Origin of the sequence: Mesoplasma chauliocola, assembly GCF_002290085.1 — a bacterium.
Taxonomy (GTDB): Bacteria; Bacillota_I; Bacilli_A; order Mycoplasmatales; family Mycoplasmataceae; genus Mesoplasma; species Mesoplasma chauliocola.
In genome coordinates this window covers 327,844-443,186 of the sequence record NZ_CP023173.1, presented here as the reverse complement: position 1 = coordinate 443,186, position 115,343 = coordinate 327,844, and the positions used below count along the sequence as shown (strand labels likewise).

Genomic DNA, 115,343 nt, shown 5'->3' with positions numbered 1-115,343 from the left:
TTATTGATAAAGAAAAAATGCTTGAAGAATTGGCAAATAAGAAAAGTGAACTTGAAAATGAAATTTTAAGATCAGAAAGAATGTTAAATAATGCAAATTTTGTTTCTAAAGCTGCACCAGCAAAAATAGCTGAAGAGCGTGAGAAATATGAATTATACAAGCAACAATTACAACTAATAGTGGATAAACTAAATAAAATGTAGAAAATTAGGGGTTTCTCTAATTTTTTTATTATTATAAAATAAATAAACCGTTATTAAATCAAGTATAATTTATATAAAAAGGAGATAGTATGAGAAACGTTTCACTAGATTTAATAAATAAAATAAATAATTATATATTGATTCAAAAGTTTTCAGCTGATGCAACATTAGCAATTCTAAATAAAGATATTTCAGTTTATGAACAGCAAATAAGAGAGCACATTAAAAAATATACTCTTTACTTAATCTGATTAGATGATAATAAAAAGGATTTAAATCAAGCATGAGAAAAATATGTTGCTAGAGTTGAAGTTCTAGATGCTAAAAATAATGTTAAAGTTGTTAATGAACAAAAAACAAAAGCTTTAATTCAAGATTTAAATGATCCTTATAGCTTAATTAATAAACAAAAACAAAAGCAAAAAAGATTAAGTACATTATCTGAAAAATTATGAAAACAACAAAATGATAAACCTGAACAAAAACAAATAGCTTTTGAAGAAGTTGTTTTAAATGACGGAGAAGTTTTAATTACAAACATTGTAAGTGAAACAATTGATAATGAATTAACTAGTGAAACAATCGAAGACTTAACTGCAGAAGATACAGTTCAAACAGCTCTTGAAGTATATGAGCAAGAAGCAACTGATTTAATTGATTCAGTAAATAAAACAATTACAGATAACTTTAATAAAATTGATGACTTAGCTTTTGATGATGAAATAATAGATTTAACTTCTACATTCGAAGAATTAAAAACAAGTGAAACTCAAACTAACTCAGAAAGAACAATCGAAGAAATTATTTCAACAACATTTCAACAAGAAAAAGCAAATATTATTCAAAACGATTTAAACCTTTATGAAGAATTAGAAGAATCTATTCATGAACAAATTGAAAACGAAGATTTAATATTTGAAAATTATGATGATCTAGCTAATGATGAAAAAACAATAGGAATTTTTGAAGAAGAAAATGATAATTATTCAACTATGGATATTATTGAAGAAATTGAAGACATTGAAGAGTTGATTTTGATTGATGAAACAAATATTACTACTCATGATGATACATTTGTAAATTCTCTTGATTTAGATGAAACAAAAAATGATTCAATACAAACAGCTGATTATGATGAATTGCAAGGTGATGCTCTTTCATTTGAAGAGCCTAATAAAGAAATTAGATTTAATTCAGAAGAAGATAAAGTTCATTTCTTGCATGAAAAAGACTATATCAAAGAGGGAATTGGTAATAAGTTTGATATTGATAGAACACAATTATTTAAAACTGAAATTAATGAATTAGTTGACGAACCAACAGGTATTAGAACAGAAGACTATGCTGAGTTAGAAGAAGATAGTATTAATATCTTTGATGAAGCAAATATTACTACTCATGATGATACATTTGTAAATTCTCTTGATTTAGATGAAACAAAAAATGATTCAATACAAACAGCTGATTATGATGAATTGCAAGGTGATGCTCTTTCATTTGAAGAGCCTAATAAAGAAATTAGATTTAATTCAGAAGAAGATAAAGTTCATTTCTTGCATGAAAAAGACTATATCAAAGAGGGAATTGGTAATAAGTTTGATATTGATAGAACACAATTATTTAAAACTGAAATTAATGAATTAGTTGACGAACCAACAGGTATTAGAACAGAAGACTATGCTGAGTTAGAAGAATTAACAAATGATAGTCTATTCGGTGAAGAAACTGATTTATTTGATAGTTTTGATGCTAATGATGAGAGTTTTGAAGAATCAAGTAATGAATACGATGAAATTCAAGAAGAATCAATCAACAAAACAATTCTTGAAACACCGATTAAAATAATTAATAATGAATCAAATGACAAAATTTTATTTGGTCATATCGATGAAGAGTTTGATAGTGAAATTCAAAAAGAGCTAACACAAATCAATGAAACAATTAGTAATCTTGAAAGTTATACACAAAAACATAATGAAGAAGAACTAATATTTAATGAAGAAGAAAGAACTTTATTTGAATTTGAAGCAGAAGAATTTGAAATTGATGAGACAATGTTTGAAAATGTTACACTTTCATCAGGTTTAGATGAAGAACAGGCTAGTACTATAGATGCTTTAAAATTCTTGAATGAAGTCGAAGACAAATATAATAATTTATTAGTTGAAGATTTATCTCAAGAAATCTTAGAAGATGCAAAAGAAGATTCTACAATTGATGCTTTAAACTTTTTAAATGGAGTTGAAGACAAATATAACAATTTATTATCATCTGATCTATCTCAAGAAATCTTAGAAGATGCAAAAGAAGATTCTACAATTGATGCTTTAAGATTTTTAGATAGTGTAGAAGACAAATACTCTAATCTTTTAGGTAATTTGAGTGATGATGAGTTGGAAACGATTGATAATTTAAATTGACAATCAAATGAAGAACTATATGAAATAGAAACAATAAGATTAGACCACATTGCTAAAGTTGGAGAAGTTATAGATTATAACAATCGTGAATTTATGGTTGTTGGGATGAGTGAAAAAACAAATAATCTTGGGGAAATTGTTGAAACAATTTTAATAAGTGAAAATGGTGACATTGATAATTCAATTGAATTAATAGTAGAAATAGAATAAAAAAAAGTAACACATTTAAGTGTTACTTTTTAATATGTTTTACTTAAACTCAAGTTTAAATCAATAAATGTTATTAGCATATTTAAAGAAGTCGAAATTTTTGAAGCAATTATTATATTATTAATGTCTTCTAAATCTAAAATATATTCAAAATTGATTCCAGAAATCAGCTCTTCTAATGTTTTCTTTTTTACAATTAATGAATCATTTTCAAAAGTACTTACTGATTCTTGGATAAAACTAATAATATTTGAATTTACAATAATTGTTTCCCTAATACTTTTAAATTTTCTATTAGTATAATGATTTATTAATTGATTAAATTCCTCAGCATTGTCTTTGCTAAGTTCAAAATCATTTCCCATTTTTTTAATAGCTCAATTGAAAGCTATAATAATTTTTTGTACTTGAGCAAGATTATTTTGAATGTAAATTATAAATTCAAATAATCTTTTTTTGTTTTCTTGTGATTTTTTATCAAAATGAGCAATGTTTTCTTTTTCATCAACTATAATTAGTGAAATTTCTTCAAGAAATTTTTTTATAAAATTTGATAATGCTTTTAAGTCTAACTCTAACTCAATTATTTCAATAAGTTTTTGATTGTATAAAATTAATGTTTGATCAAAGGTATATTTTTTTTGATTCTCAAATTCAATAACTAAGTGAATATTCTTTATGCAATTGTTTAATTCAGAAATTAGCTCATCAATTAATAGTTCACTAATTAATCTTCTTAATTTCATAAAAAACCTCCTCTTTTGTAGTCATACTATATAAATAAGATTATACAACAATGAATTAATTTATTAATTTGTTAAAATATAAAAAGGAAAAGAAGAGAACTATGAAGTATAAAAATTTGGACATAAAAGAAAATTCAATTAAATTTAATAAGTATCAATCAATTTTTTTTAATTTTGAGGGATTGCAAAATAAATTAACTAAAATTAAATTCCCTGTTATTATTTTGGATACAGAGTTTTTTAATCGAAGTCATGATTTTGATAATATAGAGCCAAAATTATATAGTGAGAGTGAAAAAGACATAGTTTACTTAATGAATTATTCATTTGCAAAAAGTTTTAATGAAGTTCAAACAAGAAATAATCATAAATCAATAAATAGCTTATCAATCAGAAGAAAAGTTAATGATGATAAATATAATTTTAAAAATCAGTATCAATCAATGATCAAAAGTTTTATTAATATGTGTTTAAACAAAAATATTAGAACTATTATTTTTGCTGGTCAAGATAATGACAAAAAAATAATAGAACAATGAATTAATACGTACAAGGCATTATTTAAAAATAAGAAAACAGATTTATTTTTATATAACAAGGAAACAAGACTTTACACACTAAATAGTTTTGATATATATGATGCACTAGAACAAAATCTAAGTTTTACTAATTACGATAAAAATGGTGAAAAGTTTTACAACGAGCAAAACCTTAAAAAAGGTGATATAGAAGATTCAATTAAAATTAGAAGCTTAAAAAAATTCTTTGATTATACAGATGATTTACACAGCAAATATAATTTCAAAGAAGATAATATCACTTATTTATGTAGTAGAGCTTTGAAATTATTTAGTTTAACTGAAATTTCACAAGGTGAACATGATAAATTATCTAAAAGTTTAAAAGAGGCAAGAAAACATTGTTATGATGATGTCTTAAAAATATTAGTTTTAATAAAGTTTTTTAGCTTTATTATGAATAAACAAATGGGGGAAACATGAGCAAGTGCATAGGTTGTGGAATTTTAAAACAAAATAAAGATCAAAATTTACCTGGTTATGTTATAAAGCCAGAAAATGAGTATTGCTTAAGATGCTTTAAAATTAAAAATTATAATGAATTAATTAATCAAGAAATTGACGCAAAAAGTTTTTTGGATAAATTAACAAGTTTAATTAAAAATCAAAATCCCAATGAAATTGAATTTTATTATATTATTGATATATTTGATTTAGAAGGAAGTAGAGTAAAAGAAATTGAAACAGCGATTAAAAAATACCCTGTAACGATTGTTGTTAATAAAATTGATTTGCTACCAAAGGCTGTTAAATTGTCTAAGATCAGAAAATATATAACTGAGTTATTTAACAAAAGTGATTTACAAAATACAAATATTATTCTAAATACTACCTTTAAATCAAACTTTACAAATAGTTTATTAAATAAGATTAAGAAAACTAAAACTAACAAATACTTTATTGGTAGTTCTAATGTTGGTAAATCTTCAATTATTAATTCATTATTAAAAGCAAATAACTTAATACCACAAATTGTTGAATCAAAATATTTTAATACAACTTTGGATTTTATTCAAATAAAACTTTCAAGTGAAGATATATTATTTGATACTCCTGGGATTGCTAGAAGTAATTCTGTCGCAAACTTACTTAATAAAGAGGACTGAAAGTATATTTATTTTAATAAAGAAATAGCACAAAATACATTTCAGTTAAAATCTAATAACACTATTTTTTATGCGGGTCTGCTTTGAGTGGATTTTAGCTGAAAAAATGATGAAGTTAATAGTTTTCACTTCTTTAACAATAAAGAAATAAAATTGCACAGAACAAATTCAAAAAATGCTGAAGAATATTATTTTAGAAATAAAGAAAATATAGTTCCTTATAATGAACAAAACGAAATTAAACAATATAAATTTGATTTTAGTGAAAAAGATATTAATAAAGAATTTGATATATCTATATCTGGATTAGGTTGATTTAATTTTAAAGTGAAAAATCCTATCAAAATAAATTTAAATATTCCAGGAAAAGAAAATGTGGTTAAACTTACATTAAGAAAGCCTTTAGTTTAGTATAAAATATTTTTAAAGGGAGTTATATGGAAAATTTAGAAAAAATGACAATGAGTGAAGTAATTGAAGAAATAAATCGCTTAGCAAAAATTAAAAAAGAACGAGATTTAACAAAAGACGAAAGTGATTATCGTGAAAATCTTAAAGTAGTCTACCTTAAACACTTTAGAGCCGGATTTGAACAACAATTAAAAAATACAAAAGTTGTTGATTCAGAAGGAAAAGACATAACACCAAGTAAAATAAAAAAACAAGGAGAAGCAAATGATTAACAAAAACAACGATAACTTAAATGCATTGAGAATATTAGGAGTTTCAGCAATTAATAAAGCTAATTCAGGACATCCTGGAATTGTTTTAGGAGCAGCTCCAATTGTTTATACTTTATTTAATCGAATTATGAAGCATAATCCAAAAAATCCAACTTGATTTGATAGAGATAGATTTGTATTATCAGCAGGTCATGGTAGTGCATTGTTATATTCTGCATTGCATTTAGCAGGTTACAATTTATCAATGGATGAAATTAAAAATTTTAGACAATGAAACAGCAAAACACCAGGACACCCTGAATCACACTTAACAGAGGGTGTAGATGTAACAACAGGTCCTTTGGGGCAAGGTATTGCAATGGGAGTAGGATTAGCTATTGCTGAATCACATATGGCTGCAATTTACAATCAATCAAACATTAATTTAGTAGACCACTATACTTTTGTTTTATGTGGTGATGGTGATTTACAAGAAGGTGTTGCTCAAGAAGCAATTAGTTTAGCTGGAAGATTAAAATTGAATAAAATGATTTTAATTCATGATTCAAATGATATTCAATTAGATGATAAAGTTTTAAAAGCTCAAAGTGAAGATATGCATGCTAGATTTAAAGCTGCACAATGAAATACTTTAAAAATTTCAGATGGTGAAGATTTAATAGCAATTGAAAAAACTATTAATGAAGCAAAACTGTCTGATAAGCCAACTTATATTGAAGTAAAAACAATTATTGGTATTGGAGCTACAAAACAAGGAACAAGTTCAGTTCATGGTGCTCCAATTGGCGCAGATATTGAAACAGTTAAGAATGCATTTAATTGAAAATACAATGATTTTGAAATTCCAGTTGAAGTTTATGAAAATTGAAAAAATGAAATTGAAAAGAATCTAATAATTGAAGAAAAATGAAATCAAGAATTAAAGGCTTTAAAAGAAAATAATAAAGAACTTGCAATTCAATTTGAAAATGCGTTAAGTAAAAACATTAAATTTGATTATGATGAATTATTAGCTAAAACTCCGGAAAAAGCTGAAGCAACAAGAGTAAGTTCAGGTAATGTTTGAGATCAAATTAATAATGAAGTTAAATTCTTAATTGGTGGATCAGCTGACTTAGTATCTTCAACAAGAATTAAAGGTGCTGATGGACAATTTGATATTGATAATAGAAGTGGAAGAAATATTCTATATGGTGTTAGAGAATTTGCAATGGGTGCTATCAATAATGGTATTCATCAACACGGAGGATTAATTCCATTCTCAAGTGGTTTCTTTGTATTTTCAGACTATATGAAACCTTCAATGCGTCTAGCTTCAATTATGAATTCACAACAATTATTTATTTTTACTCATGATTCAGTTGCTGTTGGAGAAGATGGACCTACTCATCAACCAATTGAACAACTAGCAATGATTAGAAGCATTCCAAACCATATAACTTTTAGACCAGCAGATTACGCTGAAACATTAGCGTCATACAAGATTGCTTTAGAAGATCTAAAACATAATCCTTCAACTTTAGTTTTAACAAGACAAGATTTAGTTCAATTGCCTCACAACAATGTATATGAAGAAGTGAAAAAAGGTGCTTATCTAATGTTAGATGCTCCAAATGCAGCAGTTACCTTAATTGCAACAGGTAGTGAAGTTGGTTTAGCAATGGAAACAGCAAATTTGTTAAAAGAAAATGGAATTATTGCTAAGGTAGTATCAATGCCTTCAACTAATTTATTTGATAAACAAGACCAAGCTTATAAAGATAAAATCATTGACAAAAAAACTTTCAGAGTTTCAATTGAAATGGGCACAACATTTGGGTGAACAAAATACACAGGTGATGATGGATTAAACATTGGTATTGATATTTTTGGAGCAAGTGCACCAGCAAATAAAGTTATTAGTGAATATGGATTTACAAGTGAACAAATTTTTAATAAAATTAAAAAGAATTTAAAATAATAAGAAAAAATAGAATAGAGTGAAATTATGATTTTAACAACAACATTTTCAAGCGGAGGATTAGCAGGTATGCTAATTGGAGTTATCTTGGGAGCAATTATTTTAGGGGCAATTATTGGTTTCTTTATTACAAGAGCAATGGTTAAAAAACAATTAAAAGATAACCCTCCAGTTACAGAAAAACAAATTCGTGCAATGTACATGAGCATGGGTAGAAAACCAAGCGAATCAGACATTAAAAAAACAATGCGTGCAATGCAACAAGCTAAAAAATAATTTAAGACTAGATTTAAAATTTATATAAATTATAACTGTGCTTCTTATGAGAATTTTGGCTCATTGGAAATGCAGTTTTTTGATATTGATTAAAGTTTCAGAAATTAACTTTTAATTACTTGAAACTGCTATGGTTTGCAAAAAAAATTTTACTATTCCAAATATCTTTAATATAATGTATGTTTTAATAAAAAGTTTAAACAAAGTTTAATTTAAATTGAGACTTAATTTATTTTTATTTTATAAGTAATTTTAGTATTATAAAAGTAATATGTAATACTAAAATGAGGAATTTAAAATGAGCAAAAAGAAAATAACTTACCATGATATAGCTAAAGCTGCTAACGTTGGAATAGGAACAGTTTCAAGATACTTTAATGATTATAATATTTCTGATGAAGCAAAAGAAAAAATTAAAGTAGTATTAAAAGAAACAAACTTTGTGCCAAACTTTGCTGCTTCAAATATTAAAAAGCCAAATAAAGATGTTTATTTAATTCTTCCCTATAATAGCGAGGAAACAGCAAATATGGAAATTGTTAACGGAGTTAAAAGTGCATTAAATAAAGAAAGCATTAACTTTTTTACATTTTTATCATCATCAGATAGTGAAATTTACCAAAAAGATTTAAAATATTTAACAATGAGGAATCCATATGGAATTGTTTTATTATTACCAAAGAAAACATCAGAAAATTTAATTCAACAAATTAAAGAAATTAAATCAACAAACTTAATTGTTTATAACAGAGATATTGAAGGAATAGAATCCGTAAAAATTGATGATAAAGCAATGTTCAAACAATTGGCAACAAAAATTGATAATTTATATGAAAATGAAAAAATTGCATTTATAGGTTTAACTAAAAAAGATATAACAACTGGTAAATATAGATCAGAATCTTTTAATAAAAATATTAAAAATAATGAAGTAAAAAACTTTTTGCTAGAACGAAATAACTTTAAAGATGTTGAAGAGATAGTTAATAGTGTGATTAATGAATATAAACCAAGAATAATTGTAAGTGCAACACATACTATTGCAATGTATATTTATGGTTTTTTAATGGACAATAAAATAAGAGATAAGTTTATAACAACAGATATTGGAAGAATGGGAAAAAGTCAATATCTAACAAACTCAGACGTCAACATTTTTATAGATTACTTCTTAGTAGGTTATCAAATAGGGAATAAATTACTAAATAATAAAAAAGAATTGGAAAATTTTTTCAAAATTATTTAGAATTTATTTTTTTATTATATAATATTAATAGTTGGAAACATTTCCAATAGAAAGGTCAAGAAAATGGGTAAAACAGATAAATTACCAAAAGATAAAATCGATCTTGAAAAATGGTCAAAAGATCTTGTTGAAAATTTAGGTGGTTCTGAAAACATAATATCAGCAACACATTGTTTAACAAGACTTAGATTAATTATTAAAGATGAAAATCTTATTGATAAAGCTAAGGTTGAAAATATGCCTAGCGTTAAAGGTACATTTAAATCTTCGGGTCAATACCAAATAATAATTGGGACTGATGTTGAAAGATACTTTAAAGAATTTATTGCTGTTTCTGGTGTTGAAGGTGTTTCAAAAGAAAGAGCAAAAGCTATTGCAAATGAAAATAATGGAGGATGATTTTTAAAATCATTAAACTTTTTAGGTGAAGTGTTCATTCCAATTATTCCTGTATTAGTAGCAGGGGGAATTATTTTAGGTTTCAGAAATGTTTTAGAAGCTGACTTTAATGGTTTTAAAATAGTCGAATCAGGTCAATTTTGAGCTGGTTTAAATGAATTCTTATGAATTCCTGCTCAAGTTTGTTTCTGATGATTACCAGTTCATTTGTGCTGAAGTATTTTTAGAAAAATGGAAGCAGATCAAGTAATGGGAATAGTTGTTGGTCTATGTTTATTAGTTCCACCTTTAATGAATGTTTATGAAGTTTCAGGTGAAGCCTCACAAGAAGAGGGATTTAAATGAATTTGACAAATAATGGCAGGTATGGGAAGTGAAGGTTCATTTGATTGAGGATTCATGCAATATCCTTGAAAAATTCAATATACAGCACAAGTTATTCCAGCATTTGCTATTGGAATTGTTGGGGCTTATATTAATAAATGAATTAAAAGAGTTTCACCAGCAGTTATAAGTCAAATTGTTGTTCCTTTGGTTACAATCTTACCAACATTTACATTAGCAATGTTTGTTATTGGTCCAGCAGGATTTATTGTTGCTTCAGTTATATCTTTTGGTATTTCATGAGCATTTACAAATAATATCGCAAAATATTTCTTTGGATTTATTATAGGGGTTGCATATGCTCCAATTGTATTGACAGGTGTTCACCATTTGTTTAATGCAGTTTTCGTACAAGATACAATTCAAAATGGAGGAAACTTCTTATTTATTGGAACTTGTGCACAGGCAATCGCACAGGGAAGTGCAGTTTTGGGATGAATTTTAGTTAATAGAAAAGATCCAAGAGCAAAAGACGTAGGTATCCCTTCAGTTGTTTCAGCTTATCTAGGAGTTACTGAACCAGCAATGTATGGAGTTAACTTAAAACACATGTATCCATTCGTTGCAGCAATGATAGCAACTGGATTAGGATTAGAATTAGCAGTTATTTCAGGAGTTAGTGCAACAAACTCAGGAAATGGTGCATGATTAGGAATATTAAACGTTCAAGTAGAATCACAAATTAATGGTGTTAATACGTGAGCTGGAACAGGATATACTTGATTCATGATATCAATGCTTATAACAGCAGGGGTTTCAATTGGATTAACTATCTTGTTCTCAAAAGTAAAATATTTTGAAAAATTTAATATCGAAGTTAAAGCAGCAGAATTATTAAAATAAGATTATAATATATTAAAAACTAAATAGAAAAAGGGAAAAGATGAGAAATGAAGTAATTTATCAGATATTCCCTTTAACTTTTTCAGATGCAGAGAAAAAAGGTAAAGGAAATATCAAGGGAATAATTAATAAACTTGATTATTTAAAAGATTTAGGAGTAACTAGAATTTGAATTTCACCATTCACTAAATCACCATTTAAAGATAGTGGGTATGATGTTGCTGATTATTGTGCAATTAATGAAGATTTTGGTAGTATGAAAGATGTTGAAATTTTAATAGAACAAGCTAAAAAAAGAAATTTAACAATAATTTTGGATATTGTTTTTAACCATACATCAGATAAACATGAATGATTTCAAAAAGCATTAGCTGGTGAAGAAAAGTATTTAAACTATTATATTTTTAAAGATTCTATTAATGGAAAACTGCCAACTAACTGAAAAAGTAAAATGGGTGGATCAAGTTGAGAATATGTTCCAAGTTTAAAAAAATATTATTTACATTTATTTACAAAAGAACAACCAGATTTAAATTGAGAAAATCCTGAAGTTAGAAAAGAATTAATTGATGTATTAAAATTTTGAAAAGATAAGGGCATTAGTGGATTTAGACTTGATGTTTGTAATTTATATAGTAAACCTCAAGTTTTTGAAGATGACAATATAGGTGATGGAAGAAGATTTTATACTGATGGTAATAATGTTGAAAAATATTTTAAATTAATGAATGATGAAATATTTGGAAAAGATGAAAATATCTTTACAGTTGGCGAGGTTTCTTCAACTACAAAAGAGAAATCTGCTAAATATGCCAAAAATGAAAATCATGAATTGGATTCTGTATTTACATTTTTACATTTAAAAGTAGATTATGAAAATAATAATAAATGAACTTTTGTTAAACCAGACTTAAAAGCTTTTTGAAATTTACAAAAAGAATGGCAAGAATATTATCAAATTCAAAATTCAACACTTGCTTTATTTATGAATAACCATGATCAACCAAGAGCTGTTTCAAGATTTGGTAATACTGAAAAATTTTGATATGAAAGCGCAACAGCAATTTTTACATTTACATCATTAATGCGTGGTGTTCCATTTATTTATCAAGGTGAAGAAATTGGAATGACTAATTTGTCATTTAATAAACTTACTGATTTTAAAGATGTAGAGTCAGTAGGTAATGCGCAAGATTTGTTAAAAATAAAAAATGAAGAAGAAGTTTTAAATATTCTGAGAATTAAATCAAGAGATAATGCAAGAAGTGTAATGCAATGAAATGACTCGAATAATGCTGGTTTTTCAGAAGCTGAAAATATGGATTTATTTTTAAATAGCAACTACAAATTCATTAACGTTGAAAGTCAAATTAAAAATAAAAATTCTGTTTTGTCATTTTACAAAGAAGTTATTAAATTAAGATTAACTAATGAAATTTTTAACTCAGGTAAAATAAGTTTTTTTGAAAGTCAAGATTATGCTTACTCAAGAACCTTAAATCAAAAGGAAATTATAGTTTTAACTAATTGAACAGTTAATTATAAAAAAATAAATTTAGATTTAATAGAATCTGACTGAAAAATAGTTTTAAATAATTATGATAAATTTAATTTTAACGAGTTAGAACCTTATCAAGTTATTGTAATTGAGAGGAAATAAGCAAAGTGAGATATAACGATCGTGAGAAAGCAGGTTTTTCTTTAAATTCAAGTATAGCTGTGTTCATAGTATCAACAATACTATTTATAGCAAGTTGTATTTATATAGGATTTGCAAAACCATTCCCATATTGATGGGTATTAGCAATTATTGTTGGATTTCAAACAATAGTAAGTGTAATTTATTGTTGATTTGCAATATTTAAAATTGACATATATGGTAGTTATTTAAATGAAAAGTCAATGAAAATTGTTTTTGCTTTAGTTCTTCTTGAATTATTTTTATTAAATATTTTTGCTTTTATGTATGGAATATATACATATAGAAAAATTTATTTAAGTACAAGACATATACTTTAAAGTTTAGGAGAGAAAAAAATGATTTTTAATATTGATTTAGGAGGAAATTCAGCCAAATGTGCTTTAATAGAAAATTTTGAAATAAAAAGCAAGTTTTTTATTGAAACACCAAAATTTGAAATAATAGAAAATTTAAAGAAAATGATTGACATTTATTTTAAAGAAAATAGTTTTAATTGATCAGACATTGAAGCAATTTCTTTTTCAATACCAGGAGCATACGATAAAAAAACAGAAAGTATCGTATTTGCAGGAAATTTAAATTGATGGAATTATCCTTTGCTTAAAGAAGCAAAACGAATTTTTAATTTTGAAAATATATTTATTCTTAATGATGCAAATGCAGCAACTTATGGTGAATGAAAGAAAGGTCAAAATAGTAAACCTAATTCAATGATGCTTTTCACTTTAGGGACTGGTGTAGGACATGGATTAATTCTAGATAAAAAACTTTGAGAAGGATCAGGCAAAGGTTTTGCAAGTGAAGGTGGGCATGGTGGTTGTTTTGCTGAAGAAGAATTACTATGTTCATGTGGAGTATACGGTTGTTTAGAAGCAAAAAGTAGTGCTACTGGAATTGAGCGTGAATTAAATAAAACTGATAACAAAAAATATATTGAATCAAAACTAGGTAAAGAGTTCAAAGAAATTAAAATAATAGATATTGTCGATCTTTTTAATGACGAAGATACTGTAATAATTAATATTTTTAAAGAATGTCTTTTGCCAATGGCAAAAGCAATAGGGTATTTGCAAACAGTTTTAGAAGTTGAAAAAATCTTAATTGGTGGAGGACCATCAAATTTAGGAAACAAAATAACTGAAATAATTTTAGATAATTTAAAAAAATATACTTTAAAATCTTTTTATGAGAATATGACAATTGAAATAGCTAATCTCGGAAATGATGCAGGAATTTGAGGTGCACATTACTGAGCTGTTGAAAATTCTAAAAAAGAAACATTTAATAATAAAGTCTAAATATTTAGAATTAAATAATAAATTAAAAAATTTAAGTAAATAAAAACATAACTACTTTTAAATTAGTTATGTTTTTATTTATAGTTTGGAGCTTCAGCAGAAATTTCTACATCATGTGGATGAGACTCTTTTAAACTTGCTCCTGTTATTTTAACAAATTTTCCATTGGCTCTTAAATGTTCAATGTTTGCAGAACCTGTATAACCCATTCCGCTTCTTAAACCTCCAACCAATTGGAAAACAACTTCATCAAGTGTTCCTTTATATGGAACAACTGCTTCAATTCCTTCTGGTACTAATTTTTTAGCACCTTTTTGGAAATAACGATCACTACTTCCACGTTTCATAGCTGCTAATGAACCCATTCCAACATATGTTTTATAACGTTTATTGTTTATTATAACTTCTTGACCAGGAGCTTCTTCAGTTCCAGCAAGCATGCTTCCTAACATTACAGAATGAGCACCAGCTGCAAGAGCTTTAACAACATCACCAGAATACTTAATACCACCATCAGCAATTAAAGTTACATCTTTATTAATAGACCAGTTGTAAACATCATTAATTGCTGTAATTTGAGGTACTCCAACTCCTGCAACAACTCTTGTTGTACAAATACTACCAGGACCAATTCCAACTTTAACACAATTAGCTCCAGCATTATATAAAGCCTCAGCACCATCAGCTGTACAAATATTACCTGCAATGATATCTAAATCCAAATATTTGCTTCTAATTGTTTTTACAACTTCTAAAATACCCTTACTATGCCCATGTGCTGAATCAACAACTAAAACATCAATTCCTGCTTTTACTAAAGCATCAACACGAACTAAAGTTTCATCATTAACTCCAACAGCCCCGCCAACTCTTAAACAACCTTTTTGATCAACACAAGCATTAATAAATTCTTTAGAAGGTTTTACACCTTTAACAATTTTAATTTCATTTGCTTGTTGTTCTATTGTTAAGTTTTTGTGAACAATTCCAATTCCACCAATACTTGCAATAGCTATTGCAAGTTCTGATTCAGTTACAGTATCCATTGCTGCTGAAATGATTGGGATATTCAATTCAATATTTTTTGTTAATTTAGTTTTTAAACAAACTTCATGTGGTAACACTTCTGAATAATTAGGTACTAATAAAACATCATCAAAAGTTATAGCATTACTAATTATTTTTCCATTTAAATCTTTATTCATATTTTACTCTCATTCTATTGTTCCAGGAGGTTTAGATGTTACATCATAAACAACACGGTTTACATTGTCAACTTTATTAATTATTTCATTAACTACTTCATCTAAAAATTCTCAAGGAAGATGTGTACTTGTTGCGGTCATGAAATCAATTGTATTAACACTTCTTAAAGCAACTACATAATCATAAGTACGATTATCACCCATTACTCCAACTGTTTTAACAGGTAATAAAGTAACAAAAGCTTGAGAAACAGAATTATATAAATTTCATTCTCTTAGTTTTTTAATAAATATCGCATCAACTTCTTTTAGTATTGCTACTTTTTCTTTAGTTACCTCTTCAATAACTCTAATTCCTAAACCAGGTCCTGGAAAAGGATGACGATTAACCATTTCTTCAGGCAAACCTAATTTAAATCCTACTTTTCTAACTTCATCTTTAAAGAGATTTCTTAAAGGTTCAATTAATTCGAATTTTAAATCTTCAGGTAATCCACCAACATTATGATGTGATTTAATAGTTTTTGAACTTGCTCCATGAGAAGAAGATTCAATGACATCAGGGTAAATTGTTCCTTGAGCTAAAAAGTCAGCATCTTTAAATTCTCTAGCTGCATTTGTAAATACATCAATAAAAGATTTACCTATTGCTTTACGTTTAGCCTCAGGTTCTTTTAGACCTTTTAATTCAGAAAAGAAAAGATCACTAGCATCGACTAATTTAATATTTATATCAAAGTTAGTTTTATATGCTTTCATAACTTCAACAGCTTCATCTTTTCTTAATAAACCTGTATCAACAAATATACAAGTTAATTGTTTGCCAATGGCTTTTCCAATAATAGCAGCTGCAACTGAAGAATCAACTCCACCACTTAAACCTAAAATAACATTTTTATCTTTAACTGTTTCTCTTATTAGTTTTATTTGTTGTTCAATAAAATCATCAAGATTTCAATCTTTAGAACATTTTGCTATGTTAAATAAAAAGTTTTCTAGCATTGTTTTTCCCTGTAAAGAATGCGTTACTTCTGCATGAAATTGAATTCCATAAATAGGCTTTGAGTTATGAGCAATAGCAGCAACACTTGCATCAGAGTGAGCAATTTGTTTGAAATCATTAGGTAATTTAACTACATGATCAGCATGACTCATTCAAACTTGTGAATTTTTATCTACATTATTAAATAAAAGATTAGTTTCATCATCAATAGTAATAGTTGCTTTACCAAATTCTTGCTGATCGGCTAATTCAACAGAACCATCAAAATATTGAGTTAGTAATTGCATACCATAACATACGCCAAGAATTGCAATGTCTAAATTTAAAATTGCTGCATCAATCTTATAAGCATTTTGTAAATATACACTTGATGGTCCACCAGAAAGAATAATCCCCTTTAATAATGGGTAATCCTTAATCTTTTCAATATTAGTATCAAAAGGTAAAACTTCTGTATAAATATTAGCCTCTCTAACTCTTCTAGCTAATAACTGAGTATATTGGCTTCCAAAATCTAAAATTAAAATTTGAGTGTTTTTCATTTTTGTCTCCTTTTAAAATAAAAAAGAGGTTTTTTTATTAAAAAAACCTCACTCTTATAGTCTAAGGATAGGTCCAAAGGCAGGTCGACAACCCATTATGCTGCCATGTATAAGTTTTTTTATTTATAATTTATTTTATTTATTATATATTAATTTTTTAAAGAGATTTATATTAAAAATAAAAAAAGAGAAAATAATTTTCTCTTTTTGAATATTAATTTTTTTTTAAAAATTAAGCGTTAACTTTTTTAATTGATAATTTTGCTTGAGCTTTTTCATCGTTTAATTCTAAAATTAGAACTTCAACGTCTTGACCAATCTTAACAAAATCATTAATATCGTTAACGAATGTGTTAGCAATTTCACTAATGTGAATTAAACCTTTGTATTGTTTACCGTCTAATTCGAAAATTGCAAAAGCACCAAATGGAGCAATGTCAGACACTTTAACTGATATAACTTTGTTCATTTTCATCGTCTACTTTCTATAATACTGATCAAATAGATAAAATTATGAACAAATATCAAAATTATGTTTAAAATTTTAAATTCGATTGATTCCAATACTAATTTTATTATATCAATTACTTTTACTTTATTGTAAGTTAATTTATTTTTTCCAAATTTTATTTTATAAGCTAAATTTAAAATTTTTATAACTTTCTTATCTTTTTAAAAAAAGGAAACTCATTCAATTAAGAATGCATTCCCTTTTTATTATTTTTTTCTTTTTTTGGATAAATTGGTTCTTCTGTTTTATTTTTCAGTTTAATTATATTTGTTTTATGTCGTATAACTAAAATTACCATTCCTATTATAATTACAATTTGACCTGTTAACATACCATCAGCAAAGTTTTGCTGATGAATTTCTGAAGAAAACTTATGCAAGTAGTTATAAAAACTAAATACTATGTTATTATCTCAAGCACCAATGAAAGAATCATAACCATTAAATATACTGTAGTGTGATACACCATAAGTTCAAGGTATTCACATTAGCAATAATATTGTTACAGTTCCAATAATTGAAGATAAACTAACTTTACGATATTTAAAAGCAAAAATTCATCAAACTATAAAGAATATCAAAAAGTATAAGTAATTAACTACAACTAATAACCCTAAGAAGCAACTAACAGCTTTTCCACCCTTAAATTTATATCAAATTGGTCAACAATGTCCAATAAGAACAAAAATACATGGAATAAAGTAACTAGTTTTACTAAAAAGTTCATTTGGAATCATTGATAATCCTACTGCAAATGCTGCTGTTATTAAAACTTTAAAACCATCAAGTAAAGCAACAGCTAAACCTCATCTTTTGCCTAAAATTCTAACTGTGTTTGTTGCACCAGGATTATTTGATCCTACCTCATAAATACTAACGCCTTTAACTCATCTAGTAATTGGTACTGATCAAAGAACACTACCCAATAAATAACCAAATATTGAAGCTATAAAAATTCCTAACATTTTAATCAAATCCTTCCACAATAAATTTATTATATCAAATAGGTTAAAGGTTTTATGTTAAAATTTATTATAAGAAATTTAACTAAATAAACGGGAGAAAACTATGAGTGAACAAATATTGAAAAGAAATCTTGATTTAACTATTGAAGAATTAGTTAAACAAAATGCGCAACTAAAAGAAAAAAATAAAGAACTTTATAAACAAGTTAACAAAATTGATAGTAAAACAGCTGGATGATTAAGATTATTATGATTTATTCCTATTTTAGGTTGAGTTATTTATAATGCAATAATGACAGGAAGAAAATCTTCACAAAAATATTTAAATCAAGTTTTACCTATTAAAGAAAAAATAGCAATTAATGAATTTCAAGTGGTTTATAATGAAAAAATAATTGATGATAAAAAATAAGACCTTATGAAATACATAAGGTCTTTTAATATAAAATTTAAATTTCAAATAAATCCAAGAAAACAGTATCATAAATTCTTTCTAATCAAAATAATTTATGAACTGTGGCTTTATTAAATTTTGCTTTCATTCTATTTTCAAGTAAGTCAACATAACTTTCTCAAATTTCTTTATACCGGTCAAGAATTTCACCATTAATTTCAACCATTCTACCTTGATCAGGTCTAGTTAAATCATCTTTATTAACTAAAATAAATAAACCATTTTTTGAAGTTAAGTTATTTTTACTAAATTTTAAGTTTAAATAGTTATCTTCAAATTCAACATCTTCAAATAAAGACTTATTTGAGAAATACTGATCTTTAATTAATTTTACATAGTTTGCATCAACTGCTTTAGAGTTAGCAGCAATTTTATTAAATGAGTTCAAAAATGATGGAAGAAGCATCATGTCTATAGTGGTTCTTAAAATAGCTCAGATAAGAACTTTATTATCATTTGTTGAAACAAAATAACGTTGAATTTCAAAGTTCATTAAAATAGTAATGTAGAAGTTTGATGCAACAAAGAAGATTAAAAATCAAATAGGTGTAAATGAAATTTCTCTAACTGCTCTAAATTTTTGCTTATCTACTTTAGATTTATATTTAAAAACGACTATTTTTTTAAAATACAAGTTTTTTGAAAATCAATTCATATAAGTAAATTTTGCAAGCATTAATGCTGAAATTATAAGCATAGCATATCTAACAACATTTTGTCCAGTTCCTTCATTTATCACAAATGATGATAAAATAAATAAAATTGTAATAACCGATAACATTGCAACATCTAATATAAATAAAAATAACAAGTAAGGAATAGTTTGTAATAAAAGATTAGTAATCTTTTTATGTGTTTTAATCAAAGTCTGTCTTTTTTCTTTTTCAGAGACTTGTTGATTATTAATTTTGCTGTTCAAATCAGAAAGCAGTTCTTTTGTCTGTTTAACTTCTTTTTTAAGAGGTTTAACAATTTTTACTTTTGATTTAGTTTTATTTTGTTCTGCCATATAATCTCCTTTTCACAATTAAATATTATAAAGTAAAATAGATTAAAAATAACGAAAATCAATTAGAATATTTATATTTAAAGACTATAATTATCATAAAGTAATTAAAAAAGGAGAAAAATATGACAGTACACTATAATGAGATGTTGATGATGCTTTATAACATGCCAAAAAATGCTGCTATTTTTGCAGATTTTGATAAATGAGATGAAAATGAAAATAAACTTATTGCATTAGCTAAAAAGACAAATAATGATTTAATTTTAGTGCAAAAAGAATTAAACAATTTTAATCATATAATCTCAAGCAAAGGAATAGAACAAAAAGCAAAGGAATTAAACTGTGAACTAGTTTTATGACATTCATTTAATGAAGAGTATGATTACTCAAGAATTAAACAAGATTTAAATATAACAAAAGCTTTTGTTTTTGATAACAATAAAGATTTATTGAAAATTAAAGAAAACTTTGAAGATATTGAAATATTAAATTATGATCAAAAACTAAATTTAAATATTAACAAATTAGAAGAATTGTTAAAAAATGGAAAAGTTAAAGAATATCAAAAATTAAATGGTTTTAATTTTGGTTTTAAAGGTTTCATAGAACATGGAAACCATATAGGAAGAACAATCAACTATCCAACAGCTAATATTGTAATTAACAATGAACTTGTATTAAAAGAAGCAGTTTATATAACTACAGTAAAATTACCTAATGATGATAAAAAATACCCAAGTATTAGCGCTTATTGAACCAATAAAAATGGAATTAATGTATTTGAAACCCATATAATAAATTTTAATCAAGATATATATGGTTGAGGTGTTGAAATTGAATTAGTAGAATTTATACGTGAAAGTATTAAAGTTAAAGATCTTGATGAACTAAAATGTTTATTGAATGATGATAAGCAAAAAGCACTAGAATATTTTAAAGGAGAATAATATGGAAAAACCAATATTAGGTAGTCATGTAGGAATGAGCAAGGCAAATAAACATGGAGAATATTTAATTGGAAGTGTAAATGAGGCTTTAAGTTATGGTGCAAATACTTTAATGATTTACACAGGCCCACCACAAAATTCAAAAAGAACACAAACTGATAAATTACATATAGAAGAGTTCAATAAAATTTTGGCGCAAAATAACATTGAGAAAAGAAATATTATTGTTCATGCACCTTATATTATTAATATTTCTAACCCTGTCAATCAAACTACATGAGACTTTGGAGTTGACTTTTTAAAACAAGAAATTCAAAGATGTGAAGATTTGGGAGTTAATATTTTGGTTTTACATCCAGGGGCTAGATTAAAAGGAGAATATATTGATGCATTAAATGCATTAATTAAGGGACTTAATGCTGTAGCATCTGTACAAAAAAATGTAATTATTGCTTTAGAAACAATGTCAGGAAAAGGAACAGAAGTAGGATTAACATTAAAAGATTTTAAGTATGTTTTAGACAATGTTAATGAACCTAGCAAAGTTGCTGTTTGTTTGGACACATGTCATATGCATGATGCAGGATATGACTTTAATGATTGAAATTCAATTAAAAAAGAAATAGAAAATACAATTACAAAAGAAAAAGTAGTTTGTTTTCATTTAAATGATTCAAAAAACCCTTTATTAGCTCATAAAGATAGACATGAAAACATTGGATATGGTTTTATTGGTTTTGATAATCTTTTAAGTGTTTTATGAGATGATGATTATATAAAAGTTCCTAAAATTTTAGAAACTCCTTATGTTGAAGATAAACCTCCATATAAAGAAGAGATTGATAATTTAATTAATAAAAAATTTACTAAAAAAGTAAAATAAAATATGAGATAATAATTAATAGAAAAAGGAAGGTGATATTATGAGTGAACAAAAAATAAGCTTAACAAAAAGACGTGCTTATTTAGTACAAATGTTTTATAGATACTTATTAATGAATAATGATACAAATTATATTAAACAAGATATTTTAGATGAGATTCAAGAAAAACTTGATGTTGAAACAACATTAATAGCTAATAATATCGCTGAAAAACTTTCTGATCTTAAAAAAGAAATTAAGAAACATTTAAGTGCTTCTTGAAAATGAGAAAGAATACCAACTTATGTTCAATCAATTTTAGTTGTAGGAGCTTATGAAATTATTTTTACACCAACTCCTAAAGCTGTAAGCATTAATGAACTTGTTAAATTAGTAAAAGAAAACCTTCCAGATTTTGATTATAAATTTGTAAATGCGTGTTTAGATAAGATAATAAAAATATAATGGAAAACAAAATATTTTCAGTTGCTGAAATAAGTCAGATATTTAAAGAAGCAATTGAAGGTAGTAATTATTTTAAAAATATATATGTCAGAGGAGAAGTGAGTAATCTAACTTTTAACAAATCTGGACATGTATATTTTTCTTTAAAAGACAATCAAAGTACTATTAGTGCAATGATTTGGAAAAGTAACGCGCATAAACTAACTAATTTAAAAGTATCAGAAGGAATGGAAATAACATGTTTTGGAAGAATAACTTATTATGTTCCTAGCGGAAGGGTAAGTTTTGAAGCTGTTGATGTTAGTGTTGAAGGTAAAGGTGATCTTCAAGTAATTTTTGAAGAACGTTTAAAAGAAATTAAAACATTAGGTTGAACTGATGCATCAATTAAAAAACCAATTAACAGATTTGCAAAAAATATTGGATTAGTAACTACTGATTCTGGAGCCGCAATTCAAGATTTAATAACAACTTTAAAAAGAAGAATGCCTTCAGTCAATATTTATTTATTCCCAACTATGGTTCAAGGTGAAAATGCTAAATTTGATATTGCTAAAAAAATTAAACAGGCAAATTTATTTTCACCAAAACTAGATGTTCTTATTGTAGGACGTGGTGGTGGAAGTTATGAGGACTTATGAACTTTTAACGAAATGGAAGTTTTAAAAGCAATAGTTGATTCTAACATTCCAGTAATTAGTGCTGTAGGACATGAACCTGATATTACCTTAAGTGACTATGTAGCTGATTTAAGAGCAGCAACTCCAACAGCTGCTGCTGAATTAGCATCAATAAGCAAAGATGAATTGTTAAAAGAATTAAATTATAATTATGAAAATCAAATAAGACTATTTAAAAGCGTTTATGATAATCATTACAATATAATTCAAGATTTTATGAAGCAAAATGTTATGAAAATAAATAATAAAGCTAATGTTCAAGTTTTAGATTTAAATTATATCGAACAAAGTTTTCAAAATAATATAAAAAATATAATAAATAAAAATGAAATGTTTATTGAGAACATTGAGTCAAAAAATGTTTTATTAGATCCTAAAAAACCAATGGAAAAAGGATTTGGTTTAATTTTAGACAAAAACAAAAGACTTATAACATCAGTTAAAGACATAATATTAAATCAAGAAGTTAATTTAATATTAAAAGATGGAGAATTAGAAACTATTATTAAAGGAGTTAAAAAACATGGAAAATAAAACATATGATCAATTAATTGCAGAACTAAAAGAAGAGACATTAAAATTATCATCAAGTGATATTTCAATGGAAGATGCAATGAAAATTTTTGAAGAAAATATTAAGAGAATTCAATTAGCAAAAGAAAAATTAACTGAATACAAAGGTACTATTAGCAAAGTTTTAGAAGACAACAAAATAGAAGAATTTAATTAAAAATGAAAAAAAGAATTGATGAAATTCTTGTAGAGAAACAATTAGTTTCTACAAGAAGTAAAGCTAAAGAACATATAGTCAATAGAAAAGAAATTTATGTTAACAATATTTTAATTACTAAAGCAGGCTATATGGTTAGTGAAGCAGACTTAATAGAAATCAGATTAAATCAAAGTACTTTTGTTTCAAGAGCTGGATTAAAATTAGAAAAAGCAGTTAAAGAATGAAAAATTAATCTTGATAATAAAGTTTGTTTAGACATTGGAGCTTCAACTGGAGGTTTTACTGAAGTTTGTTTAAGAAATAATGCAATCTTTGTTTATGCTGTTGATGTTGGAACTGATCAATTAGATTTAAAATTAAAAAATAACACTCAAGTTAAAGATATGCAAAAATTTAATTTTAGATCTGCTAAAAAAGAAGACTTTGAAAAAGAAATAGAGTTTTTTTGCTGTGATGTTAGTTTTATTTCATTAGATAAAATATTGCCAGTTTTAAGCAATTTAATAAAACCAGAAGTTAATGGAGTTGTGCTAATAAAACCAGAATTTGAAGCTGGAGTTAAATTAAATAATAATGGAAAAGTTAATTCAAAATCAACACATTTAAAAGTTATTCAAGATTTTATTAATTACGCAAAAAGTAGTGGTTTTTCAGTAGATAAGCTTGGTTATTCACCTATTTTGGGAAATAAAAAACAAAATATTGAGTATTTAGCGTTTTTAACAAAAAAAATGGAAACTAAAAATTGAAAGATTGAAGAATTAAACAAGGTTATTAATCAAGCTTGGAAATACCTTGTTTAAAAAAGGAGGCATCTATATGAAAGAAAAAATAATTTTGCATCTTGATATGGATGCTTTTTTTGCAAGTTGTGAGCAAGCTCATGATAAAACTTTAAAGAATAAGCCTGTTGTGGTTGCACGAGATAATGATAGAAGCATTATAGTAGCAGCTTCATATGATGCTAGAAAATATGGCATTAAAACTGGAATGCCTATTTTTATGGCTAAGCAATTAGCTTATGGAGAATTAATAATTAAAACAGGCAATCGCGAATTATATGAAGAGTATAGTGAAAATATATTTAATTTAATTAAAGAAGAATTTACTTATAAAGTTGAGGTTTTAGGAATAGATGAATGTTTTATTGATGTAACAGAAATTTGAAAAAAATATGGCAATGTTAATAATTTATGTTTAGCAATGCAAGCTGCTGTTTATCAATTAACTGGTTTAACCTGCAGCATTGGTGCTAGTTTTACAAAACTATTTGCAAAAATGGGTAGTGATATGAAAAAACCAAATGGTATAACAATTATTACTAAAGAAAATTATAAAACTTTAATTTGAAATAAACCAATAGAAGATGTAATAGGAGTTGGAAGTTCAGGTCTTGAAAAAATGCATAATTTAAATGTCAAAACAGTTAATGATTTTATTAAATTAGATGAAAAAGTTATCACAGAAAAATTTGGTTTAGTAGGATATAAATTATTTGAAAAACTTAATGGAATTAATAATAATAAAATAAATTATTGAGACAATAGTTTAAAATCTGTTTCCAAAGAAAAAACATTTGATAACAAAAATGTATCAATTGAAGAGATTGAAGAAATTCTTTTTAACTTAACTCAAAAAGTTGTAAAAAAACTCCAAGAAAATCAAACCTTAGCTAAAACTGTTCAATTATCTATTAAGTTTTATAATACAGATATAAATTTTGAGAAAAAAGAACACAAAAAAAGAAAATCATACAGTGAATCTTTTATTGAATATACTGATAATTTAGAAAAAATATACTCAAAAGTAAAAACATTATTAGATGATATTTATGATGGAGAAAAGATATCCTTAATTGGAATTGGCGTAAGTAATTTAATTGAATCTAAAGATCTTGTAAAACAACAAAGTTTGGAAAATATAGTTCTTTAATGCTATAATAATTACTAATAAATAATGTAAAACTAATTGAGGAGAATATTATGAAATTTGGATTAAAAAGACAAGCAATAACGCTAATTTTAGTATCTTCATTATATGGTGTTAGTGCAGTTGCTTCAACAGTTCCAGGAATGGGAATTGAGTCAATTAGATTTATTAATTCTGTAAAGAATCAATTAGAAATAATTATGCCAAAGGATAAATATGTGTTAGATCCTAATAGTCCATTATATAAACCTATTATGGAAAATGTTATTAGAACTTCTTATTTAGCTGATGCTTTATCAACTATTGATTATTCTAATTCAAAAGAGTTAGAAATGTTTAAATCTGATTACACAGATTTTTCAAATGAATGATTTGATAAAAAATGGGAGCCTATTATTGCACAAGGCAAGCCTATTGATTTTTATGATATTGCAATGGATATGATTGAATTTGACAAAGCAATTGCAGCAGAGTTTCAATCATTTGGATATGTTAACACTGGAACACAATGAATATTTCATAAAAATGGAATAAATGAAATATTTTCTAGTGAATTAAAACAGAATGCAATAAAACAACAATCAATATGAGAACAAGATGAATATGAGTCTTTTATTGAAAGTTCAGGACCAGGTTTAACAGGAATAAAAGTTAAATCATCTCCAGGTACTAAATTAGTTAATAATAAAGTATGATTTTTGAATCAACAAATTGACTCAATTAAGTATGCTATTAATATTCAAAGTTTACAAAATCCTTTTGTTAATAAAAATCTTTCAATTGATGAAGTTACTGATTATGTAACTATTGATGATTTGTACCACCCAAACTTTACAAGAGGGATTATAATGGCACAAGTAAGTTTTATTTTTATGATTTCAGCAGCCTTAATAACTCCAACAGGATTAGGAATTGGAATTTGAAAATATAAGAAATATGAAAAGTTAAATTCAGAAGAAAGTGTAGGTGAATAATATGAAAAAATTATTATCACTTTTAGCTATGACAGCTTTAATAACACCAATTGTAGCAAACGTTGTTAGTTGTGGCGAAAATGAAGGTTCAGTTAATACAAATCCATTACTAATTGGTAAAAATATTGATAAATCAAAAGCTATTGATGATAGTATGCCTGGTAAATTTGGACTCACTAATTATTATGTAGTTGGAGATAGTTTAAGTGATGTTGATGGAATAACTCATTTAATTGACACTAAATTTTCAAGTCAATATTTATCTTTAAACGTTGAATTAGGTGGAGCTTATGGATATACAACAGAAGAAGGAAAACATTACAATACATTTACAAATGGACCAACAGCTGGTTCTCTTCTTTCAGAAAAACTAGATTTTGGAGAAATGAAACCAAGTAATTGATTATCAAAAAAGAGCGAACAAAATTATGGGAAAAATTACTCAGTTGGTGGAGCAACTGCTGCTAAGATTGATTTACCAACAGGATTGTTATTAAACGATGCTACTGTTGATAAACAAACTGAAGCATTAATTTCACAACATGAAATTAAAAATAACGATTTAGTTTTTTTTGAAATTGGTGGAAACGATTTATTTTCTTTGATCTCATTTTATGGGAATGAAGCAAAACAAGTGGAATTTATGAATGATAGTATTTACAGAATTAGAACAGCTTTTTTTAACTTATTAAATAATGGTGTTAAAAACATTATTTTTATGACTCCACCAAGAATGGATTTTGTGCCAAGATATCAATCAGTTTTTGAAGAGGCTAAAAGTGGTAATGTAAGTGCACAACAGCACGCAGACTTTATTCTTGCTATTTGTGATGAATATTATAACAAGGTAATTAATGTTTTAGAAGAAATTGAGCAATATTACCCTAATCAAATCAAACTATATGATATGTATAAAAAAGCAGATGAATTGGAAGCTGAATTTGATGAACATGTTTTAAAAACAACTGGAAAAAATTCAGTAAAAAGAAAAAGCTATTCTAATACATTGAATTTTGAAGTTGAATTAAATGGTATAAAACAAAATTTTGAAGGTTATTTAAACTTAGATTTATTAACTAATGTCAAAAACATAGCTAACCAGTTTAAAACTGATATTGAATTTGGTAAACAAAATATTTTAAATGTAAAAGTTATGCCAACTAGAGATAATGAAGTAACTGATGAAATTAATAACTATTTCTTTACTGATATTGTTCATCCTACAAAAAAAGTACATGAAATGGTTTCAGATATCCTTTTAGAGTATGCACAGGAGATGAGCAATCTATGAAAAAATTAATAGCTATTTTAGCATCAACAAGTATTATTGCTTCAGCTGCTACAACTGTTGTTGCATGTGGTACAATCAAAGAAATTAAAAATAAAACTGTTTTATACAATGAGCAAGATATTGATATTTTATTAAAGCAAGTTTCAAAAGCTTATTATTTAAATAATAAGCAAACAAATAATTATGATTTTAATTATGTATATCAAAATCAAATTAAAAATAAATTTATCTTAGACTTAGATGTTGAAGCAGAAGTTTCAAATACTAATAATATTACTAAATATGGAAGAATGAATGATATTCAAACAGTTTATTTTGGAGACGAATTAATTAATTCTAATTTAAAAGATAAATCTCAAATTGAAATTCAAAATGGTGACATGCCAAAAAACAAAAATCTTATTATGAATTTGGCAGATATATATCCACACATTATTTGATTATTGAGTAATGGAAAAATCATGAAATTGATGCTTTTTATTGTGGACTTAGGTATAAATATAATGCCGCAATTAATTTCTGATCAAGGACTATTAGATTATGCTGCAGCGTTATTACCAGATGCAAACATCAAGAAATTAGCAGAAGCTTTAAATCCTAGCAAATATGAAGGTTATACAATTGAGCAAGCTTTGGATTCATCAATTATTGATTTTGCTAATGGTTTAAATAGTATTGCAAAAATTGATATAAAACCATATAAGAATTCAACTCCTCAACAAGCTACAGAATGAAAAAATGCTGCTTTAAATGGTGTTACAGTTGCTATGCAAGAATTAACAAAACAACCAAATGTTAACTTGGACATTGTTGATAATTGAGAAGCCCTTTGTGGAATAATTAATTTTGGACGTATGATGTTGATTTATTTAAATGGTTTTGCAAGCACAAGAATAATTGATATAACTGAAAATGGAATTAATAATGAATTAAGTTGAAGAGATTTAGAGGCATATCGTAATATGTCTTATTCAAATCTTACAAATGAATTAGACATTAAAGAATTTGTTAATTATTTGGACCAAGCTTTTAAAAATGAAAATGGTACAGAAATTCAAAACTTACTTAAATTTTTATTTTGAGGAAGAAAGGATTACGAAAAGGCAATAAGAGTCGGTATTTCGCCAATTAATATTGAAGGTTTTATATCAAACTTTACAAATAAAAATTATTCAGAAAAAGGATTAGCTGGAATTTTTAAAGCATTATTAAATGGTGTTTCATCAAGCATGCCAATTGGAAGTTTAATAGTTGGTGGAATGGGTATTTTAAGTTCAAATGCAGATATTGTTTCATCAGCGCTTGAACCTCTTGCTAAACCTGCAATTTTAGCAGCAATACAAGTAGCTAAAGTGGGAAAAATAATTCCAGATAATATTGCAGAGATAGCAACTAATTTAATTAATAAAGGTGTTTTAACTAATCCTTGAACGGTTGGTTGAGAAAATTTATTTAAGGATTTATTCTTTAAAAGAAGAATTTCAGAAAATGAATGAATTAATGTATTAGGTTTACCAGTTAGTGGTAATAATACAATTGCAGGTTTAATAACAAAAACTAATATAGCTATCAAAAAAGATGATTCAGAACTTTTAAAAGTTGACTTTAATAAAGTTTCAAAATTAGTTGCTCAATTAGAAGGTGTAATTGAAATTGCACAAAAAAATCCAAAGGAATTACTTACTAAATTAGGATATGTAAAAAAGCCTAATGAAAAAGATCATTTTATTAAAAAAGAGTCATTTTTTGATTATTTAAATCAGATTTTAAATGATACAAAAGCTGTTCAAGGTATTATGGAAATAATTAAAGAAAAAACGACATTATTTGAAAAACAACAACAAGAATTAAAAACAAAAATTAATGATGAGTTTAAAGAATTGACCATAAGTGAATCTAAAGTTTTAGATCATGATACGTTTCAATATGTAATCAATGACCAAATTATAACTATTAAAATAGGAATCTATAAAAATAAATATTCTATAGTGAGCATAAATTCTAAGTAATCTTAAAATAAAAAAAACCTATTTTAGAAATTAAGGTTTTTTTTATTTTAAGATTGCCTATTACTAATGTATTCTTAGGCTATGTATTTTTAAGTAATAAAGCTCATTATAAAAATCCCAATTTGAACTACTATTTGAATAAGCTGATATTTTTGAAGTAAAAATTAATATGTCAGTGTTATAAGGTCTTTCAACTCTAATTTCCAATGCAAGTTCTCCTTCACCAGCTGCATTACTCACAGTTTTTTGTCTAAAAAGAGTAAAATCAAGTGGATATGTAGGTATAATTAAATCTGCTATATAAAAAGGTCCACTAAATTGATGGTCTTTTTCTACGTAACCTTTTCCTGAAACTTGTGTTTTACTTGAATATTCAACTGTAAGATAATTATTTTCTCTTAAAAGTGCGTTTAATGAAGATGGTGATTGTCATATAAGATTTTGGCCATAAACTTCCTTAGTATCTCTTCCTCCATTACTTGCATTACATCAAATATTTTCCATATCCAATTTACCTTTTGGATCAATAGTTACACCTTCATAATCATTAAATTTTTCTAGTACGTTTTCTGCTTGTTTTATAGTTAACGGTGCAATACTTGTTGTAGAAACACTTGTTACTCCTAACAAACCTGTTAAAATTTTAATCATATTATTATGCCTTTCCTCTTTCACTTCCCACCCGTCCAGCCAATTGTTAAAAGCTAAATACTATAATTTCAAAAATGAATGAAACTTAATTTATTATCCAATTACACATTAATTATAGGACTAATTTCTTTTTTTTACAAAATACAAATTATAAAATTTTAAGCTTTAATAAAACTATGAGTGATTAAGTTGAACTCTTAAAGCAATAAAAAATTATTTTTTTCTTTTTTTATGATTAATTACTGATTATATAGCTTATAAATTTTAACTTTTTATATTCTTTGATCAATAATTTATAATGCTTAATCTTTAAAAGGATTAGAATTTTTGTCTTTGCTTTTTTTAATAGCGTCAACTTTTAAAATTTCTTCAGCCTCTTTTGTTCTTTTTTTGTTAGAATTAACAATTTTTTCAATTTCGCTTTTATCCATTTCTTTATTTTCTTGCAGTATTTTTCTAATTTTTTCTTTTTTTAATTTTTGATTTTGTTCGTACTCTTTTTTTGCTACATAACTTTGATAACCCAATCTGCTAATCATCTCAAATACAGAAGCAGTTACTAAAAATAATAATATAATAGTTAAGAATATGTAAAAAACTACTTTAATATCTACAATAAAATGTGCTGTTATAATAAAAATAAAAGTTAGAATTACAGTTAGTATATATAAACAAAGTGCGCTTAAAAAATAAATTTTTTCTTTTTTCGTCAATTTATATTCATCTTTTTTAATGTCAAAAAATTTAATAAATCAATAAAACGCTAATATTAATGCTCCAACTATAAATAAAACTAATTCAGTTATTAAAAGTCCACTAGTATTACCATTAAATATATTCTTTTGAAAATCAAAAAATTTAATTAGTAAAACACTTAGAAAAAATAAACCTGATGTTGTAGCTAAATATTTTAAATATGTTTCTTTTTTACCCATTTATTTCACTCTTTTCTATTATTGTTTCAATTAGTGTTGTTTTTCTTCTTGGTGGAGTTATTCTGATTGCATCAAAAAATAAATCGCTATCTCCCAAAATAGTTATTTTGTCTTTAGCTCTTGTTATTGCTGTATAGATTAATGTTTTATTTATAAAACCTGTACTATATCTTTGCTGATCGATAACTAATAAAACGTTATTATATTCACTCCCCTGAGTTTTATGCACACTAGTTGCATAAGATAATTTTACATCACTAAAATTTTTAGGTTGTAATAATATTTCTTTATCATTAAAATCTGTTAATACATCTTTTAGTTTTCCAATTGCATTGTAATTAATTTTAATAATCTTTCCAACATCACCATTAGCTAAGTCTAATTCAGTATCATTTTTCAAAAACATGATTTTATCATCAACTACAAATCTGTAATCACCGCGATCATAAACTTTCTTTTTATCTTTTACATTTTCGTTGAATTCATTTTGAATTTGAGCGTTAATTTCATCAATTCCAAGACTTCCTCCGTACATTGGACAAATAACTTGTAAATGATTTGCTTTATTTTTTAAATCTTTTCAATGCTCTCCTACTATTTCAGTAACTTTTTGTAAAATGTTTTGCTTGTTATAGTCAAAATGTATATCAACATTATTTAAATCTTCTAAATCGTTTATTTCAACTGTTTCATTTAATACCTTATAAGCTAAGTCAACAATCCCATTGCCATTTTTTTGACGGTGGACTGTATCAAGTTTTATTACCTTTAAAAAGTTTAATTCTAATAAATCAGCAAAAGTATTTCCATATCCAACACTTGGTAATTGATTTGCATCTCCAACTAATACGACTTTTCTTACTCTGTCACATGATTGAATAAAACTTGCAAATAATTTATTATCAATCATTGAACATTCATCTAATATTACTAGCTTTTGTCTCAATGGATTATGTTGTGTTATTTGAAATTTGCTAAGTTCTTTTGCTTCCAATAATTTATGAATTGTTGTTGCATAAGACTTTTGATAAGTTTCTCTAATTCTTGCTGCTGCTCTTCCTGTTGGTGTTGCTATTGCATAATCTTCAGTACCACTCATACGATTAAATAATTTAACTATTCCTTTAATTAAAGTTGTTTTACCAGTTCCAGGTCCACCAGTAATGATTGACAATTTATTGTTGGCAAATAGTTCTAATGCCTTTTTTTGTTTTTCATCAAATTTAAAATTCTTAATTTTATTTTCAAAAGCTATTTCTTGTTCTATTTGTTCTATTTCATATGAAATGCTCTCGTTATTTGCATTTTTAGTGGTTTCATTAAGCTTAATTATATTATCTGCGATAATTTGCTCTTCTCTTCATGATTCTTCTGTATAAATGCGATTTTTAGTTAATTTTAAAATACCTTTTTCTTTGGCATATAAAATACCTTCTAATAATAAATCAATGTCTTTAATTTTTAATTTACGCATTAGACTTCTTGATAAATAATCTTTGTTTGTATAAGTGTCCCCTGTTGCAAATAAATAGTCATCAGCTAACTTTCAAGCTCAGTAGGCTATTCTCTCTGGTGAATGTAATTCTAATCCAAAATAAACAGCAACTTTATCAAGTTCTTCAAATGAAGCAATTTCTTTATCTTTTGCAAATGATAAAAATGAATTTGAAAAAATGCTTTCAATAATATCATTGTCTTGATCAAAATGATTATCCATTCAATCTAATATAGATGTTTTAAGATTATTTTCAAAAAAGATATATCTTAATCTTTCTTGTCCTTCTTGTCTGATATTATCTTCTATTCCTTTTTTAATAATTGGAATATAAATAGCATTAAGACCTGCTATTTCATTTAATAATTCAATATTATTAACTAATTGCGTAATGGCTTTGTCACCTAAGTGATTTATTATGATTTGAGCTGTTTTTTCTCCTACACCTGGAAATGCAGGACCAGCTAAAAATTTAACTTGTTCTTTAGTTGAATGAATAGGCGCTTTTCGATAAGTTTGAACATTAAAACTTTTGCCATAACGAGGATGTTCTTCAAAATAACCAGTTATTTCATATAGAGTTTTTTTATCCATACTAGTTATTGATCCTTTAATACTCATATGTTGTTTTAAATTATCTTCACTAGCAAATGTACCAGTTCCTCAACCAGCATCATTTGAAAAACCATATTTAACTACATATCCTCTAAAAGTTAATAATTCATTCATCTTCTCACCCTTTATATTTATATATTTTATAACAAATTGTTTTTATTACCATTAATTATTTTTAAGTTAGTTTTAATTGTTGTATTATAAAGATATTGGAGAACACTATGATTGAAATTAAATTTAAAAACCAAGCAGAAATTGATTCATATAATAAATATAAAGAACTTAAAGGTATTGAATATCATCAATATATAGCTAAATACTTAAACACTGATCAATATTCTAAAATAGCTGTTGTCATTCAATATGATCTAAGACTTAAATATATTCTTTATCGTTATATTTGCTTTTTTGAAGAATATATAAGAGCTGTATTAATGAATTGCAATATTAAGGATATAAATTATTTTTTAAATGAAAATACTAGTATGAGTGAAACTCAACAAATATATTATAAACACAAGGACATAATTGAACAGATTTACCCTAGCAAGCCAATTATAGCTAAAAATGACTTTGATAGAATACGAGAATTAAGAAACCAAATTTCCCACTTTAAGCCAATAATTTTAGATAATATAATTGAAAATCAAACTAATATTAACTTTTTATACAAAAATTTAACTAAAAATTATCAAGCAAATTTTAAAAATGAAATTAATTTAATTGGTAATGAAGTTGATCTTTTGGATAAAGTTAAAATTAAATTTGAAAATTAATATTTTTTATTAATCTAATTAATAGAAAAAATCAGAAGGTTTTAAAAATCTTTATTTTTTTCTTGTAGTACTTGATAATATAGAATAGTTGATATAAGATTATGCTTAAGGAAAAGGAAAAAAATATATATGAACAAAAAAGATAAAAAAAATATGGATAAATGGTTAAACATTTTGTCTAAAAAACTTTCAGGTTTAAAATCTTTAGATCGTAAAGATATAATTGAAAATTACAAAGATTTATGAAATGAAGAATTTTCTCAAGGTAAATCAGCAAATGAAATTTTATTAGGATTAAGATCTATAAACGAAATAGCAAAAGAGTTTTATGAAGAATTTGGGATTATTAAAAATCATAAAGGTGAAGTAACAAAAATAAAGATAGTTAATAGTAAAACAGAATCAACAACATCATTTTTTAAAGAAATAAAAGGTTTTTTTATTAAAACATTTGGTTTGCTTTATTCAATAACTGCAATTTTAATATCTATTACTTTATTTTTAACATTTGTAGCTATCATTGTGGCAATTCCTGTTGCTTTAGTTTTAGCATTTATTAATTTTGAATTCTTAGTGGTTTTACCATTGGCGATTGGGGTTATGGGTATTGGTGTAATTGTTTCAATATTCCTCTTTTTTCTAAGTAGCTCCTCTTACTATACTGTAAAAGCAATTTTTTATAAATGATTTACTAAAGAGTCATTAATTAGTAAAGACAAAAAGAAAAATTCAAATAAAATTATGCTATGCATACTTATTATTGCTGGAAGTATGGGAGGAGTTGGAGCGATAACTTCAACTGTTGGTAATGATTCAATCTATGGATCAATTATTTCAGGAAATTACTTAAATAAAAGTGAAAATGAAATTTTTAATTTGGAACAAGCAATATCAGATGTTTTTGATGGTAAAGAAAATGAATTTAATGATAACTCAAATATATACATTGATTTTAATTGATCTTCATCACCTTGATCTATATTTGAAATAAATTATAATCAAGAACTTTTAAACAACACATTAACAATTGAAAAAAACTTTAACTTTAAACAAACTTTAGGAGACCAATTTGTAATTACTCAAAATACTGAAAAAAATTATTGAAATAAAAATACAAATGCAAATGGTGGCTCACTATACTTGAATTTCAATATTTCAGCACCTTGAAATGCTAAATTTCTTTCAATAACACCAATTAAATATAAAATAACTTATAATTTCACAATTAACGGTGTACAAGCAAAAAAAGTTTTTGTAAGATTTTAGTATTATGGATAAAGAATTAAAAAAAGGAATATTAGAAATGCTTGTATTAAATTTTCTTTCACAAAGAAACTTTTACGCATACGAATTAAATAGAAAACTTAATGAAGTTGTTGAAACTAATGAGTCAACTACCTATGCAATTTTCAAGAAGCTAGTTGATAAAGGTTTTTGTAAACACTACTTTGAAGAATCAACAACAGGGCCAATGAGAAAATGTTATAAAATAACAAAGCTAGGCCTAGAGCATTTAGAAGTATTAAAGAAATCTTGAATGGAAATATCAAAAAAGGTAACTTTACTAATAGATGATAAAAAAATGTAAGGTAAAATATAGGAATACCAAAATAAAATAAGTATTAAATAATATATTATAAAAGATGCAAAATTGCGTCTTTTTTTGACTTTATTGAATTTAAAAATACTAATAGTAATCTTTTACATAAAAATAACTTAAGTTAAAATGTTTAAGTTATTTTAAGTTCTTTATTTGATCTTTGATAAAGTTAAATATGTTATTATATTTTTCATATTTAAAATTAATATATAAGTCATTTAGCATTAAATTAAACTTATCAATGTTAGTTTCGTCTAACAAAATAAATTTATAAAAGTTCTCCAATAATATTTTATTAGCGATTAAAAATACAGTTCTTTTATTTCCGTCAAAGAAAACTTGTTGAGTAATTATAAATAATAGTATGTGCGCTGCTATTTCTTCAGAAGTACTAGCTTGGTTTAAAAGTTTATTTAACTTTTAATCAATTCTCTATTCACTTAAGAATTTAGATTCCTTTTCAACACCTTTAACATAAATATTTTTATTTCTAAAAACTCCGGGAAGCAATGTTTTATTTTCTGTATGAGTTTATTAAGTTCTTTTATAAAAACAGATTTATTTGGTTTAAAAAGATTTTATATTACTTTTGAAGCAGCTTTTCACATATTAATTATGATTATGTTTTCAAATTCATCAAAATCGCTATTATGATTATAACAATTAACCTATTTCTTAACTTGTATTTGGTATTCGGCTAATACTATTTATAATCGTTTTATTATTATAAATAGTCCCTTTCTTTAATAAAGAGTGTAATGACTCTATAACAACATTAACATAACAAACACCTGTTCTACCCATAGAAATAACAATGTTGTTTTTATTTGCTATATTTTGATATTGAACTCCTCTATCAGAGTGTAAAATTACCCCGTTTATATTTATACAATCTCTTTTCATTTTTTAAAAATGTTTTTTTTCTCTAGTAGTCATTTTTATTTTCATTTATTTTCTTTCTAGTCTTCTAAAAAGAGAATAAAAAAAAGCATAGTTCATACTATGCTGTTACAAATATTATAAAATCTAAAACTAGAATATTTTTTCATTACTTAGCTTCTTTTAAACTTTTTGTGAAAATTTTATTATTTCTAACCTCTTTCAATAAAAGTATATCTACCTAATGTTCTAAAGTCTCATGATGCATTGTAATCTGCGAATTTAAACTCAATTAAGTTTGATGAAATTCCGAATTGAAGGCTTCCATTATCGTTAACAGACATTGTTAAACCTTTCTTTAACAATGAATCATAAGAACCTATATAATTTTCGTCAGCAATTGATACTTGTCTAGTTGATGTAGGTCTACTTCCTTCTTTTGAGTATGTAAAGTTCATGTATGTAATACCTCACATTTCATTAATTAGGTTTTGTTCTTTAATTTGTTGAGCTTCTACTCCAGTATTTAAACTCAATGCATTTGCAAAATTATTTCCATTAATTTGTCCATTCATTGCTCCTGTTTCTTTTCAGTAATCTCAAATATTGAAATCTGTTCCATCTTCCTTTTTAACACCAGTTTCACCTGACATTTTAAATTTATTTCTTTTTTGATTTTCAGCAGCATCTGGTGATAATCATATATCACTTTCAGAAATTCCATAGAAATTATGCAATGTATTTAACATTTGTTCAATTCCTTCATAGTATGCACTAAATATTTTTGAGTTAGTTGTACTTGTTGTTTCAACTAAAGCTGTTGAAGAATTGTCAATAGCAATTGAATATGTAAAACCAACATCACTTAATCTTTGAGAATAACCATTTGGTAATGATATAGTTAAACCTTTGATTGTAACTATCTCACTTGAAACTGACATCGATAATAAATCTCTTGTTCTATCGTTTTCTTCAACTTTTGAATTTTCAGTTCTGCTTTCATAAGCGCTTGTAATTTTTGGGGCATATTTATCTAAAGTGTTAGTTCATTCACTTTCTAATGCTTCATAAATTACTTTATCTCCTTGAACTAATTGACCATTCAATGTAATAGGGAAATCTTTTTTTACTTTACCAAAAAATGAATTTCATTCTGGTCATGCATTGTGATCAAAGCTCATTTTAATCTGTTCTAAACTATTAAGATGGCTAGTTTGTTCAGTTCTTATAATATCATTTGGATTGTAATATGCAACGTTAATGCTGTTTAAAACAGCTGTTCCATTTGTGAAATATTTTGCTTTAATCATTGATGGTATTTTTTTAGCTAATGTTTGATTATATTTGTCAATAGCTGAGTTATATAAATTAGTATTTCCTGCTAACATGTCTTGTGTTTTTAAGTTTGGTTCTAAAGCTTTTAATGTATTATAGTCAACAAAAACATCAGAACTTGCTTCTTTTAACAAGTCACCCGCTAATTCATTGTTTATTTTATTGATTGAAGCAATAATTTCTCCATCATCTGAAACAGTAATAACTATTGCTCCTGTTACTTTTTTAGTAACAGTTGCTTGTTCAGCATCTTTGTATCTATAAGTTGATGAAAATTCTAGACTAACACTTGAAATAAATCCTTCACCTGTTTCTGTAGTATTACCATAAGTCATTTCAGCATTTTTATAGTCAAAAATAATATCATCAATTCATTTTGAACCAAAACTTCCAATTAAAACTTGGTATGTTGAAATACTAATTTGATTTCTTAAATTAGCAATCGCTTGTGCTGGACTTAAAAGTGAATTCACATTACTTTCTAAATCTGATTTTTGTTTGTCTGTTAGAACATCATAAAATCTTACTGCTTCTCCCTCTGCATCAGTTGAATATTGTTCAATCTCTTCTCCACCATTTGAAGAAGCAGCTTCGTAAATTTGCTTTAAATTATCTTCTAGAAAAAAGCTTAAACCAATTGATTGAGCTTCAGAGTCTACTATTGCAGATCTAGAAGCCATTGGTGTTGATACAACAGTTGTGAATTTTGAATTAACTTCTGCTTCAAACTGTCTAATCAACTGTCTTATAATTTCTTTTTCATCTGGAACAGTTGGTGGAACAACAGGATCTGTACCACATGCAACTACTCCCATTGCTGAAGTTCCTACAACAGCTAGTGATGACAATGCTAATAATAATTTTTTCATATTTTACTTCCTTTTCTTTTTAGTTTTTGTTATATTTTTATTTTTAAAAATCGATTTTTTTAAATTTAAATAATGCTATTGAAAAACTCAATGAGTTAACTGAAAATAATATTGCTAAATAATATCAAGGTTTAAGATACCTTGAAGTTGTATTTTTCAATCATATTAGTAGAAGTTAGTTTTATATCATATTCTGGATATCTTAAAAACAAATTCTTTTGATCTTCTATATAAAATCCTAGATTTTTGGTATAAACCATTCACAACCCACTATATAAGTTAAAATATGATAAGGTATGCATCATATTTCTACCTTTTTCACAGTTATTTCAGTCTCCTGAAGTTTTAGATAATCTCAATTGAACTACTTTTTTTCTTTCCTTACCATTTATGTAAATATTTCCATCATAGTTTAAAGTATCTCGAAGCAGTAAGTTTAATAACACACTTTTACCTGATCTACTACTTCCTAATATTGCTGTTACTTTTCCTTTTTTCAATATTAAAAGAAAATGGCGCAATTATTTATGTCTTTGAATTTTTATGAAATTTATCTACAACCACAGCATTATTATTTTGACTAAATTAATAATGGCTTACTTGAATTTTGATATATTTTTTCCATTTTTTCTTCTTAATCATTTTTTAGTTGATATTTTTAAAAAATAGCTTACATAAAATAATATGCAATCAGCATTAAAAAAAATAAATGCACTTTTAAATGACTTTTAACTCTTAATTTTTTAAAAAAAAGAATAAATTTCTGAACAAATAAAGTTAAAAAAATAAATATAAATTTTCAATATCCATTTTTAATTTTTTTTTTAATATTTTCTTTAAATTTTCTTTATTTTTTTTTTAATCCTTCCTTTAAGTTTATATTGATACACATTTAATCAACATTTTTTGAAAAACTTCAAATAATAGCTATTTTATTTTTTTTTCAGCCATGCCAAATAATTAGTAGTTAATTTCTTAAATTGTTAATTTAACTATCTCATCTAAAATCCTTATTCCAATAACTTTGATTAAAAAGGTTTATACATTTTTTTAATTTATATGGAAGTGAGAAAGCAATTGAAAAATATTGTAAATTTACCAATTTAAAGCTTAATTCTTACGGAAGTAAAACAAATTTAAGAACAAGAATAAGAGATAAATTAATTTTAGTAGACAATTATGGTATGAAAACATTAAAAAGAAAACAAGGTTCAGGTGGAACAAGTAGCAAACCGTTAAGAGATGATTCAGATATCCATCAATTATTGATAAATTCAATGACAAATAACTTAAAGAAATTGCTGAATTATGAATAAAAGAACAAAGATATAAAAAACAAGAAGGAAATAAAAATAAAATGAAACAAGTAAAAAGTCTTTCTATTTCGTTAAAAGATTCAATTTTAAAAATACATAGAAGAACATTTTATAAAAAACCGAAAACCAAAAATTATAAATATGATTTTGCTAAAAAATACTTGAAAGTATTTTTAACGAAAACAAAAGAATTTTTGGATGTGAGCGAATATATCAAATTTTATTAATTAATTTTTAATATTTATTTAAACCAAGAAGTTTGAGACATTATATGAATAAATGAAATTTAAAAAACACATGCACGAATTAGATAGAAAAAGTGAGAAAAAAGTACAAATATAAAATTCAAAGATCTTGTAAAACGCAATTATAAACCTTTAGAAAATAACATTATATCTATAGATATTTCTTATATACCCGCCAAAAGTAAAAATAACAATGTTTATTTATAAGTGACTATAAGTCATAAAACTAAAAAAATAGAAGATTGAATTATTTCAGAAATTTATGATATTAATCTAGTAGTTGATAATTTAAAACAAATAAATAAAACAAATTATTTTTGTCGTTCAGATCATTGGTCTCAATATTGAACTTTTGAAGTTCAAAATATTTTAAATAAAAATTGCTCAAAACTTCTATGATTAGAATCAGGAATTCTTTAGACAATAGAAAAATAGAATATTTTTTGGTTGTTTAAAAGCTGAATATTTAAATAAAATAAAAACTTTTACTATGAAATTAAATAAAACTAAAAAGCATGTCTCATGATATATAAATTGATACAATAATTAAAGAATTTAAAGTATATTAAAATGAAAAACGCCAGCTCAAGCTGACGTTAACAATTAAACTAAAGTTTAGAAAAAAATCCATGTTTATTTTGTATGATAAATATATTTTTACAAGTATACAAAATGTTTTTTATTTTATATTTACTATTTTGGTAGCAGTCTAAAACTTACTTTTTTTTCATATATTTATTAACAAAATCTAATGTTAGTTTTGCATATTCTTTTTGATTATCAACTATAGACATACTATGTTCTGCATTATCAAATATTTTTAATTCATTATTGCTACTTGTTTTTGACTTTTCGTAGTACATAACAATTGAGTTATTATAATCAATAAATGAATCTTTCTTACCATGTATAAATAAAACAGGTAATTCATCAAAAGTATTCAAATTTACTTGTAAATTCATTTCATCTAAATCTGTTTTAGAATGTTTTTTAAAATAACTATTTATTTTGAAAGAAGCTATTCATCAAGGCAGTAATTTAAAGTATTTTTTTAAGAAAAATCTTATTTGTTCTACTGGATTTGTCAAGCTACAATCAGAGATTAATCAGTCAATCTGATTTACATGATAATATTGTTGCGCTCAGTAAATAGCTGTAGCAGCTCCCATACTTACACCCAAAACCCCTATTTCTTCAACACTCTTATTATTTTTAACTCAATCAATTACTTCATTTAACACTTTTGAATTAGTTAAACCTAAATCTGAGTACTTTCCATATGTTTCACCATGTGCATATGCATCAAAAGAAATTATATTATATCCTTTTTTATAAAAATGAATACTATTTCTCAAACCAATGTATTTATTTCGCTTAAATCCATGTAAAGATACAACTCATTTGTTAGAATCATTTTTTAAAATTAAACAACTTATCTTTTTGTCCTTTTTTCCAATTTCAAATATTTCAATTTGTTTTTTTGTTAATTTCATATTTTTTAAATTTTTTTGTTTAATATCTCTTAAATAATGCTCAAGATTATTAACTTGTAAACCCTCTTCGTCTAATCCTACTCTTGGGTATTTAAATAAATATGGGTTAAAAAACTTAGTCAATATAAAACTCACAATTAAAACTATAGGAAATAAAATTATTGTTCCTATTACTTTTAAAAAAGTGTACTTATATTTTTTTAATTCTTTTTTAGCCTTTTTAAATTCTTTTTCGTTCATATCCGCTTTTCCTTTAAATTAATTTTACTTATTTTATTTCAAATTTCACTGTTAGATAATCCTCATTTATCATTTCTTTAAAATCACCAATTCCCACAAACTTATAAAGTTTTAAGAATAAATTTTTTTTATCATAATTTTGCTTATCATTTATAAATAAGTATTTCTTAATATTATCATTTTTAAAATCATTAACAATCTTATGTCCAATATTCATTTTTTCTGGTAGTGACCAATAGAATATTTTTTCTTCCTTTTGATACTTAGTTTTTTTACCATAATTTTTACTATCTTCATCAGCTAGTATTATTTGCTTTGAGTTATCAAATGTTAAATATCCTGCTTGAAATGTTAATATTTTTAATTTATCACGATAATGTAAAAAGTTTGTTCTGTTTACAATTGATAGTACTTGTTTAACAGTATAAGTAGATTCTAATGTTAATAATTTTTCTACTTCTTGTTCGAAAATTAAAGTTTCATTTTCAAGTTTATGTTTAAGAATCATTATTAATTCTTCAACAATAAGCTTATTATTCATTATAAAGTGGTCAACAAGATCATCAATATTTAAATAATTAGGATAAAGTTCTAAAAATCTATTCATATTTGTAACTTCATATAAACATGAGGTTATAAGCAAATTATCCATATCTAAATCAATCTCTTCTTTTCTTAATTGTAAAGAAAGTCTTTTATAAAAATAATTAATAATTTTATAATTATCCAAAAATAAGAATTGCTTTAAAATATTTTTATTTCTAAGTGTGTCATTTTCACTATTTTTAAATGATTTTATTTGTTTTGCTGTTGTGATAAACAAATTATCTAAATTATTATAAAAGTCTAAAATTGACAATTCATAATTAATAAGAATTTTACTTAAAGCATTCTCTTTATACTTTTTATAATACTCAATTATATGACTTTTAATTGAATTTTTATTCAAGTATCATTTTTTAAAACTGTTAATTATGATTTCTTCAGTACGCTTTTCTAAGTTAATTGTGCAATTATATGGCAATCCTTCTTTTTCACTAATTGCCTTAACACTTTTTATAATCGGATTAAATAAATTTCTAATTCCTAATGTTATGTCGTACTTATTATCAATATTTGAAATTAAATCATAAACTTCTAACTTATTTTTTAATTCAGTTTTTCTTAAGCCTCTACCTAATTGTTGTAGATATACTGTTTTTGAATTAGTTGGTCTTAGTAAAATGATTGTATTAATTTCTGGTATATCAATACCCTCATTAAAAATATTCACAACACATAAGTAGTTAATACGTCCAGTCGCAAATTCATAAAGAATTCTTTTACGGTCTTTATTATTTTGCGAAGTTAATCAATCTGCTTTTAAATTCATAGATTTTAAATAATTTGCAATGTTAATTGCGTGCTCAACTGTTACACAAAATATTAAAGCTGTTGGTCTTGCAAAAACGCCTATATATTTTTCAATTGTCTTATATAACAATTCATTTCTTGATTCAGTGTTAATAACTTTAAATATTTCTTTATCTGAATTTAAATCAACTCCTTGTAAATTAGTATTAGTATCATCTATACAATAATAATCAAAAGGACATAATAGTTTTTGATCAATAGCATCTCATAGTCTTAATTCAGTAGCATATTCATCATCAAAATATGCTTTAATATCTTTATTGTCTTCTCTTTCTGGAGTTGCTGTTAAACCTAAAATTTGTTGAGGTTTAAAATAATTAAATACTTTATCAAAAGTATTTGCTGCTATATGATGAGCTTCATCATATACAATAATATCAAAATCATCTGGGGAAAATTTTTCTAATCTAGTTGATAAAGTTTGAATTGTTGCAAATAAATGAGTCGGTTTATCACTATTAATACTTTGATCATACATAACTTCACCAAATTCATTATTCTCAAGCACATGACGATAAGTTTTGATTGCTTGATCAACTATTTCTCTTTGATGAGCTAAAAACAGGATTTTAAGGTCCTTTTTAGCTTGTTCTGCTTGTCTTTTGTAATCGAATGCAGAAACTAGTGTTTTTCCTGTTCCTGTGGCCATTATTACTAAGTTCTTATTTTTATTAATATGTCTTCGATAACTTAGTTTATCAATAATTTCTTTTTGAAATTTATATAAGTATTTTTTAGTTAAATTATTTGATAATAATTCTATTTTTGATTGAACTATAGCTTGCTGATTTTCTTTTATTTTCTGAATTAATAAATCTCTTTGAAATTCATCAGAAAAATCAACAAATTCTTCATTTCATAAATTATCAAATTCTTCAATCATTTCATTTATTAATTCTTTATTATTTTTTTCTGTTAATTTAATGTTTCATTCCCTTCCTGAAATCATTCCTTTAACAGTTAAATTAGATGAACCCATAATAGCACTTGAAAATTCATGATCTCGTTTAAAGATTGAAGCTTTAATATGAATTCTTTCACTAGTTCTTTCTAAATTATCTTCTATTTTAATTTTGATATTAGAGTACTTATCAGCTAATAGTTTTAATTCATTTAAGTTATTATATTGAGATAGATCATCAAATGTTGTTGATATGATTTTAATTTTAATATTATTTTTGTAACAGAATTCAAAAGTAGGAGCTATTTTGTTAAGAATACTTTTAGATATAAAAGGATAAATTAAATAAACTTCATTAGAAGTTAATATCTCATTATTTATTTCTTCTAATAATTTTTGTTCATCTTTATTTGTGAATAGTTTTTCTTTCATAATTTTATTCCTTTTAAAATATTTTCTCATAGTTAATAAATATATAAAATAAAAAAACAGATTCTTTTAGAAACTGTTTTTTAGAATTGTTTTTTTAATTAATGAAGCTATTTCTAATCTTAAAAAATAATATCATTAGCTGCTTTTTGATATTCATCATTATAAAAAATTGTTGAATATTGTTTTTCTGTTTTCGAATCATAGTATGTATAAATATATTTATCAAGATAAATATTATTGCTTTCACCATTAACTTTTGAATCTTTTAAAATTGAGTTCATTGCATCATTTTCTGTTGGAAAATATATTTCTGTTTTTGTAATTTTATTAAAAACTTTATAAATTTTTATTTTCCAATTTTAAACTACTTTTAAAAATTATAATCTCTGTCACATTTTTATTAAAATCATCTGACTTACTATGATTTTTTAAATATAAAGTTTTGAAAATTCTTTTTATATCTACTTATATCTAAATTTTTATTAATAATAACACTTATATTTTATAAATGTTTCTTCTAAATTATTTAAGATTTTTTCTTCTTTTAAATAATTTCAATTGATTATAAAATAAAGTTTTTAATTAATATTTTACGGATATTTTAAGAACTGATTTATTTAAAACGGCTTTACGAGTAGTAATTAATTCAATTTCGCCTTTGCTAAGTTATACTTCTTCCCTTATTATATCCAATACTTCTTTTGAAATGTAAATCTTTTGATTGTCTTCTAACATTTCTTCTATTTCATTTAACGTTTGCACATTTTTGATTATACTACTGATATCAGAGATTATAAAATCTTCTTTTTCATTCATTAAACAATAATGAACATTTTCTATTTTTTTATTAATTTTTGCTTTTAAAATTGCTATGTCATCATTTAAAGTTGATTCTAAAATAATTACTCTTTTTTTACCTAAATTACTTATGAATTCATGGTTATCAAGTGTTTTTTTTGCCAAAACTAGGAATGAAGAAGACACTTCCTCATTTTTTAAATTATTTTTTTCAGATATTTTTAAACTTCCATCTTCTTCTTTACTCACTATATAAAAATTACATACTTCATTATTTAATTCTATTAAAAACGGTGAATGAGTGGAAATGATTAAATAAATATTGCTGTCTTTTATTCTTTCTTTAATATAGTCAAGCAATTGAAATTGTATTAAAGGATGTATATTTTTATCTAGCTCATCAGCAATTAATATTATTTTTTCATTATTATATTTTGAATACTCAAGAGCATATTCAAACTTTTTAATAAAATGTAAAATAGATTTAAATCCATCAGAGTTTGATTTTAATTCTGTTGGTTCACCAAATTTTACTTTTTTATCAAAATTAATAGATAAAGTAATAGATGTTTGATTTATTGAAAAATTTGGTGTTCCATATAACTGGAAAAAATCAAAAATACTTATTATTTTTTCATTTGCTCAATCTATAATTCTTTTTTTTGAAATCTCACTTTTGTTCGTGTCCAAACTACTATTGCTAGCCATTTTGTAAATATTTTTTGCTTCTTGCAATGCTTTATAACCTATGAAGTACAATAATTCTATTATCTTTTTAGACTTATCAGGATCATTCAGGTCCATTATGTCAGTTTTATGTTGTAAGTCAAATTCATTTGATGCACTATCTATAAAAAATATACTTATTTGCTTACTAAAAATTTCTCTTATATTTATTATGCATTCTAAAATTGGTATTATAACTAATTTATTAGGAAGGCTTTTATTAGCAATGGCCTTTTCTATATTATCGAAATTTGGATAATATCTATTATTTTCAAAAGTAAAATATTTATCTCCAATAATATCGCTTTTTTTATTAAAAATTTCTTCATATATTATGTATAAAGAATCGCTATCTTGAATAATTCCTTTTTGATTTTTAATATTTGTGGAAATTAAATCGATATTTGACATAAATGTCACTGGGATTTTTATTTTCTTCAATTCTTCAATAACATCACCCTTTTCTTTTTCAGACAATTCATATTCAATTTTTACTGATTTTGTTTCAATTAATTCTTGTTCATTACCTTCAAAGTTTGAAGTTACTTGTACATCTGAATTATCTATACTTTTTTTAAAATAATTAATACCTTGCAATAAATTAGATTTACCTACACCATTACTTCCGATTAATGTATTTATTTTCTTTGAATCAATTTCTATAGTTGTGGGATTAATTATATTTTTAAAACCATGTATTGTTATTTTCATTTTGCATATCCTCTTTTCTTATTTATTAAAATAATTATAATATAGTTCATTCTTGATTAAAAGTAAAAAAAAACTAGATTAATTAATCATTATAAATTAAATTAATAATTAGTTTTTAAGTTATTTTTGAATTGATGATCAATCACCAACAAATATTTTACTAAAATCATATTGATTTAAGTATCATAGACCATGAGTTAATAAAGATTTATTAACTTCTTTTCCATGTAATGATTTTCCTCAATCATCATTAATTGATTACATTGATAAATAAGCAAGTCCTTTTTCTTGTGCTCAGTTATATAGTACTTTAGCTTTTTCATCACTAAACACAACTTCAACTGTATCATTAACCCAATCATTGGAGTTGCACCGATTAAACTATATAATTCATTTTCATTAACTGATTCTTTAAAATTGATCTTTTTTTAAATTAATTAACATATTATCAATAGTTTTTTTATTTCATTATTATATTATATCTTTCATTTTATTCCTTTTCTTTGATTTTAAAAAGTTCATTTTTTATATTTGATTTTATGTTTTCTGTTGTTGCTGTTGAAATTCTAATAATTGGAATATTCTGGATTTTTAGAGCTTTATCTTTTATTTCATCCCTTCATACTTGTTTTTGTCTTTTATGAAATGTTAAACCATCTACTTCAATAACCAAAACAGGCTTATGACTAAATTTATCATAAACTAAAAAATCTACATGAGCTCAATGATGTTTTAAAAATTTTAATTCTTTTTCATTAAATTTTTTTGAATCAATTGCGTCAGGAACTAATAAGCTAAGTTTTTTAAATAAAGTTATGTCTAAGTGCTGATAATGTTCTTCTTTAATAATTTCTTCTAAAATATTATGTACAATAATTTCACTTGGCTGACTTGTACAATCACTATGAGATAATTTATATTCTTTTATTGCGTTTAAAAGATCATTATTAAACTCTTTTGATAACATATAAAATTCTGAATTTTTAGCAATATTATTAATTGTGTCAGGATAATTATATTTAATGTATTTTAGCAAATCTTTTATATCATTATCTGGTGTTTCTTCAAGATTACCAGCATGTACTAGTATAAATTTATTTTTAGCTCTTGAAACAGCAACATTAATAAGTTGTGAATTAGAAACAAAGTCTGATCTACCTTCAATTTTTGCTTTGGTAACAGCAAATAATATATTATCCTTTTCCTGTCCTTGAAATTTATGAATTGTATCAGCCAATATTTTTTCAGATCCAACTTGACTTGAAAGTAAATTTGCTTGATTTCTAAAAGGGGTTATAATGCCGATATCACTAATATTATTATTTACTAAGTAGTTTTTAATATTTTGAATTTCTTTTTTACTTGTTTTATTAGTATCATTGTAATAAAGTGACTCACCAGCTATTGTCTCAAATGGATTGGTCTTGTCTTTTTCTTCAGTCATAATTATAAGTTGGTTATCATAGTATTTTTCATTGCAAAATCCAATTATTCCAGGATGGCATCTATAATGTTCTCTTAATAATTGAGTTGGTATTTTGTCTTTGTATATTGTTAATAATGATTTTAAAATATTATTTCCATAATATTCATATCCTGAATCTATATTATATATATTCATATCAAAATATTTTTTAAAGATTTTATTATCTACTTGTGGAAGTTGTTTTAAGTCTCCAACAACTATAATATTTTTTGCACATGCCATTGCTCCTATACAAGCAAGCATATCTGTTTGAGAAGCTTCATCAATAATTAAATAATCATATAATACGGAATTATTTTTAGAGTTCATTAGAGAATATATAGTACTCAATACAATAGGACGTTTTTTTATAAATTTATTAAATTCATTAATTCTAATAATTTTTCTAAAATCTTCACTGCTTAAATTTATTTTTTCATCCAACATATTATTTTTATAAATTTTTGTAAACAAAATTTCTTTAGAAAGTCTAACAAGTTTTTCAATCTGATTTTTTTCAACTTTTTTTAAATATTTTTCATCTATTTTAATAGTTAGTTTAATTTGATTTATTTTTTTGTTGAGAATGTGAAAATATAGTTCTGAAATAAAATCCGTTTCAAAAAAAGATTTTTTAATTCCTAAAAATATTCGTGTTTTAAATTTAAATCATCATGAAATTTTTTCTTTACTGTACATTTTTAAATCTATATGAAGTTTCTTAATTTTTTCTAGTGATAATTTAAGTAATTTTTTATCATTTTTAGATTGCAAGTTAACATTAAACGCAAAAAGTTCTTTTTCTTTTACTAATTTGTTAAGTCTGTTTTTATTTTCCAAAATTCTTTCGGTAACTTTTTGAACTTCTTCAATTTCGTTTATTAATTGTTTAATTTTTAATTTATTTTTTTGGAAATTTTCATTATTTATTCAAAAGTTAGAATTTTCAAAAACTTCTTTTCACTCTTCTTGAGCCTGATTTAATATTCTTAAATTTTCATCAGAAAAATATTTAATATTATTTTCTTTTTTTCCTAAAAAACTTGCTAAAAATCATAAATCATCAAGAAAATTTTCTTTTTTACCTTCACTTGTTATTTTTGATTTTAATTTTTCAAAGACATTTTCAATAGCAGCATTATTGTTTGAAACAACAGCAACTGTTTTATTTTCAATTATAACATTAGCAATAATATTTAATATTGTTTGTGTTTTTCCTGTTCCAGGTGGTCCTTGAATGATAGAAATATTAGACTTAAATGAATTTTCTACCGCTTTTTTTTGGCTATTATTAATACCAAACGGGTAAATATATGTTTTTTCATTTCAATTGTTGTTTTTTTTGTTTTTTCCATTTAAAAAATAATAAAGAACAGAATCTTTATTTAGATTTTCATATGTTCCCTTTAAAGTCATATTTAAAAAATAAATAATAGATGAATAAGGACTTCTATTGTTTTCTTCCGATCTTTGAATTTTATTATCATTATTTTCCCATTGTTCTTGTAAATCAAATTTAATATCATATTTCTCAACAATAGTTGACAAATCATTCGATATTTTTAATCAAATTTTAAAATTATTTTTACCGTTCTGCATATTTCCTCTTTTTTAATATTATATACTGGCTAAATATTTTTATTTAGATTAAATTTTAAAGCAAAAAATATAAGAATAAATATACTTTTTATTATAAATTAATTTTATATAGAAAAGGAGATAAAATATGAAAGATAATGAAATTTTAGAAAACTTAAATATTAAAAAAATAAAAGGAGATTTATTTATTGAAGATAAAAATATAGATAAGGAAATAAAAAGAATTTCAAAAGAGATATCAGAAGAATATAAAAAACAAATTTTGCAAAATATAAATAGTTATATTAGAAAACTAATTGAAAAAATAATAAATGAATTAAAAGATTTCTTAAGAGTTAATTTAAAACCTGAAGATATTTTGGTAGCAGCTGGAAGTATTCCAAGCGGATTACAAGATAATATTTATGAAGAAATCGGAAATATAGCAAAATAGAAATAAATTTTAATGACAGATATTATATTATTAAAGAAAAAATAATTTACATTGATGGTAATTTTATATATGAAGTTACTTTCACAAATTCACAAGATAAAATATCAAAATTTAATAAAAAGATTGCTTATTCTAGAGTTAAATTACCAGACAATTTTTCAATTAAAATTAATCTAACAGCAATCAACATAAATTATCACGGTGTATTAACAAAAGTTTTACTAATTGTAGGCTGATTCCCAAGTATTAGACCCTGTGAATTGGATAATATAGGTTTTTTGGTAAAAACATTAGATCAAAAAAATTTAATAAAAACTACATCTACTGAATACAAAAACTTAATGCAAATATTAATGACAAATAATATAAATATATTAGATTTAGTAAAACAAGAAGATTCAGAGTTTAATTCAATAATTAATAAGATATCTGAAGGAGCCAAAAGTAATTTTTTAATAAGTCAAATTTTAAAAAGATGTAGAATAATAATTTTGCAAGAAATGAATGGTCAAAATCTATTGAGTTACTTATTATATAAAATTAGAAATGAAGTAATTAAGGCTCAATTATCTTCTAATATTCAAAATTTAAACGCTCTTAAGACAAACAATGGCGCTTTACCTTTTGAAAATTTACCGCTTTTTATGAATCCAAAAAGTTATAATAGTGAATTAAGTAATTTAATACATGCAATTAATGATTTTAATGATAGAAAAGATGAGTTGTTTGCTCGAAAAATTAAAAATGAGACAATAACAAATAAAAAAATTTTTAATGACATCAATAATTTAGTTGACATTGAAAAAATAAATATATATATTAATAATTTTAATAAAAAATTGGACTATCCAACATATAAAGAATCTGAACTTTTTATATACAAAGAAAAATATGTTTATATGCATATTTTTTTAGAAACTACATTACAAATAATGGATGAACTAAATAAAAAAAGTTTAGAGATACCTATTGATTATAATGCTTTCATAATTGATTCATTAAATAATAATTCATCTACCCTAAATATTGAAAATGAATCAAAAAGAAAAATTTTAGAAATGTTATTCAAAAATTCTAGAATAGCTTTAATTTATGGACCCGCTGGAACAGGAAAAACTTTCTTGGCAAATGTTGTTTCTAATATTTTTGATAATTTTGAAAAAATATATCTTTCAACTAGTAATTCAGCAATTCAAAACCTTAAAAAAAAAATGCAAGCAAGAACAAAGCATTATTTAGTACAATATCTAGTTATATTCGTAACAAAAAAATGATAAAAAATGCAATCTATTAATAATTGAAGAATCTGGTTTTGTAAATAATGAAGAGATGCTTAAGGTTTTAGATCAAACTGAATTTGAAGTTGCAATGTTTATAGGTGATGTATATCAAATTGAACCAATTAAGTTTGGTAATTGATTTCAAATTTCTAAGAAAATGCTTACCAAAAGTTCAATTTTTGAACTAGAAGGAAATCATAGAACAGAGAATACTGATTTACAAGAATATTGAAAAAATGTTCGTGATTTCAGTGATGATATTCTTGCATTAACTGAAAGATTTAAAATTTCAAAATCATTAGAGTCAATTTTTAATTCGAATTTTGAAGATGATCAAATTATATTGTGTCTAAAATATGGTGGATTACTTGGTATAAATAATTTAAACAGTATATTTCAAGAAAAAAACAATAATGTTGCTTTTCAAATAGGAGTAAATTCTTTTAAAATTAACGACCCAATTATTTTTAATGAGAACAATAGATTTTCAAAATGATTACATAATAATTTGAAAGGAAAAATCAAAAAAATCAAGATGAAAGTAAATCTTTAATTGGTTTTTCAATTTTAAATACTATTAATACTGATAATGATGATTTAAGTGGTTTAAACGAGATACCATTTACAGTTTCATATGTAACTTCAATTCATAGAGCGCAAGGTCTTGAATATAAAAATGTTAAATTAGTAATAACTGACGACGATAAAACAAATATGACACATGATATATTTTATACAGCAATAACAAGAGCAAAAGAAAATCTTGAAATTTTTTGAAATGCAGAAACTCAGAAATTTGTCATTGATAATTTTGAAGAGCAAACTCAAAAATGAAATAAAGAAATAGCATTAATTAATGCAATTAAAAATAATAAATAATTTTAAACCCTTAGATTTACTTTTATTGTAAATCTAAGGGTTTATTATATTAAATTAAGAAATATTAAATTAATTTTATTCTTCTAATAGATCACTAAGATCTAATTGAAATTCATCTTTAGTTTCTTTTTTAGGTTTTGGTTTGCTTGGTGTTCCTAATACTGAAGAAATATCTCCAAGTAAATCACTTAAACCACCAGTTAAAGATTGAATACGTTTTGCGCTTTCTTCTTTAACATTTTTACTTACCACTACTTTAGCTGACACTTTGCCTTTATTAGCCTCTTGACGTGCTCTAATTTCTTCTTTAGATACATATCCCTCTGCATCATCATCAGCATTTAAAGCACCTGGTGGCATATCGTTTGGTTTAACTATATTAAACTCACCTAAACTTGCAAATGCCACATCTTTTACATCAAAATCCCCAGTTACACTAGTTAATTCAATATGACGATATTTATTTACATTAACTTCTTGATACATGTCTTGCTTATCAATTGCTTTAATAATATTTTCTTCATTTGCATTAAAATTAAATACAAATGTAATGTATTCAGTTCCACGTTTACGTTCTGGTAATACTCTTACTCCACGTTTTGGTCTAATATAGATTGGTAAATCTTCATTCCTGAATTTTTTAACTCCATCTTTTTCAGTTAAATACATAATAGTATCTTCACTTGTTAATCCTAAACCTGCAACTATATAATCTTCTTTTAAATTAGCTGCTTTAACCCCTTTTGAATTAGTTCCTTGAACTGGAATATCTTCAATATGATATCTTACTCCATAACCATTTCTTGTAATAATTCCACAAGTTCTAGTTTTTGAAGTGATTAGACTAGCACTCACAATTTCATCAGCTGCATCTAATTTCATAATTCTAAATGCACGAGTAAAGATTTTTGTTTCTAAATCTTTAACTGGAATACGCTTAATATTTCCATTTTTACTTGTAATTAGTATTTGTTGTAATGCTTCAGCAAACTCATTAACTACAAATGCACTAATAATTTGCTCGTTTGGATCCATTGTAGCAATAGTATTAACATGAACTCCCATGTCTCTTCATCTACTCATTGGTAATTTATATAAAGGAATTGAATAATAAGTTCCTCTGTTAGTAATTAAAATTAGATGTTGCAAGTTATTAACTTCTCCAGTTGCAATTCACATGTCATTTGGTTTTCTACCAAATACAGAAGGATCATTTTTGTTAATAATTTTTGACTCAATAGCTTTTAAATATCCATCTTTTGAAACTCATAAATTGAACTCTTTTTCAACTAATACTTCTTTTTGTTCAACATCAAGATTTTCAACCATGTCTTGAACAACAGATTTTCTTGGTGTAGGGAATTGTTTTTTAACTTCTTTTAAACGACTTATGATTTCATTATCCATAACTTCTGAACTATTTAAAATTGATTTTAAATTACTGATAGTTACATCTAATTCTGCTTTTTCATTTTGCAATTTAACCACATCAGTTGAAGTTAAACGATAAAGTCTCATATCAACAATAGCAGCTGCTTGAGGTTGAGAAAAACTAAATTTTGAAACTAAGTTTTCAATCGCATCACTTCTATTTGTTGAACTTCTAATTACTGAAATAACTTGATCTAATATACTCATAGCTTTTATTAGACCTAAAATAATTTCTAAACGTTTTTCAGCTTTATTTAAATCAAATTGAGATTTAAATGTGAATACTTCTTTATAGTGTGCAATATATGCATGAATCAACTCAATAATGCCTAATTGTTTTGGTTGTAAATCAACAATAGCAACATTGTTATAGTTATATGAAATACTTAATGGAGTTGATTTAAATAAAAACTTTCTAACAGTATCTAGATTAGCTTTATCACTTAAATCAATTGCAATTCTTAATCCATTTCGATCAGTTTCATCTCTTACTTCTAAGATTCCTAAACCTGGATTAGCATCAATAACATCTCCAATTTTTTTAACTAAATCTTGTTTAACAACTTCATATGGGATTTCATCAATAATGATATTATTATCTTCTTCATGCCATTTTGAATTAATTATAACTTTACCTTTTCCTGTACTAAAAGCGTCTTTAATACCATTACGCCCTTGAACAATTCCCCCAGTTGGGAAATCTGGACCTTTAACTATTTCTAAAATTGAATCAATTCTTGTATTTGGAGTTTTAATTAATCTGATTGTTGCATCAATAATTTCACCAAGGTTATGTGGAGGCATGTTTGTGGCATATCCAGCAGCAATCCCTGTTGAACCATTAACTAGAATATTAGGGAAATAACTTGGTAAAACAGTTGGTTCTTTTTCACTATCATCAAAGTTAGGTGCAAACTTAACTGTATTTTTATTTAAATCATCTAACATTAAGTCACTAATTTTTGCTAAACGAGTTTCAGTATAACGCATTGCAGCAGCACTATCCCCATCAATAGAACCATTATTACCTTGCATATCAATTAAAGGCATTCCTAGTTTCCATCATTGACTCATACGAACCATTGCATCATAAATTGAAGTATCACCATGTGGGTGGTACTTACCAATAACTTCTCCAACAACTCTAGCTGACTTTTTATATGGTTTATCATAAGTTAAATTTAATTCATTCATTGCATATAAAATACGTCTTTGAACTGGTTTTAAACCATCTCTAGCATCTGGTAATGCACGTTCTTGAATAATGTATTTAGCGTATCTACCAAAACGTTCACCCATTAAATCTTCTAAAGCATAACTAATTATTCCTTTTTCAGATTCAATATTTGAATTATCTATTTTTTTTGCCATCTATATTTCTCCTTTCTAGTTATTTTCTTGATTTTCATTTATGATGATTGCATCATCATTATCTTCTAAAGTAAATTTAACATTTTCTTGAATTCAAACTTTACGCTTTTCAGCATCTTCACCCATTAAGGTTCTAAATGACTTTTCTGCCATTAAAGCATCATCAATTGTTACAACAATTAATTTACGTTGCTCTGGATTCATTGTTGTTTCTCATAATTGATCAGCATTCATTTCTCCAAGTCCTTTATAACGTTGGATTTCATATTTTTTCGTAGCTGTTTTAGCAAAATCTGCTAATTCTTCCTCATCTCATAGATAAATAAACTTACGATCAGCAAAAGTTAATTTATATAATGGTGGTAATGCAATAAACACATGTTTATTAATAATTAAATCTTTCATATATCTGTAAAAGAATGTTAATAACAATGTTTGAATATGTGCTCCATCAGTATCAGCATCGGTCATAATAATAACTTTTCCATAATTAATATCATTAACATCAAAGTCTTGACCAATACCAGCACCAATTGCAGTAATGATTGTTTGAATTTCTTCATTTTTCATTAACTCAGCTAACTTTGCTTTTTCTGAGTTAATAACCTTTCCTCTTAAAGGTAAAATAGCTTGGAATGTACGATCTCTTCCTGATTTAGCACTTCCTCCAGCTGAATCCCCTTCAACAAGATATAATTCGTTAATTTCTTTTTTTCTTCCTTGAGCTGGTGTTAATTTCCCTAGCATTGCTCTTGTTGTTTTTTTACCTTTTGAATCACGAATAGCTTGTCTTGCTTTACGAGCTTCTTCTCTTGCCTTTCTTGCTAACATTGCTTTTTCAATAATTTTTGTTGCTGGTACTTTATTTTCAATTAATCAGAAGTTCATAAAATCATAAGTTACTTGTTCAACAGCTATTTTAGCATCTGGTGTTCCCAGCTTACCTTTTGTTTGTCCCTCATATTCGATTAGGTCTTCAGGAATTTTAACTGTTACAATAGCTACTAGTCCTTCTCTTAAATCATTTGAATCTAATCTTGGATCTTTATCTTTTAAAATTTTATTATTTTTAGCATAATCATTAATCGCTCTAACTAATCCTGTTTTAAATCCTGTAATGTGTGTTCCACCATCACCAGTTTTAACATTATTAGCAAAACCTAAAATAGTTTCGTTAAAATCTTCTGTATATTGAATACAAATTTCTGAAGCTATTCTTTTTGATTCGCCAGTAATAACTACAGGTTCTGTAATTTGTGTAAATTCACTTGATAATTCTTTAACAAATTCTACAAGTCCATTTTCAAATTGATATTCAACAAACTTATCATTAATTTTATCAGTAATAGTAATTCTTAGTCCTGAATTTAATAAAGCTGATTCCTTTAATCTTTCAGTAATTGTTGTAAAACTAAATTTTGTAGTATTAAAAATTGAATCATCTGGCAAAAAGTTAACAATGGTTCCTGTTTTATTTGTTGTTCCAACTTCTGTTAAAGGTATATTTAATTTACCTCCATTAGTAAATTCAATTTCATTAACTTTTTTATCGCGATAAATTGTTACATTAAATTTTTTAGATAAAGCATTAACAACAGATGACCCAACTCCATGAAGTCCTCCTGAAGTTTTATATCCACTTCCACCAAATTTTCCTCCAGCATGAAGTACACTAAAAATAACTTCAGGTGTTGGTCTTCCTGTTGAGTGCATTCCAATTGGAACTCCACGTCCATTATCAGCAACAGTAACACTTCCATTTTTTTCTAAAGTTACATTAATCTCTGTACAATAGCCTGCTAAAGCTTCATCGATTGAGTTATCTACAATTTCTCATACTAAATGGTGCAATCCTCTAACATCAGTTGAACCAATATACATCCCTGGACGTTTTCTAACAGCTTCTAAACCTTCAAGGACCTGAATGGCTGATTCGTCATATTTTACTTCTTTTGCCATGTATTCTCCTTAATCTACTAATCTTTTTTAAATTTTATTAAAAAATCTCTGTTTTCTTTTAAAAAAGTTATAAATTGTTTGTCTTGATAAAAATATTTAGCTGAATTCATTTGATTATCTTTAATAAATTCCATTAGTTTATTAATTATAACATCTATTGATGAAATAATTTTTTTTGTAGACTTTTCTTGTATTAATCCTTTTTTAATATTTTTTTCAAAACTTTCAAAAAATAAAAATAAATTATCTAAAGCTTCTTCTGTATTTTTTTCTTTATCAAGCAAGTCATACAATTTATCTTTAGTTTCTTGATTGCAACTAAAAATAGAAATCATTATTGAAATCAAAGATAAGATTCAAATTTTTGATCTAGTCAAATGTGTATTTAACTCCTTGTCTTTTTTCTTTTTTTGCTCAACTAGGTATGATTCATAAAACTCTTTTATTTCAAAAACTGCTAATGGATTATTCAGTAAATTAGAATCTACTAAAACATTTTTAAATTCATAGGTTCCACTTTGATTATTGTCAAAAAGTTTTTTCTTATTTTGAATTGCATAACCAGGTCTTATTTTAAAAATAGCCATTCCTAATTGACAATATTCATCAAGTTTCATAGTCTTTTTCTTATCAAAAACTTCGCTTTCTTTTATTAGCAAAGTATATTCTTGATTTTGCTTATTATTTTCTATATCAAATTTAAATTTTAAATTTTCAACACATTCTTCTTGATAAAAAAATGTTCAATTTGAAACAGGTTTTTGTTGATTTGAAGATTTAACAAGTTCTAATATAAAATCTTCCGTTTTAAAATTTTTATTTAAAAAAAGTGAATTTTTTTCATTTGATGAAACTTCAACTATTTTGCAAATTAATTCTGAATTAAGTACACTTTTTTTGTGTTTTTCAATTTCTTCAGTCTCTGGTTTATCTAAATTATTACTAATTTTCAAACTATCAATATACTTATAAATGTTTGTCACCGTTTGTGCACCATTTATAATTGAAAAATCTTTAATTAAAATTTTATTAGGGTAAATTTCAAGTTTTTTTGTTATTATAAAAATTCCATTATTTTTAAATCAAAATTCTTCTGGTGAATTTTTTAAAGTATTATTAATCTCAGAATTAACTTTTTTACTTTCTTTAGAGTTTGAGTTATCTAAAAAATTTCTAACGTTTAACCCAAAAAGATTATTTCTATGCTCTTCATAAAGTTTGTATATATCATATATTTTCATTGAAACTAATACACCTTGTAAGCCTAATGCATTATTTATTGTAAAATTTGATGAAATTTTAAAACTAAATTCTTTTTTAATTTCTTTTTCTTTTTTTTCTAATCTTATTACTTTTTCTAAAAAGTATTCATTTTTTGTAAATTCAACTGCTTCAAGGCTAAAATTAACATTTGAAAAACCTGCAGGCTGATTATATTTTATAATTTGATCTATTTTTTGATTTAAAACTTGCTTCTCATTAACTTCATTTTTAACATGAGAAATTGCCTTAGAGATTACAAATATTTGAATATTTCTAATATTTGTAATTTCAGTTTTTATTCTTTTTCTATTTTGTTCTGCTAAGTTTGCCTTCTTAGTATTTTCTTGATTACTAATAGCATCAATTAAAGAAGATTTGATTTTGTTGTAAATATCTTCAAAATCATCAACATTTATTTGCCCTGACTTTGATTGAAATATGTAACAATTTTCTTCATTAGAAAAAATATAATCTATACCTCCATCTCCTGTTCCATCAATACTCATAGCAGCAAAATCATCTATCGTTTCACAAATATTTAAAACATCTCTTAAATATAAAAAAGTCATTAAATCTCCTTCATTTATATTTTTTTCAGTAAAATCTGTTTGTTGGGTTAATTTAAAATCAATCAAATTTAACTCATTTAAAATTAATTGTTTAAATTTTTCAGTATTTGTATTTTCTCTATTCATTTTTAGTACCTTCTTGTTGCTTAATTTTTTTTTCTATTAAATAATTTAAAAATTTTTCTAACTCTTTTGAAGTAAAAAAATAATAATTAGAACCCTTACATTTATTTAAAAAATGTAAATATTTTTTAAATAAATTTTCATTAATAAGAAAAATATTAAGTATTGCTTCTATGTCAATTTTTTTTGATTTAATATAATACCCTGATCCATAAACCAAAACATTTTCGCTTACTTTTTCTAAATGTATATTTTTATTAGTGTCTATTATATTAGAAATTATTATTTTTTTGCTATTTAAATCATTAATTCCCTGAGTTTTTGAATATTCTCATCAATTTTGATTTTGGCTAATTTTTCTATTTTTTAATAATTCTTGATTATTCATTAAATATTTGTAAACATTTATATTATTTTTTTTAATTTGTTTGAGTTCTAATATTTTATTGTTTTTATAAGGAAATATTGCAAATCTTTTTTCAAAAGAGCAACCTTTCTTTTTTATTTTCACAGCATTTAATATTAAATTTCGATTTTTTAAATCCATTAACTCATTATTTCTAGGAATAAAAATGTTATTACAATTAGTTGCAAATCCATTTTTGACTTCTACATGTTTTACATAGTTCTCATCATTTATAATTTTTTTAAAAGTATCATTTTCATTCATTTTTGAAAAAATAAAAATGTTGCTTTTAGTAAACACAAATTGAGAAGTATTAGTATATTTTGTTGTTTCATTATTGCTATTATAAATTATAGAATTTTCTTTTTTATTCTTTGACAATAAAGTTATTGCTGTGTAAGTATCTGCATTTGAAAAAATTTTAGTTGATTCAAAATTTATTATTTTATGAATCATATTTTCCTTTAACAAAAAAAATCTTAATTCTTTTGCTGACAATGAGTAAAAATATGAATTTGGAGTTATGTACCCTAATTTCCCCTGATTATTTAACATTTTTATTCCGATTTCAAAAAAAATTAAATATAAATCAGACATTCCTTTATTTGAAAAACTGAAATCTTTATAATTTATATTCTTCATGTTATGAATTCTTAAATATGGTGGATTTCCAACTACGTAATCCATTTTAAAATTAAAATCTTCTATTTTTAATGCATCCTGATTAATAATTTTTCAACTAATTTTTAAATTCGGTAATTCTTTTTCAACAATATTATCTAAATTTATTAAAGTTTGCTTAAAATGTTTTTTTTCTATCTCAATACCAAAAATATTACTTTCTAACATTTTTTTTATTTTATCATTTGAATAATTTTCTTTTTTAGCTTCTTTTATATAAATTTTAATAATTTCTTTTAAAAATGCGCCTTGTCCACATGAATTATCTATTATCTTCTTATTTAAAATTTTTTTTCCTTTATAATCAATTTCATCTAGCATTTTTAAAACTATTTTTTTCGGTGTAAAGATATCTGTTTTATTACTCATCATTAATTCTCTTTCTTTCATTAACTTACTAAACTCAATATTTTTGTAGCTACCAAATCAACAGCAACATCATTTCCTTCTTTATAAGGAATAATTAAATCTGCATACTCAATGCTTGGGCCTATAAATGCTTCATGCATTGGTTTAACTTCATTTAAGTATTGACTAACAACACTTTCCAAAGTTCTACCTCTATCATTAACATCTCTTTGTAAACGTCTTATAAACCTTAAATCATTAGCCGTTTTAATAAATATTTTAATATCACCAAGTTTTCTAATTTCTTTAATTGCTAATGCAAAAATTCCATCAAGTATAACAACATCGCTAGCTTTAACTGTAATTGTTTCTTTAGTTCTTGAAGAAGTTTTAAAATCATAAACTGGAACTTTAATTGGCTGATAATCTTTTAAAGCTTGTAAATCCTTTAATAATAATTCTGTGTCAACACTATTTGGATGATCAAAGTTTATTTTTCTTCTTTCTTCAAGTGTTAATTCACCAAAATCTTTGTAGTAGTTATCCATTGAAATATGAGTAACAGATTTACCTTTTAATATTTCATTTGCAATTCTATCAGCTACAGTTGTTTTACCAGAAGCAGTACCACCTGCTATTAAAATTAATGTGACTCTTTTCATTAATATACCTGCTTTCATTCAATATTCATCTCTGAATTGTTAACTATAAAATTGTTAACTGTTTTAAAATTATTATTAGATATATTATTTTCAACTTCTATCATAATAATTCTTTTGTTAACTTTATAATTTTTATCATACATACTTTCTTCACTTTTTAACAAATATTCATAAAAATATAACTGTCCAACTGATTTAGTTAACTGAGATAATATATTTTTATTGTGAACCGTTTTAAATTCGTATAAATTAATTTCTTTATTATCTAAGTCCTTAATTATTAGATCAGAAAATTTTCCTTCTTTAACAATGTATTTTTCATTATTTTCAAATGAGCTACTAAATTCTCTAATTTGTTCTTCATGAATTATATTATACTTTTGAATTTTTTCTATTGCGTTTTGATATGTTTTAAAATTTTCTACACTCTTAATGTTTACATTATTACTAATTGAATAGTCAATTTCTCTTAATATTTCTGTAATTTCTGATGTATTGCTAAAATCAATTGTTTTTTCCTCTTTATCAATTACTATATTTTCAAATTTATTATTTTCTTCTAAGTTTGTTATATATTCATCCCTTTTAGTATTTTTATTAAAAGGTAAAAGTTGATATTGCATATTTTTTAGTTCAGAAATTCAAGTTTTACTATTAATATAATATTCACCTATATATAAAAAATGGCTAGGTTTATTTTTAATAAAAACATGAAATTTAAAGTCTTGTTCTTTTTTAGCAGCAAGCTCCATTACTTTATTTTTTGAAGTTGCTTCTATTTTATCATCAATGATTTTTCAATCATTAGCCCTTCCAAAATATTTTATTTGCTTGATACCTATTATGTCTTCATATTTACTATTTCTGTTAGAGCTTTTATGATTATTAATATAAATAATCGCCTCGTTGAGCTCATCAGAATAAGATGCGCTGCTAATTCCCGAACCACTTGTGAAATATCTCTTAATATCGTTTATTTCGTTGATTTTTGTTTTATCTTTTTTGTTGTTTTGATTAATATATTCATTCATTATTTTAAACATTAATAATACCTCACATTTATATTATTATATAAAAAAATCACCGGTTAGGGTGATGTGTCTGGCTAAATATAATTGATAATTAAGGAAAGGCGGTGCCAGACACTTTCTAATTATATATTATTAAAAATAATTATTTTCTATTTTTTCTTATTTATCTTCATATATTAAACTACTTAAAATATAGCAAGGTGCTGTTTCAGCTCGTAAAATATTGCTTCCTAAGCTCACATTTTTAAATCCTAAATCATGTAATACATTAATTTCACTAGGATCAATTCCACCCTCACAACCTATCACAAAGCTTATTGAATTAAAATTTTTAGATAAATAACTTTTCAAGCATATTTGCCTTTCTTCTTCTCAAGCTACAAGATTTAAATCACTTAAATGTTTTTCTAATTCTTTTAAATTAACTATTAAATTATTTACTATTGGAATTGTTGTTCTTTTAGATTGTTTAGCAGCAGTATCACAAATAGTTTGTCACCTTTGTAATTTTTGATCAATTTTTTTATCATCAATTTTAACTACATTACGCTTAAAAATTACAGGAATAATTTCATCAACACCTAACTCTGTTGATTTTTGTAAAAGATAATCTCATTTTTGCTCTCTTAAAACTCCAGCAATTAAAACTTTTTTAATATTGCTTAATTTGGTTTGTGTTTTACCAACTATTTCTACAATAACCATATTGTCAAATGTTAAATCTTTAATTTTAGTTTTATAAACTTCTTGTTGATAAACGCATTCTATAATTTCATTATTTTTTAATTTAACAACATTTTTAATATGATGAACATCAGTGTTATTAATAATAAAATTATTATCCTTTTTTATTTCCACAAAATATCTAAACATATCTTTACCTCTAATCTTTTCTTATATATTATAAAAGAATTCCACATTTAATTTAAAGTTTGTTTTAAACTTACTTCAAATTAAATGTGGAATTTTATATTATTGCATTAAAACCTTTGATTAATTTTATCTAGCTTCATTTATAGAATCTTTTAAACCTTTTAAAGGCTTAAATTTAATAGTTTTATGCGCTGAGATTGTCTTTAATTCTCCTGTTTTTAAATCATTTTTTATAGATTCTTTTACTACAATTGTTGAAAACTTAGCAAAGTTATTTATTCAAACTTCTGCATTTTCATCAATTAAATTATCTTTCATTAATTCAAACATAGTATCAATTATTTTCTTAATTTTAACTTTTGTCATTTTATTATTAGGATTTGAAAAAATAGAATCAATTAACTCATTTTTAGTAATTTTATTTTTTCTTACTAACTGCTTTTTTTCAATAGAATTACCTGCCTTAATTATTTCAATATTTTGATTTTCTTTTTCTAAATTAAGTTTTTCTTCCTTAACTTCTTCAAGTTTATTTAAATTGAGATGCTCTATTTCTTTTAATTCATCTCCTATTTTTTTCATAAAAACAATTAACTCTTTTTTAGTCATTTGTTCTAAAACTACATCTTCTACATAAATGTCATTTAAAATAGCATAGTTTCTAATTTTATCAGCATTCTTAACTAATTCACTTAAATTTTCTTTAATCATATCAGAACCATCATTTTTTCCTCGTTGTTGTAATAAGGTTAAGTCATCATCAATATTAATTTCTTCAAAAAAAGTTTTATCTTCTTCATGATGAGGATAAGAATCAATTTCAGCTTTTTCATTTTCAAAAGTATAAATATCGTTTTCTTCTAATTGGTCTAATGGTTTTTTACCTTTTTTTGTGCTTTTAGTTTTGTATTTGATAATTAAAATAAGCAAAAGAAGTACTAAAATAGGTAAAACAATTAGCAAAGTAATATTAGCTATATAGTCAATAATATTTGGTAAATTCATTTCATCTGGAGGTATTAATCCAATTGGATTAAATGCTGTAAGAAATCCTAAATTTAGTCCATTTTCTCCATTTAGTAAGACATTTATAATTTTCATTAAAAAAAATAAAATAGTTATAACTGGTATAGAGACTAATAAACTTATTTTTAATTTTTTGCCTTTGCTTTTTTTAATAGGTTCATTATTTTGTTGATTATTATTTTGTTGATTTTCCATTTTTTTCCTTTCTTGATAAAAACCCTTCTTTAATTTAAAAGAAGGGTTTGAAGTTATTTATTTTTATAAACCATACCTTTTATAAATTTATACGATTTATAATATCTTCTAAATCATTAATTAACTTATTTAACTGTGAATTAATCATCTCAGCATCTGATATAGTAACTCTAAATTCACCTAATTTAAGTAAATTTTTATTTGCACTAATTTCAGTAATTAAATTCTTACTTAATTGTTTTTTAAATTTAATTAGATCTTCTAAATTAGTTTCTACATCATGCCCACTAAAAAATTTTTTAATTTGTTCTGTCATAATCTTTTTCCGTTTCATTTTGATTTTACTAATTAACTGGAAATTCTTCTAGTAAAACATTTATTGTTCTATTTGAAACTTTATAATTTCCATCACTATAACTTGTTAGAAAGACTGCATAATAACTTGTGGCTTGAGTATTTTGAATATTTGAACTAGTAAAAGCACCAGTTGATTCAACAAGTTCCTCTAAAGTTTTAGTTTCTCCTAAAATACTTTCTATATTGGCATCTAAATTTTCTTGTTCTTTATCAAAAAATAAAATTTCATCAACTTTAAATAATTCTTGCGTTTCATCTGTTCCGAAATTAAATGATGTTGTATTTTTGAAGACTGCTGACTTAACAAATTCTTCAATTTTTTTATCTTTATCATTACCAGTAAAAATACCTAAGCTTTCAACAAAATCCTTTTGGTGTGCCTCAATATTATCTTCACTTCATTCTTGTGTAATTTTTTGATCAAATAAATAACTTTTCTGTGCTTGTGCTATATTTGAATTAAACTGAATAAACTGAGGTTCTATGTATTTTTTATTTCCGCTTGTTAAAACATGTCATTTTAAAGCATTAGATTGTATTTTTAAAACATCAATATCAAGTTTAGTTTTATTATATTCATTTTTAATTGCTTCTTGAGAAAACTCATAACCTTTTGCAGGTTTTAAAGATACTTCTACTTTATTTGTTCAATACTTTGTTTCATTATTCTCAGGCTTATCAACTATAGATATGTTTAAAATATCATCACTAATTAAAACTTTATCGCTTTGTAAAATTTCTTTTTGTTCAGAGATCAACTTAGTTTTGAAGTCATTAAAATCAGCAAATTTTGATTTTTCTGTTCAATTAATAATTGCATCTATAGATTCTTTCAATACATCATCTTCAATTACTTCTGCATCAGTTATTGTTCCTGCACATAAAAATTTCTTATCATTTTCTGTGACTTCTTCATCAAACTCGTAGTATTTATTATCCTCTTGTCTAATTCCGACTGTTCCTTCAATTTGAAATTCAGTAATATTTGGATTTAAAGCTTCTGAACGGTTAAAAGTAATATAAATTTCATCAAAGACTAGCCCTTCTGCAGGCGCTCCAGGTATGGGTGCATTTGGTACAAAAGTTTTTTTAACAATCTCTTCACTTTTATAGTGAATAGTTTTTAAGAAATAGTCCAATTCTTTGATTGTTGTTTCTGTTTCTTGCTTTGTGATTTTTTTCTTAGGTGCTGGTTTGTTTCCACCAAAATTATAAATTAGAGTTACTGAACCTGTATATTTATAATTATTTTTTGAAGTACCATTACCTGTAAATACAACGCTTTGTTGTTTATTAGTTATTGTTCCTTCTTGAATTTCTTCACTAGCATTTACACTTATTCCATTTTCAACATCAACTTTATGTTTCACAAGTTCAGATTCCAATTCTTCGCTAGTTCAAGGATTTTGATCATCTTCTTTACTATGCAATATTGTATTTAAAAATAATTCAATTGTTTCAATATTCTTTTTTTCAAATTTTTCAGAACATGAAACAACAATAGCCGATGTTGAACTTACAACAGTCAAACTTGATAAAATTAGTAATAATTTTTTCATTACTTAACCTCTTTTAAAACTTTCTATGAAAATTTTATTATTTCTAACCTCTTTCAATAAAAGTATATTTAGCATGATGTGGTTTTGAGTCAAAACGTTTACCTTCTCCAAAACCAACACTAAACAGATTTGTTCTTATTCCAAAATGTAAACATGCATTGTTTGTTGATTCAAAAGTAAGACCTTTTTTAATTTCTGCTGGTTCATTAACAGCTTTACTAATATAGTCTTCATTTGCAATACCTGCTCATCTAATATCTCTCAAATTATATCCTTCATTTTTAATTTCATCTGAATAAAAGAAACCAAAATTGTTAATACCAAAAGCTTTATCATACAAATGCTCATTTTTAATTTTGTTTGCTTCGTATGAACCTTCAAATGTAGGTATAATATCAAGACTTAGAGCTCTCATTAAATTCCCACCATCATAACCTAATTTTTGATTAATTCATCTGTTTTGTCCAGTGACAAAATAATCATCTGCAATATAGTCTCAAATATTAAACTCTGTTCCGTCTTCTCTAATTACACCAGTTTCACCACTCATTTTAAATTTATTGTTTTTTTGTGCATCTGTTGCTTTTGGATTAGTTCAAATATCGCTTTCAGAAATTCCATACAAATCATGGAATACATTTAAAAATTGTGTAGTCCCTTCATAATATGAATTAAATATTTTTGAGTTAGTTGCACTTGTTGTTTCAACTAGAGCTGTTGAAGAATTGTCAATAGCTAAAGAATATGTAAATCCAACATCACTTATTCTTTGAGAATAACCATTTGGTAATGTTATAGTTAAACCTTTCAATGTAACTATCTCACTTGAAACTGACATTGATAATAAATCTCTTGTTCTATCATTTTCTTCAACTTTTGAATTTTCAATTCTGCTTTCATAAGCACTTGTAATTTTTGGGGCATATTTATCTAAAGTCTTAGTTCATTGACTTTCTAATGCATCATAAATTACTTTATCTCCTTGAACTACTTGACCATTCAATCTAATAGGGAAATCTTTTTTTACCTTACCAAAAAATGAATTTCATTCTGGTCATGCATTTTGATCAAAGCTCATTTCAATTTGTTCTAAACTATTAAGATGGCTAGTTTGATCAGTTCTTATAATATCATTTGGATTGTAATATGCAACGTTAATACTGTTTAAAACAGCTGATCCATTTGTGAAATATTTTGTTTTAATTATTGATGGTATTTTTTTACCTAATGTTTGATTATATTTGTCAATAGCTGACTTATATAAATTAGTATTTCCTGCTATCATGTCTTGTGTTTTTAAGTTTGGTTCTAAAGCTTTCAATGTATTATAGTCAACAAAAACATCAGAACTTGCTTCTTTTAACAAGTCACCCGCTAATTCATTGTTTATTTTATTGATTGAAGCAATAATTTCTCCATCATCTGAAACAGTAATAACTATTGCTCCTGTTACTTTTTTAGTAACAGTTGCTTGTTCAGCATCTTTGTATCTATAAGTTGATGAAAATTCTAGACTAACACTTGAAATAAATCCTTCACCTGTTTCTGTAGTATTACCATAAGTCATTTCAGCATTTTTATAGTCAAAAATAATATCATCAATTCATTTTGAACCAAAACTTCCAATTAAAACTTGGTATGTTGAAATACTAATTTGATTTCTTAAATTAGCAATCGCTTGTGCTGGACTTAAAAGTGAATTCACATTACTTTCTAAATCTGATTTTTGTTTGTCTGTTAGAACATCATAAAATCTTACTGCTTCTCCCTCTGCATCAGTTGAATATTGTTCAATCTCTTCTCCACCATTTGAAGAAGCAGCTTCGTAAATTTGCTTTAAATTATCTTCTAGAAAAAAGCTTAAACCAATTGATTGAGCTTCAGAGTCTACTATTGCAGATCTAGAAGCCATTGGTGTTGATACAACAGTTGTGAATTTTGAATTAACTTCTGCTTCAAACTGTCTAATCAACTGTCTTATAATTTCTTTTTCATCTGGAACAGTTGGTGGAACAACAGGGTCTGTACCACATGCAACTACTCCCATTGCTGAAGTTCCTACAACAGCTAGTGATGATAATGCTAATAATAATTTTTTCATATTTTTTTCCTTTTCTCTTTTGTTTATATTTTTATTTTTAAAAATCGAATTTTTTAAATTTAAATAATGCTATTGAAAAACTCAATGAGCTAACTGCAAATAATATTGCTAAATAATATCAAGGTTTAAGATAGCTTGAGGTTGTATTTTTTTCAATCATATTAGTAGAAGTTAGTTTTATATCATATTCTGGATATCCTAAAAACAAATTCTTTTGATCTTCTAAATAAATTTTTGAAAATGAATTTGGAGAAAATCAGATATCATCATTATAAAATCCTAAATTTTTGGTATAAACCATTCACAACCCACTATATAAGTTAAAATATGATAAGGTATGCATCATATTTCTACCTTTTTCATAGTTATTTCAGTCTCCTGAAGTTTTAGATACCGCATTTGAAGACATAATTATGTAGTTACTTGAATATTTGATAAAATATTCTTCAATAATTCTTGCTGTATACATTAAATTAAAATTTAACTGTTTTTTTACTAAATTACTCGCATTTGTAAATTTAAAACCGTCATTATTTTGTGCTGATATTTCATATTCATAAAACGAAATAACATCCTGTTTTTTCAATGCATAAAAAACTTTATTTTCTTGCATTTCTTCTTCAGATGGATTTATTTTTTCTAAATAACTATCTGTAATGCCAGTGTCTAAAAATAAAAAGTCATAAAATAAATCATATTTTTCAAATTGAATATTATTTTTAAAATGATTGTTAATTGAATTGCTAAAATCTCTAAAATCAATTAATATCTTTTTGATTTCATTATCTAAAGTTTTTGATATTAAATCATCTAATTCTTCATTTGTTATAAATGTATTTTCCAAAGTAATTTGTATATTAAATTTATCATTTTTTTGTCATGTATTTGGAACTGACGCATCTCTAAGGGGTTTTGAGAATAAATTAAGATTAGTTTCTGTTATAACAGCAGGGCTTGCATTAATCAAACCAAGATCTTTTCACATTTGCATTCTAAGACCAATATTTCTGCTATTATGAAACTCATCTAAAATCATTTCGTTTGAAAGGAAATAGTTATAAACATACTTAGACAAATTTGGATATTTAATATTCCCTTCATTTACATGGTCATATAAACTATATGCATCATAAATGTCATTTAGTTGAAAAATGTCACCATTAGTAAACTGCACATTATAACTTTTTTCATTTGCTTTTATAAAAGACATTGGGATATTTGCTATAAAAGATAAAGCTAGTAATAATGTACAAATAATAGTTGTTGTTTGTAATGTAAACATAAATATTAAGAATGTAATAAAGTTAATTAAAAAGAATGTAGCTATTAAACAATAAAGTACATATATTGATGTCATTCTAAGAATGAACATATCATATTTAAATAATGTGAATGTAGCATAAAAAATATTAATAACAGCAAAGCTCATTAAAATGTTTACAGCACAGATTAAAATAATTAATAAATACTGAGCTACGAAAAATTTAGTTCTACTCACTTGGTTTGTCAAAACGATATAAGTTGTTTTATCTTCAAAATTTTTACTAAAGAAAAATTGAATCATTCTTAAAATAAATACAAACATTAAACAACAAACAAAAAATAATATATAAAAATTAAATATAACTACTTGAGAACTACCAGATTTAGCAAATGCTAATGCAATCCCAATGCAAATTGAAACAACAATGGTTGATATATTTAAAATATAAAATAACCGCTCTTTTAATAGACTTTTAAAACTAAATTTAATTAATTTAATAAAAGGTATTTTCCTATATTTTATAAGTCTATCTTTTAAAAAATTTTGTAAAGGATTCTTTTTCTTTTTTTCATAATTTTCTTCTACCATAGTACCCTCACCTCCTTTCAATGAAATCCAAAATTAATTTGACTCTATTAGAGTTCTTTCAAATCAATAAAATTTGTCTGATTTAATGACAAAATTTAGGTTCAAGAACGATAAATTAAAATCTACTGAAATATAACTTGCTTGATCTTTAAATTTTTTAAAAATAATTTGATTATTGTTCATTTCTATAATAGGTATGTTTTCTAATTCTTCGCTATTATTGAATTCAAAGTGAAATGAAGAAGAATTAGTTTTATTTAAAAAGTAATCTCTTTCTGATTTTCCTAAAGTATTAAAATTTTGATTAAGTAAACTTAGCTCTGCATTTACATCTGAAATGCTTGAAAAATTTTTCAAATTTGAATAGTTAGTTAAGTTTTTTAATGATATCAATTGCTTGCTATCAGAAAGCAAATTTCAAGTTATTTTTTTTGTTCCATAATCTTCTTGAAAAATTTTTACAGCGTTTATTGTATTTTGATAAATTGCTTTAAATATAGGATCTTCTTCAACTTTTAAAGGCATTTTTTTATTTTCCAACTCTTCTTCTCTCAGATAACTATCATTTAAGTTATTTACTGAAATTGCAGTGTAGTAAGAAATGGGATTAACTGGATGATAATAATTAAATTCTTCAAAGTATAAACAAAAATTATCTAAAGTTATTTCTCCATAATTTACTACTGAATCAGAGTTAATACCAAGGTTTTGAGCAAATCTAGTTTGAAACTCGTTTAATCAATTTAAGTATTCTTCACTTAAAAATTTGTAAATTTCTTTGTTGCCTTTAACTAATTTATTCTCAAGTATAATTTGATCATCATTAATTAATTCACCAAAAATAGATTTAAACAAATCAGTATTAAACTTGTTGTCTGATTCATATGTGTCATTAAGAATTAGCTGCTTTGCACCATATTTTTTAGACTGATCAGGATTAAAATTTTCTATCTTATCTATTGATTTAAAATTTTTAAACCTTTCATCATTTTTAAATGCAAATTTATAACTTTTGTTTGTGGTTTCAGTATTAGGGTTATTTTTCAGAATATAATTTATAAAACTTTTTTCAAACTTATCAAATCTAAAAATATTTTCAAAGTCACTATTTGATAAACTAAATATTTCAGCATAATCATAAATTCTAAGATCATAAGCATCAAATCAAGCTCATTCAAATCTGTCCTTAATAAGATTTTTTCTTAAGTCGTTTGTTAAAAATTTTAAGTCTTCAATTATTGAATCTTGATTTGTTATTGTTATCACGATTTCTTCTTTGTACTTGTTTTTAATTAGGTTTTCATCAATATCAGTGTATTGATAATTAAAAACTAAATCAAAACTTATATTTGCTATATAATTTAAATTTTCTTTATCCAATGATAGATAACCAAAATCTATATTGTTGAAATCATAAGATATACCTTTAAATCAAAATTCATCATTTTTAAATTTTAAAATAGTTTCATAAAAGGTAAGTTTATGTGACATAGAATTTAAAATAGTTTTTTCTATCTGACTTGTTTTAATAATTTTATTTAAATCATTATCTAAAGCTTCTTTTTCTCTTTGAGAAAGAAGGTCATAATTTGAAGGCAAACTTTCATTTTGTTTTCTTTTATTAATTTCTTCTAAATTATCTTGATTAAAAAAGGTAAAACTCATGTTATTTTGCATTTGGTTGTCAATATAGATAATGGCATTTTGTTTTTCAGCTAATGCTTCATGAAATTTTGCTTCGACTTCTTTTTCAAAAGAATCCCCAAGAACATAATAGTTATAAAATGGTTTATACTCTTGCTCAATTACTATTGGCTTTTTACTACATGCTGTAGATACTAAACCAAATCCTAAAACAAAAGCAGAAACTATTGGTAATATCTTTTTCAACATTTTTATTTATGAAATTTATTTGTTAATTTTATGCATTAACAAAACTTCATTTAATTTATTTTTTTCTTCTTGTATTTCTCTTCTAATTCTTTCAAGCTCTAAAACATTTTCACGTTGCTTCATTTCATTGTCAAATTTAGACAGCTTTTCATTCATTTCTTTTTCAAAAGCCATTTCTCTTCTTAACTGCTCAAAATACTCTCTTTCTTTACTCAAATCAGATTTAAGTTTTTCTAATTCTTGATCTTTTAATAAAATTGCATTTTGTTGCATATTAGCACCAAATCCTAGATTTAATCCTTGTGAAGATAAAACATCAGCATTTATATTTTGCTTTTTATCAATTTCATTTCTCAATTTTTCAAACTCTGATTTTAATTTTTCAATTTCAAAGTTATATTCTTGAGCAATAGAATTTTTTTCATTAAATAAATTGCTGTTTGCTGATATGTTATTTGATAAACTACCAAAATTTTCATATTGTTTTTCAAAAGAATTTTGTTTTGCTTCAAATAAACTATTTTCATTTCTAATTTTATTTAAATTACTAATTTGCATTTCACGTAATCTTGTAAACTCTTCTTCAAGTTCAATTTTTGATTTATTAATACCTTTAGACTCAAGTTCAATTTTAGACATATATTCTTTTAATTCAGAGATACTATTTTGAATTGATTCTTTTTCTTTTAAAGCTGATTTATTAAATTCATCATGATATTCTTTAAACTCTTTAATTTGTTCTAAATACTCATTTTTAGAAATTTGTATAATTTTTGTTTCTTCATTGATATTTTCTACAAAAGTTTTTAAGTCAAAAAGTTTATCAGAAAATTCTTTTTTTATTAAATCAATTTCTTCATATTCAGCAATTGTTGCTACAGCAATCTCTTCTTGCAATTTTTTTAGTTCATCAAATCTTTCTTTTAACTCTAAGTTCTTTAAATCAACTTCTTCATGTTCACTACCAACTTGGTTTAAGAAAAATTCTCTATCATTTTTTAAGTTACTTAGACTTTTATCTAATTCTTCTCTAGAATTATTAATTTCATCTGTTTCTATTTGAATTTCAGTTAAATAACTTTTGAAATCTTTAATTTCTTCTTGAAGTATTTCTTTTTGAACCGCTACTAAGTCTTTAAATTCATTTTCAAATTTTTTAAATTCTTGAATTTTTAACTCAATTTCTTTAGTTAATGAATTTTCTGATTCATTTTTAACATTTTCTATATATGTTTTTAAATCCTCAAGTTTTGTTGAAAATTCTACTCTTACTTTATTAATTTCCTCAAAATCTTTACCTGAAACTAAATTAATCTCATCTTGCAATATTCTTAGCTCGTCAATTTTTAATTGTAATTCATTTTTTTTAAATTCTAAATCTGATGTTTCAATTTGTGTTTGATCTAAAAGAACTTTTAAATCAGCTGCTTGATCTTCAAAATTTGTTTTTGCCTGATGAATAATTTCTGATTCTAATTTTACTTTTGCAAAATAATCTTTTAAGTCATCAATGTTTAAGTTAATTTCTGATTTTTGATCATTTATAATCATGTTAATTTCTGATTTTAAATTTTTAATTTCTTGAACTTTATCAAAAAAATCAGTTTTAATGGCATTTATTTCATCTGATGTCAATGCTTCATTGCTTACATGATTTGTGTCACTTAAAACTAGCCCTTCGTATTGTGGCTCAGCTGTTTTTTGTGAGTCATCACTTATCATTACTAAATCATTTGCTAAATCAACTTTAATATCTTCTTTGTTTAAACTTAAAATATTTTTATATTTATTTTCTATTTTATTTAAAAACTCTAGTGCATTATCTAAATCAATTGATTTATCAGAACTATCAATAATGAACTCTTTTAATGGTTCATATTTTGGTTTATGAGGTTTTTCTCTGTCTTCTAAGGCTTTTTGAATTGAATCCATATTAATAGGTTGTGCTACTATATCTTTTGGTTGCATACTATTTTTTTCTAAAATTGCTAATGCATCATTAAAAGTTTGTTGCTCATTTAAACCTATAACCAATGAATTTGTTTCAAGATTAAAACTAAATGTCAAAATGTTATGTTGGTTTAAAAGTTTTTCAACTTCTGCTAATACTATATTTTTTTCAAAAGACACATTTATTTTTTTGTATAAATTTAAATCAGACTTAGAACCTGAAAATAAAAGTTTTCCTTTTTCCAATATTACAAAATTTTCAATTATATTGTAAACTTCATCAATGTTGTGAACAGTTAAGATAATTGTGCTATTAAATTCTTCTTTAAATTCTTTTAGTATTTTGTATGATTGCCCTCTTCATTTAGAGTCAAGGTTTGCACCTGGCTCATCTAAAATAAGAATTTCTGGCTCTTTAATAAAACATAAAATTAAATTCATACGATTTTTCATTCCTCATGAAAATGCATTTAAAGGTTTGTCTTTAGATGTTCATAAATCGAACTTCTTTAATCAATATTCAATTCTTGATTTAACTAAAGTTTTATTTAATCCCATAACATTACACATATTAAATAAAAATTCATACGCTGTAATAGAATACAATGAAAAATCCATTTGTGAATAAAATCCTATATTTGAATTGTTCTCAATTGAACTACTTTTTTTTCTTTCCTTACCATTTATGTAAATATTTCCATCATAGTTTAAAGTAGCTCCAAGCAGTGAGTTTAAGAACACACTTTTACCTGATCCACTACTTCCTAATAGTGCTGTTACTTTTCCTTTTTCAATATTAAAAGAAAATGGCCCAATATTTATGTCTTTGAATTTTTTATGAAATTTATCTACAACCACAGCATTATTATTTTGATTAATTAATAATGGCTTACTTGGATTTTGATATATTTTTTCCATCTTTTTCTCCTTAATCATTTTTTAGTTGATACTTTTAAAATTCTAAATATTCTAAATTTTCAATAAAAAAATATATGAGATTCTTTAAAAGTTAATTTGTTTTTTTATATAAACATAGTTAACCTTTTTTGAATTTTTAATATTTTTACTCTAACCGATTTTGCAAAAAATATTTTTTGCTTTTTTTATTTTTTAAATTTTTCATATAAAAAACTTACATAAAACAATATGCAATCAGCATTCAAAAAATAAATTCGCTTTAAAAAGCACTTATTTTATATAACTTTTTGTTTTTTTAAAAATCTTTTACAAAAACAGAATGCAGAATATAAATATTCTAGAACCAAACTGTCTTATAAAAGGTTTAAAAAATTAAAATAATAAATTATAACTAGTTTTCAATAGACTCTAGTTTTATTTAATTTATTTTTATATGACTTTAATTATTTTTAAAGTCTATTCTGTAAAAGGTTTAGATTAATGCTTCCTTAATTCATTAACTAAAGCCTTTAAGTGTTTTTTTTATTTTTAATTATTTTCTTTAAATAATCGCCTTTTCCTTTACCACTGTGAGAAGTGGTTATAGTTGGTGTTACACTAAGATATTATAAAAGCAACACCCTATTTTAGGAGTACAAAAAAAACTTCCAACTATGGAATTAGTTGAAAGCTCATAAATATTCATTTTTAAAATTTTAGTTAGTATAACTACTTTTTTTTATAAGTCAAATTTTTGTATATTTCAAATTTTTCAGGATCAGGTTTAAAATCTTTTAATAAATTATTATTTGGATCTTTTTTGTAGTAATTATATAAAAAAGCATATCTTTTAGGGTCTTTATATCTAATTAAAGCTACTTCTCTTTCACTCAAATACTCTTTTTCATATTTATCTCAAAATTCTTGATATAGCTTTTTTTGATCATTTTGAGTTTTAAATTTAGCTTCAGATAAAACTTTAAGATTATTAACATATTGTTTTTTTCTTTCTTGATCTAAAAAAAATAATTTTTTAACAATTTTTCTCTTTGTTCATATTTTTCCTCTTGCTAACAAGTTTTCCATCATTAAAGCTAAATTTTTTTCATTAATTTCATATGTTTGCATTCTTTTGTCTTTTATTATTTCAAGTTTTGAAATTAACTCTAACTTATTAATAGCTCTTTCTTTTTGTTTTTGTTTAATTGGTAATGTTTTAATATCTTTAATAATTGAAGTTATTCATTTTTTTGTGAACATTAGAAAAGCGTAGTTATCTCTATTAACTCCTTCTTCAGGTGAAAAATAAAGGTTATTTTTATCATAACCTGCTTTTGTAATCATCTCTAAAATATCTTTAATTACAAATTTTTGAATCTTAGTGTCTCTAAAATTAATTTCTTTCTCTGACATTTTAACTTTTTTTACTAGTTTTATATTGCTATTCATAAATTAAATCCATTCTTTCTTTTCTATTTATTTAATATTGTTACTATTTCTGATAAATCTTTTGAATTCAATATTTGTTTTTTAAAAGTTTTAATATTTAAATTTGCGTCAGCGTTTTTAATTTTTGATTCAAATAATAAGTAAACTTCAAATAATGATATTTGCTCATTAATATTTGTGATTCTATTATTTAGTCGCTTTATTATCTTATTTGAATTAATATTTTTCTCTGTTTTAAGTAATTCAATTGTTTTGTTATTTAAAGCAATATCTTGCATTGCTTTATTTAAACTATTATTACCAGTTATTATGTATTTAACATCATTTCTAACTGAGTCAGTCTTCATGTCTTCTTCTGTATGAGTTATACTTGTTATCTTACGATAAAATGAGCCTAAAAACGGTGAGACTAATACTAATGCAGCTGATAGTAAACTTAATAAATCTAAAGCTATACTATTTTCTGTATCTCTTACAAATAAGAATGTAATTGTAGCTACTGTTACAAAAGCTATAACAAAAAAAGAAGTATAAAAGATTAAAAAATTATGTACATAATTTCTTTTTTCAATGTATGACTTAAATATTAAATTATTCTTAATAGTTTTATTAAACCTATTAATAATCATATTTTTTCTTATTATAAAAGCTAAATTATGTAATAAAAATAATATATAACCCAATCCTGCCATTAAAAAGATTAATCAATTCCATCTAAATGCTAAAACAACTAAAGTAATTATAATAATTGCTTCTAATGCTAATAATATTCCAATTGATAATTTTAATTTTCTTATTTTGCTTTTCATTATTCTTTTCCTTTTAATATATTATATGCCTTATTTATCAATTTCATAATTTCTTCAGCTTCTGGGTCTTTATTATTATCTGGATGATACTTCTTAGCTAATGCTTTATACGCCTGCTTGATTTGTGCATCTGTTGCATTTAAGTTAATACCTAGTATTTCATAAGATCAAAAGTTATTAGTTGAATTTGCTTTTAAAATGTTATTGTGTGAGAAATCTTCAAATTTTTTCTTATTAGTTTTAGTTTCAATTTCAATGTCTGCAAAATTGATTTCATAATTAGTTAAAACGTATTCTTTAACTTTTTTAAGTGAATAAACATAATTTTCATTTAGTTTATAAATTATTTCATTAATTAATTGTTCTAGTTTTTTTAAATCAATTTCATTAAAATTTTCATCTATATTTTGTATTCTATTTTCTATGATATTTTGTTTCATAAAAACTTTTAATTTAAGTTCACTTTCGATTGTATTAAAGAATGGTTCTTCTTGTATATTAGCGACATTTTTCATGTTATCCAATTCAAAAGAAAACTTATTCATTAAATTTATACTTTTTGTTGAAAGGTGCTCATAAAGAAAAAGCAACTCTTCTTTAGGTTGCTCTTGTATTTTTAAGTTATTTATAAAATCAGTATTTTTTAACATTAAAACCTCTATTAATATAATTTTACTACTTATTAAAGATTTTTGACAGATCTATCTTCCCATTTGAAAAAGGCAACAGTAAATTGATTTCTTTTAAACGTGATTCTTTTAATTTTCTACCATAATTAAATTTAAATAATGATTTTTCAATTTGATATTTTATAAACGTTGCAGTCTTAGAATTTAAATTTTCTATCGGAAATTTTGGTTTGACTACTATAACATCAGAAGTTATCATGTATTGATATTCATGATAAAAAACAATTCCTGGCTGCCCATTTTTTGATAAAGTAAAGCTATTTTTAGGAAAGAGAGTAAAAATGTTATTTTTTTCTACTTTATTTTTGCAAATCACTCCATTATTATATGTTGTAGTTGATACAACTGGTATGTCTCCAATCATCAATTTTGTTTTAGCATATTCAACACTTATTTTTTCGCATTTGTTTGAAATAATTTCAAATGCTTCTAAAAAATTTACTTTTCTCCATGTATCATCTATATTTATATTTAAAGAATCTGCATTTAGTTTAAAATCACTTGATTTAAAGTTTATTTCCTCAACTCAAACAGGAATCTCATCTAAATTTGGTATTTTTATTGATTTTAAAGTTGCATTAGCTTCTCTACCAAAAGCAGAATATTTAAACTGATTCATTCTTATACATTGAATGTAATAAAATGTTTGATTTAAAGTTAATGGTATTTTAGAATAAAGAACAGCAACATTTTGACCAGTATAAAATTTTTCAAATTGCAAATTTGCTGTCAATCTTCCTTCACCCCCAAGCGGTACAGTGATGCCAAATTCTTTAAATGGCAATACTGATTCAATTTGTTCTACAAAACCTACAATACCATTAGTTTTAACAGTTCTTGAAACAAAAGGAACTGGATTTTTAATCACTGGTTTCATATCTGAAAAATTTAAATTTGATCCATAGTAAATATTAAATAATTCTTGAAGTTCCATCTTTTTCATCTCCTATTTCAAAATAAGTTGCACTGTTTTTCTTTCTTTTGAAAATCATTTTAAATATTTCGTAATCTTCCATTAAATCAATTAAATCATCCTTTGAAATTTTTGAATAATCTGGTTCTAAATATGCCTCAGCACATCATTCATCTTTACCAGTTACAGCTTTTTTTACAGAAAAAGAAGTTTCCTCTTCTCTATTTAATCAAGAATTAATCCACATTTTTGATATTTCTTTTCATTTTTGATTTTTATCTATTCTGCCAATTCCTCTAGATAATACAAAGCCATCATCTTTGCAATTTGCAAATCAACTTTTGAATCCTTTAGGGTGTGGCGAATTAGCTTTGAATATTCCTATGGCAGTTACTGTTCCAACTGGATAAAACAAATTAGTTGGCATTGATAATACTCCTAATAAAGTATGCTTTTCAAGAATTTTTTCTCTTAACTTAACTTCTTTTAAATTCGGAGAAATAAAACAATTTATAGGTATTATAGCTACTCCAATTCCTCCCACTTGTAAAACTTCAAGCATAGATATTATAAAATCTAGCTCATGACCTCCATCAAATTTTTGAGAATAAGGTGGATTTATAAAACCTATATTAGGCTTGTGATTTATTTTTATTTTATTTTTAAGTTCATAATCAAAACAATTTCCACTATATAAGTTTGATTTACCATCACCCCTAATTATCATATTAGAAGCTGCTAAAGTAAACATTTTTGTTTCTTTTTCAATTCCTACCAAATTATCTCTTTTAATCTTTGTTTTTTTCTTAGGATCACTAACTCCAGAAATCATTTTGTTCATAGCTGAAATTAAAAAACCTCCTGTACCGCAACATGGATCAAATACAATGTCATTTTCTGACAAATTAGCCAAATCACAAAATAACTCTGTAATATGGTGTGGTGTTAAAACTATTCCCAAACCTTTCTTATTTCCATCACTATATGATAAAAATTCTTTATAAAATTCTCCTAAATAATCATAAGAATTTTCCATATCTATATAGGGTCAAATTTCATTTTTGACCTTTAGTATAACATTTAAAAAATTGTCTTCTTTTATATTTGTTGACGTCAAAACTTCGTTTGACTCTAAAGATTTATAATTTTTCATCATTAAATCTATTTTTTCTTGTGGTATCCCTCCAACTGACTCTAATCTATTTCTTATAGAAGTCAACATTTGATTTAAAATCATTTTAGAGCTAAACTTACTATTTAATGTATTTACAAAAGTATCATCAGAAAGAGCTAATAACAAGGCTGAAATGATTATTGGTTTTAATTCATCTGTTATAAATATTTTTTCTCTCAATATATTATGTATTTCCTTAGTGTTTTTTTTAATTTTTTTAAAATTTTCCTTTTTGTTTTCCTCACTTGATCTAAATATAGAAATATATTCCTCTTTATTTAATAAATTCTCAATTTTCAAGTCTGATCAAAATTCTAATCCATTGATTCATAAAAAAGTCGAAAATTCTAAATTATTTTTATCTTCACCAGAAATAGCTATTGAAAAAACATTGAAACTTTTAGATAAATCTTTTGCATATTTAAATACTCCATCAACTGCATAATCAGCAGGTTTAGATAATGTACCTGAGCTGTGCCTTTTTGTGTCACTTTTACATTCAACTACAAGTATTATATTTTCTTTTTTTAAATTTATTATAAATTCAGGTTTACCTTTACCAGTTCCTTTTTTAGAAGCTTTTTCTAGAGCTTTGTTTATTTCAAAATTACTTGAAGATTGCTCTTCAATTGTTATCGTTTTATCATCGTAATACCCTTTTTCTCTTAGCAAATCTCTAAAAATATTTTCTGTTATTCTTTCATTTTTCATTTGTTAACCCTTTTATTTCTTAACTTCTTCTTCCTTATATCCTTCAACAACATCGCCTTCTTTGATATCATTAAAGTTTTTAATTGTTAATCCACCTTCTGAATTAATTTTAGCTTCTTTAATATCATCTTTTAAGTGCTTTAAAGTTGCTAATTCTCCAGTATAAATAACAATACCATTTCTAATTACACGTATTTTTGATTTACGTTCAATGCTTCCATCAACAATATGAAAACCTCCAATTGTTCCGATGTCTGAATGTTTAAATGTTGCTCTAATTTCAGCTGATCCAGTAACTACTTCTTTATATTCTGGGTCTAACATTCCCTTAGCAGCATCTTCTAATTCTTCTATAACTTTATAAATAATGTTATGTAAACGAATTTCAATTCCTTCTTCTTCAGCTTTTTTACGTACAACTGCATCAGGTCTTACATTAAATCCATAAATTAATACAATTCCATCAGTTACAGTTGAAGCTAAAGTAACATCACTTAAAGTAATAGTTCCAACACTTGAACGAATAATATTTAGTTTAACTCCAGAAATATCAATTTTAGTTAAACTACCTTTTAATGCTTCAACAGATCCTTGAGTATCTGCTTTAACAATCAAGTTAATTGCTTTTAATTCACCATCATCAATATGTTTTTTGATTGAATCTAAACTAAAGATTTGGTTAGATTGACGTTCAGCTGCTAATTTCTTTTCAGCTTGTGCTTGAGCAATTGTTCTAGCCATTTTTTCATCATTCATAACAATGAATTTATCTCCAGCACTAGGTACTTCATTTAAACCATAAATAACTACTGGTTTACTTGGACCTGCTTTTAAAACTTTTTTATTATGTTCATCTTCCATGTGTTTAATATTTCCATATGTAGTTCCAGCAATAATCATATCTCTAATATCAAGACTTCCTTCTTTTACAAGAATAGAAGCTACTGGTCCTTTTGCTTTATCCAAGTGTGCTTCTAAAACTACACCTTTAGCTAATTTATTAGGGTTTGCTTTGTAATCATGCATTTCAGCAATTAATAAAATAGTTTCTTCTAATTGGTCTAAACCAAGTTTTTGTTTAGCACTACCTTGAACAAATGGAATATCTCCACCATATTCTTCAGCAACAATTTCATATTTCATTAATTCAGCTTTTACACGTTCAGGATCTGCTCCTGGTTTATCACATTTGTTAATAAATACAATAATTGGTACATTTGCTAACTTAGCATGATCAATTGCTTCTTCAGTTTGAGGCATAACCCCATCATCAGCTGCAACTATCAAAATAACAATATCAGTTACATTAGCTCCACGACTACGCATTTCTGAAAATGCCTCGTGACCTGGAGTGTCAATAAATGTTATTTTTTTACCATCTTTGTTTTTAACTTGGTAAGCTCCAATTGCTTGAGTAATTCCTCCAGCTTCTCCATCAACAACATTTGTGTTTTTGATGGAGTCTAATAAAGTTGTTTTACCATGATCAACGTGCCCCATAATTGTAACAATTGGAGCTCTATGTTGTAAATCTTCTGGTTTGTCTTCTTCTGATGCATCAAGTGCTTCAAAAAAGTTTTCCTTAGTTAATGTTTCTTCTTTTCTAAAGTCAAAACCAAATTCAAAAGCAAGTTCAGCCATTTGCTCTTCTGTTAAAACAACATTTTGATTTAGCATTAATCCTTGTGTAAAGAAATGTTTTAAAATTTCTGCTACACTTTTACCAATTTGACTAGCAAAATCAGCAATGCTTAGTGCTTCAGTATAAACAAATACCCCATCAATGATTCCAGTTGCAACTGTTTCATTTAATTGTTGTTTAATTTGTTTAGCATGTTGTTTAGACATTTCTTTTTTATTAACTTGTTGTGGTTTTTTATTTGTATTTTTGTTTTTAGCCATGTAAAAATCCCCTTTCTTCTATAAATTGTTTTTAATTAATTTAATAATATTCCTATCATTAACACCAATCGCTACAATTGTGGTAGATCCACACGCTTGTGATAGTTCATCAACAGTGATTACATTATCAATAAACTCAACATTATAAAATTTACATTTATCGCTGAATTTCTTTTTTTGACTAGCTCCCATATCTGTTGATAGAATAACAAATTTTACTTTGTTAAGTTTAATTGAATCTAATAATTTTTCACCTTTAATTAATTTAGCAGAGTTATAAGCTAGACCTATTGCATTTAATAGTTTAGTTTTGTCCATTAAACAACTTTTCTAATTCATCATAAATTGATGAATCTATTTTTGTTTTTAATCCTCTGCTAAAAAGGTTTTTTTGTTTTGCGATTTTAACTGAGTTTAAATCTTTTTTGACATAAACTCCACGTCCATCTGCTTTATAAGTTAAATCAATAAAAATTTCATTGTTTTTATTCAAAACAACTCTAATTAATTCTGATTTATCTAACATTTCTTTACTAACTACATCTTTTCTTAAATTAGTTTTGGTCATATAAGTCTTCATATTCGTCTTCTTCAAAATCTTCATCAAAGTCTTCTTCTAAAATTTCATTAAATGATTCTAATTCTGATTGAATTGATTCTAAATCTTTATTTTCTTCAACAGCAACTGCATTAGTTTCTTCGATTAGTTCTTCAACTTGGTTATATTCTTCTTCAACCTCAGCTTGGAAACTCATTAATTCTTCTTCATTATTTGCTTGCGCATTTCTGAATGAGTTTTTATGGTGTTCTGGTTTAACTGTTTGAGATTTAATTTTACGGTTGTTTACTGCGCTAATAAAGTCTGGATCATTTACCTCAGCTTCTGTAATATTTCCATTTCATAGAACATCCATGTTATCTAAAATAGCATTTTCTAAGCTATAAATGTTAATACGACGTTTTAATAGGTTAGCTACTAATTTAGCAGCCATTCCGCCTTTACCAATAGCTAATGATAATTGTTGGTTAGGTACTACAATATCAAATTCACCTTCAACTTCATTTACTGAAATAACTTTAACAGGTGCCATTGCATTGATAATGAATTCATGAATATCATCACTTCATTTAACAACGTCAATTTTTTCTCCTCTTAATTCATTTGAAATGTTATTGATTCTTGATCCTTTAACTCCAACAATAGCTCCAATTGGTTCTACATCTTCATCATGTGATAAAACAGCAATTTTTGCACGCTTACCCGGTTCTCTTGAAACTGACATTACTTCAACAATTCCTTGAGCAACTTCAGCAACTTCTTTTTCTACTAATTTAGATAAGAATTTTGGTGCTACTCTTGAAACTACTAATTGAGAATATTTATTTTCTCTTGCAACTTCTTCTAATAAAACATCAACTAATTCATTAACAACAAATTCTTCTCTGTTGATTGTTTTTTGGTTTCATAATGAAGTATGAACTCCTTCGATGTCCAAAATGTATGAAGTACCTTGATCGTTCATTCCAACGATTTTACCTCTTACGATTTCTCCTTCTAAAGGAATAAATTTTTCATAAATCATTGCTCTTTCAGTTGCTCTAATTTTTTGTTGGAATATTTGACGCACTTGTCCAACTGCTACTCTTGAAAACTCTTCATCAAAATCAATTGGTTTATATACTTTATCTCCAACTTTAGCTTCTTTATTGATTTTTAAAGCATCTTGTAAAACAATTTCTAATCAATCATCTTCAATTTCTTCATCAGTTGCTACTACCATTAATTCTTGGAATAAGTTAATTGATCCTGTTTGCTCATTAATTTCAGTTTTAACTACAGCTTCTGTATCAAAAAATCTTTCATAAGCTTTTTGGAATCCTTCTTTAATTCCTTCAATAGCAACTTCTTTGCTAATACTTTTTTCACTTTCTAATGAAGCTAATGCTTCTAATATTTGTGCTCCGTTTACCATGTTTTCTCCTTAAAATTTAACTGCATATCTTGCAAACTTTACTTGTTCATATTTAAAGTCAACTTTTTTCTTTTGACCTTTTAAAAAGTAGGTGATTCTAAATGTATCTTTATCTACATCAAAATCTAATAAAATACCTTCTAATTCAATATTTGTGCTTTTTTCTTGATTTAGTTCAACATGAACATAACTATTAATCGCTTTAAGCATTTCTTCTTTGCTTCTAATTGGCTTTTCAATACCAGCACTAGCGACTTCTAACATATAAGGTTCACTTAACCCTGGAAAGTCTTCTAATGCATCAGACAATTTTTCATTGCTTGAAATAATTGAATCAAAGTCCAAAGCTTTATTTGGTTCAGTCATGTCTTCAACCAAAATTTGCAAAACATCACTTTCAAAATCAAAGAAATTATTTATTTCATATACCTGTAAGTTGTATTCCCTTAAAATTGATGAAGCAATTTTTTGAATTTCATCTTTAATAGATGTAAAATTTTTCACTTAAAATCTCCTTTCAAATCAATAAGAAAGCAAGACCGTTAAGTCTTGCTGTTAACCTATTGTTATTTTTATTATAGCAAATAAAATTAATATGATAATAAAAGTTTAAATTTATTATCTGTATTAAATATTTTATTTTTGTTTAAATTAACTGATTCTTTATTTTTGATTTCAATATAAATTAATGTATTGTTAATTGAATTAAAATATATTTTTTTAAATTCATTAAGATCATCTTTTAAAATATTAGAAAATTTAACTAATTCTTTTTCAGTTTCATCATATATTTTTTGACATATTTTTTCATAGTTAGAAGTCAAATCAACTAATTCTGATTTTAAAATTAATATCTTTTGTTCAAAAAGTTTGATATTTTCTTCGCTTTTTATATCTTTCTTTGTTTTATCATTTAAAGCTTCGATTTTATAATTTAGTTTTTGGGTTAAACTTCAATTTTTAAATATCTTTTTTTCTAACTCTTGATTTTTTTGAACTTCTTCTAAATTTTTAAATATTTCTAAATCTTTTTTATTAATATTTGTTTTTCTTGATTTTAAATATAAATAAAGTTTTCTATTTGCTTTTTGAACAGATTTATAATCTTTATCTTTTTCATCATATAAAACTCACATGCAAACAAAATTAATTATTAATCCTAACATTGATATTGCTAAATATAAAACAAGGTCCTCTCAATGTTGATGCCCAAGTATACCAAGGACTCCACCACCACCCATGCTTTCTCTTTGAACATGGAATAAAGACATAAGCATTCCTACAATTCCACCACCAATGCAAGTTATTCAAAATGGTTTAACCTTAGGAGCAGTTACACCATACATAGCTGGTTCTGTTATGCCAAAAATTAGAGGCATTAAAGTTCCAGCTGCATTAATTTTGTCATTTCTTTTTTTAGCTTTAATCATTATAACTAAAATAACACCAATCATTGCTAATGCTATTCCATCCATAATAGGTAAACCTATTAAAGGACCATTACCTGTGAAATAATTAGCGTCCATTGCTAGATATACAGGTCAGCCCATGCCTAGGAATACAATAGGTTGTCAAACTATTCCGAATAATAAACCGCCTATTCCAAAAGGTACTTCATAAAATAATATTGCTAATTCTGAAATACCAACTTCAACGATTCCTAAAATAGGCCCTAACACAAAGAATGTGGCAAAAATTGTTATTATATATGAAATAAAAGGTCTAAATATTATGTCTACTACACCAGGCATTCAAGTTTTAATTCATTTGTCTGTAAAGTAAAACATAAACCCTGCACCAACGGCCGGAAGTAAGTTATTGTTATAAGCTTTTACAGATATAGGGAAATCTCCTATTTTAAATAGTACTCATTCTCCTGACCCTAAAGAACCATCAATCATATTAACAAAATATCTGCTTGCTATTGTTAAGCCAACAAGTATAGCCATTGCGGGATCACCATTTAAATATCTTACTGTTGAATAACAAAAGAAAATAGAAAGTAATGCTAGTCCTGTATTAGATAACATATAGAAAATACCAGAAATAATATCCATATCAGTAATATAACCGCCTTCAGGTGGTCCACCTTGAATAACTCCAAAGTTTGTTAATACTGAACTTAGTCCTGCTATTAAACCTACAGATATAAGTAAAGGCATTAAAGGAACAATAATTCCATTTATAGCACTCATTATTTTTGAACCAAAACTTTTACTTTTTTTATCTTCCTCGATTGATTTTATTTCAAAATTATTTCTTCCTCATAATTTTTCAATTTCTTCTTTAACTTTTACAGAATTACCACCAATAACTACTTGTAATTCATTTCCACTTCAAACATAACCCTTTACATTTGGCACGTTTTGAATTTTTGATTCATTAACTTTTTCTTTATCAATTACATAAAATCTTGTTCTTGTCATACAATTTCAAACTTTCTCGAAATTCGATTCTCCAACAATATCAATTAGCTGAACTGCAGTTTCTTTTCATTTATTAAAGTTTTTTTTATTTTCAGGTTTTGAAATATGTTGATTTTTGACATTTCTTTCAACTATAAACGCTATTTCTTCACCTTCCTTAACTTTTCCAGTTTTTGTTATAGTTAATTCAAAATTTTTAAATCTTTCAGTTTCAAAAACTATTGGAATATCATCTTTTAATTTATTTTTTTTAAAAAAATCAGAGCTATATTTTATTAAGTTATCTTTATTAGATAACATATCGCCTTTTTTGACAAATGATTGAAATGTATCTTTTTTATAAAATCCAGAGTCTAATCCTATATGCATTAAACATGAAATATCATTTTCAAGCTTAAAATATATAGCATGATTTGAATCAAGTATAAGCTCAACTTCACTTTTATCAAATAGTGATTTTAAAACAACATCTTTTATTTTTTTATCAGGTTTTATAAAAAAACCGTCACCTAAAACTTTATTTGAAAAAAGATCATCACTTATTTCTTCAATTTTTGAAATTTCTCCATTTACTGGAGAATAAATGACTATTTTATTCATTAATTATTCATCCTTTCTTTTTCTAAAAAATCTTTAAACCAGTAAAAAGATTTCTTTTTTATTCTGTCATAAGTCCCTTGTCCCAAGTCATTAGCGTCAACATAGATAAATCCGTATCTTTTCGACATTTCCTGAGATGAATAAGAAACAACATCGATAGGGCTCCACATTAAATATCCTATAACTTCTACTCCATCATTAATTGCTTCTTTCATTGCTAATATATGTTCAGAAATATAGTTTATTCTTGCATCATCGATTATATTTCCTTGATTATCAACTTCATCAATTAGACCTATTCCATTTTCAGTTATCATCAAAGGTTTTTTATATTTTTCATATAAATTATTTAAAACTATTCTTAATCCCATTGGATCGATTTGTCATCCTCATTCATTTACATCAAGATATTCATTTTTTCCTACGCTAAACAAGTTTCCAGAGGTTTCTTCAGCATTTTGATGTGAAGTTGTTCCTGTTGAATAATAACTGAACGAAATAAAATCATGAACATTATTTTTTATTAATGCTAATTCTTTTTTAGTTGCTTTTATATCGATTTTGTTATCTAAAAAATATTTTTTTGAATACCAAGGATATTCTCCTTTAATCATGATATCTAAGAAAAAATCATTTTTTATTCAATTATCATTCATACATTTATAAACATTTCTAGGATCAGACGTTTTTGGATAACTATACATATAACCTATCATTGTTCCAAATAAATTATTTCGATTTTGTTTTTTACCATATTCAATAGCTTTACATGCCGCTACAAATTGATTATGAAATGCTTGATAAGTTTTTTCTAAATAATTTTCTTCATTTTCAAACAAACCTAATGTAAAAAAGGTTGAATGATTTAACTCATTAAATGGTATTCATTGATCAGTGTAAACATTAAAATTATCAATTACTGTTTTTGCAAAATTAAAATAAAAATTAATTAACTTTTTATTTTTTCATCCACCATATTTAGTGATTAAATTTATAGGCATTTCTAAATGCGATATAGACAAAATTAATTTTATTTTGTTTTTTTTGAAAACTTCAAATATTTTTTTATAATGATTTATCGCATCAATATTTGCTTCATTTTCATCACCATTTGGAAAAAGCCTTGTTCAAGCTATAGAAGTTCTTAGAACATTTATTCCCAATTCCTTAAATAGTTTTATATCTTCTTCATATTTATTAAAAAAATCTATACCTCTTCTTTTAGGAAAAAAATAATCGTCTTGATTATCAATTATTTCTTTTAATTTTTCTGGTGTCATATATAAATCTTTTGAAACATTTTTTCTATCAATTTTTTCATTATAAAATCTTAAATCTTCAGTTGATATACCTTTTTCATATAAATCAAAAGCACCCTCAGCTTGGCTTGCAGAAATAGAGCCACCTCATAAAAATTCTTTCTTCATATTTTACTCTTCCTTTCTCTAATATAATATTTTTTATTTTATTAATAAAAAATGCTTAAAATATAAAAAGCAACTAGTTGTTAAAAAAGCAACTAGTTACCATAAATATGATTCTGAAAATTTATTTTTTAGATTAACATTAATTTCTGAGTTTTTTGATTCAATTAATGAAAAAATTGTATTTAAAGAAATTATTTTTGTTCATTCTCTTATTTCTGATTCAGAAGATGGTATATGAATGTAAACAAATGGATCAAAAAATTTTTTCATTTGGCTTTTAGTTGATATAAGAACTATAGGTATGTTTTTTTCTTTTAATTTATTATAAGAAAGTTCTAAACTTTTATTATCTAATCCAGAAACAATAAAAATACAAACACTTTTTTCATTAGCTTCAGTAACTATTTTTCCATTATTTTCAGAGGGAAGAAATTTTGAATTATACCCTGCTCAAACTAATTCTTGATGAAAAACATCAACGATTGTTCTGGTTTGATAACTAGAAAAAAATAATATTTCTTTAAAAGAGTTCAATAACTCTGATACTTTATCAATCTCATTTTTTTGTTCATATATTTGCTCTATTAGACTAATATAAGTTTGTTTACCATTATGAATAGAATTATTTATATTTTTAAAATTAAAATATTTTTCTTCTTCAAATCATAAAGTTTCAATTAAATTTTTAAATCCATCGTATCCCATTTTTTTTGAAAAAGTGGTTATTGATGATTTATTTAAAAATGAATCTTCTGCTATTTGACTTATTGTAGGCTTTGTTTTGTCTTTCAAATAATTTAAAAGAGATTTTGATATTAAGTATTTAGGCGTATTTTTAGGTTCTTCTAATATAAAATTATTTAACTTTTCTTTTAAATTCATAATTACTCCATTTCTAAAAATCTTATTATAGTTTTATCATATATAACTTTAAAAAAAGAATCTTTCGATTCTTAAATTTCCTTTACAAAATCTTTTAATTCAGATCTAAGTTTATTTCCACTTATCTTTGTACTTTTACCAAAGGCCATTGTAATAAATGGAGTTTCATAATCATGCATTAAACCTTCTTGAATCAAAAACTCAGCTAATCCTTTTGTATTAAAACCACCAATCATACAAGTATCAACATCTAAACTTGCAGCCACCGCTGTAGCTATTCCAGTTGTAATATAAGTTTGTTGACTTGAATAGTTATCTAATTGTTGATCACTTAAATTGCCACCAAATAAGTTTTTATTAATATTAGCCCCATAAGTACTTCTTCCTTCTGGGTTTCCTTTAAATCTTAAATCTAATGAATGATTTGTAACTTCTTGCAATCCTTTATGATTTACACCCAATACAATAATAAATTTTGATGCGTTAAGATAATTTAATTGATTGTAAAAGAATGGTGCTAATTTCTCACGCATTTCTCCACGATTAATAACTAATAATCTTTGTCCTAAAATACCATATGAAGATGGTGACATTCTCATTGCTTGGATAATATCATTAAAATCAGCTTCAGGTATTTCATAATTAATGTCAAAATCACGAGCACTTCTTCTTTGTGTCATTAATTCTGCTAAATTTTTCATATTGTTCTCTCAGTCTATCTTTTAATTAAAAAAGTCAAATTCTAATTGTTCATCTTGTGCTAATGTATCTAAGATATTTAACTCTTCAAATATCTTCAATTGTGTTTGAGTTATTGTAGTACGACTAGTTAAATCTTTAACACTTGTTAATGGTCGTTCACTTCTTGCTTTAATAATTGAATCAGCCACAGCATCTCCAAGTGAATCAATTACTAAGAATGGAGGATATAGTGTAGCTTCTCCAGTTGTTGGATCTTTTTCAATAATATATTTAGAAGCTAGTGATTTTTCAAAGTTTAAATTAGCCATTTTAATTCCACGACTAAACATTTCTAATCCAATTTCTAAAACAGGCATTAATGCTAGCTCTTTAGTAGTCATTTTATCTTTTTTATTTCTTCTAGTTTCTAATTCTGTTAGCTTTTCTTTAACTCCATTATAACCGCCTAAGAAAGTTCTTAGATCAAATGCATCAGCTCGGTTAGTTAAGAAAGTCGCATAATATTCAGCAGGATAATATATTTTATATCAAGCAATTCTGTATGCCATTAAAACATAAGCAGTAGCATGCGCTTTAGGGAACATATATTTAATTTTTAAACAAGATTCAATATATCATTCAGGTACATTATGTGCTAACATAATTTCTTTTCATTCTTTTCTTACTCCCTGTCCTTTACGTACAGATTCCATAATTTTAAATGAAGTTGTTGCATCAATTCCTTGGCCCATTAAATAAACCATAATATCATCACGACATCCTATAACAGTTGAAATGTTTGCTATATCGTTTTTAATTAAATCTCTAGCATTACCTAATCAAACATCAGTTCCATGAGATAAACCAGAAATTTGTACTAAGTCAGCAAATGATTTAGGTTTAGTTTCTTTTAACATTCCTCTAACAAATCCTGTCCCAAATTCAGGTAATCCAATAGCTCCTGTTGTTTCTCCATTAATTTGTTCTGGTTTAATATTTAAAGCAGATAGATTACTAAATAAAGAATATACTTTAGGATCATTTGTTGGAATATTAATTGGATCAACTCCTGTTAAATCTCCAAGCATTCTTAAAGCAGTTGGATCAACGTGTCCTAGAATATCCATTTTCAATAAATTATCATGAATTGAGTGGAAATCAAAGTGTGTAGTTTTTCATGAACTAGAAGCATCATCAGCTGGATAGTTAACTGGACTGAAATCTTCTATTTCAAACTCTTTTGGTAAGATTATAATTCCCCCAGGGTGTTGGCCTGTTGTTCTTTTTACCCCTTCAACCAATTTTGCTTGTCTTTCAATTTCAATTTTTCTTGGCATTTCTTCTTCTAAAATACCTGTTTCTTCATAAAATGCTTTTACATAACCAAAGGCAGTTTTTTCAGCCACAGTTGATATTGTTCCAGCTCTGAATACGTTGCCTTCACCAAACATTTCTTTTGTAAAGTTATGTGCAATTGGTTGATATTCTCCAGAAAAGTTTAAATCAATATCTGGAACTTTATCTCCATCAAATCCTAAGAATGTTTCAAATGGAATATCATGTCCATCACCAATTAATGGTGAATTACATTTTGGGCAATCTTTTTGTGGTAAATCATATCCACATTTAATTTCAACTGGTGTTTCAAAATCTGAATATTTACATTTTGCACATCTATAATGTGCTTTTAAAGGGTTAACCTCAGTGATTTTTGATGCAGTTGCAACAAAGCTTGAACCAACACTTCCCCTTGAACCTACCAAATAACCATCTTTGTTAGATTTTTCAACCAATAAATGTGAAATTCAATAAACAACAGCAAAACCATGTTTGATAATTGAATTTAATTCTTTTTCTAATCTAGCTTCAACAATTTCAGGCAATACTTCTCCATACATATCATGAGCTGTTTCATAACATTTGTTTTTTAATAAAGTATCTACATTATCAATATTAGGTGTAAACAAACCATCTTTAATTACAACAATATCATTTTCAATCATGTCAGCAATTTTATTTGTATTTGTAATAACCATTTCTTGCACTAAATTAGCATCGTTTAACCAGTTCATCTCTTTAATCATTTCATTTGTTGTTCGCATGAACTGATCAGGATAATCAACTGATTTATTTTTATTTTTAAAACTAAATAATGGGTGTCTACTTCCACCTAATCCTTTAGCATTAATGTATACATCTCTAATTTTTTTCAATTCAGGTCTTGTGTAGTGTGCATCACTTGTAGCAACTAACATAACATTATATTTTTTTGCTGTTTTAATAATTTTTTGGATTACTTCAATTAATTCGTGTTCTTCCATTTGATTATCTGTAATTAAATTCTTATAAACACTTAAAGGTTGAATTTCAACATAATCATATAATTGAATTATTTCTTCTAGCTTATTGTTTGTATTTAATCTAGCAATTTCAAAAACCTCTGAATTAACACATCCAGCACCAATTAAAATGTTATTTTTTTCTTTAAACTCTTTTAACTTTTCTTTAAATATTTTAGGAGAGTTAAAAAAGTTTTCAGTATGTGAAATAGAAACTAATTTAAATATATCTTTTAAACCCTGTTGATTTTTAGCTAAAACATTTACATGAAGTCCACGTGATCTTAACAAGTTTGTATTTTCTTTATCATTTTCTGGTATTAACTTCATTAAGTCATGATCAAACACAATAGGAGTACTCATTTTTAACTCTGCAATAATCTTAAAGAATAAATCATTTAATACGTCTGCGTCATAATCACCACGGTGAGCGACATGTTCATCATATAAAATTCCGAATTTCTTACATACAGCCCCAAGTCTATGAGATTTTAAAGCTGGTCTTACTAATCTTGAAAGAGTCAATGTATCAATTACTGTATTTTGTAATTCTCCATAACCCAGTTTTTTAGACAAATTATTTAAAAAATTAAAGTCAAAATTTGCATTATGAGCGATTAGAATACTATCTTTAATTAATTCGTAGATTTTATCAAAATCTTCTTCTATATTTTTTTTGTCAACTAACATTTCTTCATTAATGTTAGTTAAATCCATCGTAAATTGCTTTAATGGTTGCTTTGGTTTAAATAAATAATCATGTTTTGTTGTTTTACCTGTAATTGGATCAAACACAACTGCTCCAAATTCAATTATTTCATTCATTTCCGGTGATAATCCAGTTGTTTCCAAGTCAAAAACTACCATTTTAGAATCTCTAATTTTTTGGCCTTTAGGGTTTTTAACAATTCAGTAATCTTCTTTCTGAATCATATTCATTTCTAAACCATAAATTAGTTTTAGCTTTTCATCATCTGCTTTATTTTTATTAATTTTTTTAAGTTCATTATAAGCATCTGGGAAAGCTTGTACATTAATATGATCTGTAATAGCTATTGCTCTTCAATTTCATTTATCAGCAGTATGTAAATAGTCTTGAATTGTAGAAACTCCATCCATAGCACTCATTTTTGTATGAACATGTAATTCAACACGTTTTTGTTCTGCTTCATCTTTTACCATTGATTCAGAACGTGAAATTTTAGCAATTTTATCAATGATAAAATTTTGCTCTTTGTCATATTGTGAATAAGACGTCTTACCTTTAACTGCTATTCAATCACCCTTAGCAACTCTTTTTTCTTTAATTTCAATAACTCTATCTGAAGATAATTCTTCTTCAGTTAATGGATCCATAATAGTTCTTTCATCTTCTCTACCAAAGTATATGCATTTAATTGATGAGTTATTATCTGTTAATCCAATTGAGTATATTTTACGATTATTAGCTTTAGAATCTCTTATTTCAATACTTAATACTTTTCCATGCAATACTATGTTTTGTGCATCTTCTTCTATATCTTCAAATGAAGCATAACTTGGTTTATCTAATGAAGTATTTCATTTCTGTGAATTTTGCTTTGAAATAAACATTCCTTGACTTTTATCATTTTGCTCAGGTGCAAATTGTTTATATTGTTCTTTGGTTTGTTGTTCAATAATTAATGATTGTTTTATATATTCTTCAGTTTTATCTTCAACATCTATTATATAGTTTAATTCTTTAAAACCAAATTGATTTAATTTTGCTAAGCAATATTCTAATTCTTTTACTAATTGATTTTTAAGTTCTTTTGAATCAACAACAAACTTAATTAAATTTTCATCAGTATCAAATTCAAAATCTTCTGAATGTATAAAGTTTCAAATAACTGTTTTATTTTGAGCTTTATTATTTTTAATAAATTCTATATATTCACAAAGAATTTCTTTATCAATTCTTTGTTGTTGAACATTTAAAATTAATTTTATTTTAATTCCCGAAGCATTTACACATTTATGATGAATTTCATGCAATATTCTTGTTGGTAAAAAATTCTTAATTTTTAAATATAATTTAAATTTTGATTTTGTTGAACTTAAAGTTTTCTTCTCAATTGTCGCATCTTCAAAAAATGAAAGTTCCCCTTCATTTAATTTAATATTTAAATTTTGAAATAAACTCAAAATATTTTGATCCAACATAAATCTCCTTCTTTAAATAATAAAATCTTTTATAGTAACTACTAAAATAAATCCGATTAACAAAACTGCACCAGTTGCATAAATTATTGTTTTTGTTTTCTGACTAACTTCTTTTTTAGTTACTCATTCCACAAGTGTCTCTCAGAATTTGTACCCATCCAATGGTGGGAATGGGAGCATATTCAGCATAAATAAATTGGCTGATATTGATGATATATAAAATAATTGACTTGCTGCAATCGAAGTTGTAGGTGAAGCTCCAGTTCCACTTGAAGCTTTTGCAATTCCAACAGGGCCTGAAATAGCGCTAAAATCACCAGTGAAAAATTTGCCTAATCCAGTTATTAGAGAAACAGTCTGGTTTCAAGTTTCAACAAATGTATAACCAAACTTATCTATTCCGTTTTTAAAATGTCTATCAGGTGGTGCTATTGCTATACCTGATATTTGCTTTGTATTTTTTCATTCATTAATTAAATTTTCGTCAGTTATTTTTTGAGGTTCTACTTTTTTAGTTGTGCCTGTTAAAGCTCCTGAATAATCATTTTCTAATTTAGCATAGTCAAAACCAAAATGAATATTATCATATAAATCATTATTATCTCCAACTTCTTTTACCATTCATGCTTTTCCTTCATTAAACATTAATGATATCTCTTTATAAGTTGGAGCTACATCTGATTTATTTTTTGTTGAAAAGTTTTTTTTATTTTCTTCACCAATTTGAATAGTTCAACCTGTAATAGCAACCTGTAAGTGATTTGCAACATATTTATTACCTTTTTCAGGTTCAATATTTTCATTTTTAGCAATCATTTTATAAGCTATAGAATTTGTTGAAAAGTTTTGACCATAAAAATTTGGATCACTTGGTTTATACCCAACTCCAAATAAGACTGAAAATATTAATATGTAAGCAATAAATAAATTAACTAATGGACCAAATAAAATAAATAAAGTCTTTTTCCATTTAATTGCATAATCAATTTTTCTTTCATCAGGTATTTTTTCAAATTCTTCTTCTCTACCTTTTGGTGGTTCAACAAAGTCACTGGCTATTGATACATAACCACCAAGAGGAATCAATCTAATTGAATATCAAGTTTCTTTTGTTTTAAAAACAAATAGCTTTGGCCCAAAACCTATAGCAAATTCAAAGACATAAGCCTTTGAAATTTTTGCAACAATGAAATGGCCAAGTTCATGAAGTGTAACAAGCACTAATACAACAATAATTGAAATAATAATTGATAAAATAACCATCATTACACTTCCCATAAAACTCCTTAGTTAATTAAAGTAAACAAATACATGAATAAAAATACAAACATAAATGAATCTAATCTATCTAATACTCCCCCATGACCTGGGATTAAATTTGAAAAATCTTTTATGTTATTTTTTCTTTTAATAAAGGAAAAGTAAAGATCTCCTAATTGGCCGATAAATGAAAGCAATGCTGCAATTAGTATATACATCACTATAACAACACCATTACCTAAGTTTTCTGAAATATTGAACATATAAACTTTCAAAATTGAATGACTAGGTACTAAATAAAACAATAATAATGCTGCAGTTATTGCAAATGCTATAGCACTTGCTAATCCACCAATTGCACCTTCTCAGCTTTTATTTGGACTTATTTTTGGCGCCATTTTATGTTTTCCAAAAGAAACACCAAAAATATATGCAAAAGAATCAGTTAAGATAACTATTACTCAGATTCAAATAGCTGTCATATATCCATATTTAATACCATCATATCCTTGTCTTAAATAATCATTTGACAATGAAATATATGTAAATCCTTTTAATCCAAAAATCATAATTAAACTTGTTACACAAATCATAAATAATTTATTTTTTTCAATATTGCTTAAAATACCTGAAGTAAATAAAATACCCATAAATAAAATTATGTAAATTATTTGCATGTACCATTCTGATAATTTTGAAGTTTTTATTCATTCGTAACTATAAATAAATAATTGATCTAAGTTAACTCTGCTTGATATAGGAGCTAAAAAAAGACAAAGAGCTAAGAATTCAATAGTTATAAAGAAATTTTTATTTTTTATTTTTAATGAATTAAGTAATTCATAAACACAAAATAATAGTATTATTGTTGAAACAACAAGCATTATAAACCCCAATGACTTGCTTACAATTTCAGCAGTATTTTCATCTTTTAAATGAACTCATATTTCTTCACTCAAAATTGCTGTTGAAAGGAACACAATTAATAACGCAACTAAAATTATACTTGAAGAAAATCTAATTAAAAAATTATTGTTTTTTAAACTAATACCTTTAGTCTCTGAAGATTTATTTTTCCTAGTCATAATTACCCTTTCTTTTATTTTTCAATTATATTAATTTTAACAAAATTTAAATATTATTAAACCTTTAAGTAGACTTGTTATTTTTTTTATTATTTTTCTTTTTACGCTTAATTCCTTCCTTTTCATCTAATTTAGAAATACGCTTATCAAAATCTTTTTTTTCATTTTTAGCATTTGCTAATTCAATTGCTATTTTATTATCTAATTCTTCTCTAAAACGTTTTAATTCTTCCATCTGAGCTTGTTTTTTTAAGCGATATTTTTCAGCTCTTTCAATTCTTATTTTTTTCAATGAAGGAATATTTTCACCATTTTTATAAGCCTCTAATAAAAGTTGATCTTCTTCTTCAATCTTAAATCTATGATTTCTAATCAACATAGTGCTTAATGTTCCAATAAAAATACCTACTAAAGCAAATAAAACTAAAAATAGAATTCTTAAAAATCATGTAAACCCACCAATTAATAATGAATCAATCCAAATACTATTACAGATAAATCCAGTTAAACAAAGTGAAATTGCTATTGTAAAAGTAAAACTGTCTTCTTTTTGGATATGAAAAATATATGTTATTCAATTTACTAATAAAGAGATAAAAATATACCCAAAACAAATTAAACATAACATTAATTCTTTAATTGGTAAATCATTATAGAAATTAACATATTTACCATTATTTCATGAACTTCCTATTAAAACTCAAATTGCTACATATGGTAAAACAACAAATAATAATTCAAAAGTAAAACTAATTCAAATATTTGTTCTTTCAAGATCAAAATCCCTTGCTTTCTTCCAATCCAAGTTTTTTGTTTCACTCATAAAGTCACCTTTTTCTAATATTAATTATATCAAAAAATAAAAAAACAACCTTTCGGTTGTTCTTGTTTTTTAATGGAGCAGGTGAAGGGAATCGAACCCTCACAGTCAGCTTGGAAGGCTGAAGTTCTACCATTAAACTACACCTGCATTTTAGACACATAGATATAATATAAAAATTAATACTATGTGTCAATATCTTTTTATAGTTTTTTGAAAATTATTTTCTTAAACCTAATTTAGAAATAATTTCTTTATATCTGTTAACATCTTTTTTAATTAAGAAGTCTAATAAGTGTCTTCTTTGAGCTACTTTTTTTAATAAAGTTCTTCTTGTTGGAACGTCTTTTTTATGTTCTTTTAAGTGCTCAGTCATGTTAGCAATATCTTCAGTTAATAAAGCAATTTGAACTTCGGCTAAACCTGTGTTAGCATCGCTTCCACCAAATTCTTTAATAATTTCAGCTTTTCTTTCTTTTGAAATCATGATTTGTCTCCCCTTCGTTTTGATTTTTAGTGTTTCATCAAAGGTGCATTCATGGGAGTGAATAGCATCTCTGGTGAACAATCACTTTAAATATTATATTCTTTTACAAAGATTATTTCAATAAATCAATATCAACTTCTAATTCTTTATTTATTTCTTCATATTTTTCTTCGTTTATTAATTGTTTTAATCTTGATGAAGAAATATTTGTATCGCGATTAAAAACAAAAATATTATCTTTACCAAATTCATTTTGTAAAAATTGTATATTTCCTTCTTGTTTGTAACCAAATTTAAAGTCACTACCTTCTACCATAAAAATAACATTTAATTTATCTTTAATAATTTTTACAAATTCTTCTTTTGTTGTTTTAATTAGAAAATCATTAACTTCAATTATATAAATAAGATCAATATCAAAATTGCTTTTAATAAATTCTATTTTTTTGCTTTCACTAATTAATACTTCATTAACTTTAGTTGGTTTATGATCAAAAGTTAAAATGACTTTATTTAATTTATTTAGATTTCCTAATTCACAGGTTTTATTAATTATCAACTTATGGTACTTATGAAGTCCATCAAACATGCCAACTGTTAATACTGAACCATTAGATATTTTTTTTATTTGTTCTAAGCTACATTTAATTACTTTCATTAAACATTTAAACCTCCACGGCGGCATTTAAATAAATTTTCTTTTTCTCTTTCATAACAAGCAATTAATTGCTTATTTTTATTTGCTATAAAAACAACATCATTATTTGTGCTTAAACTTATCTTTTTACCGTGACTGACATCTAATATGTCATTAAGTTCAATTATTTCGTAGTCAGCAAGTTTAATAGCATCATACATTTCAATTATTTTTGCTTCATTAACATTTTCAATTTCACTAGACTCTGTTATTTTAAAATTACCTGATTCTATTCTGTTTAATGAAGTTACATGAGCTATTGTTTTTAATTCTGCTGCTATATCAACAATAAGACTTCTTATATAAGTTCCCTTTGAACAATATACAACTAATGAAATTTCATTATTTTTAAATTCTTCTAAAGTCAAAGAATTAATAGTTATAGTTCTTTTATTAACTTTAACAACTTGATTTTCGCGAGCATATTCGTATAGTTTTTTTCCATTTAATTTTATTGCTGAATACATTGGCGGAGTTTGATCATATGTCAATCCATCAAATTTTTTAACCACAGATTCAACCTCTGATTTGGAAATATCATATGCTTCTTGTTCTTCTATTACTTCTCCATCACTATCATATGTATCTGTTGCTTGAAATAATTTCATTGTTACTTCATAAGCTTTATTTTCGTTTAAAAAATAATCACTAAGTTTTGTCCCATTATTTATTAAACAGATAACTACTCCTGTTGCTAAAGGGTCTAAAGTTCCTGCATGACCTATTTTTTTAACATTAAGTTGTCTTTTTAACTTTTGTATCAAATGATTAGTTGTTAAACCTTTTGGCTTATTTAAAATTATAATTCCTGATTTGTTCATACTTTTTATTTTAACTTACTTTGAATAAATAAAAAATAAGATTACAAATCTTATTTAAAAATCTTTTTATTTAATTGTTTCAATGAAATTTTCTTTGTTCACAAATCATTAACAATAATTATTTCATTTTTTAAATTATATTGTTTAATTCTCTTATTTTGTTGTTTGTAAATTGAGTAAGTTTCTTTAAATGGTTTTTTATCTCTTTTTTTAATTCTATATAAGGTAGTTAATAAAGTTGCTTTGACTCTTATATATTGATCAATTGGTAAATTTAGTTCTGGCAATAAAGCTGCATCAATTACTATGTTCCCACCTTTAACTTGAATTTCAGATAATATTTCATTTTTAATTTCAGGTCAAACTATTGAATTTAATTTATTTAAACTTTTTTCATCACTCGAAATAAGTTTTCTAAGTTTATTTCTATCTAATTTTTCCTTAGTAAAACAATTTGGAAATGCCTTCTTAATTTGTTGTTGAATATTTTTATATTCAATAACTTCACGTGCAATCTTATCAGCATTTATCATTCTAAATTTTAAATTTTTAACCTTATTAGAAATTGTTGTTTTACCAGCTCCAATTGTTCCATAAACACCAACTATCATGTTATCAACCACCCATCAACCTTAATTGCTTTTCAGCTGATACAAGAGTAACAGTAACTAAAGTATTACTGCTTTCATTAATAACAAAAAAAATATTTGTATTAGATGCAGAAAGGTATAGCATACCATTAATTCTAAAAGTTTTTGTTGAATTATGAATATGATTTTTAATACTTTCCTTAACTTCTCAATCCGCCTTATCCTTTAAGTTTAGTCTCTCTCTTGCTCTTTGTAAAGCGTGAACAGAATATCCCATGCTTGGTTTGTAGTAATAACTCATTAATTCACACTCCTTTAGATATATTTTAATCTAAAATAGCTTGTTTGGACACAACTTGTCTTATTTCTGGTAAAACTTTATAAAAATTATTTCTTGCCCTTGCAGCAGAAATTTTTAACTCTTCAGCAATTTCAACAAATGATAACCCATAAAGATAAAGTGTAAAAACTTGTTTTTGTAATTTATCTTTATTTTGAGAAAAATATTGTTCAAATAATTGACACCAACCAATTTCATCATAATAATAATTTTCTGAAGTAAATGTACTTTCAATATAACTTTTATAATTTTCATCAGTGTATATACTTTTTCTCATACACTGATTTACTATTTTATATTTGTTAGTCACATATTTAGCACAAATATTCATGGCTTTTCAATATACAGCGTCAATTAAACAACTTTCAAAACTCTTTCTCATTTTTCTATCATAATATTTATCTAAAATATCCAAATATGCCTCTCAAGCATAATACTCAAAATCCTCCAATTCTAAAGGTATAGAATCAAATTTATCATATGCTTTTTTAATAGCAAAATAAATTCTAGGTTTATATGAGTTGAATAATATATATTTTTCCTCAACAGATAGTTTATCTCTTACGGATTTTTTCATTTTCAAACAGGTTCCTTTCAAATTCATTATATTATTAAAGAAAAAAATATTTAAATTTTTAGATTAAACTAAAAATAAAAAATAGGTTTTCACCTATTTAATGCTTTTAACAGATCTTTCACAGTCAATTACGTTAGGAATTGACTTAATTGTTAAGATAATTTGATTTAATTGAGCTGAAGATTTAACTTTGATTGTTAATTCTCCATTTACCAATAATGATTTATCATCTACACCTAGTTTTACATTCATAGTTGTTGCTTTTAAGTTAGACAATGCTCTTGATACATCATAAAGTAAATTTGGTCTGTCTGTTGCAAAATATTTTAGTTTTGTTGTATACAAACTATTTTCAGCAACTGCTGAGTTTCATTGTACTTGGACTAAACGTTTATTTTCTTCTGTTGTGTATAAGTTATAACATTCTTTTAAGTGCACTTTAATTCCATTACCTGATTTTGTTACATAACCAATAACATCTTCATAAGGAATTGGCATACAACAACTTGCAATTGATGTCTTTATATTTGTAATGCCATCAACAACAATATCATTTTTCAAACTTAAATCATTAATTGTTTTTGATTTAATACTTCTTAATGCTTCTTCATCTTTTGAGAAGTTATGATTAATAAAATACTTATCAGCTGCTTCTACAATTGAAATTTCACCTTTACCAACACTTATTAAAAATTCTTCTAAGTTTGCAAATCCAGATTTTTTAACACCTTCAAGAATTTCTGCTGGTGATTTTCTTTTTCATTTTAATTCTTTTTGATTGATATATGAATTAATTATATTTTCACTTTTTTTAGCTAATTCCTTACGATCTTCATCAAATGAATTATCTTCTTTTAGTTTGTTAGCTAAATACTTACGAATTCTGTTTTTTGCATTTGAAGTAGTTACAATTTTCAATCACTCATGAGTTGGTTGCTGTTTTGAAGATGTTTTAATTTCGACAACTTGCCCTGATTCTAAAACTGTATTTATTGGAGAAAATACTCCATCAATTTTAGCACCTGATGTTTTTTCTCCGATTTCAGTGTGAATTCTATAAGCAAAATCAAGCACAGTTGCACCATAAGGTAATGTTATAACACTTTGACTAGGTGTTAGAACATATATCATTGATCCAAATACATCTTTTTGTAATTGTTTTTCTAACTCTGCCTCTGATGAATTTTCTTCTTCATTAATTTGATCAGTTAAATCCAAAATTCTACTAAAGATATCAATTTGTTCATCAATTTGTTTTTGACGTTTAACAACATCAACAACTTCTCCTTCTTTATATCTTCAGTGAGCAGCAGCACCAGCTTCAGCAACATCATCCATTTGTTGAGTTCTGATTTGAACTTCAAAAAACATTCCTTTATTATCACTTAATGTTGTATGCAATGATTGATAAACATTATTTTTTGGAGTTGCTATATAATCTTTAAATCTACCTGATAATGGTAAATATTTTTGGTGTAAATATCCTAAAATTTTATAACAATCATCAGTTGATCTAGCAATAATTCTAATAGCAACTAAATCATGCAGTTCTTCAAAATGTTTACCATTACTCATCTTACGATAAGTTGAATAAATTGTTTTTTCTCTTCCAAATATATCAATAATTTTAATGTGTTTTTCTTTACGAAGAAATACAGAAATATCATCAATTGTTTTGGCAATGTTTATTTCCCTTGACTCACGACCTTTTTCAATTAAGTGTTCAATATTTTCAAATTCTTCAGGATTAAGAACCTTAAATGCCATATCTTCTAATTTAGACTTAGCATTTTTCATTCCAATACGATGAGCAATAGCAGCATAAATTGTTAAAGTTTCTTTGGCTATAATTTTTTGTTTTTCAATTGACATATTTTCAATTGTTAACATATTATGTAGTCTATCAGCAATTTTAATAATTATTACACGAATATCCTTTGCCATTGAAATATAAAGTTTTCTTAAATATTCTGATTTAATTTGTTCTCTATTTTCTTCAGCAAAATAACTTACTTTTGTTACTGATTCAACAAGTGAAGCTATTTCTTTTCCAAATTTTTCTTCAATTTCTTCAATCTTTACAGGTGTGTCTTCAACTACATCATGTAATAAACCTGCTTTAATTGTTTTTGGTCCCATTTGTAATTGAGCTAAATAATAAGCAGTTGAAAGTGGATGATAAATGTAAGGATCACCATTTTTACGTTTTTGGTCTGTATGCATTTTTTCAGCAAATAAATATGCTTCTTTAATCTTATTTAAAGCTTTTCGATCTTTAATATATTTTTTTATTTCATTTTCTAAAGTAGCATAATCTTTTATTTCGACTATATTTAAGTTAGTTGATGCCCTTTTACTTGTTCTTCTTGGTAATATAATTCCTGCCATAAAAATCAACCCATTCTATTTTTACATTATAACAAAAAAATAGAGTTTAAATTAACTCTATAATTCTTCTTAAATTTTATTGCTATTTTTCATACTTAAAACAAATCGAAATATGATCATCAATAATGCCAATTGCTTGAAGAAATGAATATACAATAACAGGTCCTACAAATTTGAAACCACGTTTTTTTAAATTATTAGATATAATAACTGATAGTTCTGTTTGAGCTGGGATTTCACTTATTGTGATTCATTTATTTTGTACTTGTTCATTATTAACAAAACTTCATATATATGAATTAAAACTTCCAAATTCATTTTGTATTTCAATAAATTTTTGAGCATTATTTATAATTGCTTTTATTTTTAATTTATTTCGAATTAAGCATTCATTTTCTAATAATTCATTAAATTTATTTTCATTATATTTTGCAATTTTTTGATAATTAAAATTATCAAGTGCTTTACGATAGTGTTCTCTTTTCAATAAGATAGTTAATCAATTTAAACCAGCCTGCATATTCTCTAGAATTAGCATTTCAAATATGAAATTATCATTGTGATTTATTTGACATCATTCATTATCATGATATTTATTTAAAACTTCATTTTTTGATCAATCACATCTTTGTATATTTTTCATAAATACCTCATTTTGTATAAAAAAACATCTACTTTAGTTATAGATGCTTTTCAATATTAATATTTAATAAGTTTTTGAACTTTATATTCACTTAATAAATCGTCTTTATGTAAGAAAGGTAAATCAATTAAAAATGATACACCTTCAACTTTACCATCTTGCATTTCAATTAATTTAACAATTGCTTCAATTGTTCCACCTGTTGCTAATACATCATCAATAATAACAACTTTATCACCAGGTCTAATATCACCCTTGTGCATTTGTTGATGATTTGTACCATATTCTAAGCTGTATTCAATATCAAGAACTTCACGAGGTAATTTACCTGGTTTTCTTACTAAAACAAATCTTGAATTTGATTTGTAAGCAACAGCACTTGCAAATAAGAACCCTCTAGCTTCTGGAGCAACAATAACATTAGCTCCACATTCTTTAACAAATTCAGCCATTTGATCAATTACATAAGCAAATGCATCTGCATCATTTAATAATGGTGTAACATCTTTAAAGTCTACGCCTTTAATTGGAAAGTCTTTTACATTTAAAATATATTTTTTTAAATCCATTTTAAGATTTGCTCCTTTTTATTAATCATTAATGTCTTTAACAATTTGTTCTTCATGAGAAACACTAGTTTGTAAAATAAATTCTTGTCTACCATAATTTAAAACAATTCTTCTTTTTTCTAATCATATTAATAATGGAAGTGACATTGTTAATAAAACAATATCAGCAACAACTACACCAATTAATAATGCAATACCTACACCAACAATTGATGGAATAGTAACAGCTAAAATTAATCCAAATATTAAATAGAATCCAGATATATACATTAATCTGTTTAATCCAAATTTTAAAGAGTTCATAAATAATTGTTTAACAAATTTATTTTCACTTAAGATTGAATTAATTTCTTTTTTTCCTGCTTTTTTAACAGATTTAATTTCTTGTTTTAATGGTTTTAGTTCCAATTTTCTAGTTTTTCTTAATTCTTTAATTTCTTTTTTTAATTCTGTTATTTCAACAACTCTATTTGATTTAAAGAAAGCTTTAAATGCATCTCAATAATAAAATCTAGATTTTTTAGCAAGTTTTAAATCAATAATTCTAACTTTTAATTTTCTAATTTTATCTTTGTATTTTTTATTTAATGCTTTTTTATTACCAACAGCTTTTAATACTTTGTGTTTAATAACTGTTTGAGCATCAGCTTCTTTGTTAAATTCAAATCTTAATTCATTTTTAGTTTTTGCTGATATCATTTGCTTTGTTTTACCTAAAATGAATATTGCTGACATTATTGTAAATGCTACGATTGAAACCATAGTAACTAGTATTTCTGAACTAATTGGAACTCTAAACATAATAATTAATGAAGTTGTAATAGCTATAACAACAACTATTGCTAATGCTAAAGCTACATAATAAGTTCATTTGTATCTAATTAATATATAAACAATTAAGATCAATAATAAGATTCCAAATGCAATACATATTTGAAGAATTTGTCCATATGCTGTAAATGGTATTTGGAACATTCCAAGAATACCTCTTGACTCATTTGTTAAATTATTTTCACCAGGTAAAATAGTACTTCCTCTAAATATTGAATATAGTAAAGTTCTTGTTCTTCCAAAGTGTGTTTTATTTGAAAGTTCTATTTGAACATATGGCTTACCATCTATTTCAGCATTATTTTCAAGGTTTGCACCATAATTTGTTCCTCATTCAATAGAATTTAAATTACTTGATGAATTATAACCAGAATAGAATAAGCTTGTTAAATTATTATCAAAAATAAACTGTACGGTTCTTCCACCTAATTCTGCAGAATAAGCATCATCACTTGGATCATTTGTAGGATTTTCAATTGAGTCAATTAAATTATTGAATTCATTTGAAATGTTTTCAGATGATCCCTCTTCAATTTTTGTTTTAACATTATCTAAATTATTACCTGCAAAATCATTTAAATAAGTTCCATAAACTATATATGTATTATCCTTACCAAATGAATTTGAATAATTAGGACCAACTGTTGCAGCAACTACTCCACCAATTACTGAAAACACTAATAAAACAATAATTAGAATTCTGTTAATATTAAAAATTCAATTTTGATTACGTTTATTTTTTGCTTCTTCAACAACTGAAGATTCTTGTTTTGATGAGATAGCTAAATTAACTTCTTTATTTACTTTTAAGAAATTAATTCAATCTCTTTTATATCAACGAACTTTTTTATTTGATTTTTTTTCAAGTTTTTGAATTTTTTGATCTAATTTATTGTTTTTATCTTTGTTCTTATTAATTAACTTGATTTCATATTCTTTTTCTTTGTTTTCAATTTTAGCTTTTAATTTATCAATTGAATCACTTATTTTTTTAATTTTTAGTAATTCTTTTGAACTAACTTTTTCTTTATTAGTTAAAACAATTAAATGATATTCTAATTTAGATAATTTAACTTTTTCTAATATAGCTACACCTGAATTAATATCTTTTGTATCAACTGGTAATAATAAAGGGAATTTTCTAAATATATCTAATTTAATTGTTAATCAAATCAATAATCTAAATATAACAACAACTAAAACAAGAATAATCGCTGTTGCAACAGTTGCAACAGTTGCAAAGTTTTTAAGTGAACCAGACCCTACTCAGAATAAAATTAAATTTGGAATTAATAATAAAATGAATGAATCAACAATAATAGTGAAGTTTTCTCTGTTTGATAATTTCATTGATTCTGAAATTGATCTTTTTTCTTTATTTAAGTGTTTTTTAAACGCTTCAATTGTAAGAATACATGATTCTAAAACCAGACCTATCATTACAAAAATAAGAGTGTAAATTTCTATTCCGATTGCTATACCAAATATTGTTGGAGCAAAGAATACTATAAATGTTGATGTTACAGCAATAATTAAAGTATATAGACCCAATAGTTTATACGCAAATAACAAGAATATCATTGTTATTATTGCCAAGATTAATAAGAATATTATTGATGCTAATAACATATACAGTGTTATTTCTGGATCAAATTCTTTTATATTAACGACTTTAAAAGTAAAACCTTGAGTTGTTTGAGAAATAGATGCTTCAATTGTTCTTGCAATTGTTGCAGATCTCATTTTTACTCTTAATTCATTTGTATTTCCATTATAAATAGCACTAGGTACAAATGTTGCTCTTGAGCTATATGTTTCTGATGGTGTGGGAACTCCTGTTTGAGTAACAGTATCATTTATCATAATAAAGTTTCTATTGAATATATCTTCATTTAAATAAATGTTAAATGTTGAAGTTGAAGTACTAGGTACATTAAATAAAACATCATTTAGAATTAATTTATTTAATATCTTAGCGACACCATCAATTCCCAAACCTTGTGGTTGATTGCTTACAGATGATGAAAATTTAAAATCCCCTGAATATTTACCAGGTTCAGTAATGCCTTCACCAGATGCTAAAAAGTCATTTGTTGTTGCGTTTGGATCAATAACATATTTATTAACATTGTTTGTAAATAGATATTGATAATTATCTGTAGAATTAAAATCACTATATGTTTGTTGACGGTATTGACCATAAAATAAAGCTTTTAAATTTTCAATTGCAATTGTTCTATTTAAATTTTGCAATTTAAATGTTGTTTGATTTTCACTTCATCATGGATAAATATCACCTGAAATTAATGAAGTAGTAGCCATTTCTCCACTTTGTCTTCTATAAGAGAAAGTAAAGAAGTCATCTATTACAGCTCGTGTGCTAGAATCTGTAGAACTACTTGTATATACTTGGATAATTGGAGTAATAATACCATCATAGTATGCTTCTATATATGAATCAATTTCGTTTTGATTAGGAGTTTGTAAAAAGTATTCTCTAATATTATTTAAAACTGTTTCAAAAGATGAAATAAGTGTTAAAGAAGGGGTTGTAGTTGTTCCCTCAGTTGAAGTTGAAGAAGCTGTTAATTTTTGTAAATAAGTACCATTTGCTCCTTCTTCAAAAGTTAAAAATGGAGAGTTTTGAGCACCTGAATTACTTTCAGATCTATCAGGTGTATATTTTACTGAACCAAAGATGTCTGAAATTGCTATTTTATTTGAAATTTTATTGTCTGTATAAACATTACTTCCAGTCACAGTATTCATTGTTTCATCATTAAACAAAATGTCATCATAATTACCTTTTGAGTCTTTTGTTAAAGCTAATAAACCACCGTCTTGTTCAATTGCATTAATAAATAAAGTTGGATTATTTTGATATTGTTCTTTAGTTGCTCTCACAGAAACTCTATGTTTACCTACAACTTTAACATCAACAGTATTATCAGAAAATGGTGATAATTTATTTTGAAGAGATTCTGCAGCAGCATAAGCATCCCCATTTGGATTTAAGCTATTTTCATTTGTTGAGTTTTGCTTTTGATCATAAACTTCAACTAAAGCTTCATATCCTCCTGAATAACGTGTATTTAAGTTAGTATTATTAGTTATGCTAATTGAAGAGAACACAATTGAAATTACTAAAGAAGATATTATTAAAATCAAACAAAAAACTTGTGAAATCTTTTTAAATGATATTTTTTTCTTATTCATTTAGGAGTCCTCCTCTTTTTAAAAAAAGTATACTTTAAATAATAAAAGTATAATCTATTTAAGATTATACCCCATTTTGTACATATTCACTATTTTTTTTCATTTTTTTATATGTCTTAATGATTGCATTGCTCTCAATTTTTTTCATTAATCTAGCATTATTTAAGAATTCTTCGCTAAGTGCTTTATCACGCAATTCTGTATCAAATGCAAAGCTAAAGTTACTTCCTTTAACTTTTTTACTTCCAATAATGTTTATAATCATTTCTTCATCAATTTTCATAATATGCTCTTCAATTTTTTTGTAATAAATCATTGGCATCGAAATTAAAATTAAATCTTGTTCTTGATCACTTCAAGCATTTTTCTTTGAAGTAACTGTTCTTCAAATAAAAATATTGTTTGTATATCCAACACTAAATAAGTATTGTTGAATTTCAGGTATTTTAGTTGTTGATATGAATAAGTTCATTATTTTATTCTTTGGATATAGTCTATTAACAGTTATCCCTTGAATAATAATTAATATTAATGAAGCAAATAAACTAGGACCTATAATTCATTTAAATTTCATTGCTAAAACCATAGATGAAGTATAAGCACTATCAAAATCATTTGACGAAGCAATGTATTTTGAAACATTGAATCATTCTTCAGTTCAATTTTTATTATGTTGTAATAGCTCTCATAAATTTTTAAAGTAGCCTGTTGTTTGATCTCCATTGACCATTTGATCAATAGTTTTTCCAAAACTTGAATTCATTAAATCATTTAAATTATCATATTCATTATAAAGAACACTTAGTTTAATTGTTTGATCGATATGCTCAACATTTAAAATAACAGTATTTAAACAAATAACAATAAATAATATTGCAATATTAATTTTAATATTAATTGAACCTATATCTTTGTTAAGTTTTTTTGAATAATAATATGTTATTCAATCACTTCCACCAGTTGAAGCATTAGCTTTGTAAATAATTGAGTAACTAAAACCATTAACAATTCCACCAAAAATAGCAAAAACAAAAATTCAAACAATTGCTCCTCAAGCTCCAGGCATTGTACTAATTAAATTATAATCAATCAATAAACTTAAATCATTAGGACTTATATAAGGAACGTTTTGTAATATTAAGTCAAAGAAAATAGTAACAACCGAATATATCACAGTTAATGTTGAAAATTTTCAACCTAATTTTTTAAAACCAAAAACAGCTAATGGTAAATTCATAATGAAGTAAATTATAAAATAAAATGTACTTGCAGAAAAATTAATTTTAGATGCACCAATAATTGAAAAAAAACGTGCAATAGCCCCTAGCCCACCAGGGAATAACCCTGCAGCACCAGTTATTGAAATGAAATAATCCATTGCAATTGTTGATAAAAATGCTCCTATTAAAACATATAATAAATCTTTTCAAAAAGCCTGTGAATAATAGTTTCTAATCTCGTAGGCTTTTTTTCCTTTACTTAATTCTGATTCATATATCTTTTCAAAGTTGTCATTTTCTTTAATAGTATTAATTTCGTCTTGCGAAAGTAGTAATGTTTTTTTACCATTTGACGAATAAACTTTTATTCTCTTTTTCTTAACCATTTCTACTTTCCTTTATAAGCTTTTAAATCTAATATTAATAATACTAAAAATAAATAAAATAAAAAGTGGAATTACCACTTTTTTTAAATATTAATCAAATAATTCTTCACGACGTTTTTTGTATTTTTCTTTCTTGATTTTATCAATACTTTTTTTAATATGTTCACGACGTTTTTTTCTAGTTATTTCATCAAGTTCTCTTTTTCTTTTTTTCTTGTAACCAGGTTTAACTTTTTGATTGCTATACTTAGCAATAACTTTTTTTGAATCAGTATCTAAATCTTCATAGTGCTTAGCTTTTTTCTTGTTTTTAGTTTTTATCTCAGTTAATTGATTGTTGTCCAATTTGAAATGAGCAAACTCAATACCTATTTTTTGAAGAGCTTCAATTTTTTCTTGATTTTTTATATTAAATAGAACATAACTTTCACCAGTTAATTTACTTCTTCCGGTTCTTCCACTTCTATGAATGTAATATGAAAGATCAACAGGTAAATCAATTGAAATAACATGAGTGATTCCAATAATATCAACACCTCTTGCAGCAACATCTGTTGCTACAACATATTTGTATTCATTGTTCTTAATTTTTTTAAGCATATTCATTCTAGTTCTTGGTTGCAAATCACCATGTAATTCACCAACACTTTGGCCTGTTATTTCTCTTATAAGTTTTACATATTTTGAAATGTCTTCCTTATGATTAGTAAATATTAAACATAAATAAGGATTTATAGATTTTAAAATATTTGTTAAAACAGGTTCAATTTCTTTATTCTTAGTGTCAATTAAAATATGCTTAATATTTTTATTAGAAACATTTTTTTCTGTTACATCAATAAAATGAGCATTTCTTGCATATTTAGTTACAAAAGGTCTTAATTGTTCAGGAATAGTTGCACTGAACATTGATAAGTTAACATTTGATTTTGCCTTTGAAACTACAAAGTCAACATCTTCAATAAAACCTAAATCAAAAATCATGTCACACTCATCAATAATAATATAATTAGCAGTGGTTGCTTTTAAATAATTTTGTTCATATAGTTCTTTAATTCTTGTAGGAGTTCCTACTGCAATTGTTGGCTGTCTTTTACTTAAAGATTCTATTTGCTTATTAATATCTTCTCCACCAATAAATAAATCAACTTTTAGTTGTGCCTGATTTTTAGTAAATGGGCGAACATTATCATAAATTTGCTTAGCTAATTCTCTAGTTGGAGCAATAATTAATGCTTGAACTTGTTGTTTATCTTGATCAAATTTTAAGTTATTTAAAATTGGAAGTAAAAATGCATGTGTTTTACCAGTTCCAGTATGTGAGAGTGCAATAACGTTTTGATGTTTTTTTATTAATGGTATTATTTCAGTTTGAATTTTTGTTGGTGCTTCAAAATTAATTTCTGCTAACGTATCATTAATATATTTTTTGAATCCAAAATCACTAAATTTTCTTTCTCTATTATTTGACATTATATTGTTCCTCTATATCTACTTTTTCAATTTTTAAATTCTTAAAATTATTTTCTAATCTTGCTTTAATATCATCTATAAAGTAGTTTTCCATATAATGTCCAACAACAATTAAAGATATATTATTATCATTTGCATATATTCAATCACTTCACTTAGCTTCTCCCGTTACAAAAACAACATTTGATAGTTGTTTTGTAATCATTGAACTTGCTCCACTACCTTGATTAATTATAAAATTTGATATTTTCATTTGTTTTTCTGCATTTAAACTATATTGAATATTCTTAGTTTTAAAAACATTTTTCAAATCTGTAATTAATTGTTCCAAGCTTATTTCTTTATTTAAACAAACATCCAAATATTCTTTATGAAGCAAAGGAAATTTTGCTTTTTTAATATCCATGCCTTTGCTTAATTCTTCAATAAATACTTGATATCCAGCAATGTCATAATTTGTATGTATTGAATAAACATAAATGTTTTCTTTAGTTAAAAACTTAATTAACTCTTTTTTAAAGGGATTCTCTTTTTCTTTTTTTAAATCATTAAAAATAAAGGGGTGTCGTGTTACTATTAAATCAATTTTATTGTTCTTTATTTTTTCAAATGCTCTTTTATTTAAATCCATTGTTATTAAAACATTTGAAATTTCGCTATCAAAGTCTATAATTTTTTTATTAAATTTTTGAAAACCAACAGAATCTCACTCGTAAGCCTTTTTAGTAGGGAATTTTTTTTCCAAATATTTAACTATCTTGTTTAATTTCATTTAAGTAATTCCTTATTTCTACTATTTTTCTATTTATTTCATTAAAGGTTTCAGCGTGCTTTTCTTGATTTAAGTTATTTAATATTTTTTCAAGTTTTATAATTTCTTTTTTATAAAAAGAAATTATCTCTTTATTGTTTATGAAAAACTTTGCATTTCCAAATTTAATATCTTTTTTTGTTAAAAGGTTTAAACCATTTTTTTCAATTACAATAACTCAATATCCTTTTTGAGCATCAATAATATAATCTTCAAAAACTACTGAATATTTTTTTTCAAAAACTCATTCTCTGATATTAGAAACATCAGTATTAGAACAAATAGCATATTTTTTAACCTTATGTATATCTTTTTTAATTATTTCTAATATTGTTGTGCTGCCTAAGCCACAAATTGTTACTACGTCTATTTCTTTAATTTGTTCATTTAAAATAAAATCCAAACCGTTGCTTAAAACAGTTTGTATTTTATTTTGACAATTATATTGTTTGATATTTTTTTTAGCTCATTCCAAAGGTTCTTTGTTTACATCAACTGCATAAGCAAAATTAGCTTTTTGTTCTTCTATTAATGTTATAGGTAAATAAGCATGATCAGTTCCAATATCTGCAACAACATCACAAGAATCAATTAAATCAGCAATTGTTCTTAGTCTTTTTGTTAACATCATTAACCTTTATAAAATTCTTTTAAAACCTTACCTGATTTATTAGTATTTGTTGGTTGCTTTAATTTTCTAATTGTTTTTGCTTCAATTTGTCTAATTCTTTCTCTTGTAACGTTTAATTCTTTTCCAACTTCTTCTAAAGTTTTTGAGGCTTCATATTTCAATAAATGTTCTTGAATAATTTTACTATCAACAGTTCTTATTTTTTCAACAGGAGTTTCTAAGTGAATATCTAGTTTTTTAATTGCCTTAGCTAACTCAGGTGCTGTTTCATCATTACATTCTTCAGCTAATCTTATTAATGTTCTAACTTTTGTAGGAACAATTCCATATCTCATACGAATAACTTTTTCTTCTCTAGCAGGCATATCTTCAAATACTTTATCAATAACTTCTCTCAGAATTTCTTTTTCAGTAAAATCAGATGGAGAAATCATATCTTTATCTTCAACAAAATCTCCAAAGTGAGTATCGTCTTCATCTCCAAATGGTTTTTCTAAACTAACTGGTTCAACTGCTATTTTTTTGATTTCAACAACTTTTTCAGCAGTCATGTCTCCGCCCATTCTTTCAGCAACTTCTTTTGAAGAAGGTTCTCTACCTAACTCTTGAGTTAACTGTCTTTCAATTCTAGATAATTTATTAATTGTTTCAACCATATGAACAGGAATTCTAATAGTTCTTGCTTGATCAGCAATTGCTCTTGTTATTGCTTGACGAATTCATCAAGTTGCATAAGTTGAAAATTTGAAACCTTTTTCATAATCGAATTTGTCAACAGCTTTAATTAAACCAATATTTCCTTCTTCAATTAAATCAGCAAAATCTAATCCTCTATTTAAATGTTTTCTAGCAACTGAAATAACTAATTTCAAGTTAGAAGTGATTAACATATCTCTTCCTTCTTTTCTTTCTTCTAAATCTTCTGAATTAGCTAATTTTGCATAAACTATTTCTTGATCTTTAGTTAAAATTTTAGTTTGTCCGATTGTTGAAAAATAAGTTTTAATTAAATCTTGAATTTTTGTTTCATTAGAAATTGAACCAACTCTATATTTTGTAGTTCCTGAATCCTT

General features: G+C 25.0%; 98 protein-coding genes, 1 tRNA gene and 1 riboswitch (2 of these 100 only partly in view). Of the genes, 33 read left to right on the top strand and 66 right to left on the bottom strand.

Annotated features, from left to right (window positions below):
- Positions 1-203, top strand: the final stretch of a protein-coding gene (locus tag CK556_RS01950) for a valine--tRNA ligase (RefSeq protein ID WP_027875375.1). The gene continues 2,419 nt to the left of window position 1, outside the view; the window shows 203 of its 2,622 coding nt (coding positions 2,420-2,622); the start codon falls outside the window, past its left edge; its stop codon occupies positions 201-203.
- Positions 204-292: 89 nt separating this feature from the next.
- Complete coding sequence (locus CK556_RS01945; protein ID WP_027875374.1) at positions 293-2,833, top strand: hypothetical protein; 2,541 nt, start codon at positions 293-295, stop codon at positions 2,831-2,833.
- A 29-nt stretch (positions 2,834-2,862) separates the two neighbouring features.
- Here CK556_RS01945 and CK556_RS01940 read toward each other — a convergent pair whose 3' ends face one another.
- Positions 2,863-3,579: a hypothetical protein gene (locus CK556_RS01940; protein WP_027875373.1), complete on the bottom strand. Its 717-nt coding sequence runs from the start codon at positions 3,577-3,579 to the stop codon at positions 2,863-2,865.
- Between the two features lie 101 nt (positions 3,580-3,680).
- Here CK556_RS01940 and CK556_RS01935 point away from each other — a divergent pair, with 101 nt between their 5' ends.
- From CK556_RS01935 to CK556_RS01890, 10 genes are all read left to right on the top strand, one after another.
- Positions 3,681-4,592, top strand: a complete 912-nt coding sequence (locus CK556_RS01935) for a hypothetical protein (RefSeq protein ID WP_027875372.1) — start codon at positions 3,681-3,683, stop codon at positions 4,590-4,592.
- Positions 4,577-5,674 (top strand): ribosome biogenesis GTPase YqeH, encoded by a 1,098-nt coding sequence (gene yqeH / locus CK556_RS01930; RefSeq protein WP_027875371.1) that lies wholly within the window; start codon positions 4,577-4,579, stop codon positions 5,672-5,674. Before CK556_RS01935 ends, yqeH begins: the two co-directional genes overlap by 16 nt.
- 26 nt (positions 5,675-5,700) lie before the next feature.
- The gene (locus CK556_RS01925) at positions 5,701-5,946 is read left to right on the top strand and encodes a DUF896 domain-containing protein (RefSeq protein ID WP_036246517.1); all 246 of its coding nucleotides are present in this window, start codon (positions 5,701-5,703) and stop codon (positions 5,944-5,946) included.
- Complete coding sequence (tkt, locus tag CK556_RS01920) at positions 5,939-7,906, top strand: transketolase (RefSeq protein ID WP_027875369.1); 1,968 nt, start codon at positions 5,939-5,941, stop codon at positions 7,904-7,906. The genes CK556_RS01925 and tkt overlap by 8 nt, the downstream gene beginning before the upstream one ends.
- Before the next feature lie 27 nt (positions 7,907-7,933).
- Positions 7,934-8,182: a YneF family protein gene (locus CK556_RS01915; protein ID WP_027875368.1), complete on the top strand. Its 249-nt coding sequence runs from the start codon at positions 7,934-7,936 to the stop codon at positions 8,180-8,182.
- A 298-nt stretch (positions 8,183-8,480) separates the two neighbouring features.
- Positions 8,481-9,428: a LacI family DNA-binding transcriptional regulator gene (locus CK556_RS01910; protein WP_027875367.1), complete on the top strand. Its 948-nt coding sequence runs from the start codon at positions 8,481-8,483 to the stop codon at positions 9,426-9,428.
- 63 nt (positions 9,429-9,491) lie between these two features.
- Positions 9,492-11,054 (top strand): PTS transporter subunit EIIC, encoded by a 1,563-nt coding sequence (locus CK556_RS01905; RefSeq protein ID WP_027875366.1) that lies wholly within the window; start codon positions 9,492-9,494, stop codon positions 11,052-11,054.
- A gap of 40 nt (positions 11,055-11,094) precedes the next feature.
- Complete coding sequence (locus CK556_RS01900) at positions 11,095-12,714, top strand: alpha,alpha-phosphotrehalase (protein WP_027875365.1); 1,620 nt, start codon at positions 11,095-11,097, stop codon at positions 12,712-12,714.
- A 5-nt stretch (positions 12,715-12,719) separates the two neighbouring features.
- Complete coding sequence (locus CK556_RS01895) at positions 12,720-13,073, top strand: hypothetical protein (protein WP_027875364.1); 354 nt, start codon at positions 12,720-12,722, stop codon at positions 13,071-13,073.
- Positions 13,074-13,091: 18 nt separating this feature from the next.
- Positions 13,092-14,054 carry an ROK family protein gene (locus CK556_RS01890; protein WP_027875363.1) on the top strand — a complete coding sequence of 321 codons (963 nt, stop codon included), beginning with the start codon at positions 13,092-13,094 and terminating at the stop codon, positions 14,052-14,054.
- Between the two features lie 74 nt (positions 14,055-14,128).
- Here the strand turns inward: CK556_RS01890 and guaB are convergent, their stop codons facing one another.
- The 4 genes from guaB to CK556_RS01870 all read right to left on the bottom strand — a co-directional run bounded on the left by guaB (position 14,129) and on the right by CK556_RS01870 (position 18,279).
- A complete protein-coding gene (guaB, locus tag CK556_RS01885; protein WP_036246514.1) occupies positions 14,129-15,259 on the bottom strand; it encodes an IMP dehydrogenase in 1,131 nt (376 codons plus the stop codon).
- A 3-nt stretch (positions 15,260-15,262) separates the two neighbouring features.
- Complete coding sequence (gene guaA, locus CK556_RS01880; protein WP_027875361.1) at positions 15,263-16,804, bottom strand: glutamine-hydrolyzing GMP synthase; 1,542 nt, start codon at positions 16,802-16,804, stop codon at positions 15,263-15,265.
- A 52-nt stretch (positions 16,805-16,856) separates the two neighbouring features.
- A riboswitch (nucleoside riboswitch) is annotated at positions 16,857-16,919 on the bottom strand.
- A gap of 117 nt (positions 16,920-17,036) precedes the next feature.
- Positions 17,037-17,273, bottom strand: coding sequence for a S1 RNA-binding domain-containing protein (locus CK556_RS01875; protein ID WP_095761514.1), 237 nt, complete (start codon positions 17,271-17,273; stop codon positions 17,037-17,039).
- A gap of 226 nt (positions 17,274-17,499) precedes the next feature.
- Positions 17,500-18,279: a glycerol-3-phosphate acyltransferase gene (locus CK556_RS01870; protein WP_036246511.1), complete on the bottom strand. Its 780-nt coding sequence runs from the start codon at positions 18,277-18,279 to the stop codon at positions 17,500-17,502.
- Positions 18,280-18,382: 103 nt separating this feature from the next.
- Here CK556_RS01870 and CK556_RS01865 point away from each other — a divergent pair, with 103 nt between their 5' ends.
- Positions 18,383-18,691, top strand: a complete 309-nt coding sequence (locus tag CK556_RS01865) for a hypothetical protein (protein WP_027875359.1) — start codon at positions 18,383-18,385, stop codon at positions 18,689-18,691.
- Positions 18,692-18,728: 37 nt separating this feature from the next.
- Here CK556_RS01865 and CK556_RS01860 read toward each other — a convergent pair whose 3' ends face one another.
- Entirely contained in the window at positions 18,729-19,742 is a 1,014-nt protein-coding gene (locus CK556_RS01860) for a hypothetical protein (protein ID WP_027875358.1), read from the bottom strand.
- Between the two features lie 122 nt (positions 19,743-19,864).
- On the opposite strand from CK556_RS01860, the gene CK556_RS01855 reads away from it, so the two are divergent.
- From CK556_RS01855 to CK556_RS01810, 10 genes are read left to right on the top strand one after another with little or no spacing between them, the layout of a single operon-like run.
- Complete coding sequence (locus CK556_RS01855; protein ID WP_051412739.1) at positions 19,865-20,689, top strand: riboflavin kinase; 825 nt, start codon at positions 19,865-19,867, stop codon at positions 20,687-20,689.
- 1 nt (position 20,690) lies between these two features.
- Positions 20,691-21,572: a deoxyribonuclease IV gene (locus tag CK556_RS01850; RefSeq protein ID WP_027875357.1), complete on the top strand. Its 882-nt coding sequence runs from the start codon at positions 20,691-20,693 to the stop codon at positions 21,570-21,572.
- A 40-nt stretch (positions 21,573-21,612) separates the two neighbouring features.
- On the top strand, positions 21,613-22,017 hold the full coding sequence (locus tag CK556_RS01845; protein ID WP_027875356.1) for a transcription antitermination protein NusB: 405 nt from the start codon (positions 21,613-21,615) through the stop codon (positions 22,015-22,017).
- Positions 22,017-23,231 (top strand): exodeoxyribonuclease VII large subunit, encoded by a 1,215-nt coding sequence (xseA, locus tag CK556_RS01840; protein WP_027875355.1) that lies wholly within the window; start codon positions 22,017-22,019, stop codon positions 23,229-23,231. The genes CK556_RS01845 and xseA overlap by 1 nt, the downstream gene beginning before the upstream one ends.
- A complete protein-coding gene (gene xseB / locus CK556_RS01835) occupies positions 23,221-23,427 on the top strand; it encodes an exodeoxyribonuclease VII small subunit (RefSeq protein ID WP_027875354.1) in 207 nt (68 codons plus the stop codon). The genes xseA and xseB overlap by 11 nt, the downstream gene beginning before the upstream one ends.
- A gap of 2 nt (positions 23,428-23,429) precedes the next feature.
- Positions 23,430-24,233 (top strand): TlyA family RNA methyltransferase, encoded by an 804-nt coding sequence (locus CK556_RS01830; protein WP_027875353.1) that lies wholly within the window; start codon positions 23,430-23,432, stop codon positions 24,231-24,233.
- Positions 24,234-24,249: 16 nt separating this feature from the next.
- Complete coding sequence (locus CK556_RS01825; protein WP_027875352.1) at positions 24,250-25,362, top strand: Y-family DNA polymerase; 1,113 nt, start codon at positions 24,250-24,252, stop codon at positions 25,360-25,362.
- A 50-nt stretch (positions 25,363-25,412) separates the two neighbouring features.
- The gene (locus tag CK556_RS01820) at positions 25,413-26,333 is read left to right on the top strand and encodes a hypothetical protein (protein WP_051412738.1); all 921 of its coding nucleotides are present in this window, start codon (positions 25,413-25,415) and stop codon (positions 26,331-26,333) included.
- A gap of 1 nt (position 26,334) precedes the next feature.
- Positions 26,335-27,633, top strand: coding sequence for an SGNH/GDSL hydrolase family protein (locus tag CK556_RS01815; RefSeq protein WP_027875351.1), 1,299 nt, complete (start codon positions 26,335-26,337; stop codon positions 27,631-27,633).
- Entirely contained in the window at positions 27,621-29,633 is a 2,013-nt protein-coding gene (locus CK556_RS01810) for a lipoprotein (protein ID WP_027875350.1), read from the top strand. The genes CK556_RS01815 and CK556_RS01810 overlap by 13 nt, the downstream gene beginning before the upstream one ends.
- A gap of 63 nt (positions 29,634-29,696) precedes the next feature.
- Here the strand turns inward: CK556_RS01810 and CK556_RS01805 are convergent, their stop codons facing one another.
- The 3 genes from CK556_RS01805 to recD2 all read right to left on the bottom strand — a co-directional run bounded on the left by CK556_RS01805 (position 29,697) and on the right by recD2 (position 33,443).
- Positions 29,697-30,284: a hypothetical protein gene (locus CK556_RS01805; protein WP_027875349.1), complete on the bottom strand. Its 588-nt coding sequence runs from the start codon at positions 30,282-30,284 to the stop codon at positions 29,697-29,699.
- Positions 30,285-30,586: 302 nt separating this feature from the next.
- Positions 30,587-31,219, bottom strand: a complete 633-nt coding sequence (locus tag CK556_RS01800; RefSeq protein ID WP_027875348.1) for an MFS transporter — start codon at positions 31,217-31,219, stop codon at positions 30,587-30,589.
- On the bottom strand, positions 31,212-33,443 hold the full coding sequence (gene recD2, locus CK556_RS01795) for an SF1B family DNA helicase RecD2 (RefSeq protein WP_027875347.1): 2,232 nt from the start codon (positions 33,441-33,443) through the stop codon (positions 31,212-31,214). Before recD2 ends, CK556_RS01800 begins: the two co-directional genes overlap by 8 nt.
- Before the next feature lie 107 nt (positions 33,444-33,550).
- Here recD2 and CK556_RS01790 point away from each other — a divergent pair, with 107 nt between their 5' ends.
- The 3 genes from CK556_RS01790 (at position 33,551) to CK556_RS01780 (ending at position 35,693) form a co-directional block, all read left to right on the top strand.
- On the top strand, positions 33,551-34,105 hold the full coding sequence (locus tag CK556_RS01790) for a hypothetical protein (RefSeq protein WP_027875346.1): 555 nt from the start codon (positions 33,551-33,553) through the stop codon (positions 34,103-34,105).
- 129 nt (positions 34,106-34,234) lie between these two features.
- A complete protein-coding gene (locus CK556_RS01785; protein WP_027875345.1) occupies positions 34,235-35,371 on the top strand; it encodes a DUF1700 domain-containing protein in 1,137 nt (378 codons plus the stop codon).
- A gap of 4 nt (positions 35,372-35,375) precedes the next feature.
- Complete coding sequence (locus CK556_RS01780) at positions 35,376-35,693, top strand: PadR family transcriptional regulator (protein WP_027875344.1); 318 nt, start codon at positions 35,376-35,378, stop codon at positions 35,691-35,693.
- 147 nt (positions 35,694-35,840) lie between these two features.
- On the opposite strand, the gene CK556_RS04090 is transcribed toward CK556_RS01780, so the two are convergent.
- The 4 genes from CK556_RS04090 to CK556_RS03975 form a co-directional block, all read right to left on the bottom strand.
- On the bottom strand, positions 35,841-36,110 hold the full coding sequence (locus CK556_RS04090) for a Fic family protein (RefSeq protein ID WP_420845526.1): 270 nt from the start codon (positions 36,108-36,110) through the stop codon (positions 35,841-35,843).
- Positions 36,111-36,380: 270 nt separating this feature from the next.
- Complete coding sequence (locus CK556_RS01775; RefSeq protein ID WP_027875343.1) at positions 36,381-36,608, bottom strand: hypothetical protein; 228 nt, start codon at positions 36,606-36,608, stop codon at positions 36,381-36,383.
- A 188-nt stretch (positions 36,609-36,796) separates the two neighbouring features.
- Positions 36,797-38,788, bottom strand: coding sequence for a hypothetical protein (locus CK556_RS01770; protein ID WP_095761512.1), 1,992 nt, complete (start codon positions 38,786-38,788; stop codon positions 36,797-36,799).
- Positions 38,789-38,919: 131 nt separating this feature from the next.
- Entirely contained in the window at positions 38,920-39,288 is a 369-nt protein-coding gene (locus tag CK556_RS03975) for an ATP-binding cassette domain-containing protein (RefSeq protein ID WP_027875651.1), read from the bottom strand.
- 684 nt (positions 39,289-39,972) lie between these two features.
- Here CK556_RS03975 and CK556_RS04070 point away from each other — a divergent pair.
- The 3 genes from CK556_RS04070 (at position 39,973) to CK556_RS01755 (ending at position 40,769) form a co-directional block, all read left to right on the top strand.
- Positions 39,973-40,104, top strand: a complete 132-nt coding sequence (locus CK556_RS04070; RefSeq protein WP_276243570.1) for a hypothetical protein — start codon at positions 39,973-39,975, stop codon at positions 40,102-40,104.
- A gap of 41 nt (positions 40,105-40,145) precedes the next feature.
- Complete coding sequence (locus CK556_RS01760) at positions 40,146-40,331, top strand: hypothetical protein (RefSeq protein ID WP_027875652.1); 186 nt, start codon at positions 40,146-40,148, stop codon at positions 40,329-40,331.
- A 225-nt stretch (positions 40,332-40,556) separates the two neighbouring features.
- Positions 40,557-40,769 (top strand): hypothetical protein, encoded by a 213-nt coding sequence (locus tag CK556_RS01755; protein WP_027875653.1) that lies wholly within the window; start codon positions 40,557-40,559, stop codon positions 40,767-40,769.
- 296 nt (positions 40,770-41,065) lie between these two features.
- Here CK556_RS01755 and CK556_RS01750 read toward each other — a convergent pair whose 3' ends face one another.
- The 5 genes from CK556_RS01750 to CK556_RS01735 form a co-directional block, all read right to left on the bottom strand.
- Complete coding sequence (locus CK556_RS01750; RefSeq protein ID WP_027875654.1) at positions 41,066-42,082, bottom strand: alpha/beta hydrolase; 1,017 nt, start codon at positions 42,080-42,082, stop codon at positions 41,066-41,068.
- Between the two features lie 28 nt (positions 42,083-42,110).
- Complete coding sequence (locus CK556_RS01745; RefSeq protein WP_027875655.1) at positions 42,111-44,828, bottom strand: DEAD/DEAH box helicase family protein; 2,718 nt, start codon at positions 44,826-44,828, stop codon at positions 42,111-42,113.
- A 119-nt stretch (positions 44,829-44,947) separates the two neighbouring features.
- On the bottom strand, positions 44,948-45,109 hold the full coding sequence (locus tag CK556_RS03870) for a hypothetical protein (protein ID WP_156923133.1): 162 nt from the start codon (positions 45,107-45,109) through the stop codon (positions 44,948-44,950).
- Between the two features lie 385 nt (positions 45,110-45,494).
- Entirely contained in the window at positions 45,495-47,063 is a 1,569-nt protein-coding gene (locus CK556_RS01740) for an AAA family ATPase (RefSeq protein WP_027875656.1), read from the bottom strand.
- A gap of 490 nt (positions 47,064-47,553) precedes the next feature.
- Positions 47,554-50,127, bottom strand: a complete 2,574-nt coding sequence (locus CK556_RS01735; protein WP_027875657.1) for an AAA domain-containing protein — start codon at positions 50,125-50,127, stop codon at positions 47,554-47,556.
- 127 nt (positions 50,128-50,254) lie between these two features.
- Between CK556_RS01735 and CK556_RS01730 the strand changes: the two genes are divergently transcribed.
- The 4 genes from CK556_RS01730 to CK556_RS04065 all read left to right on the top strand — a co-directional run bounded on the left by CK556_RS01730 (position 50,255) and on the right by CK556_RS04065 (position 52,719).
- Positions 50,255-50,560: a hypothetical protein gene (locus CK556_RS01730; protein WP_027875658.1), complete on the top strand. Its 306-nt coding sequence runs from the start codon at positions 50,255-50,257 to the stop codon at positions 50,558-50,560.
- A 278-nt stretch (positions 50,561-50,838) separates the two neighbouring features.
- On the top strand, positions 50,839-51,837 hold the full coding sequence (locus CK556_RS01725) for a PhoH family protein (protein ID WP_027875659.1): 999 nt from the start codon (positions 50,839-50,841) through the stop codon (positions 51,835-51,837).
- A gap of 52 nt (positions 51,838-51,889) precedes the next feature.
- Positions 51,890-52,393 carry a hypothetical protein gene (locus tag CK556_RS01720; RefSeq protein WP_027875660.1) on the top strand — a complete coding sequence of 168 codons (504 nt, stop codon included), beginning with the start codon at positions 51,890-51,892 and terminating at the stop codon, positions 52,391-52,393.
- Entirely contained in the window at positions 52,390-52,719 is a 330-nt protein-coding gene (locus CK556_RS04065) for an ATP-binding domain-containing protein (RefSeq protein WP_084545420.1), read from the top strand. The genes CK556_RS01720 and CK556_RS04065 overlap by 4 nt, the downstream gene beginning before the upstream one ends.
- A gap of 75 nt (positions 52,720-52,794) precedes the next feature.
- On the opposite strand, the gene parC is transcribed toward CK556_RS04065, so the two are convergent.
- The 48 genes from parC to CK556_RS01475 all read right to left on the bottom strand — a co-directional run.
- Positions 52,795-55,521, bottom strand: a complete 2,727-nt coding sequence (gene parC, locus CK556_RS01710) for a DNA topoisomerase IV subunit A (protein ID WP_051412767.1) — start codon at positions 55,519-55,521, stop codon at positions 52,795-52,797.
- A gap of 15 nt (positions 55,522-55,536) precedes the next feature.
- The gene (parE, locus tag CK556_RS01705; protein ID WP_027875662.1) at positions 55,537-57,480 is read right to left on the bottom strand and encodes a DNA topoisomerase IV subunit B; all 1,944 of its coding nucleotides are present in this window, start codon (positions 57,478-57,480) and stop codon (positions 55,537-55,539) included.
- Between the two features lie 17 nt (positions 57,481-57,497).
- Positions 57,498-59,438 (bottom strand): AIPR family protein, encoded by a 1,941-nt coding sequence (locus tag CK556_RS01700; RefSeq protein WP_027875663.1) that lies wholly within the window; start codon positions 59,436-59,438, stop codon positions 57,498-57,500.
- Positions 59,431-60,912, bottom strand: a complete 1,482-nt coding sequence (locus tag CK556_RS01695; RefSeq protein WP_084545421.1) for an HsdM family class I SAM-dependent methyltransferase — start codon at positions 60,910-60,912, stop codon at positions 59,431-59,433. Before CK556_RS01695 ends, CK556_RS01700 begins: the two co-directional genes overlap by 8 nt.
- The gene (udk, locus tag CK556_RS01690) at positions 60,912-61,532 is read right to left on the bottom strand and encodes a uridine kinase (RefSeq protein WP_036246730.1); all 621 of its coding nucleotides are present in this window, start codon (positions 61,530-61,532) and stop codon (positions 60,912-60,914) included. Before udk ends, CK556_RS01695 begins: the two co-directional genes overlap by 1 nt.
- On the bottom strand, positions 61,532-62,575 hold the full coding sequence (locus CK556_RS01685; RefSeq protein ID WP_027875666.1) for a hypothetical protein: 1,044 nt from the start codon (positions 62,573-62,575) through the stop codon (positions 61,532-61,534). The genes udk and CK556_RS01685 overlap by 1 nt, the downstream gene beginning before the upstream one ends.
- A gap of 147 nt (positions 62,576-62,722) precedes the next feature.
- Positions 62,723-63,421, bottom strand: coding sequence for an RsmE family RNA methyltransferase (locus CK556_RS01680; protein WP_169728212.1), 699 nt, complete (start codon positions 63,419-63,421; stop codon positions 62,723-62,725).
- A 141-nt stretch (positions 63,422-63,562) separates the two neighbouring features.
- Positions 63,563-64,657, bottom strand: coding sequence for an HU family DNA-binding protein (locus CK556_RS01675; RefSeq protein ID WP_027875668.1), 1,095 nt, complete (start codon positions 64,655-64,657; stop codon positions 63,563-63,565).
- Positions 64,658-64,736: 79 nt separating this feature from the next.
- Positions 64,737-64,991, bottom strand: a complete 255-nt coding sequence (locus tag CK556_RS01670) for a hypothetical protein (protein ID WP_169728213.1) — start codon at positions 64,989-64,991, stop codon at positions 64,737-64,739.
- Between the two features lie 10 nt (positions 64,992-65,001).
- Positions 65,002-66,573 (bottom strand): Vmc-like lipoprotein signal peptide domain-containing protein, encoded by a 1,572-nt coding sequence (locus CK556_RS01665; RefSeq protein ID WP_027875670.1) that lies wholly within the window; start codon positions 66,571-66,573, stop codon positions 65,002-65,004.
- Positions 66,574-66,616: 43 nt separating this feature from the next.
- On the bottom strand, positions 66,617-68,674 hold the full coding sequence (locus CK556_RS01660; protein WP_095761511.1) for a hypothetical protein: 2,058 nt from the start codon (positions 68,672-68,674) through the stop codon (positions 66,617-66,619).
- A gap of 37 nt (positions 68,675-68,711) precedes the next feature.
- Complete coding sequence (locus CK556_RS03970) at positions 68,712-70,526, bottom strand: ABC transporter permease (protein ID WP_027875342.1); 1,815 nt, start codon at positions 70,524-70,526, stop codon at positions 68,712-68,714.
- Positions 70,527-70,559: 33 nt separating this feature from the next.
- Positions 70,560-72,419: a hypothetical protein gene (locus CK556_RS01650; protein WP_095761510.1), complete on the bottom strand. Its 1,860-nt coding sequence runs from the start codon at positions 72,417-72,419 to the stop codon at positions 70,560-70,562.
- 15 nt (positions 72,420-72,434) lie between these two features.
- Positions 72,435-75,287: an ATP-binding cassette domain-containing protein gene (locus CK556_RS01645; RefSeq protein ID WP_095761509.1), complete on the bottom strand. Its 2,853-nt coding sequence runs from the start codon at positions 75,285-75,287 to the stop codon at positions 72,435-72,437.
- A 708-nt stretch (positions 75,288-75,995) separates the two neighbouring features.
- A complete protein-coding gene (locus CK556_RS01640; protein WP_027875340.1) occupies positions 75,996-76,715 on the bottom strand; it encodes a hypothetical protein in 720 nt (239 codons plus the stop codon).
- Between the two features lie 23 nt (positions 76,716-76,738).
- Positions 76,739-77,524 (bottom strand): hypothetical protein, encoded by a 786-nt coding sequence (locus tag CK556_RS01635; RefSeq protein WP_027875339.1) that lies wholly within the window; start codon positions 77,522-77,524, stop codon positions 76,739-76,741.
- Complete coding sequence (locus CK556_RS01630) at positions 77,524-78,174, bottom strand: J domain-containing protein (RefSeq protein ID WP_027875338.1); 651 nt, start codon at positions 78,172-78,174, stop codon at positions 77,524-77,526. The genes CK556_RS01635 and CK556_RS01630 overlap by 1 nt, the downstream gene beginning before the upstream one ends.
- Before the next feature lie 25 nt (positions 78,175-78,199).
- On the bottom strand, positions 78,200-79,147 hold the full coding sequence (locus CK556_RS01625; RefSeq protein ID WP_027875337.1) for a restriction endonuclease subunit S: 948 nt from the start codon (positions 79,145-79,147) through the stop codon (positions 78,200-78,202).
- Positions 79,125-81,011: an HsdM family class I SAM-dependent methyltransferase gene (locus CK556_RS01620; protein WP_051412737.1), complete on the bottom strand. Its 1,887-nt coding sequence runs from the start codon at positions 81,009-81,011 to the stop codon at positions 79,125-79,127. Before CK556_RS01620 ends, CK556_RS01625 begins: the two co-directional genes overlap by 23 nt.
- A gap of 12 nt (positions 81,012-81,023) precedes the next feature.
- A complete protein-coding gene (gene infB, locus CK556_RS01615; RefSeq protein ID WP_027875336.1) occupies positions 81,024-82,913 on the bottom strand; it encodes a translation initiation factor IF-2 in 1,890 nt (629 codons plus the stop codon).
- An 18-nt stretch (positions 82,914-82,931) separates the two neighbouring features.
- Positions 82,932-83,231: a L7Ae/L30e/S12e/Gadd45 family ribosomal protein gene (locus CK556_RS01610; protein WP_036246503.1), complete on the bottom strand. Its 300-nt coding sequence runs from the start codon at positions 83,229-83,231 to the stop codon at positions 82,932-82,934.
- Positions 83,218-83,481, bottom strand: coding sequence for an RNase P modulator RnpM (rnpM, locus tag CK556_RS01605; RefSeq protein ID WP_036246544.1), 264 nt, complete (start codon positions 83,479-83,481; stop codon positions 83,218-83,220). The genes CK556_RS01610 and rnpM overlap by 14 nt, the downstream gene beginning before the upstream one ends.
- Positions 83,468-84,886 carry a transcription termination factor NusA gene (nusA, locus tag CK556_RS01600; protein WP_027875333.1) on the bottom strand — a complete coding sequence of 473 codons (1,419 nt, stop codon included), beginning with the start codon at positions 84,884-84,886 and terminating at the stop codon, positions 83,468-83,470. Before nusA ends, rnpM begins: the two co-directional genes overlap by 14 nt.
- A 9-nt stretch (positions 84,887-84,895) precedes the next feature.
- Entirely contained in the window at positions 84,896-85,390 is a 495-nt protein-coding gene (rimP, locus tag CK556_RS01595) for a ribosome maturation factor RimP (protein WP_027875332.1), read from the bottom strand.
- 86 nt (positions 85,391-85,476) lie between these two features.
- Complete coding sequence (locus tag CK556_RS01590; protein WP_027875331.1) at positions 85,477-87,912, bottom strand: PTS glucose transporter subunit IIA; 2,436 nt, start codon at positions 87,910-87,912, stop codon at positions 85,477-85,479.
- Positions 87,912-89,339, bottom strand: coding sequence for a glycoside hydrolase family 1 protein (locus CK556_RS01585; protein WP_027875330.1), 1,428 nt, complete (start codon positions 89,337-89,339; stop codon positions 87,912-87,914). The genes CK556_RS01590 and CK556_RS01585 overlap by 1 nt, the downstream gene beginning before the upstream one ends.
- A 96-nt stretch (positions 89,340-89,435) precedes the next feature.
- Positions 89,436-90,221, bottom strand: coding sequence for a MurR/RpiR family transcriptional regulator (locus CK556_RS01580; protein WP_027875329.1), 786 nt, complete (start codon positions 90,219-90,221; stop codon positions 89,436-89,438).
- Between the two features lie 71 nt (positions 90,222-90,292).
- Positions 90,293-90,922 (bottom strand): NAD(P)H-dependent oxidoreductase, encoded by a 630-nt coding sequence (locus tag CK556_RS01575; RefSeq protein WP_051412736.1) that lies wholly within the window; start codon positions 90,920-90,922, stop codon positions 90,293-90,295.
- Positions 90,923-90,943: 21 nt separating this feature from the next.
- The gene (locus CK556_RS01570; protein WP_027875328.1) at positions 90,944-95,422 is read right to left on the bottom strand and encodes a PolC-type DNA polymerase III; all 4,479 of its coding nucleotides are present in this window, start codon (positions 95,420-95,422) and stop codon (positions 90,944-90,946) included.
- A gap of 15 nt (positions 95,423-95,437) precedes the next feature.
- Positions 95,438-96,703 carry an RIP metalloprotease RseP gene (gene rseP, locus CK556_RS01565; RefSeq protein ID WP_027875327.1) on the bottom strand — a complete coding sequence of 422 codons (1,266 nt, stop codon included), beginning with the start codon at positions 96,701-96,703 and terminating at the stop codon, positions 95,438-95,440.
- Between the two features lie 8 nt (positions 96,704-96,711).
- On the bottom strand, positions 96,712-97,770 hold the full coding sequence (locus CK556_RS01560) for a phosphatidate cytidylyltransferase (protein WP_027875326.1): 1,059 nt from the start codon (positions 97,768-97,770) through the stop codon (positions 96,712-96,714).
- 64 nt (positions 97,771-97,834) lie between these two features.
- The gene (locus CK556_RS01555; RefSeq protein WP_027875325.1) at positions 97,835-98,593 is read right to left on the bottom strand and encodes a DxFTY motif-containing membrane protein; all 759 of its coding nucleotides are present in this window, start codon (positions 98,591-98,593) and stop codon (positions 97,835-97,837) included.
- A gap of 73 nt (positions 98,594-98,666) precedes the next feature.
- Positions 98,667-98,740: transfer RNA gene (locus CK556_RS01550), tRNA-Gly, on the bottom strand.
- Positions 98,741-98,810: 70 nt separating this feature from the next.
- Positions 98,811-99,077: a 30S ribosomal protein S15 gene (rpsO, locus tag CK556_RS01545; RefSeq protein ID WP_027875324.1), complete on the bottom strand. Its 267-nt coding sequence runs from the start codon at positions 99,075-99,077 to the stop codon at positions 98,811-98,813.
- 112 nt (positions 99,078-99,189) lie between these two features.
- The gene (locus CK556_RS01540) at positions 99,190-99,735 is read right to left on the bottom strand and encodes a nucleotidyl transferase family protein (RefSeq protein ID WP_027875323.1); all 546 of its coding nucleotides are present in this window, start codon (positions 99,733-99,735) and stop codon (positions 99,190-99,192) included.
- On the bottom strand, positions 99,735-100,595 hold the full coding sequence (truB, locus tag CK556_RS01535; protein WP_027875322.1) for a tRNA pseudouridine(55) synthase TruB: 861 nt from the start codon (positions 100,593-100,595) through the stop codon (positions 99,735-99,737). The genes CK556_RS01540 and truB overlap by 1 nt, the downstream gene beginning before the upstream one ends.
- A gap of 50 nt (positions 100,596-100,645) precedes the next feature.
- Complete coding sequence (gene coaE / locus CK556_RS01530; protein ID WP_027875321.1) at positions 100,646-101,206, bottom strand: dephospho-CoA kinase; 561 nt, start codon at positions 101,204-101,206, stop codon at positions 100,646-100,648.
- 1 nt (position 101,207) lies between these two features.
- On the bottom strand, positions 101,208-101,486 hold the full coding sequence (locus tag CK556_RS01525; protein WP_027875320.1) for a hypothetical protein: 279 nt from the start codon (positions 101,484-101,486) through the stop codon (positions 101,208-101,210).
- A gap of 25 nt (positions 101,487-101,511) precedes the next feature.
- A complete protein-coding gene (locus CK556_RS01520; RefSeq protein WP_027875319.1) occupies positions 101,512-102,102 on the bottom strand; it encodes a sigma-70 RNA polymerase sigma factor region 4 domain-containing protein in 591 nt (196 codons plus the stop codon).
- A gap of 93 nt (positions 102,103-102,195) precedes the next feature.
- Positions 102,196-104,490: a RelA/SpoT family protein gene (locus CK556_RS01515; RefSeq protein ID WP_051412734.1), complete on the bottom strand. Its 2,295-nt coding sequence runs from the start codon at positions 104,488-104,490 to the stop codon at positions 102,196-102,198.
- A gap of 82 nt (positions 104,491-104,572) precedes the next feature.
- On the bottom strand, positions 104,573-105,133 hold the full coding sequence (locus tag CK556_RS01510) for a DNA-3-methyladenine glycosylase I (RefSeq protein ID WP_027875317.1): 561 nt from the start codon (positions 105,131-105,133) through the stop codon (positions 104,573-104,575).
- A 56-nt stretch (positions 105,134-105,189) separates the two neighbouring features.
- Positions 105,190-105,702: an adenine phosphoribosyltransferase gene (locus CK556_RS01505; protein ID WP_027875316.1), complete on the bottom strand. Its 513-nt coding sequence runs from the start codon at positions 105,700-105,702 to the stop codon at positions 105,190-105,192.
- A gap of 21 nt (positions 105,703-105,723) precedes the next feature.
- A complete protein-coding gene (locus CK556_RS01500; RefSeq protein ID WP_027875315.1) occupies positions 105,724-109,749 on the bottom strand; it encodes a protein translocase SecDF, variant type in 4,026 nt (1,341 codons plus the stop codon).
- Positions 109,750-109,813: 64 nt separating this feature from the next.
- Entirely contained in the window at positions 109,814-111,355 is a 1,542-nt protein-coding gene (locus CK556_RS01495) for a YitT family ABC transporter (RefSeq protein ID WP_051412733.1), read from the bottom strand.
- Positions 111,356-111,445: 90 nt separating this feature from the next.
- Positions 111,446-112,828, bottom strand: coding sequence for a DEAD/DEAH box helicase (locus CK556_RS01490; protein ID WP_027875313.1), 1,383 nt, complete (start codon positions 112,826-112,828; stop codon positions 111,446-111,448).
- Complete coding sequence (locus CK556_RS01485; RefSeq protein ID WP_027875312.1) at positions 112,818-113,600, bottom strand: Nif3-like dinuclear metal center hexameric protein; 783 nt, start codon at positions 113,598-113,600, stop codon at positions 112,818-112,820. Before CK556_RS01485 ends, CK556_RS01490 begins: the two co-directional genes overlap by 11 nt.
- The gene (locus tag CK556_RS01480; protein ID WP_084545404.1) at positions 113,578-114,270 is read right to left on the bottom strand and encodes a tRNA (adenine(22)-N(1))-methyltransferase; all 693 of its coding nucleotides are present in this window, start codon (positions 114,268-114,270) and stop codon (positions 113,578-113,580) included. Before CK556_RS01480 ends, CK556_RS01485 begins: the two co-directional genes overlap by 23 nt.
- On the bottom strand, positions 114,270-115,343 hold the 3' portion of the coding sequence (locus tag CK556_RS01475) for a sigma-70 family RNA polymerase sigma factor (protein ID WP_027875310.1). The gene runs 345 nt beyond the window's last position; only the last 1,074 of its 1,419 coding nucleotides appear in the window; its start codon lies beyond the right edge, outside the window — the gene reads right to left on this strand; its stop codon occupies positions 114,270-114,272. Before CK556_RS01475 ends, CK556_RS01480 begins: the two co-directional genes overlap by 1 nt.